Raw genomic sequence first — 115,343 nt, 5'->3', positions numbered from 1 at the left:
TTGGTTAATGACGTGAGCGATGACAAAATTTGGAATGGTGCTACTCACTATACTTATAACTTTAATGATAAAACGAAGTTTATCTTCAATGTCTCTTATCAAAACTATAGATCGGAATATTATAGAGAAATCAATGATTTGCTAGGGGCAAATTTTGTATTACATAGAGATCCTTTTGCGGAATCAAACAGACCAGGTTCATCAGGCTTGTATAATATGAATGATACCGACTTGGAAAAAACTGTTGGAGATAAAATCACTTACAATTATATTCTGAGAAGGCAAGAGGTTAAATTCAATCCGGGGTTAAAATTCTCGACAGGCAATTTTGATGTTTTTGTAAGCGCAATGGCAGGTTACTCTACATCCAACAGAGATGGTCTCTTTAAGCACTATCTATACCAAAATACATCTTTTGGCAAAAGTAACGATTATAACTACTGGAACTTTGGTTTAAAAGGTCAGGTTGTATATAGAGTTGATGGTAGAAACTTCTTGGTTTACAACGGAGCATATTTCTCTCAAGCGCCATTCTTGGATGACATATTTATTAATCCTCGTGCCAACAATTATGCTGCACCTGGACTTAGAAATGCTGTCATCAATGCCAATGATATAAGCTATGTGATGTCAACACCATTTATGAAGCTTAGAGCAACGGCTTATTTGGTAGATACTCAGAATGACACCAACGTACAGAGATATTTTGTAGACGGGATCTCACTTGCAGTAAATAATGAGGAGGGAGTTTCTGAAGAGAAAGAAGCCACAGCTTTTGTTACCCAAACAATGTCAAATGTGGATAAAAGAAATATGGGTGCCGAATTAGGTTTAGATGTTAAAATATTACCTACTTTATCCTTCCAGGGAGTTGCCAACTGGGGAGACTATACCTATAGGAATAATCCAAATGTTTACATTGCATCAGATGTTGTTGCAGCACCTTTTACCAGTGTAGGAAAAGGTCTGATTAAAGGAATGAAAATAGGAGGGACACCTCAAAAAGCATTTTCGGCAGGTCTTAGATATAGCTCTCCAAAGTATTGGTGGGTAGGTGCAAACTGGAATTATTTGGATGACAATAATCTGGATCCAAACGCATTGTTAAGAAGTGAGCAGTTTATTCAGAATAATTACAGTAATACTCCTTTTGTTAATTTAAATGATGAAAAGGTAGCATATTATATGAAACAGAAGAAATTGCCTTCCGCACATTTCTTTAATGCAAACGTAGGAAAGTCTTGGATATTCGGTAAGTATTATCTTTTGATTTCTGCTTCTGTAAATAATATTTTTGATAAAACAAAATATATTACGGGAGGATTTGAACAGCTGAGAAATGCTGATGGGGATATTAATTTCGAGAATGAGTATAATAGCACTTATCCGAGTTTTGCGCCTAAATATTGGTATACACAAGGTAGATCCTATTTTGTGAATCTTCAAGTTAGATTTTAATAATAATTTATCAAGAAAAAAATCAAAAAATGAATATTAAATCATATTTCAAAATCAGTTTAGGGCTTGCTGCAGTTCTGGCAACCCAGATTTCTTGTGTGCATGATGACAATTGGGATGCACCGGAAATTACTTGTACAAACAAATTCGATGCAGCTACAAAAACTATGGCAGAAGTAGCTGCAATGGCTCCTGCTGCAGGTGCGGTTAAAATTGCTCCGGATGGTGCACCAATTATTTTTGACGCATACGTCATATCATCGGACGAACAAGGTAATTTTTATAAAACAATTTCTATTCAGGATAAACCATCTAATCCAACAGTTGGTTTACAAATCGAAATTAATAAGGCTCAAAACTATGCAGATTTTCCAGTTGGAGCCCATATCAGGGTAAAAATGAACGGATTGGTAATTGGGACAGATGCCGGAGTAAAGAAAATTGGAGCACCAGACCCAAGTTATGCTGTCGGTAGAATCCCGCAGACTATCCTAGGAAGATATCTAGCAGGAGTTTGTGATGGAAACAAAATAGAAATAGCAACATTGGTTCCTACGGAAGTAACACTAAATGATATTAAGGCCGATAAATATGTCAATACTCTTGTAAAAATAAAAGATGTACAATTTAGCGGAGATGAAGTAGGCAAACCATTAATGAATAAAGATGCTTCTGGGGCTTTTATTGATACAAATAGAAACCTTATAGACAAAAATGGCGGATCTGCAATTTTGAGAACGGATGGTTTCTTCAAGCAATCTTCTTATTTAATCCCAAATAAAAGTGGCGATATTACATTGGTTGCTAGTAAATATGGAACAGGTTCCAATCCTTGGCAGACAGTTATTAGAAGTATAAGTGACATTAATTTTACAAAAGATCGTTTTGCTACGGGAATTGTAGGGGGATCAAATATTACTTACTCCGGCTCATTTACAGAGAATTTTGAAAGTTATGCCGTGGATTTCGCTGGATTTCCGAAATACTTTAATTACTCTTTTGCTGGCTCTCCTAGCAGATACTGGCAAATCAAAACTTTTAGTAATAACAAGTATATACAAATGTCTGCTAATGCAGGAAATGGAAGTTACCAAACTTACTTTATGGTTCCTGTAGATTTTACAGCAGCCAATACATTAGCATTCAGAGTAAATGTTGGATACTATAACGGAGATGCTTTGAAAGTTTATACAACTACAAATTATACAGCGGGCTCTGATATTTCAACTGCAACTTTGACAGATATTACTTCAAACTTCACAGTTCCTAAAACACCAACTTCTGGTTACGGAACTTTGGCACCGGCAGGAACATACAATATCCCAGCTGCATTAACAGGAAATGGATTCATAGTTTTTAAATACGAGGGAGCAAACCCAGGTGTAACAACTACTATCCAGTTAGATGATATTGTTGTTAATTAATCTTATAAATAGATAAATAAATAATCAAAAAATCCCGCAACAGCGGGATTTTTTATTTCAGAAAATGCCAGAATTATATGTTTTCATCTTTTTCCAAAGTTTCCGACCAAAAAATAAAACAAGAACGATTAATATAATTGCAAAAATAAAAGCAATAACAGGCAGAAAAATAGAAAGAACAGACATCAAACCGGCACCCGCAGTTTCTGTGGTAGCCACAAGGTGATTTCCAATTCCTGCAGTTGTAGTTGTCGAGGCAGCTCGTGTTCCTGCAAATCCTGATGCGATGGTTGCTGCTGTTCCGCCACCTGCAATCAACGCCAATGCCCATTGCGGAAATGTATCCAGTTCCATAAACTGACTCGCAAACAGAATAGAACCGGCTATAGTTGCCAACGGAATTGTAATGGTATCCAAAAAATTATCAACTACAGGAATGTAATATGCTGCGATTTCAATTACAGTTGCAACTCCGGTTGTAATCAATGTGGGAAGACCGGATAGCCATTCAAAGTTATCCGACATCGGAATCCAGCCAAGATACGAAGCCAGGCTGACAGCAAACATCGGTAAAAATACCCTGAAACCGGAAGCGGCCGCCAAACCAACTCCGATAAATGCGCTAAGGACGTAAGGTAAAATATCGCTCATCTGTAATTTATTTGAAATTAAAATTACAAATTAAAAAAAGATATTATCCCATTTTCTTTTTACAGAGATTTAGAAACTGGTTTTCAACGATGGAATTATGTTCCGGCAAATCTTTTGAAACCCAGAAAAGCATGGCAATAGATTTTTCTCCGAATGCTTCCTGGTAAAGTGCTTTATTTAATCTGTAACATTCTCGTAGTAAGCGTTTTATTCTATTTCTGTCAACGGCCCGTTTGAAGAATTTCTTAGAAACAGAGACACCGATTTTGTGAGACTCTATCGGCATTTTTTCGGAAGAGTGGAGATAGATGATTCTCAGATTATCAACAGATATCCATTTGCCTTTTTTAAATAAAAGGTCAATTTCTGATTTTTTTTTAAGCTTTTCCTGGGTTGGATATCCGTTTTTTTTCAAATTATTATTTTCTTCCGGTTAAGTAATTGATAACTTCAGCCGCTGCATAAAGCCCAAATATAGCAGGGATAAAACTGACTGTGCCATAGAAAGAACGTTTGAAGTTGGTTCCATCGGTCATTTTCAGGCTGTTTTCGTCCTGCACTTCAGTTGAAAAAACACATCGGAAACCTTTATTGATTTTTTCTTTTTTCAGCCGCTTTCTTACCTGTCTGGCGAGCAGGCAATCTCTGGTTTTATGAAGATCGCGAACCATCACTTTACTGGGATCCGTTTTTCCGCCGGCACCCATGGATGAAACTAATTTTACCTTGTTTCTGCGACAGCTTATCATCAATGCCAATTTTGGAGTCAGGGAATCGATGCAGTCCAGAACATAATCGAATTTTTCTGATTTTATCAATTCGTTCATTCTTTCTGCTTCCAGAAATTCATTGATCCTGGTGAGTTTAAGATTAGGATTGATGTCCATAAGCCTGTCTCCAACCAACTCAACTTTATGTTGACCGATTGTGGAATGAAGTGCAGGCAACTGCCGGTTGATATTGGTAATATCTACAATATCGCCATCTGCAATAATCATAGATCCAATACCCGCCCGGGCCAAAAATTCTGCTGCAAAAGAACCGACACCGCCCAGTCCGACTACTAAAACTTTGGCGTTTTGCAGTTTTTCAATACCTTCATTTTTTATCAGTAATTCGGTGCGTTCCAACCAAAATTTATCCATAATTAATCACATTTTCCAGATTCTCCCACATCTGCATTTTCAGATTTTCCAAAGACATAGACTTGATTGCAGAAACTTTTTCATACAGTTCCGCAATATCAAAATCTGTATCATCGCTTTCCAGAAACATCTTATGAACAGGAAAATCTTTAATAATTTGCTGCAAAGATAAGTGATCTGATGCTGCTTTTCCAAAACTCAGGAAAAAGCCGGCCTGTAAAAGTTCTTTTGCAACATTTTCTTTCTTGTTGAATCCGTGAATGATGAATGGCACTTTTGCTCTTTTGTAATGGAGAAGCTGCGAAAATCTTCGTACACAATGAACAATAACTGGCTTTTTGATGTCTTCTGCCCATGATATATGATGTTGAAAGATCTCATTTTGAAGACTTTCGTCTATAGGGATCATTGCGTCCAAACCACATTCGCCGATTGCGAGACAATTATACGACTGAGATATATTTTTGATTCTTTCAAAATCGGATTTCCAGTTTTCCGTAATGTCCTTCGGATGCAGCCCGGCTGAGAATTTCCATTGCGGAATTTCTTCATTGAGATTGAGATTATAAATGCCTGGCTGACTAGGTTTATGATGATGAAAATCCAAAAAATCCATAGCCAAAGATAGAGATTTGGACAGAAATTATTGCCTATTGTAATTGATGAAAAATAAGTTTAATTTTACGCTAAATCTTTTCGGAAGAATGAGAAAAAAATTTACTGATAAACAAATAAAAATCCTTGATGTCGCCGAGGAACTAATTGCCAAAAAAGGTTTCGAAGGGACGTCCGTGCGAGACATTTGTTCAAAAGCCAACATCAATGTGGCAATGATCTCATACTATTTCGGATCGAAAGAAAAAATGATGTCCTATCTCTATCAATATCGTGTCCAGCGTACGAAAGAGAGTTTTTCTGAATTTGCCCACACTATAAAAGAAGGGAAACCGGAGATGCAGATGAAAGAAATCGTGAATTATGTGATCAGTCTTCTTTTTAAATACAGCTATTTCCATGGCTTTGTGACACAGGAGATGCGATCTCTGGACAACGTGAAAGATGATCTTCTGGAATTTTATCAGACCTGTGTCAGCAGGCTGGATGAGATTACGAAAAGAGGTATTGTTTCGGGCGTTTTCCATAATGCACCGAAGTCTGAAGATATTCTGACAATGATCATTGGATCGACTTTATTCGTTATCAGAAATAAAAATTTTTATCAGCTTTATGTTCCTGCCAATACGGATGCACAATATATGAAAGAGGCTGAACAGAAGCTGAAAAACAGTACTTTGCTTAGTGTTTTTGCATTGTTGGATTATGATGCAGATTAGTTTTTACCTGTAGTTTTCAAAACTTCATTGATGTAGAATTCAACAGCTTTCGGACGGTTTTTTGAATCTTTTTCATGATTTTCCTTGTTCCCAAACCTTACAATAATCATATCATATTCCGGGATCATAATCACAAATTGCCCATGAAGGCCATACATGTAATAATGAGGGATTTTATAGTCATTATTGATCCAGAGTCCCAGTCCATATACACCGTCTGAATGTTCCGAGGGTGTTGTCATTTGGTTTACGAAATACTCATTAAGTAAAGGCGCATTTTCAAATTTTCCTTTATTCATAAGCAAAGAGCCGATTTTTGCAAAATCCCTTGCATTCGACTGGATACAGCAAAAGGCTTTTTCGATGCCCGTATCATCAGTTGTCCATTCTGCATTCTGTTCCATGCCGAGTGGTTTCCAGAGTTTTGCCGACGCATATGCCGACAGAGATGTGCCTGTGGCTTTGCCTATTGCAAATCCCAACAATTGAGTTGCACCGCTTTGGTATTCAAATTTTTCGCCTGGATTTTGTTTCAGCCTGCTATTGAAAATAATATCTGCAAGAGAAAATCCGTAATAAAGCTTCGCATTTGACCCGAAAGGATCTTTGTAATCTTCTTTCCAATCCAGTCCGGCTTCCATAGCCGCAAGATTTTTTAATGTCAGGTTTTTCCCAAATTGATTATAAGAGAACTCCGGATAGAAGTCTGAAAAAGCCTGATCTATGCCTTTTATTCTTCCGTCATCAATTGCTTTTCCCAACAGGATTACGGTTATGGTTTTTGCTATGGAAAATGAATTGCTTTCTTTCGTTTTATTATAATTATCCCAATAATGCTCCTGCAGGATCTTTCCGTGCCTGATCACCAGAAAAGAAACGGTTTCTGTTTCTTTCAGATGGTTTTCCAGTTCAGAAGAGAGTTTTTGCTTATTGTAGTTAATGGACACTGGCCAAGGTTTGGATGCTCCTTTAGAAATTATTTTTGAGGAAAAATATACGCCGTCGTCAATTGTAGAGCTGGTTTCACCACGAAGATAGGTTAATCTTACACCACGAAAAAGGTAATTATAACCGGTGATGTAAGCAAGCAATATAATGCCGGCTATAATCATCAAAAAAATATTCAGTGGTTTTTTCAGCATTCGGATAATTTGATGTAAAAATATTTAAATTAATCAAATTGTAATAAATTTGTTTGGAATGATTTTCGAATTTTACGGCTTATGAATGATGATTTGAAACAAAAGCAGCTTACACGTTATAAAAGTCTTGCAACAGGATTGTTTATTCTGATGGCTGTGATTTTCATATTGATGACAATTTTGCAAAAAGAGAATAACTCCCATTGGATCGGTTACATCCGTGCATTCTCGGAAGCGGCGATGGTTGGCGCACTGGCAGATTGGTTTGCGGTGACTGCTCTATTTAATTATCCGTTAGGACTAAAAATCCCTCATACTAACCTGATTGAAAATTCTAAAGAAAAAATCGGAGATAATCTCGGGAATTTTGTGGTTGATAATTTTCTTTCTCCACAGAATATCAGGCCATATATTGAGAAACTAAAAATTTCGGCTTATGTTGGCGACTGGCTTTCAAAAGATAAAAATCAACATGTTTTGATTAATGAATTATCATCAATTCTAAAAGATATCCTTAATAAACTGGATGATGAATCTGTTGTGAACTTCATTTCTAATAAAGCAGAAGAAATGACTGATTCCATCAGATTAAATTCGGTCATCGGAAATGGAATCGAATACCTTCTCAATAAAAATGACCATCAGAAAATCATTACCAATCTTAGTTCTCAGATTAAAAACTATATTCTGCAAAACCATCAAATGGTTTCTGAGAGGGTGAAAAAAGAAAGCTTTTTTTTGATTCCGAAATCTGTGGATCATAAAATTGCTGAGAAAATTACGAAAGGGTTAAGTGATTATTTTCTTGAAGTTGAAGAAGATCTTAGCCATCCATTACGAGCAGAAATCACGAATAAAATCCTGGATTTTTCGCAAGAACTGAAAGATGAACCAAAATGGGAAGAGGAATTTAATTCTATAAAATCCGATTTTCTACAAAGTGAAAAGATCAAACAATATTCATCTGACATTTGGCAATCTCTGAAATCCTCATTAATAAAAGAATTGTCTCAAGAAGATTCTAAACTGAAATCTTATGTTAAAAAAAACATTGATGAATTTGTTTCAAACCTGCAAAATGATGAACATTTCCAAAACCGGATTGATAATTGGGTTAGATTAACTGCTTATAAATACATTCTGAAAAACACTCAGAATTTTAGCGAACTCATCAGTACAACTGTCGGTAATTGGGAAGGTAAAGAACTCAGCCGGAAACTGGAGCTGGAAGTAGGGAAGGACTTACAATTTATCCGGATCAACGGAACCATCGTTGGAGGTTTGGTTGGTTTACTGATTTATACTATTGCGAATTTTATATAAAAAAACCTCCGGTTTGGAGGCTTTTTATTTTTTATTGTTTCTCAAGAATTTTCTCGATGATTTTATGCGTAATCATATAAGTTGGTTTCACGCCAGTCAATCCAAGTCCGCCGGAAGATAGTGTGCTTCCCGTTTCCAAAGGATTATCCGAAGCATAATAGGCATACATCACAAACAAATCCGGTGAAATGTGGTGACGGATTTTACTAGCTACCTGAATCGCTTTTTGATAATGCGCACCTTCCATTTCCAGACCAATGGCTTTCCAAGACGTTGTCATAAAGTAGGAAAGGATATCTTTATTTTGGAGCGATGTTCCCAGAACCGTAATCATCGGCCCTTCAAAAGATTTGATCTCGTCATCTACAAAATCGGTAGCTTTTAAAGCATTTTCAAAAACGTAATTGTCGGCAGTTCCTTCGAAGATATGAGAAGTCGGAATCATAATGTCTCCTTTTCCTCCGGTTAAGATTCCGGCTTTACCCATTATCGAAACGGACTTTACTTTCATCATATAAACCTCACCATTTACCTCGTATGGTCTTAGCAATTCGTCCATCACTTCAAAAGCCTGTTCCCCGAAAGCATAATCGAAAACCAGGATCACATCATCACCTTTATATTTTTGATTTGCGAATACCGAATTTTTTAGTTCAGTTTTAGCAAGATCAATGATTTGAACATCAATATTGCTTCCGCTATTGTCGTCAATATAGATCATACCTTGCTTTTCAGCATATTCCAGGATTTTCTCCTGCAGGTCTTTTTTGTTGCTGATATCAGCGAATAGCTTATAATCTACATCTTTTGTCGCTTTTTTATTAAGCGCTTCGTTGGCGAAAAGCATGTTCTTCACAGAGTGCATATTCGCGCTGATGATGTGAAGCGGACGCATGTGAAGGTTGTTTTCTACAAGAATGTTTTTGATTTTGTTTGCCCATCTTTCTCCGAAAAGGTGATGGCCGACACGTTCCTGAAGTATCGCTGAAAAATGGATTTCTCTTTCTCTAGTCTCCCTCCAATCTTCTAAACTGATCTGTCCAAGCCAATATATAATTTTAAATAAACGGTCCGGGTTTTTGTCGTCACCAAAGTTATTATAAGCGTTCAAAGTTTCATCAAACGTTCTCCCCAGAAAAGAAGAAAGATGAATCAAAGCGACTTCTTTTTCTTTCCGGCTGTATTTTTTCTCGCCTTTCGCAACTTCCTCGATGATTTTCCAGATACGTTTTGGACGACCTTCATTTTCTAAATCAAAACCGATATTTTTGATTTTATCAGCTTCCAGATAAAGGAATGTAAGGTGAGTAAGGATATCATAGATCTCGGAACGCCCTAAAAGAACTTCGATGTTCATCTGATGTTCATCGATTCTGTAGCAGTTTCTGCGTCTTTTCTTAGGAACGATCGGTTCGAAGCTGCCTTTGTCGAAACCTTCGTCAGAAGTCAGGTGGATGAAAGAACATTCCTCGATGCCTTCCGGAAGACGGTCAAGAACATAAAGCAAACCATCCAGTTCTATCTTATTAGGGATGCTCATACTTCCATAGATTTCGGGATTGATGACCATCAATAATTTTCTTAATGATTCCCCCGACACTCCAGAAGGTTTGAAAAATCCTCTGTAGAATAAGTGTCTCATAGAGACGTATAATCTTTCGATAGCTTCTGTGGTTTCTCTTGCTCTTGAATTTGCCATATATTAAAATTTTTGTAAAAGTCTGCAAAGGTATGAAATAATTTTTAAATCATGTGTTTTTGTTTAATTAGTTCAATTCCAGACTATTACTGTTTTTTTGCATTTGGTATTATTAGTATTTAATAGTTTTTAAAGTTAAACTTTCTCGTTAATATCTAAAAATAATTTTCATTCATATTTTGATAATAAACCGTAAACAATTTTTTATTAAAGCTAATTGAATATTCAATCAAATTTGGGGGTGTTTTTTGTTTTTATATTTATTTTATTTAAAATAACTATAAATTTTGAGGGGTAAATAAATTTGAATTTATATTTTTTGTAAATTTGCCTCGTTAAAAATAACATACTTTTATGTCAACATTAAGATTTAAAGCCCTGGCAGAGCTCCCATTTAGAAATTACAGAAAAGATAATTTCATAGAAGTTCCTGCAAAACTGTCTGAATTGTTTTGTCAAAATGTATTCTCAGAAGAAACAATGAGAGAATACCTGACGAAAGAAGCGTTCCAGTCTATTTTGGATGCTATTAAAAAAGGAGCAAAAATCCAGAGACACATTGCGGATCAGGTAGCTGTTGCAATGAAAGATTGGGCAATATCCAAAGGTGCAACACACTATACACACTGGTTCCAGCCTTTGACGGGTGCAACCGCTGAGAAACATGATTCATTCTTCACGCCGATCGAAGGAGGTAGAGCAATTGAAAGATTTAGTGGCGGAATGTTGATTCAGCAAGAGCCGGACGCTTCCTCTTTCCCAAATGGCGGGATCAGAAATACTTTCGAGGCGAGAGGTTATACTGCTTGGGATCCAACTTCTCCTGCTTTCATTATGGGAACTACGCTTTGTATCCCTTCGATTTTTATTTCTTACACTGGCGAAACTTTAGATTATAAAGCACCATTATTAAGAGCTTTGAACGCGGTTGATGAAGCAGCAACCGATGTTTGTAAATCTTACTTCGATAAAAATGTAACAAAAGTTTCTCCGACTTTGGGTTGGGAGCAGGAATATTTCTTGGTAGATACAGCTTTGTATCAATCCCGCCCGGATTTGGTTTTGACCGGAAAAACTTTGTTGGGACATTCTCCAGCAAAAGGACAGCAGCTGGATGACCATTATTTTGGTTCGATCCCTACAAGGGTAATGAACTATATGAAGGAATTGGAAATCGAATGTATGAAATTGGGAATTCCTGTAACAACACGTCATAACGAGGTTGCTCCAAATCAATTTGAGTTGGCACCGATGTTTGAGGAAGCTAATGTTGCGGTGGATCACAATTCATTGTTAATGGATATTATGGCAAGAATTGCGCATAAACATCATTTCCATATTTTATTTCACGAAAAACCATTTGCCGGCGTTAACGGAAGTGGAAAACATAACAACTGGTCTTTGGGAACTGACACAGGTGAAAACCTTTTGAGTCCGGGAAAAAATCCAAAGAAAAACCTTCAGTTCCTGACTTTCTTTGTGAATACTTTGAAAGCGGTTCACGATTATGCAGATTTGTTGAGAGCATCTATTGCATCTGCAAGCAACGACCACAGGCTGGGGGCCAATGAAGCGCCGCCAGCGATTATCTCTGCTTTCATAGGAAGTCAGTTATTCAGAGTTTTGGAAGAATTGGAAAAAGTAACGGACGGAAAATTGTCTCCTGAAGAAAAAACAGAACTCAAACTGAATGTTGTCGGGAAAATCCCTGAAATTCTTTTGGATAATACCGATAGAAACAGAACTTCTCCTTTTGCTTTCACAGGAAATAAATTCGAGATCAGAGCGGTTGGTTCTTCTGCAAACTGTGCGGAAGTGATGACTGTGATGAATGTTATCGCTGCAAAACAATTGAAAACTTTTAAAAAAGAAGTAGATGCTTTGATCGAAACTGGTCTTAAGAAAGATGAAGCGATTTTCAATATCTTGAGAGAATACATCAAGCAATCGAAGAGCATTATGTTTGAAGGAGACGGTTATTCTGACGATTGGGCAAAAGAAGCTAAAAAAAGAGGTCTTAATAATTTAAAGACGACTCCTGAAGCACTTAAAAAAGAATTAGACAAAAAATTCGTTGAGCTTTATGAAGAGTTAGGAATCTATTCTCACAGAGAATTCGAAGCCAGAAATGAGATCAAATTAGAAAAATACTCAACTGTAATTGATATCGAAGCAAGAGTTTTGGCTGATATCGCAAGGAACCATATTATTCCGGCAGCCCTTAATTATCAAAACAGATTGATCGAGAATGTTAAAGGTCTGAAAGAAATTTTTGGCGACAAGGAATTTAAAACTTTAGCAAAAGAACAATTGAGTTTAATCTCTGATATTTCCGGAAATGTATCACAAATCAAAGTTGGTGTGGATGAACTGCTTTCTGCCAAAGAAAAAGCTAAAAATACATCAGGAAGCCAGAAGCAGGCTGAGGAATACTGCAACAAGGTAATCCCTTTGTTTGACAATATCAGAGAAGCGTCTGATGCCTTGGAAATGATGGTTGATGATGAACTTTGGCCAATGACGAAATATAGAGAATTATTATTTACCAGATAGATAATTTCTAAAACGTTAAAGAATCTTAACTAAAAATAAAACCGCAAAGTCTAAATAAAGGCTTTGCGGTTTGTTTTTCTTTAACATTCTTAAAAAGACTGTTAAATTATGTTAAACTCAGGAATGCTCAAATTGATTTGAAATGTCCTTTAAAGAGTAATGGCTAAATTTGCTATGCAATCACAAAAAACCAACTCAAGTTTAACACAAATAATTAAATATATATGAAGAAAAGAGTTCTAGTTTATATCTTATTTGTGACCACATTTTTTTCGCTTCAGTCTTGCGTTTCTAACTATGTGGTTTCTAACAATCAAACATACAAAACTGATGCCAAGTTTGCATCGCTGGATGTAAAACCTGTCGTTAGCAATACAGACAACAAAACATACAAAGTACTGGCTGCAATCTCAAATACCAGCGCAGATATCAAAAGAGCGGCGATAGAAAATGCTATCAAACACAGCAATACAATAGACAACATTCTTTCCGAAGCTGAAAGTTATCTTGGAACACCTTACAGATTCGGAGGAACTTCCAGAAGCGGAATAGACTGTTCAGCATTTGTATTATCCGTTTTCGGTGCCGCTGCAGGGATGAATCTTCCTAGAGTGGCCGCAGCGCAATCCCAGGAAGGCGATTCTGTAGAAAAAACAGAACTTCAGAAAGGTGACTTGGTATTCTTTTCGCACAGAGGAAGCAGAATATCTCATGTAGGAATTGTGGAAGAAGTAACTGCAGATGGCGAAGTAAAATTCATCCATGCTGCAACATCGAAAGGCGTGATGGTTTCCTCACTGGATGACAATTATTGGGGTCCAAAATTCAAATTCGCCAAGCGAATCGTAAAAGAAAATACATTAAGTGTTTTAAATAATTAGAGAGACTGAAAATATTCAGAAAAAACCTCAGAAGCAATTCTGAGGTTTTTTTATTTATTGGAGCTGTTTCCCGCTGTCCGCTGTATCTCTTTTGTTTCATAGCTTTTACATAAGCTAGACAAAAAAGGATGCCCCTATCATCGGGGCTGGGTTTTTCAGTTATCAAAACATACTTAGTCTTAAAAAAATTCGCTAATTTACTCACGAACTTTAATCAATTATCATTCCCTCGATCTTTAGCTGGATATTTTCTGATTTCAGATTATGAATAACAGAATTCAGCTCCGGGAATTTTTCAGGAATAATATCCCAGTTTTCGCTCAATTCACAGATGTTTTCGATGCCCTGAAGAATACTGGCTAAAAAATGTGCTTTTCTCTGGATCAAACCGCGGAATCCATAAGCACCCAAAACCTGAAGATAACGCATCATCTTCATCCAGTTAAATGATTTCTTCAACTCCTCCTTATCATCATCGCTCCAAAAAGACAAATAGTAATTAAGCATTTCTTCCCGGAGATCTTTTGGAAAATTTGCTTTGGCCTGATAAAGAAAAGATATCACATCATAAGTTGCCGGACCTTCCATCGCAGACTGATAATCGATGAAAAAAATGTCGTCCTGCTCATTCACCAAAATATTCCTGGACTGGAAGTCACGGATCATCAGGGATTGGGGACGCATGGACTGAATTATTTCTGATATTTCCCCGAATTCCTTCAGTAAACCTGATTTGTGATATTCTATCTCCAAAATATCAACCAGATAATTTTTGAAATAATACAAATCATGGGTGACGGGCAGATCATCATACTTTTCGTATTCAAAACTTTTTTTGAAATCTACCTTGCCCTGTGTTTTTGTCTGAAGTTCAAACAGATTTTCGAGAGTTTTTTTCATCAGATTTTTGACACGTTCAGTTATGCCTTCTTCGGCAATAATTTCGGAAAGCGTATGGCTTCCGAGGAACTCCTGTATGTAAAGGTTTCTTTCAGGATTGATTTTTAAAATCTTTGGGGTATTCAGATTTAGACTTTGGAATAATTCGGAAAAATAAAAAAAAGCCTCGTTTTCAAGAAGATTTTCATTGTAAGTAACAACATATTTTTGGTTGCCCGACGTTCCTGTGTAATTGATTCTCGATGAGCCACTTTGCGGAAGCACATGAAAGGAATCTGCCTTCTTTTCTAAAAAAGTTTCAAAAAAAATCTGATGATTCTGCATAGAAACAAAGTTAATTAATTATGGAATTAGAAACCTTAAAAATTGTAATTTTACCTTATGAAAGATTTTCTGCCTGTACTTAAGATTCTGGTAAGGTTTGTAGTTCTATACATTGTTTTAGTTCTGCTTTATCAATTTTATCTCAATTCTTATGCAGAAGAAGTTGTAGATCCCTTCACCAGGAATGTGGCTGAACAAGTTGCTTCTTTTCAAAGTCTTGTAGGATTTCCGACGGTTTTAGTTGATAGTATGAAGCTACATAGTGTTCTGTTCCAGACTTTTGGTAAATTCACGACCAGAATGGTGGAAGGCTGCAATGTGATTTCTGTAGCTATTCTTTTTTCAGCATTTGTTTTCGCATTTTATAAAGGCACAAAAACTTTTCTTTACGTTTTAGGCGGATTGATTTTACTTCATATCCTTAATGTTTTCAGAATCGTTTTGCTGAATATCATTTATCTGAAATATCCGAAATACGAGAAGATCGGACATGATTATGTGTTTCCGGCAATCATCTATGGTGGTGTTGTTATGCTTTGGCTGGTCTGGATTCAGTTTTTTGCACTCAGGAAAAAAAAATAGATTTTTTATTTCATATATCTTATTTATATATCGATTGTCCTTTTCTATTTTATTATATCTAACCAAATGATGATTTGGTTTAGGATTTTATTATTTATTTTAAATATTGATTTCATTTTTAATTCTTCCACAGAATTTTTATTAAAGAAAAAAAACCGGTTGATTTGTTTTTATTTTGTAAATTTGTTGCCTAAACACACCCAACTAATGAAAAATAAATTTATTATCAGCCTGGTATTCCCTATCAGTATTCTATTTCCGGCTCTTGTAGAACCGAAAGTTTCCGAAATACATTTATAGAAACAATTTTTTGTCTAACAGATGATTATTCCTTGTTTTTAACTTGTCAAAGTTGAAATCTATTATGGAATGAAATTCGCCTTTTACAAATTCGTGTAAATGTATTTTCTGGTTTCTAACTTTACAATCTCAAAAACACTATGAAAATACTGAGGTATTTTTGTATACTGTTGGGTGTTCTCGGGTTAATAGCAATCCGGGGCATAGAAGATCATTTTTTCTATGATCCTTTTTTGATTTTTTTTAAATCGGCCAATCATTCTGCTGATTTTCCAAACTTTGTCTGGGGAAAATTGATATTAAATTACCTTTTGAGATTTACGCTCAATACATTTTTCTCTCTGGTAATCATTCATTTTATTTTTCAAAACAGTAAATGGACAAAAGAGGCTTTGATTCTGATGCTGCTGGTGTTCGTCATCGTTTTTCCGATCTATCTGTACTGTATCTATGATAGATTCCAGTTCGGATATCTTTTCTCTTTTTATGTAAGGCGGTTTGTGATCCAGCCACTGACAGTGATTCTGCTCATCCCGATTTTTTATTACAGAAAGAGAATTGCACAGATTTAATTGTTCAGTGTATGTTTGGTCGGCTGGGAAATATTCTCTCCATTCCATTCTATTTTTTTAGTAAAAACGTGCTGACGAACAGGACAGTTCATGATCTGACAGATTGCACAGGAAGTCGGTTTACAGTCATCCATGTGAAAATTGAATTCAACCGATCGATCCGTATTTTTTGCGATCAGCTTGATAACTTCTTCCATTTCATCATGAGCGGTTCTCAGTTCAAAATACCAGGGCAGTGTCAGATGCGCATCAATGTGAAGCCTGCTTCCGAATTGCTGAATTTTAACATTATGAATGTCGATCCAGTCAGGTTTTCTGTTTTTATTAAGAAAAGCCGCCAGTTTGGTAAGCATTTCCGGATCCGCTTCATCCATTATCCCACTGAGCGATTTGCGGATAATTTTGTAGCCTATTATAATGATATAGACGCCTAAAATCAATGCAACAACAGAGTCTATCCACACTAACTTCGTGAAATAAACCAGAACCAAACTTACCACAACGCCTAAAGTTGTAATGGTATCAGACTGCAGATGTTTGCCTGAAGAAATCAATACAATAGAATTCTCCAGTTTTCCTTTCTGAATAGAGATATAGCCGACGATGTAATTAATCACCGCTGTTGCGGCAATAATCCAAATCCCCAGATCAAGCTTATTAAGGATTTTTCCGGAAATCAGACTGTTTGTACCTTCATATATGATCATCAATCCGGCAATGCTGATGAGCGATCCTTCGATAGCAGAAGTGACAAATTCGACTTTCCCATGTCCGTAAGGATGGTTCTCATCTCTGGGTTTTGCGGCAAGATAAAGCGAGTAAAGTCCCATGAAAGCACTGATGACATTCACGATGCTTTCCATGGCATCCGAAAAGACCGCATCCGAATTGGTCAGTTTCCAAGCAACGATTTTTCCGATGAAAAGAACGACGCCGACAAAAGCAATCCATTTCTGAAAGGCAATATTACTGCTTTGTTTTTTTGTTTCCATTTTATTAAAAAAAGAATCTTCGAAATTTCGAAGATTCTTTGGTTTTTGTTAGTTTAAACTAAGTTATTGCCTACTAAGTATTCTGCAATCTGAACCGCATTGGTAGCAGCGCCCTTTCGGAGATTGTCTGCCACAATCCAGAGGTTGAGTGTCTTCGGCTGAGACAGGTCTCGCCTGATCCTGCCTACAAATACCTCATCCTTTCCTTCGGAATAAAGGGGCATTGGATATTCGTTGTTTTTGACATTATCCTGAAGCACGACGCCTGGGGTTTCAGAAAGGATTTGTCTTACTTCGTCAAGATCAAATTCATTTTCGAATTCGATGTTCACACTTTCGGAATGTCCGCCTTGTACGGGAACTCTCACGGCTGTTGCTGTCAAATTGAAAGTATCGTCACCCATAATTTTCTTAGGCTCTTTCATCAATTTAATTTCCTCCTTGGTATAATCGTCATCAGAAAAAGCATCACAATGCGGCAATGCATTTTTGAAGATTTGATAAGGATAAACTTTCTCGGAATTTTCGCCTTTGATCTCAGAATTTAATTGATCAACAGCTGCTTTTCCAGTTCCGGTAACAGATTGATAAGTAGAAACTATAACTCTTTTGATGTCGTATTTGATATTCAAAGGGTGTAGAACCATTACCAATTGAATCGTAGAACAATTGGGATTAGCAATGATTTTGTCTTCTTTTGTCAAAACATTGGCGTTGATCTCAGGAACAACCAGTTTCTTAGTCGGATCCATTCTCCAGGCTGAAGAATTATCGATAACTACAGTTCCAACTTCGGCAAATTTAGGAGCAAATTCTAATGAAGTATTACCACCAGCTGAAAAGATGGCGATCTCGGGTTTGACTGCAATAGCGTCGTCCATGCTAACGATAGTGAATTCCTTGTCCTTGAATTTGACCTTATTGCCAACAGATCTCTCTGATGCTACAGGAATCAGTTCAGTGATCGGAAGATTTCTTTCTTCCAAAACTTTCAGCATAACTTGTCCAACCATTCCGGTTGCGCCTACTACAGCTACTTTCATTTTTTATAATTGATTTATGATATTTGCTAAGAAATTGTTTTTATCAGATCAAATGATTTATTGTAATTAAATTCCGAAAACTCTTGCCCAAGGGAATGCGAACACGAATAGAGCGACAGCAACTAATCCTAAAGAAACGACAGGAATCGTTAATTTATCGTTTGATTTTACTTTTTTGTTAACGATAGTCATTATTACTGCGGCTATCAACATAGAGAAAGGGTGTTCCACGTACTGGAATCTTGCGTATGGATCTTTCATTAAGCTTCCTGCATTCAGAGCGGCTTTGAAACCCGGAGAAAATATAAATAATAAAGAAATACCCACCAAAAACTGGATGTGAAAGAAAACCATGGTGAAAAGCGTTACTTTTCTAAAAGGTTTTGATATTTTTCCGCTATAGCCAAACATGGTGACTAATAACAGTATTAAAAATGCTGCAACCAGTGCAAGCTCGAGGTAAGCAAAACCTTTGTGAGCATTAAGAAAAATTTTGTAAAATTCCATATTCAGATTTTTTGATTGACAAAGATAGAAAAATCCCGACAGTTTGCCGGGATTTGAGATTAATTATACTTATTAACAATATTAAAATCTGTAAGAAAGTGATGCGGACCATGTTCTTCCGAAACCAAAAAATACGGTATTGTTTTGGTCAATTCCTTTCCATGTTTTTAATGTACTCAAATAAGCATCGTATTGTTGCTGAGCAGTTTGAGTTTGAGTTGCTGTGAAATCTGACAGATTTCTGATATGTGTAGATGACTTACCGTCGGAAATGTAAACAGTATCAAGCAAGTTATAAACATTACCTGTTATTGTTAATCTATGATCGTTATTTAACTTGAAAGTGTATGATGCACCCAAGTCAAATAAGTTATAGCTTGGGTATTCCAATGCACCTTTTTTAGCAGCAGCTGGAACTACACCATCCTTGATAATAAAATTCTGGTCAATATTAAATACACCATAAAGTTTATCAGCATATCTCCAAGTACTGAATATACTTAAATCCTTTACCGGTTTCAAAGTAAATCCTAAAGCAGCTGTTGTCTGAGCAGCATCTGAAACTTTAACACCATCCAGTGCAAGCTGAACAGAATTACTGGTTGCGCTAGGGACATTTGTTAAAGGAATGTTGTTATCGTCAAATAATTCTCCTGTAGGGTTGTTTTTATATTTCCAATCTCCAACAGAAAGCATTGCATTAAAATCCAGATAGTCTGTAACCTTCAAAGTTCCCTCAAACTCAACTCCCATATGGACTTCCTGGATACCAAGTAAGTTGGCATAAGCTCTTGTAGTAGCGTTAGCGTCAGTTGGTGTAGGCGTTGGAATATTGATGTTAGTGATTCTTTGGAATCTATCCTTCCAAGTCGTGTAATACAAATTAACATTAGCTCTTAGAATTGGACTTCTGAATCCGTAACCAAGTTCAGCCGACGCAATTTTTTCATTCTGAAGATTATCATTCAATACCTGTTGGTTATTAGGATAAACAGCATAGTTATTAGGTTGCTTAGAATAATATCCAAGGTTTGCAAAAACATTGTGTTGCTCATTGATATTATAGTTAATACCTCCTTTGGCATTGTAGCCCCATAATCCTTTGAATCCAGTTTTTGTATTTACTTTCTGTCCTTGCTGAACGGTCTGTGGAGTTTTAATAGTTCCATCCGGATTCAAAATGTCCTGATTGATAATCCAATTATCGATTCTTTGGAATTGTTGGTTAGAAACAGACCCTTGAACGAAAGCTGAAATCTGTTCATTGGAATATTCTAGCTGTCCAAAGCTTCCGAGCCACATTACTTCCCCATCAAAGTTTCTACTTGCAATCTGAGATTTATCTTTAATTGCTTTCACGAAAGGATTAGCAGAAGGCTTTGGTTCATAAGCCTGAGTAACTGTGTAATAAGGCGGCATATTCAGGTTTTGATTTTCTCTGTACTCAGAATTGCCCCAAAATTCTGAAATAACACCAGGGTGATATGCATAATAATATCTGCCGTCTAAGCCAACTGAAAAATTCCAGTTAGAATTGATCTTGTGCTGGAAATTTGTAAGGAATCCATACCAGTCATGTGAATTGATATGTGACCTTCTTACAAGACCGTTAGTTCTTGTAGCTATTCCCGGTGTTCCATTAACTTTATTAATTCCTGTATTGTTTGCAACGTTTGGATTCCATATTACATTTTGTCCCTGATTCCAAGCTGCGATATCATCAAATCTTATTAAGCCGTCTGTTGTCTTTGGTAAATTGTTAATTCCTGTATTATTGATAGAACCCAAAACTCCAGTTCCGCCTCCTCGTCCCCAAGATGCATATAGAACAGAAGATAATTTTGACTTTTCTGAGATATTCCAATCCCAATTGATAGAAGCGACTGGTTTACTGTAAAAGTTTACAGACTGTGACATCACACTTCCATTAAGATAACCCCAGTTGGAGTTATACCTTCTGTTTGGCTCATCAACACCATTTCCATACTTAATAAAATTAGCAATAGAACTCTGGAAATTCTGGTTATGCCATTGCGGTGCACCAGTAAATGTAAACTGGAAATCGTGTTTCCCTTTCTGGTATCCTAATGCAAAATAATAGTTATAAGATTCAAATTGCGAACCATCAACATACGTATTACCTGCTGTTCTGGACATTAAGAATGATGAAGACCATCCAGTATTAGATTTTCCGGTATTATAAGAGAATAAAGTTTTTAAATAGCCATCATTACCAACACCTACGGTTACATTTCCTTCTCTTTTTTTGTCGGCAGCTCTTGTAAGTACATTGATAGTACCACCAATAGATGCAATGGCTAATTTAGAAGAACCTAAACCTCTCTGAATTTGTATTGCAGAAGTTACATCGGAAAGTCCTGCCCAGTTTGACCAATAAACAGCTCCCGACTCCATATCATTTACTGGAACACCATTAATCATAACGGCTGTATTATTCATGTCAAAACCACGTACGTTCACACGACCATCACCAAAACCACCACCGCCTTTTGTTGCATAAACAGACGGTGTAGTATTAAGAATCTCCGGAAATTCCTGGTTTCCTAATCGTTCCACGATCTGAGCTTCTTTGATTGTAGAAACAGCAACAGGAGTCTTTCTATCTTTTGCGATGTCAGCGACTCCTGTCAGTACAACTTGCTCTATGTCGTTGTCTTTCGATAATGTGTCTTGCGTTGATTGGGCAAAGTAAAAGCTTGCCGTTGTCATTGTCATTGCCAGAATAAACAATGGTTTCCTTGATAACATTTTCATTTTTCTTTAGATTTATGCCGCAAAAATCCAAAAAAATATGATAAGTTCTGTTAAGGAAGTGTTAAATTTTTAATGCCTTGAGACTCAGGTCAATATTACTGGAAGAATGTGTAATTGCGCCCGCTGAGATAAAATCCACACCGGTTTTTGCCACCGAATTTAACACTTCACGTGTTATTCCTCCGCTCGCTTCGGTTTCAGATTTTTTATTGACAATTTTTACAGCTTTGGCCATTGTCTCGATATCCATATTATCAAACATAACCCGATCAGCGCCAGATTTTACGGCTTCCTCAACTTCTTCAAGATTACGGGTTTCTACCTCAATTTTTAATTTAAGTTTATTTTTCTTGACATAATCTTTCGCCATTTTCACAGCATTGGCGATGCTTCCATTATAATCAATATGGTTGTCTTTCAGCATTATCATGTCATAAAGTCCGTATCTGTGATTCGTTCCGCCGCCAATGGCAACTGCCCATTTTTCACAAACCCGGAAATTTGGTGTCGTTTTTCTGGTGTCAAGGAGTTTTGTTTTCGTTCCCACTAGTCTTGAATCCCAGTCATGAGTCATAGTTGCAATCCCGCTCATCCTTTGCATACAATTCAGAACCAAGCGTTCTGTGGAAAGAATCGATCTTGCTTTTCCGGTAATAATGAAAGCTACGTCGCCTTTTTTAGCAGATTCTCCATCTTTGATGAAAATTTCAATATTCAGATTTTTATCAAAAGTTTTAAAAATAATTTCAGCCAATTCAACACCAGCCAGAATGCAGTTTTCTTTTACTAATAATTGCGCTTTTTGTTCCAGATCTTTTGGAATGGTGGACAATGTAGAATGATCACCGTTTTGGATGTCTTCTTCCAAAGCGGTTCTGATGAATTCTTTTAAAATTTTATCGCTGGCGTAAGCTGGTCTTTTCATTGAGATTTTATTTTTGTACTAATGTAAAAAGTATTTATGTATTAAAGATTGCTTATTTAATTTTTCTGAATCGTAAATACATTTTAGTTATTTTATTCATTAATCAAAAGCGGTTTGGTAGCCAAGTCTTTATTGTAGAAAGCACCTTTATTTTCTTTCATTTCCAGAGAATGTTTGATAATCAGATAAGAAACATTCACCAGATTTCTCAATTCCGAAAGTTGTGGCGAAAGTATGGAATAATTATAGAGTTCTGTAACAGCTTCGTAGATTTCGCGCTGTTTTTTCTTAGCCAATTCCAATCTTGCATTGCTTCTTACGATAGCCACCAGGTCGCTCATCATTTCCTGAAGTTGTTTTCTGAGGTATGTCACGAGAACCATTTCGTCCATCATTTTCATTCCTTCTTCATTCCATTCCGGAACAGCCTTCAAGTCATCGAAATTGAAATCATTTTCTTTTAACAATTCTACTGTTTTCATCGCCGCGTTGTGACCAAATACCAAACCTTCCAATAAAGAATTCGAAGCCAAACGATTCGCTCCGTGAAGTCCGGAATTGGTACATTCTCCAACCGCAAAAAGATTTTTGATAGACGATTGACCATTTTTATCGGTTTCAATTCCGCCCATCAGATAATGGCAAGCCGGAACAACAGGAATCAATTCCTTCATTGGGTCGATGCCTTCATCCAGACACTTCTGATAAATATTTGGAAAGTGGCGGATGAATTTTTCCTGATCCATTTCCCGGCAATCCAAACCAACAAAATCGTCTCCGCTTATTTTCAATTCGTTATCAATAGCTCTTGCAACAATATCTCGGGAAGCCAACTCTTCCCGCTCATCATATTTTTGCATAAAAGGTTTTCCGTTTTTTGTGCGGAGTTTTGCGCCATCACCACGAACCGCTTCAGAAATAAGAAACAGCATTCCGTCTCGTTTGGAATACATCGCCGTGGGATGAAACTGATAATATTGCATATTCGAGATTTTACCTTGCGCTCTGTGTACAAATGCAATTCCGTCTCCTGTTGCAATAATCGGATTGGTCGTGTTTTTATAAACGTGACCAGCGCCACCTGTTGCAACTAAGGTGATTTTTGAAGTGATTTTTTTGATTTTTTTATTTTTCTCATCCAGAACATAAGCGCCATAACCGTGGATATTTCCTTTGTCCAGCTCTTTTCCCGGAACATGATGTTGGGTAATCAAATCGATAACATAATGATGAGGAAGAATCTCGATATTGGGAGAATTATTAACGGTTTCCAAAAGTGCTCTTTCGATTTCGAATCCTGTAATGTCTTTATGATGTACGATTCGATTTTCCGTATGTCCGCCTTCTCTTCCAAGAGAATATTGCCCTTTTTCCTGGTCAAATTTTGCGCCCCATTCCACAATTTCATTAAACCTTAATGGCGCTTCTTCCACCACAATTTTAACAATTTCTGGGTCATTGATATAATCGCCGGCACGCAAAGTATCGTCGATGTGTTTTTGGAAATTATCTTTAGAGAAATCTGTTACGACTGCCAATCCGCCTTGCGCATATTTGGTATTGCTTTCGTCTTCGTTGGATTTTGTAACGATGATTATTTTGGTTTCTGGTAATTGCTCGGAGATTTTAATGGCATAAGACAAGCCCGAAATTCCGGAACCGATTACAAGAACGTCTGTTTTTATCATAAATAAGAATTAATGATTCCCATATGTCTGAGAAAATTCAAAAGAATAAAGTTAAATGAATTTGATGAACTTATCTGTGGGTTTTCTCACTTTTTTGAAATTCTGAAAAATATCATCTTCCGCACGATAGCCTAAAGCCAAAACAACCGTAACTTTTTCATTCGCTTTATCGATTTTCAAAACATCTTCTAAAATTTCAGATTTGAAACCTTCCATCGGACAAGTGTCGATTTCTTCCTCGGCAGAAGCTAAAATTAATGAACCAAGAACAATGTAATTCTGTTTCTCGGACCAGCTTTCTAATTCTTTCTGAGTGTAATTTTCCAAAAACTGATTGATGTTATTTCTGAAAGCTGACAACTGTTCCAAAGTCACGCCTCGCTCATCAATAATATGTCCGAAATAATTATCAACATACTCCTTATTAATATGAGTCTTAGAAACCAAAGCTATCAAATGCGAACAAGTCGAAATCTGAGATGGGTTGTAAAACGCAGGAATCAGTTTCTGAATCGTTTCATCATTCTCAACTACCAAAAGATGATAAGGCTGAAGTCCTAATGAGCTGACAGACAATCTTCCGGCTTCCAGAATATTGTTGAGTTTTTCCGACGGAATTTTCTTTCCGTCGAATTTTTTTACAGAATATCGCCAGTTTAGTGCCTCTAAATAGTTCATATAACAAATGTAATCATTTTCAATTTTGGTTTAGAATCATTTTAAATAATGAAACTTTTTCCCTCGGATTTTTTAAATCATTCATTGCAAAGGCTTTATGCAAAGGCTCTCGACAATATTTATTTTTAATTGATTTGTTATCAAATCATTAGCCAGAAAAGCTGTAAAATCAAAAAGTTATAAACATTAAGTATAAAAGTGGGCAAAAGTGGTAAAATGTGGTAAAAATTTATATAAATTTGCTCCAAATGAAAAACTTCATTGGAACATACGAATGTAAAATAGATGACAAAGGGCGCATCAAACTGCCTGCTTCGCTTACGAAGCAGATGGAACATTTTGCAGATGAACCATTTGTAGTAAAGCGTTCTGTGTTTCAGAAGTGTCTGGAAGTTTATCCAATGAAGCCTTGGGAGAAACTGATGACAAAAATAAACGGTCTCAACCGATTTGTCAAGAAAAATGCAGATTTCATAAGGATGTTTACTGCTGGCGTCAAAACAGTGGAGATGGATAACGTTGGTCGTCTGCAAATCAGCAAAGATTTGACGCAATATGCCAATCTGACCAAAGAAATTGTCATCACAAGCGCTGGCGAACTCTTCGAGATCTGGGACAAAGAAGCTTATGAACAGGTTATTTCTGTCAGCGAATTAGATTTCGCCAATCTTGCAGAAGATGTGATGGGAAATTTAGAATCCGAAGATTCTAAGAATCAAGAATAAAGAATCAAGAAAAGCCGTCAACTGACAACTACTACCTAAAACCTAAAACATGTATCACAATCCTGTCTTATTAAAACAAAGTGTCGATGCTCTGGTAACCAATCCGGACGGGATCTATGTGGACTGCACTTTCGGTGGAGGCGGACATTCCCGCGAGATTCTGAGCCGACTTTCGGAGAAAGGAAAATTATTTTCTTTCGACCAGGATTTGGATGCATTGAAAAATACAATTGATGACCCAAGATTTACTTTGGTTAATCAGAACTTCAGGTTTTTGGAAAATTCGATGTTGGCTTATGGCATTTCGAAAGTGGATGGAATTTTAGGCGATTTAGGCGTTTCTTCTCATCAGTTTGATGAAGCAGAACGTGGTTTTTCTACGAGAAGTGATGCGCCTCTGGATATGAGAATGAACGTGATGCAAAGTCTCGACGCAAAGAAAATCATCAACGATTATGAAGAAGAAGATTTGGCCAACATTTTTTACCAATACGGAGAATTGAGAGAATCCAGAAAGTTGGCAAGAGAAATTGTTCATCATAGAAAAACGAAGAAAATCAATACAACGGAAGAGCTGAAAAGTCTGTTCAGTTACATTCCAGCTTTTAAGCAGAATAAATTTTTTGCTCAGGTTTTTCAGGCGATCAGAATCGAAGTCAATCAGGAATTGGAAGTGTTAAAAGAAATGCTCGTCCAATCTTACAATATTCTGAAAACCGAAGGGAGACTGGTCGTGATTTCCTATCATTCTCTGGAAGACAGATTGGTAAAACGCTTTCTGAAAAACGGAATGTTCGAAGGTGAACCTCAGCGTGATATCTACGGAAATTACGCTAAAGTATTCGAATTATTGCAGACCAAAGCAATCATTCCGGATGATAAAGAAATTGAAGAAAACTCGCGCGCAAGAAGTGCAAAAATGAGAGTGGGGATTAAATTATAGTTGATGGTTGTTGGAAAAATTCTAAAAATCTATCAACTGTAAACGGACAGCAAGCAACCAAAAAATGGCAAAACTGAATCGAAATAAACAGAAGAAACTCACTTTTATGGACATCATAAAAGGGAATTTCCTGAACCGTGATGAGGTCAAGGCGCATTATAAATATTTCGTGTTCATTTTCGGATTGCTGATGGTGATGATTTATAGTAATCACTTGGTTGATAAAAAGATAAAGCTAGTCAATATTCTGAAAGAAGAAACAGAAGAATATAAATCCAGAAATGCCTACGCACAAAGCAGGCTCATAAAAATAAGAATGGAATCCGAACTGGGAAAAGAAATGGTCCAGGATTCTTTGGTGAGTTTGGAAAGCCACCCGATGAAATTACTGATAAAAGTTGATAGCACCAATGATAAAGCAACCCAATAACAACTACGAAAAAAAACGTTCCAATGCGCTGAAGTGGGGCTACCTTTTTGTTCTGGGAGCTCTGGTTTTGTTCATCACTTTTTTGGCGAGAATCCTGATTCTTCAAAACACGAACGTTCAGGAATTCGAAGATAATTACATCAGCAAAAACTACCGCGAAGCCAAATTGAAGGCCGCGCGTGGCAATCTTTTCGCCTCAGATGGTTCTATCTTGGCGACAACCGTTATGCGATACGATGTCTATCTGGATTTCAAATCAATGAGAGACACGATTTATTCCAATAATGTTGGCGCTTTGACAGATTCCCTCAGTAAGATGTTCGATAAGCCGAGAAGTTATTTCCGGGCAAAATTGGACGCTCAGAATCAAAAGAATAACCAGTATTATTTATTGGCCAAAGGTCTTGATTTTGATGAATACGATAGAATCCGAAATTTTCCGATTTTTAAAAAAGGAAAAAATAAAGGTGGTTTCATTGTCGAAAGAAATTTCCGCAGAGAATTAGCCACAACGCAAATTGGAGCCGGAACCATAGGAATGGATAATGGCGAATCAAAATCTGGTTTGGAAGGCGCTTTCAGCAAATTCTTAACCGGGATTGATGGTAAAAGACTAGAACAAAAAATCACGTCTTCTCAATGGAAACCAATCGATTACTGGAAAGTTCAGGAGCCAGTTGATGGGCAAGATGTTTACACGACTTTGGATTTGAGGATTCAGGATATCGCCCATTCTGCTTTGGAAAATCAGTTGATAAAATTCGATGCAGACCACGGAAGTGTGGTCGTGATGGAGGTTGAAACTGGGAAAATCAAAGCAATGGTGAACCTCAGAAGAACCGAACCGGGAATTTATGTTGATGCTTACAATTATACTGTAAAAGACGCACAGGAACCAGGTTCGACCTTCAAAACTGTTTCGCTTTTAGCTGCGATGGACGATGGTTTCATTGATGAAAATACGAAAGTCAACATCGGGAACGGAATCTGGACTTATGCAGGACAAAGAATTACAGACGGCCACGGCGGCGGAACTTATGATGTGAGTGATGTTTTAGCGAAGTCGAGTAACGTTGGTGCCGCAAAACTAATTACGGAACATTATGCCGACAAACCTCAGGTTTTCATAGACCATTTGAAGCGTTGGAAAATGTTTGACAAAATGCAGATCGAATTGCCGGGAATTGCAAAGCCATCTATCCAGACGCCATCCAGCAAACGTTGGAACAAGGCTACTTTGGCGTCTTTAGGTTATGGTTATTCTTCTAGTTTTCCGCTGTTGCAAATGGTAACATTTTATAACGGCATTGCGAACAGAGGCAAAATGGTGAAACCGCTTTTCATTGATAAAATTATGAAAGACGGTAAAGTTTTGTACGAAGCAAAACCTGAAATAATGGTCAAAAAAATGGCTTCTGATAAAGCAATTACGATGATGACACACGCTTTGACAAAAGCGGTAGAAAAAGGAACAGCGAAAAGTATTTACACACCAAATCTTAAAATTGCAGGAAAAACCGGAACTGCAAGATTTGAATATTGGAAAGCTGGACCGATGAAATATCAAGCTTCATTTGCAGGTTTTTATCCGGCAGATAATCCGAAATATACGTGTTTCGTGGTGGTAAATCAGCCAGATGTTTCCAAAGGTTTTTATGGCGGAACGGTTTCAGCACCGGTTTTTAAAGAAATTGCCGGTAAGACTTTTCTGAAAACACCTCTGAATATCGAAAAAGACTTGTTGGTGGAACACAAAGTTGACCTTCACAAAATGATTGAGCCAAATGTCAAGGTGACTGTCAAAAAAGATTCGATGCCAAAATTGGTGGGGTTGATTGGGAAAAATGTGATTCCGCAACTGGAAAATTTAGGTTACAGAGTCGATTATAAAGGTGTTGGAAAAATCACAGGACAGTTTCCTGCAGAGGGCGCAACCATCGGAAAAAACCAAAAGATTTATCTGAATCTTCAAAACTAAAAATTAAAGCGAAAGCTTAGATATATGATTTTAAAAGACTTATTACAGAGAATCCAAACCTTGGAAACCATCGGAACTCTTGCACTGAGCGAAGTCGAAGTGTCGGAATTGGTTTTTGACAGCCGAAAAGTTGTTGAAAATTCTTTGTATGTGGCATTGAAAGGAACAGTTTCTGACGGTCATTCTTATATTAATCAAAGCATCGAAAAAGGTGCGAAAACGATTGTTTGTGAAGATTTGCCTAAGGAGTTAAATGATGGTGTGACTTACATTAAAGTTGAAAATTCTTCCAAAACTTTAGGGCATTTGGCTTCTAATTTTTATGGAAATCCATCTGAGAAATTAAACTTAATCGGCGTTACAGGAACCAACGGAAAAACCACGGTAACAACTTTGTTATTCGATATTTTCAAAACTTTAGGTTATCAGTCCGCTTTGATTTCTACGGTTGAATACCGAATCGGAGATGAGATTATTCCTTCAACACACACGACGCCGGATGTGATTCGGTTAAATCAAATGTTGGCAAAAGCTGTTGAAATTGGCTGTGAATACGCTTTTATGGAAGTAAGTTCTCATGGGATTTCCCAGGACAGAATCGAAGGCTTACATTTTAAAATCGCTGGTTTTACGAACATTACGCACGACCATTTGGATTATCACAAGACTTTCCAAAATTATATCTACGCTAAAAAGAGATTCTTTGACGAATTGGAAGATTCTGCAATTGCCATTACGAATGCCGATGACAAAAATGGCTTGATAATGTTGCAAAACACCAAAGCAAAAAAGAAAACTTTCGCTTTGAAAACAATGGCAGATTTCCAAGGAAAGGTTTTGGAAATCGACTTCAACGGAATGTTGCTGAATTTCAACAATAAAGAATTCTGGACCACTTTAACGGGGAAATTCAATGCTTATAACTTGCTTTTGGCTTACGGAATTGCTTTGGAATTAGGAATGGATGAAACGGAAGTTCTTCAGGCGATTTCAACATTGAAAAGAGTTAACGGAAGATTCGAAACAATAAAATCCGACAGTGGTATTTTCTTCGTGGTCGATTATTCGCACACGCCGGATGCTTTGGAAAATGTGTTGGACAGCATGAACGAAATCAGAACCAAAAACGAAAGATTGATTTGTGTTTTCGGTTGTGGAGGCGACAGAGACAAAACCAAACGCCCGGAAATGGGTGACATCGCTACCAAAAAATCGACTTTGGCCATCATCACTTCTGACAATCCAAGAACTGAAGAACCAACTCAGATTATCAAAGAAATAGAAGCCGGAGTACAACCTCAGAATTTCAGTAAATATACTTCGATTCCTGACAGGAGAGAAGCGATAAAAATGGCTATCAAATTTGCAGAACCAAAAGATATTGTTTTAGTGGCAGGAAAAGGTCACGAAACGTATCAGGAAATCAACGGCGTGAAACATCATTTTGATGATAAGGAAACGATTAGGGAACTTTTGAATTTGATGGGGAAATAATTTAAAAATCTATCAACCAACAACTATAAACTGACAACGAATGCTATATTACCTCTACGAATATTTAACAGCTCACGGAATCCACGTTCCGGGAATGAACTTGTTCAAATACATTTCGTTCCGCGCAGCGATGGCAGTTTTGTTTTCGCTGATTATTGCGATGGCTTACGGTAAAAGAATCATCAATTTCCTGAGAAGAAGACAAATGGGAGAATTGGTGAGAGATCTTGGTCTGGAAGGGCAAAAGCAAAAAGAAGGAACGCCAACAATGGGAGGTTTGATTATCATTTTGGCAACCATCATTCCGGTTTTGTTGTTTACAAGAATTACCAATGTGTACATCGTTCTTTTGATTATTTCGGTTTTGTGGATGGGAGCGATTGGATTTTTGGACGATTATCTCAAAAAAGTTAAAAAAAATAAAGACGGATTAAGCGGAAAATTCAAAGTAATCGGGCAGGTTGGATTGGGTTTAATTGTCGGAGTTACAATGTATTTTCACCCGGATATTGAGGTTAAGAGAAAGTATGCTGATGCGACAGTTATTAACAGAAATAATGTAGAGAATAATTTTATGGAAGACGAAAAAATTCCGGTTTCCACTGTTCCATTTACAAAAAATAATGAATTTGATTACAGCGGAATTTTATTCTGGATGGATGATGCGGAAGCACACGAATGGGCTTGGATTGTCTTTATTCCAATTGTGATTTTCATTGTGACAGCCGTTTCGAATGGTGCCAATATTACTGACGGAATCGATGGATTAGCCGCAGGAACCAGCGCAGTCATTTTACTGACATTGGCATTCTTCGCATACGTTTCCGGAAACATCATTTTTGCGGATTATTTGAATATTATGTTCCTCCCGCATATGGGCGAAACCACAATTTTTGCCCTTGCTTTAGTTGGAGCCGTGATTGGTTTTTTCTGGTACAATACTTATCCAGCACAGATTTTTATGGGCGATACAGGAAGTCTGATGTTAGGCGGCGTGATCGCAGTTTTGGCAATTATCCTTAGAAAAGAATTATTGATTCCTGTTCTTTGCGGTGTGTTCCTCATAGAAAATCTTTCCGTGATTTTGCAGGTGATGGTTTTCAAATACAGAAAGAAAAAATACGGGCTGGAATATGCTCAGAACAATAGATTATTCAAGATGTCGCCATTGCATCACCACTATCAGAAAGAAGGATTCCACGAAAGCAAAATCGTGAACCGAATGATAATCATAGGTGTGATGCTGGCAATTATTTGTTTAATTACTTTAAAAACCAGATAAAAACTAATAATCATAAATGAGAGTAGTAATACTTGGAGGTGGCGAAAGCGGTGTTGGTGCTGCGTACTTGGCAAAAGCCAAAGGCTTTGATGTCTTTCTTTCGGATATGGGATCAATTCGTGAGAATTATAAAAATGAATTGGACGAGCTCGGCATCGACTATGAAGACGGAACACATACAGAAGAAAAAATCCTGAATGCCGATTGGGTCATCAAAAGCCCAGGTATTCCGAAAAAAGCTGAAATGGTTCAGAAGATTCAGGAAAAAGGCATCAGGTTGTCTTCTGAGATAGAATTTGCTTCGGAATTTACGAATGCAAAAATTATTGCGATTACAGGAAGTAACGGAAAAACGACGACAACGTCTTTGATTTATTATATTTTGAAAGAAGATGGGTTCAATGTCGGTTTGGGTGGAAACATCGGAAAGAGCTTCGCAAAACAAGTTGCAGAAGAAAATTTCGATTATTATGTATTGGAAGTGAGCAGCTTTCAGTTAGATGATATTCAGAATTTCAGACCATACATTTCATTGTTGTTGAATTTGTCTAAAGACCATTTGGATCAGTATAATTACAATTATGAAGAATATGCTTTGGCGAAGTTCAGAATTGCTGAAAATCAGGATGCTAACAATTTTTTCATCTATAATAAAGATGACGAAATGAGCAAATCGATTCTAGAAAAACTAGATTTAAAAGTTACCAAAGTTCCATTCTCATTGGATGAAAAATTGGAAAAAGGTGCTTTCTCTATTGATGAGAATTTTGTTGTCAATATCAATGAAGGATTCACAATGAATATCGATGAATTGTCATTGGTCGGAAAACATAATGTAGCGAATAGCTTAGCAGCAAGTATCGCCGGAAAGTTACTGGAAATCAGCAATGAAAGTATAAGACATTCGTTGATGACATTCCAAGCAGTGGAACATAGGCTAGAGCCAGTTTCTGAAATCAACGGTGTGAAATTTATCAATGACAGTAAGGCTACCAATGTGAACGCTACCTACTTCGCTTTGGAAAGTATGAAACAGCCGGTGGTTTGGATTGTTGGCGGAAAAGACAAAGGCAATGATTATACAGAAATAGAAGAATTAGTCAAGAAAAAAGTAAAAGCGATTGTCTGCTTAGGGATTGATAATTCTAAAATCATTGAATTTTTCAAAGATAAAAAAGCGCAGATTTATGATACTTCCAGTATGCATCAGGCAGTAGAAGTTTCTAAATCGATTGCAGAAAAAGGAGACGTGGTTTTATTGTCGCCTTGCTGTGCAAGTTTTGATTTGTTCAATGGCTATGAAGACCGTGGCAATCAATTCAAAAAGGAAGTTTTAAACAGCGAAAAGCCGATAGCTATTAGCTAAAAATATAATGAGCGAACAAACAACAGAAAACAAATTCGAACTACTGAAAGGCGATAAGGTCCTTTGGTCGGTTATCATTTTGATTTCCTTCCTTTCTGTGTTCCCGGTTTATTCCGCAAGTTCGAATCTGGAATATATTGTAAACAACGGGACTACTACGGGTCACGTTTTTAAACATATTGTTTTCGTATTCATTGGTTTGGGAATTATGCGTTTCGTAGGAACAGTTAAGTATGAGTATATCGGGAAACTAAGTTCCATACTGCTTTTGTTCACGATTGGATTGTTATTGATCACGATGTTCACAGGACAAAAAATCGAAGGAGCAAGTGCGTCACGTTGGTTGAAAATCCCAGGAACACCGATTTCATTTCAGCCATCGTCATTCGCCTATTTGATGCTGATTATCTATCTGTGTAGATATTTAACCAAAAAAATCAAACGGGAAAGATTACCACTGGAGAATATTATTTACATTTTCGGACCGATATTATTGGTTTTCGGATTGGTAGCGAAAGACAACGGTTCTACAGCGTTGATGATTATGATGGTTTCGATTATTGTATTGATTATCGGACAATTAGCTTGGCAATATGTTGCGGGATTTATTTCGATTTCAGTAGTTTTCATCGTAATGTTTTTAGTCATTGCACTGAACACTAATCTTTTAGGCGGAAATCGTGTTCACACGTGGATGAGCCGTATCGAAACTTTTACGAGTTCAAAGAAAACAGCCGACGTTGAGGACGAAAGTATCAAGGCCAAAAACTATCAGGTGATGCAGGCGAAAGCCGCAATTGTTCACGGCGGATTCAACGGAATTGGGCCAGGGAAAAGTGCTTTGAAGCAGACATTGCCACAATCGGTTTCCGATTTTATTTTCGCAATTATTGTGGAAGAATACGGTTGGATTGGAGCCTTCGTTCTGGTTAGCCTTTATATGATAATGATTATCAGGATTGTAATGATTGCCAGTAAAATGCCCGCATTTTTTGGGTCATTGCTGGTTCTCGCCATTGGACTGATGATTTTTGTTCAATTGTCAGTAAATATTGCCGTTGCCGTGAATTTGATTCCGGTGACAGGACAACCTTTACCATTGATAAGTTACGGTGGAACATCAATGTTGGTAACCTACATTCAGTTAGGAATTATCTTGAATGTAAGTTCCAGAATTCAGGTTTTTGATGAAGAAGGCTTGGGCAAAAGACAGAGTTTGGAAGAAATTAATGATATAGCGTAAAAGAAACAAGATAAAAGTAAAAAGAAACAATTTAATAATCCGAAGGATTCAATATCAATAACAGTTGGTGAAACCAATGGAACATATGAACAAAAAACTGAAAATATTATTAAGCGGTGGCGGAACAGGTGGACACATCTTTCCTGCGGTTGCGATTGCTCAGGAAATCCAGAAACGGTTTCCCGATGCAGAGTTTTTGTTCATTGGTGCCAACGGAAAAATGGAAATGGAAAAAGTGCCTCAAGCCGGATTCAAAATAGAAGGATTGAACATTGCCGGATTCGACAGAGGAAATCTTCTGAAGAATATCGGATTGCCATTTAAAATCATTTCCAGTTTGATGAAAGCTAAGAAAATCATCAAAGATTTCAAACCGGATTTTGCGGTTGGAACTGGTGGTTTTGCAAGCGGACCAGCTTTGTACATCGCTGCGAAAATGGGAATCCCTACTTTCATTCAGGAGCAGAATTCTTTGCCAGGAAAAACCAATGTTTTCAATGCAAAAAAGGCGAAAGCAATTTTCACGGCGTATCCGGATATGGAGAAACTTTTCTACGGAACAAAAACTTATTTCTTAGGAAATCCAATTCGTCAGAATATCATTACGGATTTGATTGATAAAGATTTGGCTAAAGAAAAATTAGGCTTAGATAAAAATAAATTAACGATTCTATCCGTCGGCGGTTCGCTCGGTTCCAGAACTTTGAACAACGGTTGGAAAGAGAATTTAGATAAATTAAAAGAAAAAGATTATCAACTCATCTGGCAAACAGGAAGAACAGATTTTAGGGAAATTTCCGAAAACCAAATACTAAAAACCAACAAGCAAATACAAATCAAGGAATTCATCTCCGATATGGCTTTGGCTTATTCGGCGGCAGATGTGATTGTTTCCAGAGCCGGAGCAATTGCGATTTCCGAACTGGCAGTTGCGAAAAAACCTGTTTTGTTGGTGCCGTTTCCATTTGCTGCAGAAGACCATCAAACCAAAAATGCAATGACTTTGGTCGAGAAAAATGCAGGAAGAATGGTAAAGGATTCTGAAATGAAAGACAAATTCTGGAACACGCTTTCAGAAATCTGTGAGAACGAAAATCTGAGAAAAGATATGTCTGATAATCTGGAATTCTTTGCAAAACCAAAAGCTGCGGAAGACATTGTGGATGAGATTTTTAAAGTGATTAAAAGATAAAGTTAAGAAAAGCGGTGTCAGGCTGAGCCTGTCGAAGCCCAAAGTAATAATGAAACGATATTATGTATATATTATAAAATGTTCGGATAATTCTTACTACACAGGAGTTACTAACGATTTGGAAAGTAGAATTAACGAACATAATGATGGATTAAATCCAGATAGTTATACATACAAAAGAAGACCAGTAAAATTAGTTTTTCATTATGAATTTAATGATATTAATCAAGCGATAGACTTTGAAAAACAAGTAAAAGGCTGGAGTAGAAAAAAGAAAGAAGCAATTATTAATGATAAATGGGATTTGTTACCAGAATTATCAAAAAATAGGATGAAAGATTAAAGTGCTTCGACAGGCTCAGCCTGACAACACAAATGATTAGGAAGATAAAAAATAGAAACAGTGAAATTTTTGAAACACATATTAATAGTTCTTTGTTTGATAGGTTTATCAAGTTGCATGAACCGGTATAACAATATGCCAGCAAAAAATAATACACAAGCAAGACAAACTTTAGCTAAAAACTTTGCTGAAAATTTTTTTTCTAAATGTGAAAAAAAGGATTACTCCGAAGTCACAGGCTTCAATATGGATGTCAATATGAAGAATTATTTCTCCCATGAAAGAAATAAGACCGTTTGTGAGAGCTTTGAAAAAAAATATGGGAAATTAGAGATTGGAAGTTTATACGCTGCTAAAACTAATGTTTATCCGTTAGATTTTTATGACTTGTTTGTTTTTAATGTTAAAACTGAAAAAAATGATAGTGTCAAATATCTGAGAGTGGGAATGACCAGAGACAAAGATTATATTAATACATTTTATTTGTCCACAAAACCATACAATAAATGGTATAAAAGAAAGAAAAAATGAGCATTTTAAACAAATATCAAAACTTCTATTTCATCGGCATCGGTGGGATTGGAATGAGTGCGCTGGCGCGGTATTTCCACGCCAACGGTAAAAATGTTTTGGGTTATGACAAAACGCCAACAAAACTGACAGCTCAACTCGGTTTTGAAGGCATTGATATTACGTTTGAAGATGTGATTGATGAGAAAATCGTGGCGTTCGATAAAGAATCAACTTTGGTGATTTATACGCCGGCCATCAAGAAATTATCAATTCTGGATTACCTTACCAGCGAAGGTTTCGTCATCCTGAAACGCGCAAAAGTTTTAGGTTTAATTACCGAAAACACCGATTGCATCGCTGTGGCAGGAACACACGGAAAAACAACCACTTCTACGTTGATAGCCCATTTGTGCAAAGAAGCTAATCTTCCGTCTTCCGCATTTTTAGGTGGGATTTCTGAGAATTTCAAATCGAATTTCGATTACAACGGAAATCAGTTTTCAGTAGTTGAAGCCGATGAATATGACAGAAGTTTCCTCAACCTTTCTCCGGATTGGGCAGTGGTTACATCGATTGATGCGGACCATTTGGATATTTATGGCGACAGAGTTCAGATAGAAGATGGTTTCAGACAATTTGCAAGTTTGGTTCCGAATGATAATCAATTATTCGTGAGAAAAGGAATTGCGATTGGAAGAGAGCACAAAACGTACGCTGTAAATGAGGAGGCGGATTATTATTCCGATAATCTGAGAATGGACCACGACAAAATCTACTTCGATTTCCACACACCAACGGAAGAAATCGCTGATTTTGTTTGGGATATTCCAGGCATTCACAATGTTGAAAATGCGACGGTTGCTTTGGCGATTTTGAGCAATTTAGGTGTCGATTTCGAAACTTTGAAGAAAGCAATCGCCAACTTCAAAGGTATAAAAAGACGATATACGAAGCATATTTTCGAGAATGGAAAGATTTATATCGATGATTATGCGCATCATCCAACAGAACTGAATGCGGTTATTGGTTCGATTAAAACTTTCTATCCGACCAAAAAATTGCTGGTGGTTTTCCAACCGCATTTGTTCAGCAGGACAAGAGATTTTGCCGAGGATTTCGCTAGAAGTCTGGAAAACGGAGATGACTTGTTGTTGCTCGATATTTATCCGGCGAGAGAACTTCAGGAAAATTTTGAAGGCATCACCTCAACTTGGTTGGCTGAAAAAATTGAAACAGAAAACAAGGAAGTCTGCACATTGCAAGAGACTTTTGATAAAATAAAAGAAAGAGATTTTGACATTCTTCTGACTGTTGGAGCTGGAAATATCGATACGCTTTATGACCCGATTATGGAATGGATGCAAAGTTTGTAAAATGTAAAACGTATTAATGTATTCACGATTCTAAAATCATTAATACATTTTACATTAATACGTTAATACAAAAATTAATATGAAAAACAAGTGGAGAATATTGAAGATATTGGTAACAGTCATCCTTTTTGGATTTCTTCTCAGTTTTTCATTAAAGCGTTTCAATAACGCTAAGATGGAGAATGTGTCTATCAATATGAACCAAACCAAAACGCCGGTTTATTTTGTGGACGAAAAAGACATCAAAGAATTGGTGAAGCAATACAATCCGACGAAGAAAATTGGCGATGTTAAGATTCCGGAATTGGAGAAGAAAATCAACCAGATTCCTTTTGTGGACAGCGCTAATGTCTATATGAATCTGAACGGAAATCTGAATGTTGATATCAGACAAAGGGTTCCGGTTTTCAGATTAAACAAAAACGGAAGAGATTTTTATGTGGATGAAAAAGGAGTCGAATTCCCGATTTCGAGAAACTTTTCGTATCCGTGTATGTTGGTGATGGGCGATGTTCAAGTTTCGGAATATCAGGAACTCGGAAAGTTGATTGAGAAAATTGATAAAGATGATTTCAGTAAAAAGTATTTCATTGGCATCACAAAAGAAAAAGGAAGTTACAATCTTTTGACCAGCGATGGTAATTACAAAGTGGAGATTGGAGATTTGGATAATATTGAGTTTAAGGTTAGAGGATTTAAAACTTTTGTAGAGAAATATCTGGTTGACCAGAATCCTCAGAAGTACAAGAAAATTTCACTGAAATATGAGAATCAAATCGTCACAACTTTGAATCCTTATTTTAAAGAAAATGACAGCATCCTGAGAAATGCACCAAAAATTGAACTAAAGCCTGATGATGGAAGTCAAAAGCTGGAGGTGAAAAAACCGGAAATTAAAAAAGCTGAATCTAAACCGGAAGCGAAGAAAGAAATTAAAAAATCGGAACCGAAAAAAACGGAAGTGAAAAAGGAAACTTCGAAACTGAAAAAAGTAGAGAAGAAACCGGAAGTCAAAAAAACTTCGACCAAGAAAAAAGAAACCACCTCCAAAACAAGTGACAAAAAGAAAAAAGTAAAAGTAGTAATAGAATAATAGTCCCAAAGGGACGAAAATATATTAGGATAGGTTTTCAACCCTATCGATTATAAAATAAAAATCAAATCGAGCATATAATGGAAAATCAAGAGTATTCAGTAGGTCTGGACATTGGGACAACTAAGATTGTCGCCATTGTCGGAAGACGTAACGCTCACGGGAAAATAGAAATCCTGGGCGTTGGGAAGGCTAAAAGTCTTGGTGTTCACAAAGGAATCGTGAACAACATTTCCCAAACCATCAATTCCATCAAAACTGCAGTGGCAGAAGCGCAATCCAGCGCGGGAGTGCCTATCCATAAGGTCACTGTCGGGATTGCAGGAAAACACATCCGTTCTCTCCAGCATTCGGATTACATCATGAGAGAACATCCGGATCAATACATCACAGAAGATGATATTGAGAAACTAAAAGACCAGGTGAAGAAACTGGTGATGTTGCCTGGAGAAGAAATCATCCACGTTTTACCGCAGGAATATAAAGTAGATTCTGAAGGCGAAATCCAGGAGCCAATCGGGATGCATGGCAAGAGATTAGAAGCTAATTTCCACGTTGTTGTGGGACAGATGGGTTCTATCAGAAACATAGCAAGATGCGTTCGTGAAGCTGGTCTGGAGATGGAAGCTTTGACTTTGGAACCTTTGGCATCGTCTGAAGCAGTTCTTACAAAAGAAGAAAAAGAAGCTGGTGTTGCGATTGTAGATATCGGTGGTGGAACTACGGATATCGCAATTTTCAAAGACAACATTATTCGTCATACTTGTGTGATTCCTTACGGCGGTGGAATTATCACCGATGATATCAAGGAAGGATGTTCAATCATAGAGAAACACGCAGAACAACTTAAAGTGAAGTTCGGTTCATCTGTTCCGGAATTGGAAAAAGACAGCACGTATGTAACCATTCCGGGATTGCATGGTCGTCCGGATAAAGAGATTTCACTGAAGGTTTTGGCTCAGATCATCAATGCAAGAGTTGAGGAAATTCTGGAGATGGTAAATACTGAGTTAAAGGCTTACGGTGCATTCGAACAAAAGAAAAAACTGATTGCAGGAATTGTCTTGACGGGTGGTGGTTCTAATTTGAGGAATCTTCGTCAGTTGGCAAATTACACCACAGGTTTCGACAGCAGAATTGGTTTCGCAAATGAATATGTGGCAAATGACAAAAACCAATATCTGAAAGGACCGGAATTTGCAACTTCCATCGGTTTATTAATGGAAAGTCTTAAAATAAGAGATAAAAAAATCCTTCCGACAGAAGAAGAAATTATCGAAGAAATTGTGACCAGAGCAGAACCGGTTGCCAATCAGCCCATCGCAGAAACCGAAAAAATTCAGATTCAGCCAATCGAGGAGATAAAAAAAGTGGAAGTGGCGAAAAGAAACAAACCAACTTTCGGACAATCTCTGATGGATAAAGTGAAAAAATTCTTTGAAGAAGTAGAAGAGTAATTACTAATTGTAAAATCGCGGAATCGTGGAATCGTAAAACTAACAAACAGACAATTTTGTAATCAACGATTTAACGATTTAACAAAACTGAAAAAAATAAAATACTATGGACAATATAAATAATACACAAGGATTTTCATTTGACCTTCCAAAGGGCAATTCTTCCATTATTAAAGTGATTGGTGTCGGCGGCGGCGGAAATAATGCGCTGAAGCATATGTACGAAAAAGGGATTTATGGAGTAGATTTTGTGATTTGTAATACCGATGCACAGACGCTTGACAATAACCCTGTTGCAAACAAGGTTCAGTTGGGCGTGACGATGACCGAAGGTCTTGGCGCTGGTGCTGACCCGGAAGTTGGAGAAAAAGCAGCGATTGAAAGTATTGATGATATCAAAGCATCAATGGGGCAAAACACAAAAATGGTTTTCATCACTGCCGGAATGGGCGGTGGAACAGGTACCGGTGCTGCACCTGTGATTGCAAAAGTGGCCAAGGAAATGGGAATCCTGACTGTTGGAATCGTAACCGTACCCTTTAGTTTTGAAGGAAAAAGGAGATTGGACCAGGCAGAATTAGGCTTGGAAAAATTGAGAAATAATGTGGATTCTCTGATTGTCATCAATAATGATAAACTGAGACAGCAATTCGGAAACTTAGGCTTCAAACAAGGATTTTCTAAAGCTGATGAAGTTTTGACCAATGCGGCAAAAGGAATGGCAGAGGTGATCACGGGTTATTTCGATGTCAACATTGACTTTCGTGATGCTAAATCTGTTTTGGCCAATTCCGGAACGGCATTGATGTCAACTGGTGTTGCAACAGGCGAGAAAAAAGCGGAAGAAGCGGTGAAAAAAGCATTGGATTCTCCATTGTTGAATGACAATAAAATCACGGGTGCCAAAAATGTTCTTTTATTGATCAGAAGTGGTGTTTCTGAGGTGACAATGGATGAAATCGGGGTGATTATGGATTATATCCAAAAAGAAGCAGGCAACACAGCAGATATCATTTTTGGGGTTGGAACAGACGAAGAATTGGGTGATGCAGTGAGCGTTTTGGTGATTGCTACTGGTTTTTCGAATGAAGATAAAAAACATTCCGGAGTGACTGAGACGATTAAATACTCTTTGGAAGACAGACCGGGTCCATCATCCAGACACAGAGAATCGCCGTTCAAAAGCAGAACTCAGGAAGAAACCAAATCACAGTCAGAATCTGGAAAGAATTTTTTTCGCTTAGAAGATGATGACGATTTCGGAACTTCAAATTTTCCAACTAATTCTTTAGTAGAAAGTCTTGTGGAAGAAGTAGAAACCGAAACTCAAATCATCGAAAATGATAAAATTCAGGATTTCTCAAACGATTATAATAACGAAAAACAAGAATATAATCTTTTCAATTTTGATGAAGAGGAAAGTTATGACATCGATTTGGAGCCACAATCTTTTACTTTCGAAGTGGAAGATAAACCGAAAGCATCTGTCATAGAAGAAGTTGCCGAAGGTCCTAAAGAAGTGATATTTACCATCAACGAACCAACGGTTGAAGAAGATTTTCCGGTAATCGAAAAACAAGTGATTGCTGACATTTCGACTCCGCTCAATGTGACAGAAGAAATTGCTAACGAAAGCATAGAAGAAAAAATCGATGATAAAACAGAAGAACCAACCAGATTCTCTTTTACATCAGAAGTTAAAGAAGAAATTGTTGAACAAAAATTGGAGGAGCCAGTTCAGGAAACTGAAAGTGGATTCACATTTTTCAACAAAACTTCTGACTCTTCCAAAGCTGTGGATAGAAGAAACAAATTGAAAGAATTCAATTCCCGTTACCAGCAATTGGACAACGAAAATGTGTTCGAAACCGTTCCGGCTTTCAAAAGAAAGAATATCAATATCGATGGTTCGAATGCATCTGAACAGAATATCAACACATACTTGTCTGATAATAACGGAAGTATGCAACTGAGAGAAAATCGTTTCCTTAACAAAGATGTAGATTAAAATTATGAGTTTAGAAACTATAATAAGTGAAGCCATCAAAACGGCAATGAGAGAAAAAGACCGTGTGGCTTTGGACTCTCTGAGAGCAGTAAAATCTCAGATTCTTTTATTGCAAACTGAAGCAAGAGGTGCTGAAGTTTCTGAAGAACAAGAGATTGCGATTTTGCAAAGAATGATAAAGCAGAGAAAGGATTCTTATGAGCAGTTTACAGCTCAGGGAAGAACCGACCTTGCCGAAGTGGAAGAAGCTCAATCCAAAGTGATTGAAAAATTTCTTCCAAAACAATTGTCTGCGGAAGAATTGGAATCGGAAATCAAGAAAATCATTTCTGAAACCGGAGCAGAATCTTTAAAAGATTTAGGAAAAGTAATGGGCGTTGCTTCCAAAGCATTGTCCGGAAAATCAGACGGAAAAAGCATTTCCGAAATGGTGAAGAAATTACTTTCTTAAATTTGTTGTACTTGACAGTTGTCGGTTGATGGGCAAAATTTCTATCAACAATCAACCAAAAGACCAACAATTAAACAGGATATACTTAATATGCATATCGATTTGATTAAACCCAGAATTCTAGGATTCTGGGTTTTTTGACGAGGATCGATTAAAGTCAGTCAAAATGTCTCAATAGATTTTCGGAATGATTTTAATAGAATGATAAATAAGATAATCAAAGTTTTATTGATTAAATTTGCAGTTCAGAAATTAACCTAAAATATATTTTAATATGTATCCAGCGGATTTAGTATTGCCAATGAAGGCAGAACTTACAGATAAAGGTTTTACAGACCTTACAACATCAGCACAAGTTGACGAAGCACTTAAACAAAGTGGAACAACTTTATTAGTAATCAACTCTGTTTGCGGATGCGCGGCAGGCGCTGCAAGACCAGGGGTTGTTTATTCTTTGACAGGGGAAAAGAAACCAGACCATTTGGTAACAGCTTTCGCAGGTTTTGATACAGAGGCGGTTGCAGAAGCGAGAAGATTATTGGCTCCGTTTCCACCAAGTTCACCGTGTGTAGCGCTTTTCAAGGACGGAGAGTTGGTGCATATGTTAGAAAGACACCACATCGAAGGTAATCCTGCAGGTGCTATTGCTGCGAATCTTCAGGCTGCTTTTGAAGAGTATTGTTAAAAAATAAAAAAGACCAAAATAGAAATATTTGGTCTTTTTTTATGAAATCTCCGGCATGAATTTTTAAAGTAATTATCAATGACAATGGTGTTTTTATAGATTTAGTACAGGATTCTCCGGAAAAGAATCTATGAAAAGTTCAAAAATAGACTTTCAGGCTTTTCATTATTTTTTAAATTTGCAAAAAAGTAAAAATGTCAGATCAAGCAAGTTATTTGTTTTCTACGAGAACCAGCCACGAGTTGGCCGAAAAAATCGCTCAGTCTTATGGACAGCCGTTAGGAAAAATCAATATTCAGCATTTCAGTGACGGAGAATTTGAGCCGGTTTTGGAGCAATCCGTCAGAGGCGCAAGAGTTTTTCTTATTGCATCCACGTTTCCTCCCGCTGATAATCTTTTGGAATTGTTGTTAATGATTGACGCAGCAAAAAGAGCATCTGCTAAAAACATCACGGTGGTAATTCCTTATTACGGACTGGCAAGACAGGACAGAAAGGATAAACCCAGAGCCCCAATCGGTGCAAAGTTGGTGGCTAACCTTTTGACCGCAGCAGGAGCCACCAGAATCATGACAATGGATCTGCATGCAGATCAGATTCAGGGATTTTTTGAGATTCCTGTGGATCATCTTTATGCGTCTACGATTTTTGTGGATTACATCCAATCATTACAGTTGGATAACTTGACCATTGCATCACCGGATATGGGTGGCGCAAAGAGAGCGAAAAATTATGCGGGTCATCTTGGTGCTGACGTGGTAATCTGTTATAAAGAAAGAAAAAAAGCCAATGTTGTAGAAGAGATGTTCCTGATTGGTGATGTAAAAGACAAGAATGTGATTCTGATTGATGATATGATTGACACTGCCGGAACACTTTGCAAAGCAGCAGATATCCTTATGGAAAAAGGAGCGAAATCCGTAAGAGCAATGGCAACCCACGGTGTACTTTCCGGAAAGGCTTACGAAAATATCGAAAATTCTAAATTACAGGAAGTTATCGTTACAGATTCTATTCCTCAAAAAGCAGAAAAGTCATCAAAAATAAGCGTGCTTTCATGTGCGTCGCTTTTTGCAGATGTAATGAAAAGCGTTCATGAACACAAATCGATAAGTGATAAGTTCATTATTTAAAAAAAATTAATATATTTGCAACCTCAAATTTTAATCATTATATAATGAAATCAATTACAATTCAAGGTACAAAAAGAGAAAGCGTGGGCAAAAAGTCTACAAAAGCTTTACGTGATGCTGAATTAGTTCCTTGTGTTGTTTATGGTGGTCAGGAGCCTTTGAATTTCTCTACTGAAGAGAAATCTTTCAAAGATCTTGTTTACACGCCTGAAGCACACACGGTATCTATTGAGGTTGACGGACAAACTATTCCTGCTGTTCTTCAGGATATTCAATTCCACCCGATTACAGACAGAATTCTGCATGTGGATTTCTACCAGTTATCAGAAGATAAGCCGGTAATAATGGAAGTTCCTGTAAAAATTGTTGGACGTGCAAAAGGTGTTGTTGCCGGTGGTGCGCTAAGACAGTCTTTCAGAAAACTGAAAGTTAAAGCGATTCCTGCAAATCTGCCGGATGAAATCGTGGTAGATGTAACACCATTGAGAATCGGAAACAAATTCTATGTAGAGGCTCTTAAAAATGATTCTTATACTTTCATGCATCCGGATAATGCAGTAATTGCTGCTGTGAAGATGTCTAGAAATGCAATGAAAGGCGGTGCAGCTGCAATGGATGATGAAGATGAAGAAGAGGTAACAGAAGGAGGAGCAGAAGCTGCTACAGAAGAAACTTCTGCAGAATAATAATTTAATTATTATCATATATAAGCCACAGGAATTTTTCCTGTGGCTTTTTATTTTTCTTTTAAAATCAATCCTTTTTCCATTCTCAAAATTTGTTATATTTGTGAAGAATGGCAACAAAAGCACTTTTTAATACAGTCGTCAATTGGTTTATAAGTCAGCGCATAGATCAGATTGAAAATTTCATAAAATATCCTACAGAAACCCAGGAGGGACTTTTGTTTTCTCAGCTGTTTAATGCAGAAGAAACAGAGTACGGCCAAAAGTTCGGTTTCAGTTCGGTTTCGAATTACCGTGACTTCCAGCGTAAAATTCCGATTGTAAGCTATGAAGATTTTGAACCATATATTGAAAAAGCAAGACAAGGTCAGAAGGATGTGATATGGCCGGGATTAATTAAGCAGTTTGCCAAATCTTCCGGAACCACCAATGCAAAAAGTAAATTCATACCTATAACCGCAGAAAGCCTGGAATATTGTCATTACAAAGCTGGCAAAGACATGGTGTCAATATATGTCAATAACCATCCGGAAAGCGAGCTTTTCCAGCACAAAAATCTTCGGTTAGGCGGTAGTGCGGAGATGTATAAGGATTTCAATACAAAATGCGGCGATCTTTCCGCGATACTGATTGAGAATTTGCCTTTCTGGGTAGAGATCATCAATACTCCAAATAAAAAAATTTCGCTCATGTCCGAATGGGAAAGCAAGATGAAAGCCATTATCAGCGAAGTGAGAAATGAAGATGTTGGAAGTTTGACGGGTGTCCCGAGTTGGATGATGGTTTTACTGCAGAGAACTCTTCAGGAAACGGGAAAACAAAACATAGGAGAATTATGGCCAAATCTGGAGGTGTTTTTTCATGGTGGGATAAGCTTTAAACCCTATAAAAATCAATATAAAGACATCATCGGAAAAGATATCCGTTATTATGAGATTTATAATGCATCGGAAGGGTTTTTCGGGATTCAGGACCAGTCGGAAAGTGACGAAATGTTACTCATGCTCGATTACGGGATTTTCTATGAATTCATTCCGATGGATAAGTTTTATGCCGGTGTTCGGGAAGCGATTCCCATTTCGGAAGTAGAGCTGAATAAAAATTATGCTGTAGTGATTACCACCAACGGCGGACTTTGGCGTTATCTCATCGGGGATACCGTGAAGTTCACTTCTATCCACCCTTACAGGATCAAAATATCAGGAAGAACAAAACATTATATCAATGCTTTTGGTGAAGAGTTAATGATTGATAATGTAGAAACAGCACTGAAAATTGCCTGCGAAAAGCTGGATGCCAGCATATCGGATTATACAGGCGCTCCGGTTTTCATGACCAATGAAAGCAAAGGCAGCCACGAATGGATTTTTGAATTCACAAAAAAACCAAATAGCTTAAACGAATTCACAGATGTTTTTGACAGAATGCTCAAAACCCTTAATTCTGATTACGAAGCGAAACGATACAACGATATTACCTTAAGAAAACCGATTGTTCATGCAGCAAAATCCAATTTGTTTTATGAATGGATGGCAAGCCGGGGAAAACTTGGCGGGCAGAACAAAGTTCCAAGACTCAGCAATGACCGGGAATATATCGATCCTTTGCTGATGCTGAACAAAAATCTATCCAATTAACTCTTTAGCTTGGGAAATAGCCGCTTCCGTGATTTTTGATCCGGAAATAAGCTGTGCGATTTCATTAAGTTTTTCGGCCTCTGATAGTTTCACAATAGTTGTTTTGGTAATACTGTCTTCGTCGGATTTTATGACTTTATAATTTTCATTTCCTTTTGCCGCAATCTGTGCCAGATGTGTAATAACAATCAGTTGCAGATCCTGCGCCATTTCCTGCATCAGTTTTCCCATTTCCTCCGCGATTCTTCCGGAGACTCCGGTGTCAATCTCGTCCAGAATTAAAGTCGGAAGTTCGTTATTCTCTGCCATTATTTTTTTGATGGCGAGCATTACTCTTGACCTTTCGCCGCCTGAGACTGCACCTTGGATCGGCTTCAGCGGAAATCCGGAATTAGCCTGAAACAAAATCTGGATCGTATTTTTACCAAACAAATTGTATTGTCGAGAATCCGTAAGTTCTATTTTAAGAACTGCTTTTTCAAGGCCAAGCTTCTGGAAAATTTCTTTGGCCTGATTCTCCAGAACAGAGGAGAATTTGATTCTGTTTTCAGTAAGTTTTTTGGCCAGAGATTCTAATTGAATTTCCAGGTTTTTGCTTAGTTTTTCTTTAATTTCAAGCTCTTTTTCAATCTCTTCCAAAGAGTTTTGACCTGCAGATAAGTCTTCCCTGATTAATAATAATCCTTCGATGTTATCAACCTGATGTTTCAGAAAAAGTGAATTGATCCGGTTGATTGTTGATAATAAATTCTGGAGCAAAAGGGGATTCATTTCCAGATCTTCTGCTTTATTTTCAAATTCGGAATTGATATCCTTGATTTCAAGGTAAGTGGCTTCCAGTCTGTTGCTCAGTTCTTTAAAATCCGGGGAAAGCTTAGACAGTTTTGAAATTTTATTTTTAACGTCAAAAAGACCTGAAAGAATTCCGAACTCTTCAGCATTAAGCTTTGAAAGCGATTGTGATAACTGTGCACTGATCTGCTCTGCATTTTCCTGAAGAGTCAGCTGATTCTGAAGGGTTTCAAAATCAAGATTATCCAGATCGGCTTCTTCCAATTCTGTGAGAAGAAAATTTCTATAATCGGATTCCTTATTGCTTTCGGATAATGATTTTTTTAACTGCTCTATCTCTTTTTTTGTTTTCTGAAAATCATTAAAAATCTTTTGATAATCAGTCAGCAAAATTTTATTTTTTGCTAATCCGTCGAGAATCCCGAATTGGAACTCTTCCGTAAAGAGATTAGAGGTTTCGAATTGGGAATGAATATCAATTAATTTTGACGACAATTCTCTCAGGATGTCCAGGGTTACAGGAACATCATTAATAAAGGCACGTGACTTTCCGCCAGGTAGAATTTCTCTTCTGATAATTGTGTGCTCTTCAAAATCCAGATCATTGGCATCAAAAAAAACTTTAAAATTTTCTTTAATCCTGAATTCGGTTTCAACAATGCTTTTCGCATCGGATTTAGCGAAAGATTTAGAATCTGCTCTCTCTCCCATGATCAGCCTGAGTGCCCCCAGAATAATAGATTTTCCCGCTCCGGTTTCTCCCGTGATGACCTGTAGCCCGTTTTTGAGATCAATTTCCAATCGGTCGATCAGAGCAAAATTCTGTATAAAAATCCGTGACAGCATAGTTTTAAAATTAATAGAGATTATTAATGATTAAAACTATTTCCATTTGTCCCATTTGGAATCGATATCTTTTGGAGAAAGCGTTCCCATTAGCGTTTTCAGCTCACTGATGTTAACCGAAGTGTTTGAACCCGAATTGAATATATTAAATATCTCATTGCTTTTTGTTTCCAGGAAGACACTAATAGGATAGTTCATCTGAAAGTTATTCTCGTAAAACTTCAGCTGCATCAGCGATTCGGCAATGGTCTTTTTTGCAGGATTCTGGTCTTGCTTTGCAAGATTATCTAGACCGGCTCTATGATAACTGTAATAAACAGTTCGCAGTGTAGAAGTGTTTTCATTTTGAAGTCCGGAAATCAATGCGCCTCTGTTTCTCTGGCTTTCGATCGTATTCCAGCCTTCATAATTCTGATTCTGAGAATTTTGAGCGATTTTAAAAGCTTTGTCAAACCAAGGTTGTCCGCCTTTCAGCTGATAGCTGTCACCATCATATCCAAGAATTACATAGATATAAAAGCTGATGACGTCAATAAGGTTTTTTCCAGAGAACTGTCTTTCGTTGAAAACAAGATTCTCATTTTCGTTATATTCAAAAGAGAAATTGGTATCGTTAATATTCATCAGCGGTGTTTCGTATTGCGAATTGAAAACAGGCCGCGTTGCCTGAACCACAATCGAACCTTTGAAGCTGTTGTTGGAAGGCCTTTCAGAAATCACAATGGCGAAATTACACTTCACTTTTTCAAAATTCTGCAGTTTTTTTCCGGTCCAACTGGTATTGTTGATAAAATCCCGCAAAGATTTTTCCAAAGTTCTGAAAACCTGTGTGTTGCTTCCTGCGATCTGTTGGTTGTTGATCTGTACATTAGCCAGAAGCTCCTGAGAAAATGCCGTCTGGGCAAAAAACAAAATGCAGATTATATAAAGTAGTTTTTTCATTCGATAAAATAGGTTTGTAAAAATAAGGATTCTCTGCCAAAGATCAGCATCCGGAATCCGATAAAATCATAACGGAAAACCAAAGGATTTGTTACAATTTCCGGGTAACAAAATCCAAAATATCTTTCGCCACTTCTTCTTTGGATTTCAATGAAAAAGACTGTTCTTCTGTTGGAGTGAAAATTTTGATTTTATTAGTTGCGTTAGCAAATCCTGCGCCCTCATCTCTAAGGGAGTTTAGGATGATCATGTCCAGATTTTTCTTCTGGAGCTTTTGTTTCGCATTCTCTTCTTCATTTTGAGTTTCCAAGGCAAAGCCGACCAGAAACTGATGGGTTTTCTTCTCGCCCATTGTTCGGAGAATGTCTTTGTTTTTGACAAGTTCTATAATCAGTTCGTTTTCGTTTTTTTTAATTTTTTCTGCAGCTTTTACTTTTGGAGTGTAATCGGCGACTGCAGCACTCATAATAGCAATATCTGCATTGTCATAATGTTTGAAGACCTCATCATACATTTCCTGAGCCGAGGTAACTCTGTAAACCGAAACGTTTTCGATATTGATTTGCTGGGAAGATGGTCCAGATACCAGAATGACTTCTGCACCTCTTTTAGCAGCTTCTTTTGCGAGATCAAAACCCATTTTTCCGGAAGAATGATTCCCGATGAATCTTACGGGATCGATGTTTTCATAAGTTGGACCGGCTGTGATCAGGATTTTCTTGCCGGTAAAACTCTTTTCAGTACCAAAAAGCTGATGGTTTACAGCATTGAAAATAGTTTCAGGCTCGGCTAATCTGCCTTGGCCAACAAGACCACTTGCTAATTCCCCGAATTCTGCCGGAATAATCTGATGTCCGAAACTTTCGGCTATCCGCATATTTCTGGTTACAGCGGGATGTACATACATGTCGAGGTCCATTGCCGGTGCAATGATAACCGGGCATTTTGCAGACATATAAACAGCCATCAGAAAATTGTCACAGATGCCATTGGATATTTTTGCCAAGGTGTTTGCCGTGCAAGGAGCGATGAGCATGAGATCTGCCCACAGAGCCAGTTCTACATGGTTGTTCCAGGTTTTGTTTTCATTATAAAAATCAGTATAGACCTTATTTTTTGAAAGCGTGGAAAAAGTCAGTTCGGAAACAAAACCTTTAGCAGACTCTGTCATTATGATTCTGACATCCGCACCGGCTTTTACAAAATCCCTGACGAGATAATTTATTTTATAAGCTGCGATTCCGCCCGTGATACCCAGAATGATTTTTTTGCCCTGCAAACTCATTTTTTACGTATGGTTTTTATTAACGAAAGTATTAATAATTTTAATAACAAAAAAACCGTCTCATTGATGTTTCAATAAGACGGTTCAGTATTTCTTAATAATCAAAAAAGATTATTTCTTCTCTTCAGTTTTTCTGAAATAGATTTCATCATCCAGCCATTCTTTGATCGCAATAGATGTTGGTTTCGGAAGTTTTTCGTAATGTTTGGAGATTTCTATTTGTTCTCTGTTTTCGAACACTTCTTCCAAAGTAGAATTGTGAACAGCAAATTCATCCAATTTTCCATGAAGTTCAGAGCGGATCTCAGCGTTGATCTGTTCGGCTCTTTTACCCATAATCACGATAGCTTCGTAGATGCTACCAACTTTTTCCTCGATTTTATCTTTGTCGTAAGTGATCGTGCTTACTTCAGCTTTTGTATCTTTAACACTCATTGGGCGAAATTATTTTTGAGAATGCAAATATAGTAATTATCTTTTAAACTTAAAAGTCGCTTGAGGTTCAGGTGTATTGATCTTTGCACTGTCTCTTCTTGTCTGTTCAGCAGCTTTTTCCAAACTAAGCTGGTTTTTCTCCTGAGCTTCTTCTTCTTTCTCGTTTTGCTTGGCTTCAGCGTCTTTCACTTTGGCCTCGTATTCGGCTTTTCTTTTTTCAACTTCTTCCTGAACTTTTGCAAATTTCACTTTTTCATCTTCCAGTTTTGTATAGAGATCGTTTGCTGTTTTAGCATAATCTGTATTGGGCAGATCGTTGGATACTCTTTTTGCGTACGCAGCAGCAGCGTCGAGTCTTTCTTTCTTCAGGTCGTAGATAGAGTTGACGGCAAGCTCATATTTTGATTTCAGAATAATATCGTAGATTTTCGGTCTCAGCTTGGTTGCAGGAAAATCTTCCAGCACGTTTTCAAAAGCAACCGAAGCTGCTTTATATTCGCCCATTTTAAAATACTGCTTTGCATTTTCATATGCTTTGAATTCCAGCTTATAACTTAGCTCATCGATTAATTGGGTGATGTTTTTGGAGCGTTCGGAATCAGGATATTCATTTAAGAAATTCTGCAATTCTGTTATGGCAGATTCTGTGTTGCTCTGATCCAGATTGTAATCCAGGGAGCCTTCGTAATAACAAAGTGCTGACAGGTAAGCTGCCTCTTCTTTTCTTGGATCCTGAGGGAAACTGATTGTGAAATTTTTAAACTGATTGGCAGCTAATCTATAGTTTTTGTCATAATAGTTGGCATAGGCCGAATTGAAGACCACGTTGGGTGCATCATCGGTTCCTGCAACAAGATTAGGTAACCTGTCATACAAAGCAAGAGCATCTGCCCATTTTTTCTTTGCGAATTTTTCATTAGCAACCTTCAGTATAAAATCCTTATCGGCGCTTTTCATTGCTCTATCCATTTCAGTTTTACAAGAAAGCAAAACCACCGACAGCATCAGCAAACTAAGATATTTCTTCATAACGATCGTCAGAATATTCTGTAATATGAATATTATTAATAATCTGCAAAAATAAAACTTTTTTCATCAATATATTTTTTTTATGAAAGATTAACGTTTATTGTACCGACATCCCTTTTCTCACTTCCAACATCCCAATAAAAAATGTATTTTTGCAAATTACAAGAATTATAAATGAAGAATATCAGGAATTTCTGCATCATTGCACATATCGATCATGGTAAGAGCACGTTGGCAGATCGTCTTTTGGAATATACAAACACCGTTACGCAGAGAGAATTGCAATCTCAAACGTTGGATGATATGGATCTGGAGAAAGAGCGCGGGATCACAATCAAATCTCACGCAATCCAGATGGATTATGAATATAAAGGAGAAAAGTTTATTCTTAATCTGATTGATACACCAGGACACGTTGACTTTTCTTACGAAGTTTCCCGTTCTATCGCAGCTTGCGAAGGTGCGCTTCTGATTGTTGATGCAGCTCAAAGTATTCAGGCACAGACGATTAGTAATTTATATCTGGCGCTTGAAAATGATTTAACTATCATCCCGATTCTGAATAAAATCGACTTGCCTTCTGCCAATCCGGAAGAAGTGACCGACGAAATTATGAATCTTATAGGTTGTGAATATGAAGATGTTTTGAGAGTGTCCGGAAAAACCGGTGAAGGTGTACATCATCTGTTAGAACAGATCGTGGAAAGGATTCCAGCTCCGGTTGGTGATCCCGATGCACCGCTTCAGGCTTTGATTTTTGACTCGGTTTACAATCCGTTCAGAGGAATTGAAGCATATTTCAAAGTGGTAAACGGAAGTATTTCTAAAAACGAAAAAATAAAATTCTTCGCCACCGGAAAAGAATATGGAGCAGATGAGGTGGGAACTTTGAAGCTGAAACAGGTTCCAAAGAAAAGCGTAGAATGCGGAGATGTAGGTTATCTAGTTTCCGGAATCAAAGATGCCAGGGAAGTTAAAGTTGGTGATACGATTACTTCATTTGAAAAACCTGCAGCAGGACCGATTGAAGGTTTTGAAGAGGTAAAACCAATGGTTTTTGCCGGAATTTATCCGATCGATTCCGAAGATTTTGAAGAACTAAGATTTTCCCTTGAAAAATTAAGGTTGAATGACGCTTCTCTGGTTTTCGAGCCGGAAAGTTCGGCGGCGCTTGGTTTTGGATTCCGTTGCGGCTTCCTGGGAATGTTGCATATGGAAATCGTTCAGGAACGGTTGGACAGAGAATTCAATATGAACGTAATCACTACAGTTCCGAACGTATCTTACCACGGATTTACCAAAAAAGATCCTGAAGAAGTAATATTGATCAATAATCCATCCGAAATGATGGATCCAACCACCATGGATCGTGTTGAAGAGCCATTTATTAAGGCTTCAATTATTACAAAATCGGATTTCGTGGGTTCCGTGATGACACTTTGTATTGAAAAGCGTGGTGAGATTGTCAACCAAAGTTACCTGACATCTGACAGAGTGGAATTGATTTTCAATATGCCTTTAGCAGAAGTGGTTTTCGATTTTTATGACAGATTGAAATCTATTTCCAAAGGTTATGCATCTTTTGATTATCATCCGATTGGCTTCAGAGCTTCTAAATTGGTGAAAATGGATATTTTGATTAATGGCGATATGGTGGATGCTTTATCTTCATTAATTCACGATTCCAATGCGTATCACATCGGTAAAAAGATGTGTGAAAAACTGCGTGAACTGATTCCGAGACAACAGTTTGATATTGCGGTTCAGGCCGCTTTGGGAACAAAAGTTATCGCCAGAGAAACGATTAAAGCTTTAAGAAAAGACGTTACCGCAAAATGTTACGGAGGTGATATTTCCAGAAAACGTAAACTTCTTGAGAAGCAGAAAGAAGGAAAGAAAAAGATGAAGCAGATTGGTAGGGTAGAAGTTCCGCAGTCGGCGTTTATGGCGGTTTTGAAGCTTAATGATTAATTTTCTGTGAAGCAGTTTTTTTGTTTTTTCATTTTCTTTTACAGTTTGTCCAGATCTCAGGATATCTACAGGCCAACTGACACGGCTAATTATATTTATAAAAAAGACTTAATCAGCAAACTTCAGGAAGATAAAAAAGCTTTTGTTCAGTCTGCAAGGTTACAACCTTCTGACAAAAGGAAGATTTATAACAATCTTTATAACAGTATATTTGACAGTCTGATAAGGGATGTTAATAACAATGAGATCTATATTTATCCAAAACTGGAAGACTACATCAGAAGTATTGTTTCTGAATTTTCGTCCTATGGAGATAATGCTAAACGGTTGAAAATATTGATTTCACGGGATGAGACAAAGAATGCCTATATGACGATGAACGGCATGTTGATTTTTAATCAGAATTTTTTGACAATTCTGGAAAACGAGAATCAGCTAGCTGCCGTTTTAGCTCATGAACTTGGTCATAATGTTTTAGCTCATTCTAAAAATAAAGTGGATAAATATGTTCAGATTTCTACAGATGATGAGTTGATTTCCGAGGCTAAACAAATCAAAAAACATAAATTCAATAAAAATAAGGAGGCAGAATCTCTTCTTAAAAGTCTGGTTTATGACAATCAGAAAAAGAACAGAGAAGATGAGATTGAAGCAGATAAAAAGTCTCTGGAAATCATAAAACAAACTAAATATTCCACCAGCGAAATATTAAGGCTTCTGAAAATACTGGAAACGTCTGATATAGAAAAAGATAGCCTGACGACGGAAGATTTCCATAAAATTCTTTCTCTGGAATCTGCTGATGCCAGGCTATTTTCCGGAGATAACCTTTCTGAATACACCAGCATCGATGAGAATTTTTTTAAATGGAATATCGATTCTCTAAAAACACATCCCTCTTGTGAGGAACGTATCAATATTGTTAAAAATCTGGAAGGCAACCAAAATCAGGTTTTTGAAAAAAATAATTTGATTTTTCAGGAGTTAAAGCAAGCGGCAGAACTCGAAAATATTCAAAACGCATATCTTCTGAAAAATTATGGAAGATCTCTTTATTTTTCGATGCTATATCTTAAAAAGCATCCCAATGACAGATTTGCAGCCAATATGCTGTCAGAAAATTTAAAACAGCTGAAAACTGCAAGAGAATCAAAAAACTACGGTAAATATATTATATTTCCAAATCCCAAAGAACATAGCAAAAGCGAGCAGCTTTTTTATACTTTTTTTGATAATATTTCTAATGCCTATCTTGATAAACTCGTTATCCAGGCTAAACAAAAAAACAAACCATGAAAAAACTATTAATGTTATTTCTGATCATCTTTATGACAGGCAGCCGTGTTTATGCGCAGACTTATGAAATCCTAGGGAATCTTGGGGGTGAGCTGGAAGAGTTCAAATCTCTCTATGACGGTGAAGAGCTTTTCGGATATCTGGAGCTACATAAGCTGGATAAAATCGATGCCAGACAAAACAAATACAAATACATCATTCTCGATAAAAATTTTAACAAAATATCAACAAATGAATTTGTAATTGCCCGCCAGGTTCCCAATCAAAGGCTTAGTCAGGCATTATTCAACAAAGGAAAAGTACTGTTGGGTTTTACAGAACTGGCTTCAGGAGGATTTTATAAAAATCAGCAGTATGTTTTGATCGACATCAAAACTGCCGAAGTGAAAAAGCCATTTACTTTGCAGAATTATCAGCTAATGAACACGGAAAACACAGTTCTTAAAGATAGCTTTGATAAATTCTATAATGAAGGTGGTCTGGCTTATAAAGCAAAAGACAAAGGTTTTCTTTTAGCAAACAGATCGATCAGCGGTTCTTATTCTTTTATGAAGAACGGTATTTTTATTGATCTGGACGGCAATCAAAAATGGATCTTGCCTACCAAAGTCGGAGAAACACCGGAACACTTTTATGAATATGACTTTCTTGCCAATGACGAAAAAAGTATCGCACTGAAGGCTAATTATTTCAAAAAGAAAAAATATCTCTCCAGCAAGCTGCTTATCCTTGATACGGAAAATGGTAAAGAATCCGCCTTTTCATCAATGGATGAATCCGGAAAGAAACTGGTCATAAACACAGTAAAATTCATAGGCGATGATCTGGTGAGCATTGGCGAGTATTATAGCGGAGATCAGACATCCGCGGCTTTTACGATGAATAAACTCGGGATTTTCAAAAAAAGCTATAAAAGGAACGGAGGTAACGTAGTCACCAACAGCTATGTTCCATTTACAGATCTGGCGACGTATGTTCCTATTGATGTCAATGGTAAAATAGCAAAGGAAGGATTTCTGGATTTTAAAGATTTCGAGATCAGACCAGACGGAACACACCTGGTTTTTGGAGAAACATTTAAGTCAGATTTTATGTCTGGTGGATACAAGTTTACAGAACTTTTTTACCTGATTTTGGATCAGAATTTCAAAGTTGTAAAAATGGCTTCTAATGAAGTTAATAAAAGTCTGTATCCAAAATACAGATATGGGCAGAGTATTCAGAATAATAATGGATATGCCTCTTTTTTCATAGATCCGGATCAGGAAAAAAAGCTTGTTCTGAATATTTTGGTTTATAATGATGCAACAAAATCTTTTAAGTTGGAAAAAATAGACCTGGAAAAGAAAGACTCCAACACCTGGTTCTTTGCTGCTAAAAATGGTTATGTCGGATTGATTGAATATTTTAAAAAAGATAAAAAGAATCCGGGCGGAAAACAAGCAGAGCTGCATCTTGAAAAAATCTATATAGAATAAGAAAAATCGCTTCAGCTGAGGCGATTTTTTATTTATACTTTTCTACATTTACAGTATGAAAAATCTCTCATTCTTATTCATCCTAATTTCTGTTTTCGGCTATTCACAAATCCAGACACCTTACGAAAAAGGTAATGGCAATCAAACCACGACTTTTGATGAGATGCGACAATTCTATCAGGAATTATCAAAACAATATCCATCAATCAGTTATGAAACAAAAGGTGAGGACGACAACGGCGCGCCCATCGATGTTGTGATTTTCAATCCTTCAGGAAAAAGTTTCGAAGAAGCCAGAAAAGGGAAATCGGTTTTGTTTGTGAACAATGGCATTCATCCGGGCGAACCGGACGGAATCGATGCGACGATGATGTTGATGCGGGATTTGGCAACCGGAAAAGTCAAAGTGCCTAAGAATATAATTTTCGCTGCGATTGCAAGTTACAACGTCAGCGGAATGTTGAACCGAGCCAGTTTTTCCCGAGCCAATCAAAATGGTCCGGAAGAATATGGTTTTCGTGGCAATGCTCGAAATTACGATTTGAATAGAGATTTTATCAAAACAGATTCAAAAAATTCCAGAAGTTTCCAGCAGATTTTCCAATGGCTGAAACCTGATGTTTTTATCGATAATCACGTCAGCAACGGCGCAGATTATCAGTACACTTTCACTTATATTTCAACGAATAAAGAACGTTTGGGAAATGTTCTCGGTAATTATTTCAATGACGAAATGCAGAAAACGCTTCTTAAAAATATGGAGAAAAAAGGTGTGATTTCTGTGCCTTATGTCAATATTCACGGCGATGTTCCGGATGGCGGTTTTCCTGCTTTTATGGACTCTCCGAGATATGCGACGGGTTACACGACGTTGTTCAATGCCATTGGAACTGTTGTGGAAACGCATATGCTGAAACCGTACAAAGACCGTGTGAAAGTGACTTATGATTATATGGTTGATAATCTGAATTATATCGATGACAATTACAAAACCATTCAGCAAAAAAGATCCGAAAATCTGAAACAATACAAAGTTGGAAATCAATATGCTTTGGCTTGGAAACTCGATTCTACGAAATATGAAAACATCGATTTCAAAGGTTTTGAAGCGAAATATAAACCGAGCGATGTTTCCGGAAAAACCAGACTTTGGTACGACAGAAACGCCAAATTTTCAAAATCTGTCAAGTTTTACAACACTTATGTTCCTGCAAAAGAAATCACGATTCCGAAATATTACGTCATTCCACAATCCGAATGGAAAATCATCGATTTGCTGAAACTCAACCAAATCAAAATGACCCAAATCAAACAGGATTCTGCGATTACAGTGGAGCAATACCGAATCAAAGATTTCAAAACCGTTCCCAATCCTTACGAAGGTCATTATCTGCATTACGACACATTTGTGACCAAAGAATCTGGGAAAATCAAATTCAGAAAAGGAGATTTTTTAGTTCCACTTAATCAGGACGGTGTGAAATTTCTGTTGGAAACATTAGAGCCAGAAGCCGTAGATTCTTATTTCAATTGGAATTTCTTTGATGCGATTCTCGGTCAGAAAGAATATTATTCGCCTTACGTTTTCGAAGATACAGCAAGTAAACTTTTGAAAGAAAACAAAGTTCTTAAAACTGCTTTCGAAATGGAAAAAGCCAATAATCCAAAATTGGCTGAAGATGGACAAGCGCAACTGGATTGGGTTTACAAACATTCAGACTATTACGAAAAAACGCATCGTCTTTATCCTGTTTTTAGGATTAATTAAAATAAATTTCTCGCAGATTGGGCAAATTTTGCAGATTCTTTTTTTTCAATGTAAATCTGCTGAATCTGCCCAATCTGCGAGCAACAAAATCTATTTCTTAGGAACCTCAAGCACTTTCAGCAAAGCTTTTTTTGGATTTCCGTTTCTGTCCCAAAGCAAAGGGTAATTGGTTCTTCCGGGGATTGGATAATCGTTTTTCCAAGACATTTCGTCCTTCATTCCCCAGGTTGTAACACGGTCCAGTTTATCTCTTTTCTTATAGAAAATCTGATACAATTCTGCATATCGGTCAGCCAGTTTTTCATCGATTTCTTTGGGAAGTCCATTATGGTAAGGGTCAAGAAAAGTTTTGAATTCCTCATTCTGAAACTGTTTTTGCATAAAAGCCTGACCGATGATTTGACCTTCCTTCGTCACTGGCAAAACGTCCACATCGATTTCAGTAATCATCACTTTGATGCCGCAAGCTGCATAAGCATCAATCGCATCTTCAATGTATTGATTTTTAGGGTAATCCAATCCCCAATGACCCTGGATGCCGATGCCGTCAATTCTGATTCCCGCCGCTTGCAACATTTTGACCATTCGGACAATGCCTTTCACTTTTTCCGGTCGCCACGCGTTGAAATCATTATAATACAATTCTGTGTTCGGGGAATATTTTGCGGCGTATTGGAAAGCCAGTCGCATCAGCTCGTCGCCATCACCAATACCTTTTACCCATCCTTCGTTACGGTAGCTGCCGTCATCATCAATCACTTCATTCACAACATCCCAGGCCTGTATTTTTCCTGCATATCTTCCCGCAACCAGTTTGATGTGGTCGTGCAGACGCTCTTTGATTTGTTCTTTGGTTTTTGGAGTGCCGTCTTCATTTTTGAAGAACCAATCCGGCGTTTGATTTTTCCAGACCAAAGTATGCCCGACGATAAACATCTTGTTTTTCCTTCCAAATTCCACAAAAGCATCTGCCTGTGAAAAATCGAATTTCCCGGGAAGCGGATTCACAACTTCGGCTTTCATACAGTTTTCCGGCGTGATGGAGTTGAAATGTTGCAGTACAATATCCTGTTGTTTTTTATCTTTCCCCGTCACAATGTCGTTATTAACAGCCGTTCCGATTTTGAAAGCATTGGAATAAGCCTCTTTAAATTTCACTTGCTGCGAAAAACTAATGGATGAAATTAAAACACTAAATAAGATAAGGTACTGTTTCATAAGCTCAAAAATTGATTCAACTAAATATAGAAAAATAAAATAAAGGTGAAATTGACATTTACTTTAATCGGTTAAGTCAATAATCTTGCTTAAAATCAACCTCTTGAAGTTATTTTGAATTAATTATTTGAAGATTTAAGTTTTCCCCAAAATTATTATGCAGAGGCAAAATAATTTTGAGTTGAGGTTAGATAAAGTTGAGTTTGAATTAACTTCAATCGCTTAATTTTATGTTAAGTCTTAATAATAAAGGATTTTATTTGGGCAGCTATTTCCGCCTGTAGCTTATCCTGAGCTTGTCGAAGGGCTCGCAATGACGATTTCCGCTCAAGTCGGGCTGCGGTTCAACACAAAACAACAGTCGATATTAAAACACAATATTGTCATTCCATAGGAATCTAATTATTTTTACCATAAGTATTCTAAGTTTATAAACTTTCTGAATCTTTCGTGATTTCCATACCGATTCCTTTACCTACAATTATTAATAGATATTTATTCTGTGCCTTATCCTCATAAAATATATTTAGCTCAAAATCGCATTCATTGATATTCTTTATTCCCCTTGTTTTAAAAGGTAATTCAATATTTTTACTTTTATCCAATTCCACGGGAAAGGTTTGATTAAGGCTTAATATATCTTCGGATTTTAATAGACAGTTTAGAATTTTAGTTGTCTCTCCTTTATTATGTATTTTAATAGTTAAATTACCATCGGTTCCATTTAAAGTACTTCCGTGTAAATATAAGTTTGGCCTTATTGAAACTTTAAATTTTTTTTCATTGAGTTTATTTTGGGTTTGTAATTCCTCAAAGATATTAGTTAGCTTGTTTATTTGATCTTGTTTTTGTTTGTCTTTAAAGAATAAAAATAGAAAAGTTCCAAAGGTTGCTAAAGAGCCAATTGCAGTTATTAATTCAAATAATAATTTCCAGTTGATTTCGAACATATTATATTTTTGTTTGGTTATTACTCAAATCTACAAAATTTCCTTGCACAACCAACCTTCCCTGCCTTTCCACTTGCCATTAACCAAAAACTTCCTATTTTTGGTAAAATTATTATCAACAAACCTTTTAGGTTGAATCATACTCCTATGAAAAAACTAAAAATATCTTTTTTCTTCGCTCTTTTTTCTTTCATCTTGTCGGCTCAGCAAACACCTTATTGTCAGCAATACGCCAAATATAAAATGGATATTGATGTGGATGCTGCGAACTTCACATACCAGGGAAAACAGACTTTGGATTATAGAAACAATTCGCCGGACGAGCTGAAAGTCGCTTATTTCCATTTGTATTGGAACGCTTTCAAACCAGGTTCTATGATGGACCAGCGTGTGCAGTCTCAGGGTGTGAATGCGGACGGAAGATTGGCGAAAAGAGTAGGAAATAACGTGATTTCAAGATTGTCGGAGATTCCGAAAGAGGAAGAAGGCGCACAAAATATCCGTTGGATCAAACAGAACGGAAAAGATTTGAAGTTCGAGATTCAAGGGACGATTATGAAAGTTTATTTGGCAGAAGTGATTAAACCAAATTCTTCCACAACTTTCACAATGGAATGGGACGCCAATATCCCGATGCAAATCCGTAGAGCAGGAAGAAACAACCGCGAAGGGGTCGATATGACCATCACGCAGTGGTATCCGAAAATCGCTGAGTATGACTATGACGGCTGGGCAGCATTTGATTATGTAGGAAGAGAATTTCACGCCCCGTTTTCGGATTACGAAGTGAACATCAAAATCGATAAAGACTATGTCATCGGAGCCGGAGGAAATCTTGAAAACCCAACGGAAGTGAAAGGTTATGACAGCAATGCTTCCATTAAACCTGATATTGCTAACAAAGTGACCTGGAAATGGACCGCGCAAAATATCCTGGATTTTGCCTGGGCTGCAGACAGGGATTATTCCGTGGAAAGCTTCCCGATTTTGGATGGGCCAAAAGTGTATTTGGTCTATCAGAAATCTGAAAAGACAAAATATTGGTCAGAAATGAAACCCTACATCACGAAATATTACCAATTGATGAATGCCACTTTCGGTCGTTACAAATGGCCGAGCTATTCCTTCATCCAAGGTGGTGATGGCGGAATGGAATATGGAATGTGTACAATGATTCTGGGCGAGGCGACATCTGTGGAAGGCCTTTCCGGCCTGATGTTCCACGAAGGGGCGCACTCCTGGTTTCAGCAGATGCTGGCAACCAACGAAAGTGTAAGACCCTGGATGGATGAGGGTTTCACACAGTATGCGGAAGATTATGTGTCTTACAGATTGTTCCCGCCAAAAGAATCTCAGCCCAATCCATTTGTTGGTGCATTGAAAGCTTATGCTAATTTCGCCAAATCCGGAAAAGAAGAACCTGCAGTTTGGCTGGGCGACCATCACGATAATGGAACAGCTTACACTTATGCAAGTTACATCAAAGGCGAAACGTTTTTGGTAGAGCTTGGTTACATTGTAGAAGAAGAAAATCTCAACAAAATTATGCTGAAATATTACGATGAATGGGCGATGAAACATCCTACAGAAAGAGATTTCATTCACATCGCTCAATTAGTTTCGGGAATGGATTTGAAATGGTTCCAGCATTACTGGATTAATACCACAAAAACAATAGATTACGGAATAAAGAATGTGAAGTATGATCCACAATCTACAACAATAACTTTGGTGAATAAAGGTGGCATTCCGATGCCCATCGATTTTAGTATTTTAACTAGGGACAAGAAAGTCATCAATTATAATATTCCGTTGAACCTGACCAGAACCTGGAAAACGAAGGACATTTACGGTAATATCCAGACTTTGCCTTTCTGGGCCTGGACGCAACAGGAGTACAGCTTTACGATTCCTTACACTAAAGCACAATTGTCTGCAATGGGAATTGATTTCAGCCAAAGATTGGCGGACGTGAATCCCGACGATAATTATCTGGAGGTAAAGTAAGATTAAGACAAAAGATGAAGAGGATAAATCTGAAACGAGATAAAAACACTCATCGTTGAGTAAAAAATACTGGTCGTTGAGTAAAAAGACTCATCGTGGAATCAAAAATACTGGTCGTTGAATAAAAAGACTCATCGTTGAGTAAAAAAGACTCATCGTCGAATCAAAAAGACTAGTCGTTGAATAAAAAGACTCATCGTTGAGTAAAAAAGACTGGTCGTTAAGTAAAAAGACTCATCGTGGAATCAAACAGACTCATCGTTGAGTAAAAAGACTCGACCATAAATATCAGTCAGGCGTACTCAAACCATTTTAAAACTTCCGACTTCCAGCTTCGGACTTCGGACAAAAGTATAATTAATGAATTCTATCGTAATCAATATAGGCAACACCAATATCCGTTTCGGATTGTTTGATGAAGACAACTGCGACATCTCCTGGGTCATCAATACCAAACCATACAAAACGACTGACGAATTGTTTGTTCAAATTCTGATGCTTTACCAGACCTATAAGATCGAAGTTGAGAATATTGACAAAGTCATTATTGGTTCTGTAGTTCCACAATTGACAAAAGTGGTGGCGAGCGCCATTAAGAAAATTCATAGTAAAATCCCTGTGATTGTGGATAGGAATACAGCGTCCGGCGTTATTCCCAAATCGAAACAAATGGGAACGGATATTTATGCCAATCTTGTGGCCGCACACAATCTTTACCCAAAGCAAAAGAAAATCATTCTGGATTTTGGAACAGCACTCACGGCAAGTTGTTTAGCGGAAAATGGTGAAACTCTTGGTGTTATCATTGCGCCGGGAATTGTGACTTCATTGAATAGTTTGATCCAGGGAACTGCGCAATTACCGGAAATCGAACTGGTAAAGCCAAAATCCGTTCTGGGGCTAGACACCATCAGCTGTATGCAAAGCGGAATGGTCTACGGTTTCCTCGGAATGGTGGAAGGTTTTATCGACCGGATTAATGATGAGGTTCATGAGGATTGCTTTGTGATCGCAACAGGTGGGGTGAGCCATGTTTATAAACCTCTGACCAACAAAATCAATATCGCAGACCGGCTCCATACTTTGAAGGGCCTGTATTTTCTGGGTAAGGATTTATAATTATCTTTTATTCCTGAAAAATACTTTCACAATTTCCGAACATTCATTTTCCATAATTCCGGTTACAACTTCAGTTTTTGGATGAAGTGATAAACCTTTGTTAATGAATCCTCTTTGCTCATCTCTTGCGCCAATCACGACTTTCGAAATTTGTGACCAGGCTAAAGCTCCGGAACACATCACGCAGGGCTCCAGTGTTACATACAAAGTACAGTTCAACAGATACTTCCCGCCAAGAAAATTAGCTGCTGACGTTATGGCTTGCATTTCTGCATGAGCCGTAACATCGTTCAGAGTTTCGGTAAGGTTGTGGGATTTGGCGATGACTCTGTTATTAGCAACTATGACGCAGCCAATTGGAACTTCGTCCTGCTCAAGTGCTTTTTCGGCTTCCTGCAAAGCCATTTTCATAAAATATTCGTCGGTGAACATAGTTGTTAGATAGGGCAATTCTCAGATTTTGTCATATCTGCAATGCTGGTGTCCAAAATAGGCAACATATTATCACGGACATTTATCAGGAGTTTTCTGATGCTGCAAGTAGCTTCATCAGTACAGTCAGCACATTTTTCATAGAAATTAAGAGAAGCACAGGGAAGCATTGCAACTGGCCCATCTACAATTCTGATGATATCCAGTACCTTTATATCCGCAGGACTTTTCATGAAAGTGTAACCTCCTTCAGCACCTCTTTCACTTTTGAGAATTTTATTTTGCTTAAGTTCTCTCAGGATCTGTTCGAGGAATTTGAGAGGAATACGTTCGTTTTCCGATATTTTTTTGGCAGAAAACAAAGAGGAATTGTCTCTCCTGTTTAGAAACAATAATGTTTTGATGGCGTATTTGACTCTTTTTGAAAGCATTGGTTGATCTTACGAATGTAAAAATAATCAAAAAATTATATTTCGGAAATAATATTGATACTCAATAAAAAAACCGCTCTTACTGAAGAGCGGTTTTTTTATGATAGATTTATTCTAATTATGGAAATGTAACGCCAGAATAAGAATTCGGGCTGATCATAGGAAGATTGGATTTGTACTTCATATTAATAGCCTTCAAAAACTCGTTTGCGATGATTGCATAACCTCTTCCTGTTGGGTGAACACCATCAAGTGAGAATGCACCTCCGGTCACGAATTTAGAATTATATTTCACACCATCCCATTGGATACCGGACATGGAATTCAGCTCGATCATTTTGGCTTTTGCATCGACTAATGCTAAGCCATATTGTGATGCCAGACCAGAGATAGCTGTATTATAAGCATCAGTGGCAGCGGCCACTAAGCCTGCTTCTGTTTTAGTAAGGACATATTGGTTTTCCAAAGGATAGGAAACGCCATTTACGTTGATGGAAACAGGTGCGTTAGGATTTGTAGTTGCAATTACAGAACTTGCAGTCAGTAATATAAAATCCTCAGCAGTTGCCTGTCTTGCCTGGCCATATATTTGTCCAAATGCGGTAGCAGTCGGAGCACCTAGTGATGGTGTCAGCGCTGCAGTAAGCTGAGCAGAAAGGTTAGGGAGTGAAGTGTCTTTTATCAATACAGGGTTAGCCGATGTAGATGATAACAGGTTAATTCTGTTTCCGGCACCGAATGCTGTTAAGGCTTGTTTTAAAGGTGCGTATAAACTTGCATTAAGTGTTGCAAGGTTAGCACCAAGAGCAGCAGGAGTTAAAGGATTATAAGGAACTGTAGTAAAGTAAGGAACTGAGGAAACGTAAGGGATATTTGATATTACACCTTTTGTCGTTCCGGCAGCTTTGAATGCGTCCAGAATATTCTTGATTGCACCAGCAACTACGTTAGGGTCAGAGATATCATTAGATCCATAAGTCGCAGGATTAAGATTGCCTTTTTGGTCAACGCCAATACCACCGCTGGAAGCATAGCTCAAAACATCATTCGCTCCAATCCACAGAGAGAAAAATGTCGGCTTTTGGGCTACTGCATCCCCTATAACGCTTGCAGAAGCAGAGGATGCAAATCTCACGAAATATGGATTGGCCATACCGGCCTGCAACCCGGCAGCATTACCATAGCCTGTGGCAAGTAAATGAAAGGATTTTGCTCCCGGTACGCCCATGTTTTGGTAAGGGCCACCAGAAGTTACATTGTCCAGAGCTGCAGCTGGTGCAGAATATTGTGGAGAAAGTGCACCATTAACTACTTTTAGCATTAGCTTTCCAGGGTAAAGAACTGCTCCGCTTTGAGATAAAAGATTGGAAAAACCACCAGTATCATTTGGCATCATTGGTTGTTTGAACTCTCCGCCTCCGGCTAGCATCATTTGCTTTGCAAGCATACTTGGATAGGATTCATTCTGTCCATCGCTATATAATGTTCCATCTCTATATCCTGATGTTAATGAGTTTCCTAATGCAACATATTTAGAGAAGTTGGCTTCTCCGGATGTCACAACGACATCTTCTGTGCTGTTTTCAAAATCGCTCTGGCAACTCGCTGTAAATAAAAGCGTTGCAGCTAATGTTGATATATATAATTTTTTCATAATAGATTCAATTTTTAAAATGCGTTATATGACAATCCTAGACCAAAATAAAATACATTCGCTTTTGCCTGTCCTGCAAAATTGTAATAAGCATTATTAAAAGTTCTGCTTTTTGGCATAGCATAAGCTCCTGAAACATCCACGCCAAAATTGTTGAACTTCAATCCTACACCTCCTGTAATAACATAATTGTCAAAAGACGGTGTTTCTGGGATGAAATCTTTGTCAGCATAAGGTGATTGATCATAATACCAGCCTAATCTTCCTGCAATCATATCTGTGAAAGCGTATTGTGTTCCTACACGTACACTGGATGTGTTTTTGAAGTTTTTCGGTGTTACAGAAACTTGTGGGTTTGACGGATTCGTAGCTGCTGCTGCAGGCGCATTATCAAAAGTCAGAGTCAGCTTGCTGTATCTTTCCCATCCGTGATAATTGTAATCTGCGGAGATTAACCATTTTGGAGTAACCTTATAGGTTAGCCCCACTGTATATTCATCAACAAGAGGTAAAGTAGCTTTAAAATTATCTACTCCCCCGGTACTAGCTAAGTTTAGACTTGAGTATAGAGAGGTTGGAACCATAAATGTGGCTTTTCCTTTTTTAGCTTTCATATCTACAGGAGAACGGTAAGCAATACTTACATCCCATTTGTTATCTGGCTGAAAATAGAAACCAAATCCGAATCCCTGGCCGGTAGCTTTATCATCTAATAAATTGAGTTGTCCGTTATAGGCTGTCAGGGCTTTTGTCCAATCTACTTTCCCGGTTGCATAGATATAACTTGCTCCGAATGATGCCCAAGGTGCCAGCTTCACAGAAACCATTGGCTGCCAGAAGAAACTTTTTAATTCCAGCTTCTGGACCATTTCTTTTCCTTCCCAGTTGTTTGGCCATTCTATTGTACTTCCAAAAGGAGTAGAAAGGCTAAAGCCTACGGAAAGATTATCAAATAACTTATACGCTATTGCAGCATAGATAGGTGTTCCCAGTGGATTATCTGTTTCGGTTTGTTGTAGTGTAGTGGGGTTTTGATATGTAATCTTGTTGGATATTCCAAAACCACCCGCTACTACACTAAGCTTTGAAGGAATGAAAGAGATACCAGCCGGATTGAAAAATGCCACACTGGCATCCTCTGCGTGAGCACTGGTATGAGCCATCGCCAGCTGTTTAACACCTTGTAGAGATACTCGGAAACCTCCTGCGTAGGTCATTACTCCCGCTGAAAGTGTCATTGATATTAAAATTCGTTTCATATAATTATTATTAATGTTCCAAATTTATAATTATTTCAATAACAATTATAAAAATTATTAAAAAAAGTTAAACATTGCTATTCTAAGAATAATTGTTTAATTGTGATAATGACTTAATTTATTGTTTTATAGTTAGTTATAAATAATTTATAGTTGCTTTTTAAATTAGTTTAATTTTAAACAATATAATGTAAACCATAATAAATACTTATTTTTAATTTTGGGTATTAATTAATGAATTTTAGATTTTATTGATTAATCATCAATATTAATCAGATATTAACTTAAAGTTAATAAAAAAATATTTTTAAAAAAGATATTCATTAAGCTTAAATAAAAATTATATTAACTTTGCAATTCGACATAAAAAAATTATATATGAGTTGTGGATGCAAAACATCCGGCGATTCTTCCCATTCCTGCGGTACGAAAAGTGCCAACGGATGTAGTAGTGTAGATACCTGTGGTAATAGTTATAAATTAAGTGTTTTTGACTGGCTTTCGGATGTTAATCCGTCTGGTTCCAAAAGTTCAGAATATGTAGAAGTCCGTTTCAAAAACGACCGTAAATTATATTATAAGAACGTTAACAACCTACCGTTGCACATAGGTAGCATCATTGCTGTAGAATCTAGTCCGGGTCATGATATCGGCGTAGTTAGTCTTGCCGGAGAACTGGTGAAAATCCAGATGAAAAAGAAAAACGTCTCTGAAGAACAGATATCAAAAGTTTACAGGCTTGCCAATCAAAAGGATATAGAAACCTGGCAGGAACTTAGAAAAAAAGAAATCAATATCAAGGTCGATGCGCGTAAAATTGCATATGGGCTCAAGCTGGAAATGAAGATTACTGATGTGGAATATCAGGGAGACGGATCCAAGATCACGTTTTATTATACCGCAGACAGCAGGATAGATTTCCGACAGCTGATTAAGGATTATGCAGGTGCTTTCCGTACAAAGATTGATATGAAGCAAATCGGATTCCGTCAGGAATCTGCAAAAGTCGGCGGTATCGGGTCTTGTGGAAGAGAGCTGTGTTGCTCCACTTGGCTCACAGATTTCCGTTCCGTGAATACGAATGCAGCCAGATACCAGCAGTTGAGCATCAACCCTCAGAAACTGGCCGGGCAATGTGGCAAACTGAAGTGCTGTCTCAACTATGAACTGGATAGTTATCTTGATGTTTTAAGGGATTTTCCATCTTCCAGCACAGTTCTTCACACGGAAAAAGGAAAAGCCTTCTGCATAAAAATCGATGTTTTCAAAAAGAAAATGTGGTTTGCCTATGTTGAGAATTCCATGGCTTGGTATGATCTGGATATCTTCGAGGTAAAGAAACTTATTTCTCTGAATAAGAAAGGTGAAAAAGCACCAGCTCTTGAAGAACTGAAAGTGGTTGAAAATAAACTGGTGACTTCTGATTTGATTCAGGAAAACAGCGTTGACCGCTTCGAGAAAAAGAACAGAAGACCAAAGTCTAACAATGACAGAAACAGGGAAAGAGGTCCAAGACAAAAAGAAGACAGAAGCCAGACTGACAACAGGAACAATACCAGGCCTCAAAATACCAGGCCTTCAAAACAGAAGGACGACAAACCCCGTTCTAATGAACAGAAGCCTGCTCAGAATAGCAAACAGTCTCCTAAAAATACAGCTTTAGAAAGCGCAGGTACAAACCAGTCACCGGAAAATAAAAACAATAAAAAACCGTTCAAGAAAACGAAAAAGAAAATGCCGCCTAAAAATGAAGGTAATGCTTAGAATAATCTCTGTTTTCATCCTTTTATTATCATTATCCTCATGCAGGAATGCCGATGAAACCGTTTTGGTGAAAGATCTGCAAAGCAAATGGGATAAAAAAAATGATCAGGATTTTGATTTTAAAATCAATGATTTTCAGAATCAGAAAAATATTATTTTTATTGTCAGAAATAATAATGATTATCCGTACAGCAACATTCGTCTGATAGCCAGCATATCGCAAAATAAAAAATTAATTTCGACAGATACGCTAAACTATGTTTTGGCAAAACCCAACGGCGAGTGGCTGGGAACGGGCTTTGGAGAAACGAAGGAGATATTATTTCAGTATAAGCTTAATTACAAGTTCCCGCAGAATGGTAATTATTCTCTCAAAGTTAGTCAGGCGATGAGACGTAATGTATTGCCGGGAATAGAAGATATAGGAATTAAAATTCAAAATGTAAAGCCTTAAATCATCAATGGAAAATAAAAAACCTGAAAATAAAACCTTTCCACTTCCTCAGAAGAAAAAACCTAATTCAAAAATCAAAAAATGGATTAAGATAGTTTGGGTTGGTTTTTTGGCTGTAGTTCTGGGTATTTCTGCCCTGTTTTTTGCAGTTTCTCAAGGCTTTTTGGGAGATATGCCGGATGTAAAAGAGTTTGAGAATCCGGATATTTTTGTAGCCTCGGAGATTTACTCTTCGGACAACGTGCTTCTGGGTAAATTTGAAAAAGAAAAAACCAAACCTGTAAAATACAGCCAGTTGCCGCCGTATCTGGTCTATGCGTTGCAAGCCAAGGAAGATGAACGTTTTAAGGAGCACTCTGGTGTAGACCTTCAGTCTGTAGCTAGAGCGATAGTATATGGAGGAAGAAGAGGAGGCGGTTCTACCATTACGCAGCAGCTTGCCAAATTATTATTTACAGGTCAGGCGTCTCAGAACAAAATTCAAAGAGCATTTCAAAAGCTTAAGGAATGGAGCGTAGCGGTAAGCCTTGAGAAACGATATACAAAAGAGGAAATCATTACATTGTATTTCAATAAGTTTGATTTCCTATTCAATGCCAAAGGTGTGGAAATGGCTTCCAGAGTTTATTTCAATAAATCTACCAACCAATTGACATTGCCAGAAGCGGCAACTTTTGTAGCAATGCTGGAGAATCCAAGAAGAAATAATCCATACCGTTATCCGGAAAAAGCTAAATTGAGAAGAGATGTTGTATTGAAGCAGATGCTCGATACAGGCTATATCGATAATTCAACTTATGATAAAGCTGTTGCGACACCTGTGGCCGTTGATTATCATGAGGTGAAAACTGTAGAAGAAGGGTATTCCGCTTATTATAAATTCTATCTAAGAAAAGAAATTCAACAATATCTGGATGCTTATGAAAAGGAAACTGGAAAAGAACTGAACCTTTATAAAAACGGTCTGAAAATCTATGTGACTTTGGATTCCAGAATGCAGAAATATGCTGAAGAAGCTATTAAGGAGCATCTGACCAACCTTCAGAGGAATTTTGATAGCGAGATGAAACGCAATCCGAATCGCCCTTATTATAATCTTTCAAAATCCCAGATCAATACCTTAATGATGTCAGCCGTAAAAAGAACAGGACGTTATAAGCAGCTGCAAGCGGAAGGAATGCCGGAAGATTCTATCCTGATGGAATTCCACGAGCCGGTAAAAACCACAAGATTCACTTGGCAAGGGGAGGAAGAGGTGGAGATGTCACCGTGGGATTCTATACGCTACCACAAGCAGATTGCACAAGCCGGACTAATGTCAATGGAACCTGCAACCGGCGATATCAAAGCCTGGGTTGGGGGTATCAACTGGCAGCATTTCCAGTACGACCACGTAAAGCAGGGAAAACGCCAGGTAGGTTCTACCTTCAAGCCATTCGTATATGCAACTGCAATTATGCATCTGGGGATGACGCCTTGTACTACAGTTTCCAATGCCACATTTGTCAATGGCAACTACAGAGTTCCTGGAAGAGGTGGAATGCTGACATTAAAACAAGCATTAGCACACTCACAAAACCCTGTAGCATTGCGCCTTGCGGAAAAAGCAGGAACTAAAAATGTAATCCAGCTGGCAAGAGATTTGGGCGTTACAGATCCAATAGATACTTATTTGCCCATGGCATTAGGGACTTCCGATATCACAATCTATGAAATGCTTGGTGCATACAGTACATTTGCCAACTTCGGGAATTATACCAAACCGGAAATGATCTGGAGGATTGAAGATGCCAACGGACGGGTAATCAAAGAGGTAAAGCCTGTGGTGAAAGAAGTGATGAACGAAATGTATGCTTACACAATGATTGACCTGATGAAAGGTGTGACAGAATTCGGGACGGCTTCGGGCGAATTAAGAAGACAAGGCATCCCGGCAAGTGTCGAGATCGCAGGAAAAACCGGAACCACACAGAAAAATTCAGATGGTTGGTTTATGGGAATTGTTCCTAAACTGGCAACTGGCGTTTGGGTCGGCTGGGAAGACAGAGCAACCCACTTCTATAGCACTGGCGAAGGACAGGGTTCGAAAATGGGTCTTCCGATATGGGCAATATATATGAAAAAGGTTTTTGCAGACAAAGCTCTCAATATAAAACCTGAGGAAAAGTTCATTAAACCGACCAACTGGACAGGAAGCTGCTCAGACCTCACCAATCTCAGAGGAGGCTATGGTGATGATGGTGGTTTGCAGACCATTGATGAGCTCAAAAACCCCGTAAAAGAGGTACCGGACAAAACGGTTAAAAAAGAAGATCATTCTAATGAAGCTATTAATTCTACGGATGATATAGATTTTAATAAATAAAAATAGTCCCGTCTCGCCTACAAACGAAACGGGATTTTTAATTATGAATATAAAAAAGATTACCCAAAACTTCATTCAGAAATTTCCCGGAGATTTATCTGGAAATACGATGCAGAGACAAACACCGGATATTTTGTTTTGTACTGTTAAGCCTGCTGATTTTGATAAAACGGAGTTGATTGATTTCAATCAAAAATTATCAGATGGAATAGGATTGGGGATGTTAGAAAATGATGAGGGTTTTCTTGCTGCCCAAAATCTTCCTGAAAATGTCAGGACTTATGCGACAGCTTATGCTGGCCATCAGTTTGGAAATTGGGCAGGGCAGTTGGGCGATGGAAGAGCAATCTATGCCGGCGAAATTATTAATGAAAATCATCAAACCGAAATCCAATGGAAGGGAGCCGGCGCAACGCCATATTCCAGACACGCAGACGGAAGAGCAGTCCTGCGTTCTTCTATCAGGGAATATCTGATGAGCGAAGCCATGTTTCATTTGAGAGTTCCGACAACGAGAGCATTGAGTCTTTCAAAAACCGGAGAAGATGTCATTCGTGATATTCAATATTCCGGAAATCCGCAGAAAGAGCAGGGCGCAGTTGTAGTTAGAACGGCTGAATCATTCCTCAGATTTGGACATTTTGAATTGCTGTCGGCAAGACATCAAACTGATTTATTGAAGCAATTAGCTGATTATACAATTGAGAATTTTTATCAGGACATCAATTCCGAAAATAATCCGGATAAATACATTGACTGGTTCCAGGCGATTTGTAACAGAACTTTGAAAATGATCATCGACTGGTATCGTGTAGGCTTTGTTCATGGTGTTATGAATACTGATAATATGTCAGTCTTGGGACTGACGATTGACTATGGTCCGTTTTCTATGATGGACGGCTACAATCTGGAATTTACACCCAACACGACGGATTTGCCAGGAAAACGATATGCTTTCGGTAAGCAGGGTCAAATTTCACATTGGAATTTGGCAATGTTGGCTAACGCCATTTTTCCTCTGATTAATGATGCGGATGCTTTAGAAAAAATCTTAGATAATTATGGAAAACAATTCTGGACAGCACATGATGAAATGCTAGCTAAGAAATTTGGTTTTGATGAGGTTTTACCGGAAGATGAACGATTTTTTACCGAATGGCAGCAGCTTATGCAGGATTTGAATTTGGACTATACTTTGTTTTTTCAAAATCTTGAAAAGCCTACTTCTGAAATTAAAACCGAAGATTTCTCCAATTCTTTTTACCGAAGCCTGAATGAAAATGAATTAAAAAGACTCTCTAATTTTATCGAAAAATATCAAGAAAGAAAACTTAAAAATAAAATTACGGAAAAAGAATCTTTGGCTTTGATGTCAAAAACAAATCCGAAATTCATTCTCAGAAATTATCTGTTATTCGAATCGATTCAAGATGCGGAAAATGGTGATTATGAATTGTTTTTTAAGCTGAAAGAAGCGTTGCAAGATCCTTATGAGAATCGCTTCCCGGAATTTAATAAAAAAAGACATTCCAAATATGATAATCAGACTGGTTGCAGTCAGTTATCGTGTAGTTCGTGAGTTGGTAAAACTTCTTTATTTTTGCAAAAATATCCGGATTGAAAAAACTCATAAATAAATTCCTTTCTATTCTGAAAGCCGTTTTTCCATCAACTAAAAAAGAATTTTTGATCTTCCTCTTTTTTGTTATGATTTATGGTGCGAATGCCTGGTTCATAGCCGATAATTTCCGCATTGTATATGACAATAGAATTCCGTGGGACGCTTATTTCAGTTTTGATAACAGGGCAATTGTCCAGACTGGCGGTGGTTTTGAGAGGCATCCATTGGCCAATTATTTTTTCGGATGTATCAGGGATTTTGCATTGTGGATTTCCGGGAATCGTTATGATTCAGTTTTCCGGCTGGTTCTGGCTTTGTTTTCTACAGTTGTCATTTCTCTGGCTAATGTCCAGATTTTTAAATACCTGAATAACATTATCCAACTTCCGTTAAAAATCAGTCTTTTGATTCTTGCTTTTTACGGATTGTTTGTAACCAATATTTTACTGAGTTTTACACCCGAAACTTATACTTATACTTTGTTGTTTCTGTCGGTATTTAATTATTATTCCGCGAGGAAAATTCAGGAAGGTAAACCTGTTTCATTTGGAGCAACAATTTTAGGATCTGTTGTCATAGGCGGATTGACCATTACGAATATTGTTAAAGTTTATATTCCGTTTTTATTCGAAAAAAACATTTTCTGGAAGTGGAAAAGGATTGGAATGGCTGTTTCTAAAATTACAGTGTCTGCAGGCATTTTTATTTTTCTTTTTCTAGTGAGGCTTGATTTTAATTTTCAGAATTTTCTTCACAAAACCGAAGAACAATATGATAAATTTTCCACTCAGAAGGTAACACCGCTTTGGGATATGATCTGTTCATGGTTTGTCGGGGGTAATGTTTTATTTTCCGGCTACGAAATCCGGGATTATCACAACAAAGACAAGACTTTTTTCTTCAAAGCACTCTTTATGGATGTTTATTCATCCGTGTTTCCATATCTGTTCATTGCGGTTCTTTTGTTAATGATCGGATGGGGTATTTTCAGAAATTATAAAAACAAACTGGTATGGATTCTTGTGATTTCATTTTCAGTAGATATTCTGATTCATTGTATTCTGAAATTTGGGCTGCATACATCCTACATCTACGGCGGTCACTTTGTGTTTGTTTATCCGCTTTTGCTGGGCTGGCTGTTCTTTAGTTATAGGAAAAAAACGACTGTTTTGAGCCTTTTTTATGGAATGTTATTATTGATGACAGTGTATTTAGCCTTCAGTAATTTTTACAGACTGGCGGAGTTTTATCAGTTTTTGCAAGCTTTTTATCAATAAAAAATTCCGCAGGTTTTGCGGAATTTCCTTAGTAATATTTTAATTTTCTTACTTAGCTTCTACACAAAAAACAGCGTACGGAACAATTAAAGCACTTGGATAAACTCTTTTAATATTTCTGAGATCATCTGATGCACTCTGTTTTGAGAAATAACTTCCGGCTAGGATTTTATAATTTGGACGTAATGAAGCATCGGTTTCCACCTTCAGGCTTCTGAAATTATTTCTGAATTCCGTAGCGATTTTTCTGGCATCTTCATTACTTTTAACAGTTACAACCTGGATTTTAAAACCCATAATCTTTGGATTTTTTCTGCACACTTCAGCATTAGTAAGCTCTCTGCTTGGGATCAGGACCTTAACAGACTTTGTTGGTGCGTCCGAAATTCTGTTGCAGTTACCTTCTATTTTTTCCAAAGCATCATTGATTCGCTCGTCCAAAGCAAACGATAATTCGGTTCCCGACAAAGTGTCTTTCTTTACAACGTATTGAGCATCAATTTGGTAAAAACTAAATAATGTTGTGACTATAAAAAGCCTGAGCAGATTGTTCATTTGAAAATATTTTCAGCAAATTTAAAATAAATTGAACGAAACGCAAATCCTGTTATTTAGAACAGTTACAAATTAAAAATAAATGATAAAATCCATGCAAATAGGCTTCTTAATTTTTGTTAAAGTGCTATTTTTGCGGAATTGAATGTAAACTCAATACAATATTACTAACCCAAGATTATATAAATGATTAGTTGGAGAAAGCATTACAAAAAGGGTCTGATAGCAATTAGCTTGTTGTTATCAACCGGCGCTTCTGTTTATGCACAAGGCGATCCAAAGAAAGGACAGGATTTGTTCAAGGCAAACTGTACGGCTTGTCACGCATTGGATAAACAAGTTATTGGACCGGCACTTGGCGGCGTAGTGGACAGATTAAAGAAAGAACAGAATCTTGATACAGATTGGCTTCACAAATGGATTAAGGATAACAAGTCTTTAAGAGCATCTGGGGATAAATATGCCAACGAGGTTTTTGAAAAGTTCAATAAAACTGAGATGCTGCAATTTCCCAGCTTGTCTGAGCAGGATATTGATGACATCTTAGCTTACACAACTAATCCTCCTGCAGACGAGCCTGTGGCTGATAAAGCTGAAGGGGCAGCTGCCAATAACGATATTGCTTCTATTGAAGCTGCAAAAGCTCAACAGCTGAATTCTAAGATTATGATTGCTGCATTAATAGCAATCGCCGGTCTTTTATTCTGGTTGTTGCTGAAGATCCGTCAGCTGGTAAAACTGCAGCAGTCTCCGGAATTATCCGAGCTTAACTCTACAAGAATCACATCTTTCTCTGTACTGTATGAGAAATACAGTTATATAGGAAAAGGAATCATTGGGTTGCTTGCCTTGTTTGCAGCATATGGTGTCTGGAACTGGTTGATGTGGATCGGTGTTTATAAAGGATATGCTCCGGAACAACCGATTTACTTCTCACATAAGATCCACGCTGGGGAAAATAAAATTGACTGTCAGCTTTGCCACTCCGGTGCGAAGTATGGTAAGGTTTCCGAGATTCCTTCGGTGAATGTTTGCATGAACTGTCACAGAACAATTTCCGAATACAAAGGGAAATATCTTGAGCCTGGAAAAGATAGAGAATTCTACACAGGGGAGATAAAAAAAATCTATGCAGCTGCAGGTTGGGATGAATCCAAACAGGCTTACACAGGTAAGACTACACCTATAGAATGGACACGAATCCACAACATGCCGGATTTTGTTTACTTCAATCACTCACAGCACGTTGTTGCAGGGGAGCAGGCTATTATCAATTCATTCAATGCCAAGCAGAAAGATCCTGCAAACAAGATTGATGTAGTTTGTAAAGCTTGCCACGGAAAAATTGATACAATGAATGTAGTACAGATGGCGAACAACTTCACAATGGGATGGTGTATCGAATGTCACAGAACTACAGAAGTAGATATGAACAATGGTTATAATAAAGAATACTTCAAGAATCTGCATGATAAGTTGAAAAAACAATATGGTGAAGGAAGCAAGATCACTGTGGATGCAATTGGAGGTCTTGAGTGTGGTAAATGTCATTATTAATAACAAAAATTAGAAGTATAAATGGCTTCAAATAAAATACAATTCAGAAGTATTCACGAACTAAAAGATCCGACTTTGAATGCAAAGTTGGCTCAGAAAGAATTTCAGAACGAAATTCCGGTAGATGAATTCTTGGGAGAGTCTGATAACAATTCGGGAACGTCCCGTAGAGATTTCCTGAAGTTATTGGGTTTCTCTACAGCTGCTGTAACTTTGGCAGCTTGTGAAGCACCGGTTATCAAAACGATTCCTTATGTGGTAAAGCCGCACGACATCATTCCCGGGATTCCTAACTTTTACGCATCTTCTTATTTTGACGGTTTCGATTTTGCCAGTGTTTTGGTGAAAACAAGAGAAGGGCGTCCTATCAGAATTGATGCTAATTCTGCTGCCGGTAATCTAGGAAAAACCAATGCCAGAGCTCAGGCAAGTGTTCTTTCTCTTTATGATAATGATAAAGTAAAGTATCCTGCTTTGAATGGTGAAGAGATGGGAGACTTCAATAAAGTAGATGATTTTGTACTGAAAGGTCTTACTGAATCTCAGAACGGTGGGAAAAAGATTGTGGTATTGTCACATTCATTTCCAAGCCCGACTTTCAAAAAGTTGTTCGGAGATTTCAAGACAAAATATCCTTCTGCTGAATTAGTAACTTATGATGCTTTCCCTTACGCAGCTGCTTTGGATGCTGCGCAGGAAGTTTTCGGACAGAGAGCATTACCTGTTTATGACTTGAGTACTTCTCAGTTGGTTGTATCATTTAACGCAGATTTCCTTGGAGACTATAACGCATGCAGCTTAGAAGTATCTTATGCTGCTGCAAGAAAGCCGGGAGAAAATATGCTGAGACATATCCAGGTTGAGTCTAATATGAGCTTGACGGGTGCAAACTCAGATTCAAGATACAGATTGAAGCCAAGTGCTGTTTTCAAAACTTTAGTAGAGGTTTACAACGGACTCAATGGCGGAACTTCTGATAAATTAGCTTCAGAAATCGTTAAAGAACTTCAGGCAAAAGGCAGCAATGCTGTTGTTTTTGCAGATGGATCCAAAGCGGCTTATGTTTTAGCTCATTTGATTAATCAGAAATTAGGTTCTAAAGCTTTCACCGGTAAAGCTAATTTCCTTAAAGAATATGACAACGCAAAATTCAACGAGTTTTTGTCTTGGCTGAATGGCGGACAGGTTGGCGTTTTGATTACAAACAATATCAACCCGATCTATTCTCACGCAAAAGGCCAGTCTTTAAAATCTGCTATTGAAAAAGTACCTTACTCTGTTGCAATAACAGATAAGAAAAACGAATTATATAAAGCTTCGAAAGCGGTTATTCCTTTCACACACTGGTTAGAATCGTGGGGTGATATCACACCGGAAACAGGTGCGTATTCTTTAATGCAGCCTACAATCCAAAAGATTTACAAATCCAGACAGATAGAAGAATCACTTTTAGTGTGGATCAATGGAAAAGATAATCCGGCTAACAATTATTATAATTATTTAAAAGCTAATGCTTTAACGCTTAACGGCGGATTGTCATTCAACAAGAATCTCTACAACGGATTTGCAGCTGGCGGACTTTCGACTGGATTGGCTTATTCTGGTGGAAACGCTGCTCAGGCTGTTGCCGAGTTGTCAGCATTCAAGCCGGCACAATTAGAATTACAACTTTACACAAAACCCTCTATAGGTGACGGAACGCAGTCTAACAACCCTTGGTTAATGGAACTTCCTGATCCGATCTCAAGATTATCCTGGGATAATTATCTTACTATTTCGCCAAAAGATGCAGAAAGTTTAGGATTGGAAAACAGTCTTAATGCAAGGATGCAGCTGGATGGCGATACTGTAAATCTTACGGTAAATGGTGTAACACTAAAAGATGTTCCTGTGTTTATCCAGCCTGGTCAGGCAGACGGTTCTCTTGGACTTGCACTTGGTTATGGTAAGAAAGATTCCGGTAAAGTTGCAGAAACAGGAGTTAATGCTTATCCGTTATTTGATGGATACAATACGGTTTTGACAAATGTAAAAATAGAAAAATCAGGAGACGGACATGAGTTTGCGGGGATGCAGCTTCAGAATACGTTGATGGGTCGTTATGAAATTGCTAAAGAAGTTACTTTAGATGATTTTGTAAATAAACCAGTAGATGAATGGAACAAACCTTTGGCGATGCATACAATTGGAGGTGAGCTTCCTATCGGAAAAGTTGACCTTTGGGATGCTTATGATGATACAGACGGTCCCCACTTCAATCTTTCTGTAGACCTTAATTCTTGTACTGGGTGTGGTGCTTGCGTTATCGCATGTCAGGCAGAGAACAACGTTCCTGTTGTTGGTAAGGAAGAGGTGAGAATGTCCAGAGATATGTACTGGCTGAGAATCGACCGTTACTATTCCACTGAACAAAAAGTTGAAGTTTACGAAGGACTTAAAGAAGGAATGGCTGTGCCGGAACTTTATGGTAGTGATGTTTTAGGAATCAAAGGAGCGCTTGAAAATGCTGCTGAAAATCCTGATGTGATCTTCCAGCCGGTTATGTGTCAGCACTGTAATCATGCACCTTGTGAAACCGTTTGTCCTGTTGCTGCGACATCACACGGAAAACAAGGTCAAAATCAAATGGCTTATAACAGATGTATCGGTACAAGATATTGTGCCAACAACTGTCCTTATAAAGTAAGAAGATTCAACTGGTTCAATTATGCATTGAATGACAAGTTTGACTTCAATATGAACAATGATTTGGGAAGAATGGTTCTTAACCCGGATGTAGTTACAAGAACAAGAGGGGTGATGGAAAAATGCTCTATGTGTATCCAAATGACACAGAACGTTATCCTAGAAGCTAAGAAAGAAGGAAGAAGAGTAAAAGATGGAGAATTCCAGGTAGCTTGTGCTAATGCTTGTTCTACTGGTTCTTTAAAATTCGGTGATATGAATGATGTTAATTCAGAAGTTCGCAGCTTGTTCAACAGTAACAGAAAATATGTTTTGTTAGAAGAAATTGGTACAAAACCAAACGTATTCTACCATACAAAAATCAGAAACAGAAAAGAAAGTTTAAATAATAAATAGGTAAAAAATGTCAGGACATTACGAAGCTCCGATAAGGGAACCTTTAATTATTGGTCACAAGACTTATCACGATATTACAGAAGATATCGCAAGACCTATCGAAGAACGTGCAGGTAAACTGTGGTGGGCATCTTTATATGCAGCCTTGGTTCTGTTTGTTTACGGATTCGGTTGTATCGCCTACACTATTGGAACCGGAATCGGTGCGTGGGGACTAAACAGAACTATCAACTGGGGTTGGGATATCACCAACTTCGTATGGTGGGTAGGTATTGGTCACGCCGGAACATTGATCTCAGCGGTACTATTATTATTTAGACAAAGATGGAGAATGTCGGTTAACCGTTCTGCAGAAGCCATGACAATCTTTGCGGTTTGTCAGGCAGCTATCTTCCCGGTAATCCACATGGGTAGAGTTTGGGTTGGATACTGGGTTTTCCCTTTGCCAAACCAGTTCGGTTCCCTTTGGGTTAACTTCAACTCGCCATTACTTTGGGACGTATTTGCAATCTCGACATATTTCTCTGTATCAGTTGTATTCTGGTTCATGGGATTGATTCCTGACTTTGCAATGATCAGAGATAGAGCAAAAACACCTTTCAACAAAAAGATTTATACACTTCTTGCTTTTGGTTGGGGTGGAAAAGCAAAACACTGGCAAAGATTCGAAGAACTATCTTTGGTTCTTGCAGGTTTGGCAACACCACTTGTATTCTCGGTTCACACAACAGTATCATTTGACTTTGCTACTTCGGTAATTAAAGGATGGCACTCAACCATCTATCCTCCATATTTCGTGGCCGGAGCAATTTTTTCAGGATTTGCAATGGTACAGACATTATTGTTGGTAGCCAGAAAAGTTTGTCACCTGGAAGACTACATCACAATGTATCATATCGAAATTATGAACATCGTAATCGTTGTAACAGGTGGTATGGTAACTGTAGCTTACGCTACTGAATATTTTATCGGATGGTATTCCGGGTCAAGATTTGAAGATTTTACATACCTTTCTCCCGGAGCAGCAGTTGGACCTTATTGGTGGGCATTCTGGGCATTGATTATCTGTAACTTGGTTGTACCGGCTGCATTCTGGTTCAAAAAAGTCAGAACTAATATATTCTGGACATTCATCATTGCATTAATTATCAATATAGGTATGTGGTTTGAGCGTTTTGATATTATAGTAATCAACTTATCCAGAGATTATTTACCATCATCCTGGACAATGTTTAAGCCAACCATTATCGATGTTGGTGTATATCTTGGAACAATCGGGTTCTTCTCTGTATTATTCCTTTTGTATGCAAGAACATTTCCTGTAATTGCGCAGGCAGAATTGAAGAGTATTTTGAAAATTTCCGGTGAAACTTATAAAGCAAAAGAAGGAGATGAGCACCACTAAGATTATATACGGACTTTACGGCGACGACGATGACTTGATGCACGGCGTTAAAGCCTTCAATGATAAAGGGATCAAAATAAACGAAGTTTATACGCCATTCCCTGTTCACGGATTGGATAAAGCACTTGGACTTAAAAAAACAAGAATTTCTGATGCAGCATTTATCTATGCTTGTTATGGAGTGACTATCGGTATCACACTAACAGCTTGGATTATGAACCACGACTGGCCTCAGAATATTGGTGGTAAACCATCATTTGACTGGATTCATAACTTCCCGGCTTTTATTGATCCAATGTTTGAGTTAATGGTTTTCTGTTCTGCTCACCTGATGTCATTGACATTCTTGGTAAGAAACAAAATGTATCCCGGAGCAAAACCTCAAAATCCGGATCCTAGAACTACGGATGACAAATTCATGATGGAGTTTGTTTCTGACGATGTTGAAACCATAAAACAGCTGTTAATCGATACAGGTGTTGAAGAAATAACTGTTAAAGATGCCTAAGATGAAGAATAATATATTAAAATTGACTGCGATCTTTGGTTTAACAACTGTTTTACTGAATTCTTGCGGACCAAAAGATAACCCACCTTTGGTATATTTTCCGGATATGTATTTTCCTGTTGCCTATGACCCATTGATGAAAGCTCAGGATGCTTATTCCAAGCATGAAAATGAAATCCCTGCTTTTGTTGCACGTAATGGTGCAACAGGTTTAGCACCCGTAGAAGGAAGTATCTCCCAAAACAAGGACGGAATAGTCAGTGAGGAGGCTTTACCAAAAAACATGGAAGAGTATAATGCAGGATATGATGCATCAAAATCAATTACTGTATCTCCGTTAAAAGCAGAAAATCTTGAAAAAGATCTGGCCCGAGGAAAGAATTTGTATGAACATACCTGTGCTGCCTGTCATGGTGTAAACGGTGACGGACAAGGAACAATTGTACAGAGTGGTGCTTATTCCGGAGTTCCTAAATATGCGGATAGAGAGATCACGATAGGCTCTGTTCACTATGTTTTGACTAATGGTAGAAATGCAATGGGATCCTATGCAGGACAGCTGAACGTTGGTGACAGATGGAGAGTGGCTTTATATGTTTACAATACATTCAAAGCACCTACACTAGCTGCCAGTGCTAAGCCTGCAGATGCTGCTACACCAGAAAAAACTTCTGCTGCGCCAGCAGCTGAAGCTAAAACCAATGCTAAATAAAAAAAGAAAAAAATGTATAGTTTTTCACCTAAATTAAGATTATATTCAATTATACTTATTGTTGTAGGAGTTGTTTTATTCGGTATTGGTTATGCTCTTAACCACGGATTGGATGACACTGCAATCTCTCATTGGATGGAGTCTGTTCATTCAAAGGGACATGATGCACCTTCGCACTCTAGTGAGCTGGTTGGTCCCCAGGATCACAATGCTCATTTGGATCATGCCAAGCATCAAATTCATAATCAGCCTTTGGCAGCAATTCACACATTTGCCGTATTTGCATTCGGAATCAGCTGTTGTGCATTATTCTTTTACAGTATTCAGCACGCAGCACATGCAGGCTGGTCGATTATTGTGACAAGAGTAATGGAAGCTATCGCATCATTCATTCCGTACGGAGGAGCATTGCTGGTAATCATAATGATTCTGAATATTACGCACCAAGGACACCTTTTTCACTGGATGGATCCTAATTTAACAGATCCTAATTCTCCTGAATTTGATGTGATATTATTTGAAAAGAAAAGATTTCTTAACATTCCATTTTATGCAATAAGAACGATAATCTATGTGGTTGGAGCTTCTTTCTTTGTCTGGAAATTGAAAAATCTTTCCAAAAAGGTGGATGAAAACAAAGGCAACAGGAAAATCTACGCCAGTTTATACAGCTGGAGCGTCGGTTACATCGCATTCTTTGGTTTTGCATCTGCAGCATGGGCATGGGATTGGTTGATGTCTATTGATCCACATTGGTATTCTACACTTTACATTTGGTATTCAATGGTTAGTTGTTTATCGACTTCAATTGCTGTAATGATTATCATCAGTGTTTATCTGAAGAAAAAAGGCGTTTATCCTCAGTTCAATAACAACCATCTGCACGATCTTGGTAAATTTTTATTCGCAACGAGTATGTTGTGGTCTTACCTTTGGTTTTGTCAGTTTATGTTATATTGGTATGCGAATGTTCCGGAAGAGGTTAACTATTTCTTCGGCCGATTCGAATATTATAAACCTACTTTCTTACCAATGTTGGTGATTAATTTCCTTGCGCCATTATTGGTATTGGTAAGCAGCAGCATCAAAAGAAATTACAAAGTAGTTACACTTATGGCCTGTTTGGTAATTTTCGGTCACGCAGTAGATTATTTCAATATGGTAATGCCGGGAACAGTCGGCCCTTACTGGAATAATGCTTCAAATTTATTGCTGGTATTAGGTTCATTTGTTTTCGTCATTGGATTATTTGTTTTCGTTGTTATGACAGCCTTGTCAAAACTGAAGTTAATGCCTACAGGCAATCCATACTATCACGAATCAGAGATTTACGAATATCCGTTCTAAATTAATTTTGGAAAATCAAAATATAACCCAGCAGTAATGTTGGGTTTTTTTATTACTTTTAAACAAATAATACAAATGATCCATAAAATTCCTATTGAAAATATACTTTTCCTGGATATCGAAACCGTCCCTCAGATTGATTCCTGGAATAATCTTGACCCAACGACCCAATACCTTTGGGATAAAAAAACAAAATCCCAAAGAAAGGAAGAAATCGAAGCTTCTGATTTTTATGAACAAAGAGCCGGCATTATGGCAGAGTTCGGGATGATCGTCTGCATCTCAATCGGAATGGTAGATGCAAATACAGGGAAGCTGAAAATCAAAACATTCTCGGGAGAAGAAAAAGATTTGTTGATCTCCTTTTGTGAATTGTTTAACAATACCCGTCTTTCCAATGTCGTTCTCTGCGCACACAACGGAAAAGAGTTTGATTTCCCTTACATCTCAAGACGACTTTTAATTCATGGGATACAACCGCCAATTCCTTTTCAGATGTTTGGAAAGAAACCCTGGGAGATCCTGCATATTGATACTATGGAACTCTGGAAATTCGGGGATTGGAAAAGTTACGTATCATTGGAGCTGCTCGCTCATATTTTTGGCATTCCTACACCAAAGGATGATATAGATGGAAGTATGGTTGCCGATATATATTACAAGGACGGTGATATAGACAGAATCATTCACTATTGTGAAAAAGATGTATTAACTTTGGCAAATATTTTCCGGCGCATGCGTCAGGAAGATTTATTAAAAAGATTAGAATAAAATGAAATATACAGACGACCAAATTGCAGATATTGGTGAAGAAATTATAAAGGAACTGAAGTCGGTTTATGACCCGGAAATCCCGGTTGATATTTATGAATTAGGACTGGTGTATGATGTGCAGATTTCGGATGAAGGTGAGGTTTTAGTAATAATGACTTTGACATCTCCAAATTGTCCCGTTGCAGAAACCTTACCTGTAGAAGTAGAAGATAAAGTAAGAGGCGTGGACGGTGTGAAGTCGGCAAAAATAGAACTCACTTTCGAGCCCACTTGGACTAAAGAAATGATGAGCGAAGAAGCCAAGTTTGAGCTTGGTATGTTATAAAAAAATAAATCCTGCAATCTGCAGGATTTTCTTTTAATCTTTGTATTCGAAAAGGAAAATCTTTTTGATATCCGGATGTAAGCTCAGATAAACGGGAGCGTTTTTGGAAGTATGCTCTATAAAATCCTTTTCATCCTGAGTATAAGCATGTGGAAATTTGAAAACACAAAAAATCTCGCCGATTCTTCTCGGTTCAAAATACATTGTTTTTTTCAGTTCACAGGTTGCGCCTGTAATATCGATGTTTCTATCCTTACCCAAAACAACAAGTGAAGCGAATACGCTTTCTGCCAGTGCTGTTGCAAAAATATCTGTCGGAGAAAAATGCTCGCGCAGAGCAAAATCATTGGAAGGAACATAGGTAGAGAAAACTTCACCTGAGGCTTCGTGTACAGATTCAATTTTGGATTCGCCTAAATAAGTTGTCTTTGATGTCATATCGTGGGTATTAAATTATTTTTATGTTATTAAAATTACATCATTTTTTTGAAATCACGAATTCCAGACATGAATTATTGTTAAAATATAATGAAAATGTAATTTTCAGGACTCAAAATTTAAAAATGAAATATATCTTTAGCCATATTGTAGGCACTTTCAAAATGAAGTAGATTCTGCTGGATATCTATTTTCTCTGACTGCATAAAGGTGAATACTTTTTCCGTAGGCATATTCCCAACAAGATCATCTTTCGCCATCGGGCAGCCACCAATTCCTTTTATGGCACTGTCAAATCTCCTGCAGCCTTCGTCGTAAGCCGCTTTCAGTTTGATATAAGAGTCTTCGTATCGGTTGTGAAAATGCGCCCCGAAATTAATATTGGGATATTTCGCAGGAATTTTATTAAATAAAAGCGAAATTCTTTCCACATCTCCAACACCGGTTGTATCGGACAAAAGAACATCTTTGATTCCAATTTCCTCAAAACGTTTTGACCAAAAATCGACATCTTCCCATTTCCAGCTTTCGCCGTAAGGATTTCCAAAGGCCATCGAGAAATAGAGATTCAGTTGTCTGCCTTCAGATTTAGTAAGTTCTAATATATTTACTACTTCTGTGAAAGCTTCTTCTCTGCTTTTATTGGTATTTCTATGTTGGAATGTTTCTGATATTGAAAAAGGAAATCCCAGGATATCAATTTGCTCATGACTCAAAGCCTTTTCAGCGCCGCGAAGATTGGCAACAACCACAGACAGTTTTGTGTTAGAAAGCGATTTGTCAATTTCGTCCACCACAATTCCGGAATCCGCCATTTGAGGCATTGTTTTCGGGTTTACAAAGCTTCCACAATCCAGAACATCAAAACGCACTTCCATCAATCGGTTGATGTAATCTATTTTCTGTTGCGTGGGAATCATTTCTCCCCACCCTTGCATGGCATCGCGCGGACATTCGGTTAAGAACATTTGTATCTTTTATTTTAAAATTTGGGCAGCTATATCCGCCTTCCGTTCCCGCTTTTTTCTTTTTTTTATATAAAAAAAGAAAAAGAGCTCCACTCAAGTCGGGCTGCTGCAATTCGACGTTCCGATAACATTCATCGGCGCTCGCTTCGCTCGCGCACAATCAGTATCAGATGTTGAAGAAACAACATTTATCAATCATTAGATATTATTTGTTGTTCACTCCATAAATATATAACTTTGCGGAGATATAGCAAATTATATGGAAAACATCCAATTAGACGGCATTTGGAGAGAAAAACTCCTTAACAGATTCATCACATACATCAAGATATTTTCAACCAGCGACGCAGAAAGTGAGACTACACCATCAACAGAAAGGCAATGGGATATCGCTAATTATTTGTATAAAGAGTTACAGGATTTAGGATTAGAAGATGTGAGCATTGACGAAAAGGGGTATGTTTTTGGATTCATTCCTTCCAATAAAGAAGAAAAAGTTCCCCAGATTGGATTTATTGCCCATTATGATTCGTCGCCGGATTTCAATGGCGAAAATGTGAATCCGCAGATTTGGGAAAACTATAACGGTGAAGATTTGTTGCTGAATAAAGAAACAGGATTTACTTTGTCATCAGCTAAATTTGAAGCTTTAAAAAAATATATCGGGCAAACCATTATCACCACAGACGGAACAACATTGCTGAGCGCGGATGATAAAGCCGGTATTGCAGAGATTGTTACTGCTGCAGAATTTCTTTTAGCTAATCCTCAGGTTAAGCACGGCAGAATTTCGATCGGATTCAATCCGGATGAAGAAATTGGAAGAGGTGCACATCATTTTGATGTAAAAAAATTCGGGGCAGAATGGGCATATACAATGGACGGAGGAGAAATTGGCGAATTGGAGTATGAGAACTTCAATGCAGCCGGTGCTGTTGTGAAAATCCACGGATTGTCTGTTCATCCCGGTTACTCATTCGGAAAAATGCTGAACGCCGGATTGGTAGCATCAGAATTCATCAATTCACTGCCAGCCAATGAAACGCCTGCAACAACAAAAGGTTTTGAAGGGTTTTTCCATTTGACAGATTTTGAAGGTGATGTTTCCGAAGCTAAACTTCAATACATCATCCGTGATCATGATGACCAGAAATTTGAAGACAGAAAGAAACTGATTGCTGAAAAAGTTGAGGAAATCAATAAAAAATATGGTGCAAAAACTGCTGAGATTGAAATCAAGCAGCAATATCTCAATATGAAAAAGCAATTCGATGGTAAAATGCACATTGTTGATATTGCTGAGCAGGCCATGAAAAATTCCGGGATTGAACCAAAAATCAAGGCTATCAGAGGCGGAACTGACGGTGCGCAGCTTTCTTATATGGGATTGCCTTGCCCGAATATCTTTGCCGGTGGACACAATTTCCACGGGCCTTATGAATTTGTACCTTTGGAAAGTATGATGGCGGCAGTTAAAGTTATCGTAAATATTGCTCAATCTGTAAAATAACAACTAAAAATTTCTGAATGACAATCAAAGAAAATCAACAGGAACTGATAGAAGAATTCGCCTTTCTGGATGATTGGGAACAGAAATACGAATATATCATAGACCTTGGAAAAGAGCTTAAAGGTCTTCCTGAAGAAAAGAAGACAGACGAAAATCTAATCAGAGGCTGCCAGTCCAAGGTTTGGCTTGATGCAGAATTCAGAGACGGGAAACTCTATTTCAATGCAGATTCTGACGGGATTTTACCAAAAGGCATAGTTTCGCTGTTAGTAAGGATTTATAGTGGGCATTCGACTAAAGAAATTCTTGATTCTGATTTTAATTTTATTTCGGAGATAGGATTGCAGGAGTTTTTGTCTCCGTCCAGAGCGAATGGCTTGATGGCGATGACCAAGCAAATTAAATTTTACGCAGTTGCATTTCAACTAAAGAAGTAGGTGAAAAGAATTTTGGCATATCGTTTTTCAGCTTTCGGAGATGTAGCAATGACAGTTCCTGTCTGCGTTGAGTTTCTGGAGCAGAATCCTGATATTGAAATTGTATTCGTCAGCAGGGACAATTTCAAAGACCTCTTTGACAAACATCCGAGATTGAAATTTCACGGCGTTAGCTTTGATGATTACAAAGGGGTTTTCGGTATCAGAAAGCTAACGAAGCAACTGATCCGGCAGTTTGATCCTGATTATATTGCAGATCTTCATGATGTTATCAGAACGAAGATGGTTAATTCCATTTTCATCAGGCATGGTTATAAAGTGTATCAGATCGACAAAGGGAAAGATGAAAAAGAAAGGCTGACTGATGTCTGGAACCTGGAAAAATTTCAATTAAAAAGAACAGTAGAACGCTACGCTGATGTTTTTAGGAGAATGGGTTTTGATGTCAGATTGTCTCACCAGCTCAGAGTCCAGTCTGATAATAAAAAAGATATTGGCTTTGCACCTTTTGCCCAGCATAAAGGAAAAATGATGCCGGAAGAAAAATCTTTTGAACTGGCCAGAATCCTGGCAAAATCACATAAAGTGTATTTTTTTGGAGGCGGAAAAGAAGAAAACGAAATTCTTACAAATTGGGAAAAACAAATTCCGAATACCCATAGTCTGTCCGGGAAATTGTCTCTGAAAGAAGAATTACAGAAAATATCCGACCTGAAACTGATGATCTCAATGGATTCTGCCAATATGCATCTGGCAAGCCTGATGGGAACGAGATGCATTTCCGTGTGGGGATCTACGCATCATTTCGCAGGATTTCTAGGATATGGACAAAGTGAAAATGATATTGTCCAGGTAAAAGACCTTTCCTGCAGACCTTGTTCGGTCTTTGGTGACAAGGAATGTTTCCGTGGTGATTATGCATGTCTGGAAGAGCTGAATATTCAGAAAATCATCGATAAGATATGACGCTGAGCATTTGTATTCCCGTTTATAATTTTGATGTGAATGATCTGGTCAATGATCTTCATTCGCAGATCGTTTCGCAGGGATTGGATGCGGAGATTATACTCATAGATGACGCTTCCCGAAAAGATTTGATTGATAGGAATAAAAGTCTACAGGCTGTTGCTGATCAATTTATCTTTCTTGATAAAAATGTCGGGCGTTCCAAAATCAGGAATCTTTTTTTGAATTATGCAAAATTCGAATATCTTCTTTTTCTGGATTGTGACGGGAAAATCATCAGCAAAGATTTCATAAAAAATTACTTGGAATTCATCCGGGAAAAAAATCCCGATGTCATTTTTGGAGGCAGAAAAGTGAATGAATCCAGGCCAGATCGGGAATTCGGATTGCGTTGGCGGTTTGCAGTGGAAAGAGAAAACCTTCCTGTGAAAATCCGTGTAAAATCTCCATATCTGGATTTCCAGACTAATAATTTCGTTGTACGGAAATCGGTTCTGATTCAGAATCCGTTTAATGAAACCATTAATCAATATGGTTATGAAGATCTCATTTTTGCAAAAGATCTATATCAATCTAAAATTAAAATTGACCATATCGACAACCCAGTTTTTAATAATGATGTGGAAAATAATGCCGTTTTTCTGGATAAGGCCGATCAATCTGCAAAAAGCCTTGCACATCTCATAAAAACAGACAAAGATATCAGGAGAAGCTCCAAAATAAAATTAGCAAAAGCCTATTTTTTTCTCAATAAAACCGGAGGAATATTTATATATAGATTCATTTACAAATTCGCAAAACCTTATTTAGAAAAAAAACTTCTGGGAGGGAATGTTTCTTTGAGAGTGCTGGATCTTTATAAACTTGGGCAGCTTATCGGTTATATGAGTAAGTATTGATGTTGTTATAGCCCATTTCCAATTCCATTCTGATATTTCCGATATTCAGTTTAGTAACTATTTTCAGAATAAGGTATCCGATCAGCATTCCGGAAGTATTAAGGAAAACATCATCGATATCTGCAGTTCCTCTTGCAGTGTATAGCTGCGCCAGTTCTATCATTGATATCCATGAAATAAAAATAAAGAACAAAAGCGGGAGATTATTCAGTCTTTTATGAAGTATTCCCATCCAGCCGTATGGTATGAAAACTAGAATATTCCCAATAATATTCACCATGAACTTCTGAGAGAAAAACTCGTGATAGTTGAGAAAATACTTGATGCTTTGAAATGGATTCAGCTGCAAAAATCCTGATTCGGGATGTCTTCCGCAACCATAGAACATCATGTATAATAAAAAAAATGTGTAAAAGCTTATTAATACTGCATAATATCTTTTCATAGGTTTCCTTTTAGAGGATTAGTAATAAAAAAGAATTTTCTAAATCATAAGTGGATGGTTTTTCAACCTACGAACAGTATCAAAAATCTTTCCTAAAATAAGATATTAAACAATTGATTGTTTTATTTATATAAGTTTAACGATTGTGTTAAATTAAGATTAAAAAATTAAGAAAATTTTAAGAAAAGTGGGCGATACAGGATTCGAACCAGTGACCTCTGCGATGTCAACGCAACGCTCTAAACCAACTGAGCTAATCGCCCTTTATTTTTAGTGGAACAAATATAGAATAAATTTGAAAAATATATAGTTTCAAATGTTAATTTAATTGTCAATTATCTCATTTCTCAACAAAAGCATTTATCTTTACTATTATCTAATAATAGCTATATGAAAAATGTAATTACTTCTTCGGTTTTCATTTTGATATTTCTGACCTCTTTTGTCAAAGCACAAAAAATATCAGATGGAGAAACACTGGATCTGAATGGCCTTTCAGTAACATTCAATGTTTTGAACAAAGAAACGATCTCTGCCGGTGGCAAAAATCTTGACCGTTATAAAGTATCAGCCACACTCACAAATAATTCTCAAAAAAGTTACAATATGAGAATGAGCAATGCGCCGCAGATTGCTACAAATACTGTTTTGGTGGAACTAAATTGCATCAATGCGACCGGTGCGAAACTAACCTCAAAGAAGTTAGATCTTAAACTAAAGGCTCAAACGGTCAATGTGACTTATTGGGCATATACTAAAGATGGAAAGTATGAAAGTACGGTAATGCCGATTATTGCAAGCTATTATCTTGATACCGGTGAATCTGTAAATGATACGGCGATTTTTATTGTTCCGCAAGGTGAAGCTCTGAATGTCACAGCAAGAAAATTGCAGTGAAGGCTAAATGTCTATATTTAGAACCAATACAATTCCCACAGCTACTATAAATACTAATAAAAGCCAGATTATATAGCTTAAAATCGATTTTAAAATCGAATTAAAAACCGTTAATCTGCTGAAAAACTGAATGTTGGTCCATGTGATTAACGAGATGTCGATTACAAAAAGAATATTAATTGAAAATCTTGTGAAATCTGAATTGTGTGCAAAGAAAATGACAGACAAAAAAAGTGTGTGGATAATCAGTCTTTGTGACGCTTTGAAAGATTCAAAAATTATATATTCGGGGAAATTGTAATTATGATCACGGAAAGCAATAAAAGTGCTTAACCCAAAAAGTGGAATGGTAGCAATTATAAACCAGTAATAATGTTCAATAACATAGTTGTAAATTTTGATAGAAGCATTATTATCAGAGGTGATTAGATTGACATCAGTAAGGTGATAAATAAGAGCATATATAGTAGCAAGCACAATAACTAAAGATATAGGTCTGAAATGGCCAACCCTTTTCCCCCTGATATAATCCCTGATAGCATATCCGGGCTTTAAAAATAGCTGCTTAATAGAATAAGTAATCCCTTTGTCATAATGTAAAATTCCATGATGAATGTCTTCCCAGAGAAACATCAGATTGATTCTACCTGTTTTTGCTGCTTGTCCACAATGATTGCAATAATTACCCTCAAAGCGATGTCCACAGTTTTTACATTTTGTCATCAGATTTTATTAATTCTCTCAAAGTTATCAATTTTATATTATCAAATATTGTGGAAGGTTAAAAAAGAATTTTTATAAATAAAAAAATCTCCCAATTTCTTGGAAGATTTTGTGGGTCCTGAGGGATTCGAACCCCCGACCCTCTGGGTGTAAACCAGATGCTCTGAACCAACTGAGCTAAGAACCCGAATTTTTTGAAAAGGTTTCGTTCCTTTTTTGTGGGTCCTGAGGGATTCGAACCCCCGACCCTCTGGGTGTAAACCAGATGCTCTGAACCAACTGAGCTAAGAACCCTCTAATTCTCGTTTAGAGTGGTGCAAATATACAACTTATAACTATATCCACAAATTTTTTTCTAAAAATTCTCCCACCACAAAGTTGCTTCCGCCGATAAAAATCATTTCGTCATTTTTACAGTTCTGTTTTGCAGCAAGATAGCCTTCCTGAACCGAATCGAAAATTTTATAATTTAGTTTCGAATTTTTTAACAAGACTTCATACTCCTTCGGATGTCTTCCTCTGCTAACATTTGGTTTTACAAAATAGTACTGAGCTTCCGAAGGAAGCATTCGAATAACGTCATCAATTTTTTTGTCATTCACAAATCCTAAAATGATATGTTTTGATTGAGAATATTCATTCAATTGCTGGAATACTTCTTCCAATCCGGCTTGGTTATGACCAGTGTCACAAATCGTCAGCGGTTCTTTTGAAAATTCGAACCAGCGGCCGATGAAGCTGGTGTTTTGATGAACGTTTAAAAGTCCGGATTTTAAATTTTTATAACTGATTTCAAAACCCTGCTTTCGCAATTCATCAACCAAGGCTAAAACAACACGGATGTTTTTTTTCTGGTAATTTCCTTTTAAATCAGAAACTAAATTGGTTTTAATTTCTGTGGCATCAATAAAATCAGCATTGACTTCAATTGCTTTTTTCCGGATAATTTCTTTCACAACAGGATTTTCATCTCCAGATATTATCGCTAAATTTTCCTTTACAATTCCCGCTTTTTCTCTGGCAATTTCTTCAATCGTGTTTCCAAGAATATTTTGGTGATCCAGTTGAACATTGGTAATAGCCGAAATCAAAGGTTTGATAATATTGGTTGAGTCCAGTCTTCCGCCCAAACCGACTTCAATAATGGCCACGTCAACTTTTTGCTGATAAAAGTATTCGAAAGCCATTATGGTTGTAAATTCAAAAAAAGAAGGGCGGATTTCTGAAGGTAAGTGTTTCAGCTTCTTAATAAAATCATACACAAAATCCTTGTCACAATTATTTCCATCCACTTTGATTCTTTCTGTGAAATCAATCAGATGCGGCGAATTGTAAAGTCCAACTTTATAACCAGATTCCTGCAGAACTGAAGCCAGCATGTTACTTGTTGATCCTTTTCCGTTGGTTCCGCCGATATGGATTGTTTTAATTTTATCCTGTGGATTACCAAAAAAATCACAAAGTTTTCTGATGTTGCCAAGTCCCGGTTTATAAGCTTTTTGCCCATCGGTCTGATAATTTGGCATCTGTATAAAAAGCCAATCCACAGCTTCCTGATAATCTTTTGAAATCATATTATAAATGAAAAAACAAATTTAAAATAAGAAATGTAAAATAGTGATTAATTTTTTGGATCCTTGGTTTTTAAGCTAAAATATCAAACTTCGATAAAGCTGCGCCCCTGATGGAACGGCATGTTTGAGCTCTTTTTGTTTTGAATGGATTGCGCTTTGGAAAAATAAAAAAGCGAGTAGTGACAGCCCGAATTTGGCGCCTAAATTAAAAATTAATCGTGTAAATGCCCTGCGACATGTTCTGGGATTTTTTAGCTTTTATATATTGCTTTATCCAGATTACCGCAGTTGTGATATTGCACGCATCTTTGATTCCGCTGCTTCGCCCTGCATTGGTAACATTTCCTGCTTTATCGATGGTAATGAACATTACCAGCTGACCTTTGGTTTTACAATTGTGAGGAGGTAATTTCCCGGCTTTTCCCATTGTTCCTGGAACAAAACCCGTAAGAACTCTGTCTTTCCCGATTTTGGTGATTTTTTCTTCTTTAGAATCCGCTGTTTTTGAGTCTTTTGAGTCTTCTTTTTTGGCTAGATTTTTATTTTTGTCGGCTGATGTTTTCTCCTCTTTTACAGCTTCTTCTTTTGGCTTTGACTCTGCAATAGAAACCGTGTCTGGAGGCAAAACTTCTATATCCGGAACATAGATGTCCGGTTTTACAACAGAATCTTTTTCTAGCTCTATTTCTGGTTTATGAAATTCTATCTTAACAAATTCTTTTTGTTGAATCGAGTGGTAATAAACCGAATTGAAAGAAAATAAAAGCACAAAAAATAACAGCGCAACCACGCAAAAAGCAATTGGCAACCCGGATAATTTTTTTGTTCTTCTTCGGAATTCCATTATTTAAGAAGGTTTATTGATGATGTCAAGAAACTCATTGGTGTGATACTGGATTTTCATCAGCGTATAATCCACTTTTGACACCAGGATATTATGAAAAATATAAGACAAAAATCCGACGGTAAGCCCAACTGCGGACGGCGCTAATGCTTTGTAAAAGTCAGCAGCTAAAAGGTTTTGAGCCATTACGGTTTCTGTTTTTGATAATGTTCCAAAAGTGGAAGCCAGGATCAGAATACCGCCAAGAAGCCCCAGCATCGGTGCTGCGCCGGAAACAGTTGCCAGAAAATTGATGTTTTTTTCTGCTTTGTTCAGTTCAATCTGTGCGTGGGTTTCCATGGCATTGGCAATTTCCCCTACAGGTCGTCCCAATCTGGAAAGTCCTTTTTCAACACTTCTTGATTCCGGAGAATTATCTCTTTTACAAAAATCGACGGCAGATTGTATTCTTCCGTCATTGAGAAGATCATTTACATTCTTTAAAAGATAAGGATCAACCTGGTTTTCACGGTTGAGAGCCATTAATTTTTGTATAAAAAAAACGATAGCTGCAACGCCCAGAAATAGCAGGACAATAACCAGACAAACACTCAGCAAACTTCCGCCAAATAAGAATTCCCAGATAGAAATGTTTTCCTTTACCATAGTTTGATTTTTATTTTTAATGCAGTTTCAAATTTATGAAATTAGTTGATGATTAACCCGAGAAGAGCTGGAGAAATTCGCAAAAGATGATTATTAATAGGATTTAAAAAATGATCTTATAAGTTCCTTTGGACGAAACATTTGCAGCTTCCGCTTTTACATATTGTTTTACCCAGCTGGTTGCAGTATTCGTGATACACGGATCCGAAATTCCGCTCAGTCGTCTTGCAGAAGTGACTTTTCCTGATTTGTCCACCGTATAAGATATGGTAATGCTGCCGCTGGCAGTACAGTCGTGATTTGGTTGTGCACCGCCTCGTCCCATAGTTCCGGGGATAAAACCGACTAGTTTTCTATCGACACCTATCAGACTTGTTCCGTCTCCATCGCCTCCAAGCGGATCGCCATAATTTCCGGGGCCATTGCCATTGCCTTGCGAGCCGGATTTGGTTCCACGTCCTTTAATCAGATTTCCGATAGCCGCATTTCCGCGGCCGTCGCCAGTTGCATTTTCTTTTTTGATATCACCTTTGACGTTGGTTTTTCCGGATGTGTTTTTTGCTGAATTAGAAACGCTATTCGAATTGGATTTTTCATTTGTTTTTTTTGTGGTAACGGACGGATTTTTGGCTCTGGTTGGTATTGGAACGGTATTTTCCGGAATATCTTTTTCCGCTTTTTCTATGGCGGTTTTTGCCGCTTCGGTGACGATTTCTCGCTCCTCTTTTTTCTCAATTATTGGAGCCGGACTTGCTTGTTCCTCTTTGGGTTCCTCTATACCTTTCCCGTTTCTGTTGTCACCATAATTGATACGCATCTCGGTTAACTCAACAGGGATTATTTTTTCGCTGTTGACAGCTGTGTTTTTCGGCACTTTGATAAATGTTGCGGGTAGGAAGAAAAATACCGAGAAAATAAATATTCCCACCACCAGAGCTTTGGTCAGCGTAAAGTCGTAATGTTTACGAAACTCGTACGCACCATAAGCTTTGTGTCTGTCTTCAAAAACAATATCATCCAGGTCTTGATACATACAATAAGAAATTTTCGTTACAATTAGTTTTATAACGATTCATAAATATAATTATTATTTTTTGGAGATTGTTTAATCGTCTACTTCGATGTCATCCTGACGGAAGTTGCATTTGAGCTTGAAAGGAATCGGAGTGTCCAGGCCGGTATAGAAATCTGTGATTGTTCCTTTCCAGCAGAGCTCCAGCTCGTCCTTTTCGTTTTTTGAAAAGCTCAAATCATTATCGTAAAGAAAAGCTTCATCATCATCAAAAAGGTCGACTTCTGTGTAGGTATCATCATCCGTGTCATCTACCTGGAAATGCTTTCCTTCCAGCTCGGATTCGGATATCGGGAATTCAAAAACATTCAGAGAAAGCTGAGGGAACTTATATTGCAGAGAATCATCGTCCACATGGTCCACAGAATCATCCGTGATGATTTCTACTTCCAGAAAGTTCTGGGCATTGAGATAGACGGATTTGCAATAGGTGTTTCTTATAAAATACTTCAGAGTTTCGTCTGGGTGGTAAATCTTTAATATTCCTTTCATTATAAGGACAATGAATTATTTATAAATTTTAATTGTGCTTAACAAAGATAGAAATTTGATTGAATTTGAAAAATTTTTGTTTGTTATTTTTAATGATTGTTTTGCACGAACAATGTTTTGTTGATATTATATTAATATTATTTGCATATGGTTTCTAAAATATGAATATAATGATGGATATTTAAAATTCTTATCTTTACGATGTTAAAATTTATTCTCAATGAAAGGTTTCTACAAAATTATATTTTTATCCATAATCACTTTTTGTTTCTTTTCCTGCAAAAAAGGAGATTCGCCGATGATGAAAACAACTGTCGGCTCATCCGCTTCAGATCTGGATTCTCTTGCTGCCCGTTATTATGAAGAGTATTTGAAGTTTTATCCCTTGGAAGCCACTTCACAGGGTGATGAACGTTATAATGACCAGCTTCCGAATAATCTGAGTGAGGATTTTATTAAAAAAGAAATTGCATTTTATAATTCGTTCCAGAATCAGCTGAAATCGATTGATTATAACAATCTGGACAATGATCATAAAGTTGTGTACGATGTTCTGGAATATACGCTGATCGATAAACAGGAACGCTATGCCTATCACCCGGAATATATTCCTTTTACTCAGTTCGACGGGTTGCCATTGACCTTTCCTATGTTAGGAAGCGGAACCGGAATTCAGCCTTTTAAAACGGAGAAAGATTATGACAATTGGCTGAAGAGAATAGAGGAATTCCCTGTATGGATGGACTCAGCGATTGAAAACTTCCGTTCGGGCATTAAAAATAATGTGGTTTTACCAAAGGCTTTGGTCGTGAAAATGATTCCGCAAATGAAAGCCGAAGAAATCACGACGACAGATATCGATAAGAATATTTTCTATGGTCCGATAAAAAAAATTCCGAAAGATTTCAAACCTGTCACAGCTAATAAATATGATAAACTTTATCAGGATGCTATCAAGACCAAACTGATTCCTGCTTATCTCAAAATGGCCGAATTCCTTGAAAAAGAATATCTTCCTAAATCCAGAATTACATATGGTTATCATGCTTTACCAAACGGAACTAATATTTACAATTATTATGTTAAAAGCTGGACAACTACAGACAAAACACCGGAAGACATCCATAAAACAGGACTTTCAGAAGTTGGCAGAATCCGTACTGAAATGGAAAAAGTAAAATCTCAGGTTGGCTTCAAAGGCTCGTTGGAAGAATTCCTGAATTACGTAAAAACCGACCCGAAAGCGATGCCTTATAAAACTTCCGTAGAAGTGCTGGCAGGATTCCAGTCCATTCTGGATAAAATCACGCCTAAGCTGAAAACGATGTTTAATGTCATACCAAAAACACCATTCGAAATCCGCCAGACAGAGAAATACCGCGAAGCTAGTGCAAGTGCAGAGTATATCCAGGGAAGTTCGGACGGCAAACGGCCCGGTATTTTCTACACGCCAATTCCCGACCCGAAGAAGTTCAATGTTACATCCGGGATGGAATCACTTTTCCTGCATGAGGCGATTCCGGGGCATCATTATCAGATTTCTTTGCAACAGGAAAACACGAAGCTGCCAAAATTTATGAGATTTGGCTGGATCGGTGCATACGGAGAAGGCTGGGCTTTGTATTGCGAATCACTCGGAACAGAATTCGGTCTTTATAAAGATCCTTATCAGAAAATGGGTTCTCTAAGTGATGAGATGTTGCGCGCTGTTCGTCTGGTTATCGATACAGGAATCCACACAGGACAAATGTCACGCGAAGAAGCTATCAAATATTTTCTGAGCAATGTCGCATATGATGAAGCGGGAGCGACAGCAGAAGTGGAGCGTTATATGGCGTTGCCGGGACAGGCTTTGAGCTACAAAACGGGCGCTATGAAAATCCGCGAGCTGAGAAATAAGTATCAGAAACTGATGGGGGATAAGTTTAATCTCGCAGCTTTCCACGATGAAGTTTTGAGCCAAGGCTGTCTTCCTTTGGAGGTTCTGGAAAGAAAAATGGATCTTTGGGCGAATAGATAAATAAACTATTTTTCAAAAAGCATTTTCGAAATAAAATCCTTTTCCTTGTTGCCTCTCGCTGGAGAATATTCTCGTCCGTAAAAAATAATCTGAAGGTGCAGTTTGTTCCAGACGTTTTCATCCCAAAGGCTTTTTGCGTCTCTTTCGGTTTCTACAACGTTTTTTCCTGATGTCAGTTTCCATTGCGTCATCAGTCTGTGAATGTGCGTGTCAACAGGAAACGCAGGAAAACCAAATCCCTGACTCATCACAACGGAAGCGGTTTTGTGACCAACGCCGGCCAAACCTTCCAATTCTTCATAAGTCTGAGGAACTATGGAATTATATTTCTCAACCAGGGCTTCCGCCATTTTTTTCAGATTTTTCGCTTTGGAATTCGAAAGTCCGATTTCTCTGATCAATTCCTTGATTTCTTCAACATTCAGCTTTGCCATTTTCTCAGGTGTATCAGCAACCGCAAAAAGTTTAGGTGTGATCTGATTCACTTTTTTGTCAGTCGTCTGGGCAGAAAGTGCGACTGCAACCATCAGAGTATAAGCATCTTTGTGATCCAGCGGAATCGGAACTTCCGGATATAATTTTTCTAATTCTTCCTGAACAATCCTGGCTCTTTGTTTTTTTGTCATTTTGAGAGTAAATTTGTCTCAGCAAAAATAGAAATTATGTTGAAGCTTGGTGATTCTTTACCGGAATTTCTTGGGACTAATCAAGACGGGAAAGAAATTAATTCAGAACAATTCAAAGGCAAAAAATTGGTTGTCTTCTTTTATCCGAAAGCCAGTACGCCGGGTTGTACGGCGGAAGCGTGTAATTTGAGAGATAATTATTCGGTTTTGAAAGAGAAAGGTTTTCAATTGCTGGGTGTGAGTGCAGATTCTGTAAAACGTCAAAAAACCTTTACGGATAAATATGAATTGCCATTTGATGTCATTGCAGATGAAAATCACGATGTAATTAACAAATTCGGAGTTTGGCAGTTGAAGAAGTTTATGGGAAGAGAGTTTATGGGAATTGTGAGAACGACTTTTGTTTTTGATGAGAATGGAATTTGCATTCAGGTTATTGATAAAGTGAAAACCAAAGACCACGCGGCTCAGATTTTAGATTAAAATTAAAAAAATCGAATAGCTTTCAGAGATCATAGAACATTTCAATGAGAGGGATAAGCCTTGGTTTTTATAAATTCATCATTTAAAATCCAAAACTTTCTGAAGATGAAAAAGATTATTTTATCAACATTTACTGGGAAGCATCGAAATTGGAATTATGGAATTCTTCAGATTTGACAGCAGGTGCGAAAGATGCTACAATATTTTTTGGAACAAAATACAAAATTGGTGAAAAGCAATCAGAATCATCGTGAATGCAATTGCCTACGAATGGAGATAGCAATTACTTTATCGGAATCCAAATCTCTTCCTCGGCAGAATCATCATTCGGATTATAATCGTTCCAAAAATTTCAAAATGTGGTCTGGTATCAATCTCAAACTGATTTTCCGGAATGAAATTTTGGAAAATGTAACTGAAAATTTCTGGTCCGTTTTCTGCCTTGCCTTTGTAATTGAAGACCAGATATTTTCCACTTTCTAATTCAAACAAGTCAAAATCGTTTGGGACATTGTCGAAATCAGAGACTTCAGCCAAAGCATATTTTGTAAAAGTTTGACTGGGCGTAAAATCTTCAGGATAGATTTGAAGTGAGAATAATTGATGAGAAATTCGGTTGGAGATTTCCTTTCTTCTCATCATAAAAATCTTCCAGACAACCGGAGTTTTGTCATCCTGAAAAGAAGTCGTAATCCTGAATCCGATTAATTTTTTTGATTCAATAAATTCAATGCGATTGGGCAGATGGAATTCAGTTTTCATAATACATCAATTCCTCGTCATCGTTTGGAATGGTAACCATTTTTTGAAACTTCAACCCTAATTTCTCGATTAATTTTTGGGAAGAGTAATTATCTTTTGTTGTAATCGCTGAGATTTTATGGACTCCAAAATCCGAAGCAGCCACTTCTTTCAGTTTGTTGGCTGACTCGTAAGCGAATCCTTTTCCTTCATATTTTTCCAAAAAAGAAAAACCAATATCTAAAACATCAAGACCTTCTCTTTCAAAAATCCCAACAGCGCCAATTTTAGTGTTGTCTTCTTTCAGAATCACAACATAGTTTCCAAAGCCTAGTTTTTCGAATTGAGGAAAAAACCGGTTGTTGATATAATTTTCTGCATCTTCTTTCGTACGGAGATTGCGGTCACCAATATATTTGATAAACGAAGGCATATTATATAACTTGAGAAAAAAATCTGCATCTTTAACTTCTGCAGGTTTCAAAATCAGTCTCTCGGTTTCAAAGCTTTTCATTCATTAAAAATATAAATTTTACGGAACAATCACTGTAAAAATATAAGCGAAAAGATTCACCAGAAGCACAACGCCATATAAGACATTTGTTTTGCCTCTGTTCAGCGAAAGCATCACGGTGTATAACGATAATGCCAGAAGGATCATCGACTTTGTATCCAGTCCCAAAACTAATGGCAGATCAAACATTATGCAGACTACCGCAACACAGGGAATGGTAAGACCGATACTCGCCAAAGCAGAACCTAAAGCCAGATTGAGACTGGTCTGAAAATGATTTTTCCTGGCTGCTTTTATAGCGGCTAAACCCTCCGGAAGTAAAACAACAGCGGCAATAATCACCCCGACAAGTGACTCCGGAGCACCAAAGTTCTCAACGACGGCTTCAATCTTGGGGGAAAGTGCTTTTGCAAGAAAAACAACAACACCGAGGCAAATAATCAGAAATAGTAAACTGGTAAAACTAATGAAATTCGATGGTGGTTCCGCATGTGTGTCTTCATCGTCTTCCGGCAAAAAGTAGTTTCTGTGGCGTACAGTCTGTACCATCAGGAATGTGCCATAGATAACCAGAGAAGCAACGGAGAAGAAAATTAATTGGGAGTTGTTAAAGGAAGGTGTGATCTCGCTGGTGGTATAATTGGGTAATATCAATGTCATGACTACAATGGCGACGAGTCCGATAAGTGCCATATTTCCTGATGATCTTGCAAAAAACTGTTCTTTGAATTTGACACCACCTGCTAAAAGACAGGCACCCAGAATTCCGTTGAGAATCAGCATAATCGCTGCGAAAACAGTATCTCTTGGAAGCGTGGCAGCCTTGCTTCCGCCAGCCATCATCAGTGATACTATAAGACCTACTTCCAGAACTGTGATGGCAATTGCGAGGATGATGGTTCCGAATGGCTCGCCGACTTTGTGCGCAACAACCTCGGCATGATGGACAGCAGAGAGAACTGCCGAAATCAAAAGAATAGCTCCTAATGCAGCCAGTAAAGAACTCTCATCTGTGACGCCAAGAAGGTAATAAATCAGGGATAGAATAGGAAAAATATAAGACCAATGAAATAATGCTTTTAAATTCATAAAAAATGATTTCTCTAATTTACAAAAAAAATACTAAAATTTTGCTTGTTGTAACCACAACAAAAAAGCCACCAAAATACTTTCTTAAACCAGTTTAAGTTTTTTGAATTCTAGTAATCCGAATTTTGTTAAATAATAAAAAACAATTTTTATGAGTACACGATTTAATTTGGCAAAAACGGATGCCGCAGCATACAAAGCAATGCTGGGTTTGGTAAATTACCTACAGAACATTTCGCTAAGTCACACTTGGCAGGAGCTCATTAAAATCAGAGCTTCGCAAATCAACGGATGTGCGCATTGTCTGGACTTGCATACAAGAGATGCAGTAAAATTGGGCGAAACACCACAAAGGATCTACCTTCTCAATGCCTGGAGAGAGGCGCTGGAACTTTATTCTGTGGAGGAGCAAATCATATTGAAAATGACTGAGGAGATTACTTTAATAAACAAAAACGGATTGTCGGAAGAAATCTATAACAAGGCGAAACAAGTTTTTACCGAGCAACAAATTGCCGAAATAATAATGACCATCGTTATCATTAACTCTTACAACAGAATCGGAATCAGTACGCTGACGCCTATTTCCAGGAATTAAAAAAAGCCACCAATATTTTGGTGGCTCTTACGCTTTTGTGATAAATTATTTTACAAGTGTCAGCTCGCTGATGAGTCTTGTTGCACCAGCATATTTGTCGATAATCCAAAGAACGTAACGAACGTCAACGTTAATCGTTCTCTGCAATTTTGGTTCGAAAACGATATCGCCGCTCAAAGCTTCGCTGTTTCCATCGAAAGCAAGACCAATCAAATGACCGTTTCCATCGATAATTGGTGAACCAGAGTTTCCACCCGTGATATCATTATTAGACAGGAAGTTGATTGGCATAAAACCACCTTTCTTATCCGCATATTGTCCGTAATCTTTTTTCTTGGCAAGATCAAGAACTTTCTGAGGAAGGTCGAATTCTTCGTCGCCTTTTTTGTATTTGGCAACCATACCGTTGATATCTGTATAATAGTTTTCCTTGATGCCTTTGTAGTTTCTATCGGCTCTTTCAGGCAATGTTTCAATTGTTCCGTAAGTTAGTCTCATTGTAGAGTTAGCATCCGGATAGAATTTTTTCTCCGGCTGGGATTTTCTGAGCCCGTCTAAGAATAATCTACTGTTTTTGGCAAAATTCTCATCTACTTTAGAGTATTTTTCCAATCCTAATTTTTGATCTTCAACAATTCCGTTGGCAAATTGTCTCAGTTTATCTGCATCGATTTTCAATCTGTCTGGATTCTCGATGAAAGCTAATGCTGATTTTTTGTTAGCGAAAACAGATTCGTAAGCCATTGTTGAAAGGTTATTCACATCAGCAGCCAAAATCGTTGGGGAAGCGAATTCTTTAGCAACTTTAGTTTTGTAAAGAGAAGCAAGAGAATTTAACATTTCGCCTTCCACATTATCATGGAATCCATCGTATGCCTTCTCAACAGCATCAAGAACTTTTTGTTTCATCGCGGCTTTTCCGGCTTCGTCCTGATCAGCATAGGTTTTGAAAAGGCTTCCCAATTGATAGGCTGTAGCAATGTAATGGGCATTTCTTTGCAAAATAGAAGCGTAGTTCCTCTCTACATTTCTTCCTGATATTTGCTTATAGTAAGCCTGGATATCTGGCAATACTTTGTAATAGGTTTGCTCGTTTGGAGACTGTGCTGCCCATTGATTATACTTTTCTTCAAGTTTTTGTTTTTCAGCAACTGTTCCGTTTTTCTTAACTGCATCAATAGTTCCAGCCCTGTTTTTCCAGTAGTTTGCAACGCTGGCATACTGAGAAGCATAGTCTAGCTGAGTGGCTTTGTCCTTATCCATGTATTTTTTTAGAACATCCATGGTTACTTTTGAAGCTTCTACCCAAGCCGGATAATCTTTATCCACCATTTGCTCGATTCCGTAAGAAGTCAGATAACGGTTTGTTCTTCCAGGGTAACCAAGGATCATTGTGAAATCTCCTGGCTTATAACCTTTTAGAGAAACAGGTAAGAAGTGTTTTGGTTTCAGAGGTTTGTTTGCCTCGGAATATTCAGCTGGATTTCCATTGGCATCTCCATAAACACGGAAAACCGTGAAATCAGCGGTATGTCTAGGCCATTCCCAGTTGTCTGTATCTCCACCGAATTTTCCTAAAGATGAAGGCGGTGCTCCAACCAAACGGATGTCTTTATAATCCTGATAAACAAAGTAATAGAATTCGTTCCCATTAAAAAAATCTCTTACGACAACAGTATATTTTCCATTCTCTGAGTTTTCTGTCTGGATCGCCTTGTATTCTGCATCGATAACTGTTTTTCTGTCGGCTGCAGACATATTGTTGTTCAGTTTGGAGTTGATTCTCTCAGAAACGTCATCCATTCTTACCAGAAATCTTACATACAAACCTTTAGCATTGAATTCCTCATTAGTTTTCATTGCCCAGAATCCGTTCTTCAGATAATCTTTTTCAGGCGTTGAAGCTGCCGCAACAGCATCGTAACCACAATGGTGATTGGTAAAAATCAAACCTTGGTTAGAAACGATCTCACCGGTACAGAAACCACCAAAACTTACGATGGCATCTTTCAAACTGGAGTTGTTTACAGAATAAATTTCTTCCGGCGTGAGGTGCAGACCTTCTTTCTGCATATCCACTCCGTTCAGACGTTTTACGAGCATAAGAAGCCACATCCCTTCGTCAGCTCTCATTTGTGCATAGCCCAGAATCAGGGTCAATGCTAAAAATATTTTTTTCATTGAGAATATTATTTTGCTGGCTAATTTAATGATTATTTTACATCTAATGGTATGAATTTGGCACATAGAATGAGTAAATTTGAAAAGATGAAATTTCTAAAAACAATCGGTGTTTTATCATTTTTAGTGCTTTTAATGTATTCTTGTAAAACATCGAATCATTCCGCTACTACAATGGAAAATATTCACAGAAAATGGATGTTGGTTGAATACAATGGTTTCACGAAAGATGAACTTGTAAAACTAGAAGCCAATATGGATTTGACGAAAAATTCTGATGTACCCAACCGGCATACTGCAAAAATGGGCTGTAACGGAATGTTTTTCACGGGAGAATTCAATCAAGGAAAAGCTAAATTTTCAGGTGTTGGCTCTACGATGATGTATTGTGAAGGCAGAATGAAGCTAGAGGAACTGTTTGGTAAAGATTTACCAAAAATGAATCAATACAAAATCGAAGGGCATTTCTTAACCTTAACAAACGGAATAACCTCGATGAAATTTGTAGCTGCAGATTGGGATTGAGCAATAATTGATGAATGATAAATGATGAATGATTCCATTACCAACTTAAAACTTTGAATTTAGAAAGATAACGCCTTTGCGTTGATAAAATAATATAATCAAACCAAAATAAAACTTATGAAAAGAAGTGCAAAAGCTGTTTGGAAAGGAACAGTAAAAGACGGAAGCGGTGTTCTGACAACACAAAGTACAACGCTGAATGAAACTCAATATTCATTCAAAAGCCGTTTCGAGGAAGGTGTCGGAACCAATCCGGAAGAATTATTGGCAGCAGCTCACGCAGGATGTTTCACAATGAAAACTTCAGCGCTATTGACAGAGGCAGGTTACACGCCGGAAAGTCTGGAAACCGATTGCAAAATCAGTTTGGTGGAAGGTAAAATCACTTTGTCGGAACTTACACTGACTGCTAAAATCCCTGGAATCTCAGAAGATGATTTCCAAAAAATTGCGCAGGATGCCAAAGAAAATTGTCCTGTGAGTCAGGCTTTCAGCTTTGAAAAGTCATTGACTGCAACACTTGAGAGTTAAGTGGATTTATCGCAAAGTCGCAAAAATATTTTGAAAATCGACACACAAAAAATTTCAAATTATAAATTTTATATGCGACTTTTATAAGATTAACTTAAGTGCAAATTTTGCGACTTTGCGTTAGAAGAAAATTAAAAGAGCCAAAGATATTCTTTGGTTTTTTTGTTCAAAAATAGTATCTTGTCAGAATCAGAAAATTATCAATTTTAAATGTTAGAAAAGAAAGAACATCAGTATGAAAGAGCGGTTTTGGTTGGCCTTGTCACCCAAAATCAGGACGAAAGTAAACTGAAAGAATATATGGACGAGCTGGAGTTTCTGGCTTTCACAGCCGGTGCGACGGTAGATAAGAGATTTACCCAAAAGCTCACACAACCGGATTCCAAAACCTTCGTGGGAAGCGGAAAAGCCTTGGAAATCAAAGAGTATGTTAAAGAAAACGGAATCGGTACTGTAATTTTTGATGACGAATTGTCGCCTTCGCAATTGAAGAATCTGGAGCGAGAAATGGAAGTCAAAATTCTAGACAGAACCAATCTTATTCTTGATATTTTTGCCCAAAGAGCGCAGACTTCCTATGCGAGAACTCAGGTTGAACTGGCTCAGTATCAATATCTTTTGCCACGATTAACAAGGATGTGGACCCACCTTGAGCGTCAAAAAGGTGGAATCGGGATGCGTGGTCCGGGTGAAACGGAAATTGAAACCGACAGAAGGATTATCCGTGACCGAATTACTTTGCTGAAAGACAAGCTCAAAACCATTGACAAACAAATGTCTACCCAAAGACAAAACCGAGGTAAAATGGTTCGTGTGTCTTTGGTAGGTTATACCAATGTCGGGAAATCGACCTTGATGAATGCGCTGTCTAAATCGGATGTTTTTGCGGAAAATAAATTGTTTGCAACCTTGGACACAACGGTAAGAAAAGTGGTGATTGGAAATCTTCCATTTCTTTTGACAGATACAGTTGGGTTTATCAGAAAATTGCCGACACAGTTGGTGGAATCTTTCAAATCGACGTTGGATGAGGTTCGTGAAGCGGATTTGCTGATTCACGTTGTTGATATTTCACATGAAAGTTTTGAAGACCATATTGCCTCTGTCAATCAGATTCTTCAGGAAATTGATGCGCATCAGAAACCGATGATTATGGTTTTCAATAAGATTGACGATTTTAGTTACGAGAAAAAAGATGAAGATGATTTGACACCCTCATCCAAAAAGAATATTTCACTGGAGGAGTGGAAAAAAACGTGGATGGCCAAATCCAAACATCCGACAGTTTTCATCTCTGCTTTGACTAAAGAGAACTTCCCGGAAATGAAGAAAATGATTTACGATGAGGTTCACAGAATCCACATTTCGAGATTCCCTTACAATGATTTCCTGTTCGAGTATTTTGATGATGAGGAAAATTAATATGAAAATTTTAAAAGCATAGTTGAAAAACTAACAACCATCAACCAAAAACCACCAACTAAATAAATGGAGTTATATTACTCATTTTCAGTTCTTATCGTCTTAGCATCTTTGTTTGCTTACATCAATTATCGCGTTTTAAAATTACCGAGTACCATTGGAATTATGGTGATTGCAATTATCGTATCGGTAACTTTGGTAGCGTCGGGCGATAATTTTTTACCAAAGACAACGACGCATTTAACAAAATTGGTAAACAACTTTGATTTTACCGAAGTTCTAATGGGTGCGATGTTGAACTTTCTGCTTTTTGCAGGCGGAATCCACGTCAATATCAAGGATTTGAAAGAGCAATTCGGGCCTGTTGTTATTTTTTCTACTGTTGGTGTGATTATTTCAACTTTTGCCGTTGGTTTTGGAACTTATTACTTATTGCCTCTGGTTGGCGTTCAAATGCCGTTCATTTATTGTTTGGTTTTTGGGGCATTAATTTCTCCTACAGATCCTGTTGCAGTTCTCAGTATTCTGAAACAGGCAAATGTATCTAAATCTTTGGAAACAAAAGTTGCCGGCGAATCTTTGTTTAATGATGGGATGGCAGTTGTCGTTTTTACGGTGGTTCTTCAATTAGCCATCGGAAAAGACATTGATTTGAATGTTGAAAATGTAGGACTTCTTCTCATAAGAGAGGCTGGAGGAGGATTACTTTTAGGCGTTCTTCTCGGCTATTCGGCTTCCAGAGCAATGCGGGTTGTGGATGATTATATCATTTCCGTACTCATCACATTGTCAGTTGTTATGGGTGGTTATCTGATTGCCCGCGAGATGCATATTTCTGCACCTTTGGCAATGGTGGCTGCAGGATTATTTATGGGGAATTTCAGTGAAAGTTTCAAAATGAAATCTGAAACGCAGGATTATCTCATCAAATTTTGGGAGCTGATTGACGAGATTATGAATGCGGTTCTATTCTTATTTATTGGTTTTGAGTTGCTGTTAATCAAAGACTTAAATGAATATCTCATTGCCGGTGGTATTTGTATTATGATTGTTCTGCTTGCACGTTGGATAGCGATTTTTATTCCTACAAAATTCATGGCTTTCAAATACCGGTTCAGCCCGCAAACGGTGAAAGTTTTGGTTTGGGGTGGCATCCGTGGTGGCGTTTCCATTGCTTTGGCACTATCAATCCCGATCAATGAGTACAGTCAGATTATCATCAGTATCACTTATTGTGTCGTGGTGTTTTCGATTGTTGTTCAAGGATTGACGATCGCAAAAGTGGCGAATCCGAAAAAGATTGCTACGGAAGAGAAGATCATGGAAACAATTGATTAATTATGTCAGCATCATTAATGGTTTCGGAAATTAAATTGGCTTTGCAGGATCTTTCAATTCCCGAAAAGGCAGAATTCTTCCCGAAGTTTTTTAAAACCGGAAAAGGGGAGTATGGCGAAGGCGATTTGTTTATTGGTGTGAAGGTTCCGGATCAAAGGAGCGTTGCCATGGAATTTTATAATAAAATTTCTATGAACGAGTTAAGCGAGTTGTTGTCTTCACCAATCCATGAGCATCGGTTGACAGCTCTGGTGATGCTGGTTTATAAATTTGAAAAAACAAAAGATAATATTCAGAAAAAAGAAATCGCAGATTTTTATCTGAGACATACAAAATACATCAACAATTGGGATCTGGTGGATACATCGTGTTATAAAATTTTAGGCAGGCATTGTTTTGAAAATCAGGATTCTAAAATATTAGAAAAACTATCCGATTCCGAAAGTATGTGGGAAAAAAGGATGGCAATTGTAGGAACAATGTATCACATCAAAAAAGGACAATTTGAATTAACGAAATCACTCGCTCTCAAAAATCTTTATCATCCACATGATCTGATGCACAAAGCCAACGGCTGGCTGCTTCGCGAAATGGGGAAAAAGGACGAAAACGAATTGCTTGATTTTCTTAATTCTCATTATAAAGAAATGCCAAGAACCTGTCTCCGATATGCCATAGAAAAATTGGATGAACGACTTCGGCAAAATTATTTAAAAGGAAAAATCTGATGGATGATTCTTTGCTGAGACCTTTTTTGCATTACTTTTTACACTTCGGATTTCCTATTGTGATAGCTTTCCTGCTTTTCAGAAAGAATTGGAAAAAGGCTTATTTCATAATGCTCACGTCGATGCTGGTGGATGTTGATCATTTGCTCAGCACACCTGTTTTTTCACCGGACAGATGCAGCATCAATTTTCATCCACTCCATACATATTGGGCGATTGGTGTTTATTTCCTGTTGTTATTCTTCAAAGGAAATCTCAGGATTCTTGGCGTAGGATTATTGTTTCATATGCTGACAGACTGGATTGACTGCCAGTTACATAATATTGGTTTTTAGAATCATCGGATTCTGGCATTTGCCATTTTATGGTTCATAATCCTGCCAATATTCAATGCTCTGGTAATTGCCGTTTCAGCAATATCACCTTCAAAGTTGTCGTGCACGGTTTTTTCCCAAACCTGCAGCCAGCGGTTGAAATGTTTTTCTTCCAACGCAGTAACTTCATTCAGCGGAAAATGCACACGCATCGGATTTCCTTCATAGACAGGATTTCCCAGCAGGATACTTTCCCAGAAATTGTACATTTTCGGAAGATGTTTGATGAGGTCGATTTTCGCAATGTCGGTAAAGAAAAACCCGATCAAATCATCCTTTATAACTTGACCATAGAATTCCTTAACCAGATATTCTACATCTTCTCTTGTTGTAATATCGTTCATATTCACAAATTTAATGATTTGCAATGGGTTGATAATAAGATTAATATCAGTTTTTCGTATATTTGAGAAAAGCAAAGTTATGTACACATTCACCATTTTGCCGACTTTGGTAGTTTTAGGATTTATCTCTGTAACACTTTACAAACATTTCATAAAAAAGAACAAGCAGGATCTGAAATCTTCATTTCTGTTTGTGCTGGGTTTTTCAGCGCTTTGGTGCGGACTATATTACTTGGTTTTTTCATAGTAAAACAGTTAGTTTTGCAGCATGAATCTCGATTTCTATAAAACACAAGCCCAGCAAAAGCAGAAGGAACACAAAAAATTTTTGGATGGGCTGAAAAAGAAACCGCCTAAAAATCTTGATTATCTGGTTTTAGAAAAGCACGAAGAGACGTTCAGTGAAATCGATTGCCTCAGCTGTGCCAATTGCTGTAAAACCACAGGTCCGCTTTACACGGAAAAAGATATTGAAAGAATTTCTAAACATCTCAGAATGAAGCCTGCGGAGTTCGAATCTAAATTTCTGAGAATAGATGAAGATCAGGACAAAGTTCTTCAAAACCTGCCTTGCTTTTTTCTGAATGACGACAACACCTGTTCGATTTATGATGTACGTCCAAAGGCTTGCAGAGAATATCCCCACACAGACCGGAAGAAAATTTATCAGATTAATAATCTTACCATCAAAAATACGCTTATTTGTCCTGCAACTTATGTTTTTGTAGAGAAAATGATAAAGGCAACAGAAAAATAGCCTTCATAATTTACGAATAAAATAGTTTTTTTTATCGTGATTTTTCTCAGCCGGAAAATGAATCTTAGTTTCTAACTTTATATGCAATAAAAAATATAATATGCCATGAAACAAAGAGTTCCGGTTACTGTAATTATGGCAAAAAAAGTAATTACATTGCCCAAAACAGACAATCTTGAAAATGCAGAATTGCTTTTCAGACAGCACAAAATCCGTCACATCCCTGTAGTCAATGGCAAAACGGTAATCGGGATGTTGAGTTATACGGATCTGCTCCGCATATCTTTTGCAGATTCTATTATGGATGACGGGAATGTGGATACGGAAGTTTATAATCTCTTCACTATAGAACAGGTTATGGCAAAGAATGTAACAGAAATTGATGCCGCAACTACTATAAAGGAAGCTGCGGAAATCCTGGCAAGTAAAGAGTTTCACGCATTACCTGTCTGCAAAAGAGGAAAACTGGTCGGTATCATCACTACTACGGATCTTATCCGATACCTTTTAAGTCAATACTAAAAGACAAAAATTATTAAAAAAAACAATTTATTTTTTTCAAAATTTCTTTAAGACGATGTTAAAGTTTGCTATATTTTTTATTTAACATAATATTGGTTTAATGTTTGGTCTTGATTATCAACACTAAAATAATTATTATGAAAAATTTAATGGCAGCTGGTTTAATGATTTTTGGGACAATGTTCCTTACGGCGCAGGTGACAACACCACAGCAAGACACAACAAGAACCAAAACGGAGAAAAAGACAAATAAAATGAACAAAAAAGCTCCGGAAACTGTTCAGCCAAACGGAATGAACAGAACGATTGACACAACAATGCAGAATAACAATAACAATTGGAATCAGCCAAAAACAACAACCAAAAAAGATTCAGTCTGGAACAAGTCACAGCAACCGACAACCAGATAATTGATGATAATTAAAAACGGAGCAAATTTTTTTGCTCCGTTTTGTTTTTATAGTTCCCATTCCACCACTGCTTTTACAAAAGCTTCGGCATTTTCAACCGGAATGTTAGGTAAAATCCCGTGTCCGAGGTTGACAATGTACTTATCCTTTCCAAAACGATTGATCATTTCGTGAACCATTTTCCGAATCGTTTCCGGTGTAGAGTGCAATCTCGACGGGTCAAAATTCCCCTGCAAAGTCACAGCATTATTAGTGAATTTTCTAGCATTTTCAGGCGTGATCGTCCAGTCAACACCAAGTGCAGACGCTTTAGATTTCGTCATTTCGTCCAAAGCAAACCAGCAACCTTTCCCGAAAACCACAACGTGCGTCAGTGGCGCCAAAGCCTCAACAATCTGATTGATATATTGCCAGGAAAAATCCTGATAGTCAGCCGGAGAAAGCATTCCACCCCAAGAATCGAAAACCTGAACAGCAGAAACACCTTTCTCAACTTTTCTTTTCAAATAAGCAATCGTGGTGTCCGTGATTTTCTGTAATAATTTATGCGCAGATTCTGTCTGCAAAAAGCAAAACGATTTAGCGATATTGAAATCCTTCGAACCTCTACCTTCGATGCAGTAGCAGAAAATCGTCCAAGGCGAACCAGCGAATCCAATCAACGGAATCTCATTGTCCAGCTTTTCCAAAGTCATTTCTATCGCATCAAAAACGTAACCCAAAGTATCATTCACATCAGGAACAATCACATCATCAACTTGCTGAGCTGTTCTGATAGGATTGTCCAGCCAAGGTCCAACCGATTCTTTCATTTTGAAATCGATGCCCATCGCTTGTGGAACCACCAAAATGTCCGAGAACAAAATCGCCGCGTCCAAAGGAAATCTTCTGATCGGCTGAACCGTGATTTCCGACGCCAGTTCCGGTGTTTGACATCTGGTGAAAAAATCGTATTGGTCGCGCAATGCGATGAATTCCGGTAAGTATCTTCCGGCTTGTCTCATCATCCAAACTGGCGGTCTTTCCACGGTTTCTCCGCGAAGTGCCTTTAAATATAGGTCGTTTTTAATCATTTTTAATATTATTTTGACTTGCGTCGAACCACTTTGTTAGGTTTGGGCGCCTTTATCCGCCTTCCGCTCCCAATCTTTTCACTTCACTACGTTGCGTAAAAAGGATTTCCGCTCAAGTCGGGGCGCGCTTCGCAAATACAATTTTAGTCATTCAAATTAAATCAACATTGTCATAATGAGCCTGTCGAAGTATCTTTTAAAATCAAATTTAAAATATCAGCTAAAGTATTTTTCGAGCTTGTAATTACTTTATTATCCGTTAGTTTCTTAATTTCGGAAGTCGTTGTTTTTCCAATCGAAAAAATCTTAACATCACCAAATTGATTAAACTTTGCAAAACTACGAACTCCGCTCGGACTGAAGAAAACAATCGCCTGATATTTCTCATCGATTTTCGGATAGAGCAGTTCTGTCTTATAAACAGGGATTTTTTTGTACGAGATATTTTGCAAAGGAAGCTTTTCATCTAAGATGTCTAAAGCAATATCGCCGCAAAAATGGAGGAATTTTTCATTCACAGAATTTTCTGTTATGAACTGAGACAGTTCCTGGGCATTCTTACAAAGTTTAAAAGTTCCGAAATTGTGCTTTCTCAATTCCTTTTTGGTCTGCGAACCGACGACATAAATTTTATTATAATTCTTCGGCTCGGCAAAATTTTCATTTGGTGAAAATCCATTTTCGAAAAAAGCTTTTACGCCATTCACACTGGTGAAAATCAATGAGTTGTTTTTTAAACCGAAAGTTTTAGTTTTTAAAATTTCAGTTTTGATGACTTCAACAAAATCAACCGACACTTCGACTCCGCTCAGTGCAAGTGTTCCCAATTTCTCAGAAACTTTTTCTTTATCCAGTGATTTTGTAAAAAGGATTTTCATATTGGGATTTTAACACAAGGTTCACGAAGTTTTTTCACGAGGAACACAAGGCATATGTTCAATTGAGTACTTTGTGAAACCCTTTTGTGCTTTTGTGTTTTAAAAATTATAATGACTTTTTAATTTCTTCCATCAGCTCTTTTCCTCCATTTTCCAGAACTTTGTTGGCTATCTTTTCTCCGAAGTTTTCATAATCGTTCCAGTTAAAAATTTCATCTGTTTCGATGCAGTTTTTCCCGTCAAGAGAACATAGCCTTCCTAGGAATCTGATTTGTCCGTCAATCATTTCTGCTTTTGCGCCGATTGGAGCTGTACAACCGCCTTCCAGCGTTTTCAGAAATTCTCTCTCTATTGTTACACAGATTTCAGTTTCTTTATGGGAAATTGATTTTAAAATCGATGGAAGGTCTTCATTATCATTTTTGCTGGCAATCGCAACAACACCTTGCGAAGGTGCTTGCAGCATAAACGGAATCTGTTCATAATTGAGATCCAGATTCATACGCTTAATTCCGGCTAATGAAAATAAAGTAGCGTTGGCAATGCCATCATCCAGCTTTTTCAGGCGGGTCTGGACATTTCCTCTTATGTCTGTGAATTCAGTTTCCGGGAATTCTTTCAGCCAAAAAGCGCGTCTTCTCAAACTGCTGGTAGCGATTTTCAAAACTTCCAGATCCAGGGGTTCAGAGTCATT

General features: G+C 37.5%; 109 protein-coding genes and 3 tRNA genes (2 of these 112 cut by a window edge). 65 read left to right on the top strand and 47 right to left on the bottom strand.

The features are described 5' to 3' along the window. A protein-coding gene (locus tag BUA97_RS06755) for a carboxypeptidase-like regulatory domain-containing protein (RefSeq protein WP_072997035.1) crosses the window boundary here: on the top strand, window positions 1-1,458 show its 3' portion. Its footprint begins 1,383 nt before the window's first position; only the last 1,458 of its 2,841 coding nucleotides appear in the window; the start codon falls outside the window, past its left edge; the stop codon is at window positions 1,456-1,458. Between the two features lie 29 nt (window positions 1,459-1,487). After that, the gene (locus BUA97_RS06750; protein WP_072997034.1) at window positions 1,488-2,882 is read left to right on the top strand and encodes a DUF5689 domain-containing protein; all 1,395 of its coding nucleotides are present in this window, start codon (window positions 1,488-1,490) and stop codon (window positions 2,880-2,882) included. A gap of 57 nt (window positions 2,883-2,939) precedes the next feature. Here the strand turns inward: BUA97_RS06750 and BUA97_RS06745 are convergent, their stop codons facing one another. Genes BUA97_RS06745 through BUA97_RS06730 form a run of 4 tightly spaced genes read right to left on the bottom strand, consistent with a single transcriptional unit; the run spans window position 2,940 to window position 5,294 of the window. Continuing rightward, window positions 2,940-3,533 carry a DUF4126 domain-containing protein gene (locus BUA97_RS06745; RefSeq protein WP_072997033.1) on the bottom strand — a complete coding sequence of 198 codons (594 nt, stop codon included), beginning with the start codon at window positions 3,531-3,533 and terminating at the stop codon, window positions 2,940-2,942. 43 nt (window positions 3,534-3,576) lie between these two features. Continuing rightward, window positions 3,577-3,948: a ribonuclease P protein component gene (gene rnpA, locus BUA97_RS06740; protein ID WP_072997032.1), complete on the bottom strand. Its 372-nt coding sequence runs from the start codon at window positions 3,946-3,948 to the stop codon at window positions 3,577-3,579. Window positions 3,949-3,952: 4 nt separating this feature from the next. Next, window positions 3,953-4,678, bottom strand: coding sequence for a tRNA threonylcarbamoyladenosine dehydratase (locus BUA97_RS06735; protein WP_072997031.1), 726 nt, complete (start codon window positions 4,676-4,678; stop codon window positions 3,953-3,955). Then, window positions 4,671-5,294 (bottom strand): TatD family hydrolase, encoded by a 624-nt coding sequence (locus tag BUA97_RS06730; RefSeq protein WP_072997030.1) that lies wholly within the window; start codon window positions 5,292-5,294, stop codon window positions 4,671-4,673. Before BUA97_RS06730 ends, BUA97_RS06735 begins: the two co-directional genes overlap by 8 nt. A gap of 88 nt (window positions 5,295-5,382) precedes the next feature. Between BUA97_RS06730 and BUA97_RS06725 the strand changes: the two genes are divergently transcribed. Then, entirely contained in the window at window positions 5,383-6,012 is a 630-nt protein-coding gene (locus tag BUA97_RS06725) for a TetR/AcrR family transcriptional regulator (protein ID WP_072997230.1), read from the top strand. On the opposite strand, the gene BUA97_RS06720 is transcribed toward BUA97_RS06725, so the two are convergent. Beyond that, a complete protein-coding gene (locus BUA97_RS06720) occupies window positions 6,009-7,154 on the bottom strand; it encodes a serine hydrolase domain-containing protein (RefSeq protein WP_072997029.1) in 1,146 nt (381 codons plus the stop codon). The genes BUA97_RS06725 and BUA97_RS06720 overlap by 4 nt on opposite strands. A gap of 81 nt (window positions 7,155-7,235) precedes the next feature. Here BUA97_RS06720 and BUA97_RS06715 point away from each other — a divergent pair, with 81 nt between their 5' ends. Next, window positions 7,236-8,477, top strand: coding sequence for a DUF445 domain-containing protein (locus BUA97_RS06715; protein ID WP_072997028.1), 1,242 nt, complete (start codon window positions 7,236-7,238; stop codon window positions 8,475-8,477). Between the two features lie 31 nt (window positions 8,478-8,508). On the opposite strand, the gene BUA97_RS06710 is transcribed toward BUA97_RS06715, so the two are convergent. Continuing rightward, window positions 8,509-10,176 carry a DUF6909 family protein gene (locus BUA97_RS06710; RefSeq protein ID WP_072997027.1) on the bottom strand — a complete coding sequence of 556 codons (1,668 nt, stop codon included), beginning with the start codon at window positions 10,174-10,176 and terminating at the stop codon, window positions 8,509-8,511. 354 nt (window positions 10,177-10,530) lie between these two features. Between BUA97_RS06710 and BUA97_RS06705 the strand changes: the two genes are divergently transcribed. Further along, window positions 10,531-12,729, top strand: coding sequence for a glutamine synthetase III family protein (locus BUA97_RS06705; protein ID WP_072997026.1), 2,199 nt, complete (start codon window positions 10,531-10,533; stop codon window positions 12,727-12,729). A 224-nt stretch (window positions 12,730-12,953) separates the two neighbouring features. After that, entirely contained in the window at window positions 12,954-13,610 is a 657-nt protein-coding gene (locus BUA97_RS06700) for a C40 family peptidase (RefSeq protein WP_072997025.1), read from the top strand. 210 nt (window positions 13,611-13,820) lie between these two features. Here BUA97_RS06700 and BUA97_RS06695 read toward each other — a convergent pair whose 3' ends face one another. After that, window positions 13,821-14,834: an aminoglycoside phosphotransferase family protein gene (locus BUA97_RS06695; RefSeq protein ID WP_072997024.1), complete on the bottom strand. Its 1,014-nt coding sequence runs from the start codon at window positions 14,832-14,834 to the stop codon at window positions 13,821-13,823. Between the two features lie 57 nt (window positions 14,835-14,891). Between BUA97_RS06695 and xrtF the strand changes: the two genes are divergently transcribed. After that, the gene (gene xrtF / locus BUA97_RS06690) at window positions 14,892-15,416 is read left to right on the top strand and encodes an exosortase family protein XrtF (RefSeq protein WP_072997023.1); all 525 of its coding nucleotides are present in this window, start codon (window positions 14,892-14,894) and stop codon (window positions 15,414-15,416) included. A 440-nt stretch (window positions 15,417-15,856) separates the two neighbouring features. After that, window positions 15,857-16,288 carry an exosortase F system-associated membrane protein gene (locus BUA97_RS06680; protein ID WP_072997021.1) on the top strand — a complete coding sequence of 144 codons (432 nt, stop codon included), beginning with the start codon at window positions 15,857-15,859 and terminating at the stop codon, window positions 16,286-16,288. Here BUA97_RS06680 and BUA97_RS06675 read toward each other — a convergent pair. The 7 genes from BUA97_RS06675 to BUA97_RS06645 all read right to left on the bottom strand — a co-directional run bounded on the left by BUA97_RS06675 (window position 16,285) and on the right by BUA97_RS06645 (window position 24,896). Beyond that, window positions 16,285-17,280 (bottom strand): cation diffusion facilitator family transporter, encoded by a 996-nt coding sequence (locus tag BUA97_RS06675; protein ID WP_072997020.1) that lies wholly within the window; start codon window positions 17,278-17,280, stop codon window positions 16,285-16,287. The genes BUA97_RS06680 and BUA97_RS06675 overlap by 4 nt on opposite strands. A 53-nt stretch (window positions 17,281-17,333) precedes the next feature. Further along, window positions 17,334-18,323: an aspartate-semialdehyde dehydrogenase gene (locus tag BUA97_RS06670; protein ID WP_072997019.1), complete on the bottom strand. Its 990-nt coding sequence runs from the start codon at window positions 18,321-18,323 to the stop codon at window positions 17,334-17,336. 66 nt (window positions 18,324-18,389) lie between these two features. After that, window positions 18,390-18,830 carry a hypothetical protein gene (locus tag BUA97_RS06665; RefSeq protein WP_072997018.1) on the bottom strand — a complete coding sequence of 147 codons (441 nt, stop codon included), beginning with the start codon at window positions 18,828-18,830 and terminating at the stop codon, window positions 18,390-18,392. 81 nt (window positions 18,831-18,911) lie between these two features. Next, window positions 18,912-21,605 (bottom strand): TonB-dependent receptor, encoded by a 2,694-nt coding sequence (locus BUA97_RS06660; RefSeq protein ID WP_072997017.1) that lies wholly within the window; start codon window positions 21,603-21,605, stop codon window positions 18,912-18,914. Window positions 21,606-21,666: 61 nt separating this feature from the next. Continuing rightward, complete coding sequence (gene nadC, locus BUA97_RS06655) at window positions 21,667-22,530, bottom strand: carboxylating nicotinate-nucleotide diphosphorylase (RefSeq protein WP_072997016.1); 864 nt, start codon at window positions 22,528-22,530, stop codon at window positions 21,667-21,669. Window positions 22,531-22,622: 92 nt separating this feature from the next. Next, window positions 22,623-24,218 (bottom strand): L-aspartate oxidase, encoded by a 1,596-nt coding sequence (gene nadB, locus BUA97_RS06650; RefSeq protein ID WP_072997015.1) that lies wholly within the window; start codon window positions 24,216-24,218, stop codon window positions 22,623-22,625. A 51-nt stretch (window positions 24,219-24,269) separates the two neighbouring features. After that, entirely contained in the window at window positions 24,270-24,896 is a 627-nt protein-coding gene (locus BUA97_RS06645) for an NAD(P)H-dependent oxidoreductase (RefSeq protein WP_072997014.1), read from the bottom strand. Between the two features lie 248 nt (window positions 24,897-25,144). Here BUA97_RS06645 and mraZ point away from each other — a divergent pair, with 248 nt between their 5' ends. The 20 genes from mraZ (at window position 25,145) to BUA97_RS06545 (ending at window position 46,928) form a co-directional block, all read left to right on the top strand. After that, on the top strand, window positions 25,145-25,621 hold the full coding sequence (mraZ, locus tag BUA97_RS06640) for a division/cell wall cluster transcriptional repressor MraZ (protein WP_072997013.1): 477 nt from the start codon (window positions 25,145-25,147) through the stop codon (window positions 25,619-25,621). Between the two features lie 49 nt (window positions 25,622-25,670). Further along, window positions 25,671-26,564 (top strand): 16S rRNA (cytosine(1402)-N(4))-methyltransferase RsmH, encoded by an 894-nt coding sequence (rsmH, locus tag BUA97_RS06635; RefSeq protein ID WP_072997012.1) that lies wholly within the window; start codon window positions 25,671-25,673, stop codon window positions 26,562-26,564. Between the two features lie 64 nt (window positions 26,565-26,628). Continuing rightward, window positions 26,629-26,994: an FtsL-like putative cell division protein gene (locus BUA97_RS06630; protein ID WP_072997011.1), complete on the top strand. Its 366-nt coding sequence runs from the start codon at window positions 26,629-26,631 to the stop codon at window positions 26,992-26,994. Then, window positions 26,975-28,972, top strand: coding sequence for a penicillin-binding transpeptidase domain-containing protein (locus tag BUA97_RS06625; RefSeq protein WP_072997010.1), 1,998 nt, complete (start codon window positions 26,975-26,977; stop codon window positions 28,970-28,972). Before BUA97_RS06630 ends, BUA97_RS06625 begins: the two co-directional genes overlap by 20 nt. A gap of 24 nt (window positions 28,973-28,996) precedes the next feature. After that, window positions 28,997-30,466 (top strand): UDP-N-acetylmuramoyl-L-alanyl-D-glutamate--2,6-diaminopimelate ligase, encoded by a 1,470-nt coding sequence (locus BUA97_RS06620; protein ID WP_072997009.1) that lies wholly within the window; start codon window positions 28,997-28,999, stop codon window positions 30,464-30,466. Window positions 30,467-30,506: 40 nt separating this feature from the next. Beyond that, window positions 30,507-31,748: a phospho-N-acetylmuramoyl-pentapeptide-transferase gene (mraY, locus tag BUA97_RS06615; RefSeq protein ID WP_072997008.1), complete on the top strand. Its 1,242-nt coding sequence runs from the start codon at window positions 30,507-30,509 to the stop codon at window positions 31,746-31,748. A 16-nt stretch (window positions 31,749-31,764) separates the two neighbouring features. Continuing rightward, window positions 31,765-33,114 carry a UDP-N-acetylmuramoyl-L-alanine--D-glutamate ligase gene (gene murD / locus BUA97_RS06610; RefSeq protein ID WP_072997007.1) on the top strand — a complete coding sequence of 450 codons (1,350 nt, stop codon included), beginning with the start codon at window positions 31,765-31,767 and terminating at the stop codon, window positions 33,112-33,114. A 7-nt stretch (window positions 33,115-33,121) separates the two neighbouring features. After that, window positions 33,122-34,357 (top strand): FtsW/RodA/SpoVE family cell cycle protein, encoded by a 1,236-nt coding sequence (locus tag BUA97_RS06605; protein ID WP_072997006.1) that lies wholly within the window; start codon window positions 33,122-33,124, stop codon window positions 34,355-34,357. A gap of 85 nt (window positions 34,358-34,442) precedes the next feature. Further along, a complete protein-coding gene (gene murG / locus BUA97_RS06600; RefSeq protein WP_139258249.1) occupies window positions 34,443-35,549 on the top strand; it encodes an undecaprenyldiphospho-muramoylpentapeptide beta-N-acetylglucosaminyltransferase in 1,107 nt (368 codons plus the stop codon). Window positions 35,550-35,598: 49 nt separating this feature from the next. Beyond that, window positions 35,599-35,892 (top strand): GIY-YIG nuclease family protein, encoded by a 294-nt coding sequence (locus BUA97_RS06595; RefSeq protein ID WP_072997004.1) that lies wholly within the window; start codon window positions 35,599-35,601, stop codon window positions 35,890-35,892. A gap of 60 nt (window positions 35,893-35,952) precedes the next feature. Continuing rightward, complete coding sequence (locus tag BUA97_RS06590) at window positions 35,953-36,423, top strand: hypothetical protein (protein ID WP_139258247.1); 471 nt, start codon at window positions 35,953-35,955, stop codon at window positions 36,421-36,423. Then, complete coding sequence (gene murC, locus BUA97_RS06585) at window positions 36,420-37,778, top strand: UDP-N-acetylmuramate--L-alanine ligase (RefSeq protein ID WP_072997002.1); 1,359 nt, start codon at window positions 36,420-36,422, stop codon at window positions 37,776-37,778. Before BUA97_RS06590 ends, murC begins: the two co-directional genes overlap by 4 nt. 79 nt (window positions 37,779-37,857) lie before the next feature. Further along, window positions 37,858-38,871 (top strand): cell division protein FtsQ/DivIB, encoded by a 1,014-nt coding sequence (locus tag BUA97_RS06580; protein ID WP_072997001.1) that lies wholly within the window; start codon window positions 37,858-37,860, stop codon window positions 38,869-38,871. A gap of 80 nt (window positions 38,872-38,951) precedes the next feature. Beyond that, window positions 38,952-40,328 carry a cell division protein FtsA gene (gene ftsA / locus BUA97_RS06575; RefSeq protein WP_072997000.1) on the top strand — a complete coding sequence of 459 codons (1,377 nt, stop codon included), beginning with the start codon at window positions 38,952-38,954 and terminating at the stop codon, window positions 40,326-40,328. Window positions 40,329-40,434: 106 nt separating this feature from the next. Next, window positions 40,435-42,336, top strand: coding sequence for a cell division protein FtsZ (ftsZ, locus tag BUA97_RS06570; RefSeq protein WP_072996999.1), 1,902 nt, complete (start codon window positions 40,435-40,437; stop codon window positions 42,334-42,336). A gap of 4 nt (window positions 42,337-42,340) precedes the next feature. Further along, on the top strand, window positions 42,341-42,787 hold the full coding sequence (locus tag BUA97_RS06565) for a GatB/YqeY domain-containing protein (protein WP_072996998.1): 447 nt from the start codon (window positions 42,341-42,343) through the stop codon (window positions 42,785-42,787). A 274-nt stretch (window positions 42,788-43,061) separates the two neighbouring features. Further along, window positions 43,062-43,472 (top strand): BrxA/BrxB family bacilliredoxin, encoded by a 411-nt coding sequence (locus tag BUA97_RS06560; protein ID WP_072996997.1) that lies wholly within the window; start codon window positions 43,062-43,064, stop codon window positions 43,470-43,472. Between the two features lie 194 nt (window positions 43,473-43,666). Next, window positions 43,667-44,605 (top strand): ribose-phosphate pyrophosphokinase, encoded by a 939-nt coding sequence (locus BUA97_RS06555; protein WP_072996996.1) that lies wholly within the window; start codon window positions 43,667-43,669, stop codon window positions 44,603-44,605. Between the two features lie 44 nt (window positions 44,606-44,649). Beyond that, entirely contained in the window at window positions 44,650-45,291 is a 642-nt protein-coding gene (locus BUA97_RS06550) for a 50S ribosomal protein L25/general stress protein Ctc (protein ID WP_072996995.1), read from the top strand. Between the two features lie 110 nt (window positions 45,292-45,401). Continuing rightward, a complete protein-coding gene (locus tag BUA97_RS06545) occupies window positions 45,402-46,928 on the top strand; it encodes a GH3 auxin-responsive promoter family protein (protein ID WP_072996994.1) in 1,527 nt (508 codons plus the stop codon). Here BUA97_RS06545 and BUA97_RS06540 read toward each other — a convergent pair. The 5 genes from BUA97_RS06540 to bamD all read right to left on the bottom strand — a co-directional run bounded on the left by BUA97_RS06540 (window position 46,917) and on the right by bamD (window position 52,257). Then, window positions 46,917-48,566 carry a DNA repair protein RecN gene (locus tag BUA97_RS06540; protein WP_072996993.1) on the bottom strand — a complete coding sequence of 550 codons (1,650 nt, stop codon included), beginning with the start codon at window positions 48,564-48,566 and terminating at the stop codon, window positions 46,917-46,919. The genes BUA97_RS06545 and BUA97_RS06540 overlap by 12 nt on opposite strands. A 36-nt stretch (window positions 48,567-48,602) precedes the next feature. Continuing rightward, entirely contained in the window at window positions 48,603-49,508 is a 906-nt protein-coding gene (gene porD / locus BUA97_RS06535; protein ID WP_072996992.1) for a type IX secretion system protein PorD, read from the bottom strand. 91 nt (window positions 49,509-49,599) lie between these two features. Next, window positions 49,600-50,793 (bottom strand): bifunctional phosphopantothenoylcysteine decarboxylase/phosphopantothenate--cysteine ligase CoaBC, encoded by a 1,194-nt coding sequence (gene coaBC / locus BUA97_RS06530; protein WP_072996991.1) that lies wholly within the window; start codon window positions 50,791-50,793, stop codon window positions 49,600-49,602. Window positions 50,794-50,904: 111 nt separating this feature from the next. Then, window positions 50,905-51,228: a DNA-directed RNA polymerase subunit omega gene (locus tag BUA97_RS06525; RefSeq protein WP_072996990.1), complete on the bottom strand. Its 324-nt coding sequence runs from the start codon at window positions 51,226-51,228 to the stop codon at window positions 50,905-50,907. Between the two features lie 36 nt (window positions 51,229-51,264). Beyond that, a complete protein-coding gene (gene bamD / locus BUA97_RS06520; RefSeq protein WP_072996989.1) occupies window positions 51,265-52,257 on the bottom strand; it encodes an outer membrane protein assembly factor BamD in 993 nt (330 codons plus the stop codon). A gap of 174 nt (window positions 52,258-52,431) precedes the next feature. Between bamD and lepA the strand changes: the two genes are divergently transcribed. The 4 genes from lepA to BUA97_RS06500 are packed head-to-tail and all read left to right on the top strand — an operon-like array spanning window position 52,432 to window position 58,770. Then, window positions 52,432-54,228 carry a translation elongation factor 4 gene (lepA, locus tag BUA97_RS06515; RefSeq protein ID WP_072996988.1) on the top strand — a complete coding sequence of 599 codons (1,797 nt, stop codon included), beginning with the start codon at window positions 52,432-52,434 and terminating at the stop codon, window positions 54,226-54,228. 45 nt (window positions 54,229-54,273) lie between these two features. Then, window positions 54,274-55,524, top strand: a complete 1,251-nt coding sequence (locus BUA97_RS06510) for a M48 family metallopeptidase (protein ID WP_175546177.1) — start codon at window positions 54,274-54,276, stop codon at window positions 55,522-55,524. Then, the gene (locus tag BUA97_RS06505) at window positions 55,521-57,002 is read left to right on the top strand and encodes a DUF6770 family protein (protein ID WP_072996986.1); all 1,482 of its coding nucleotides are present in this window, start codon (window positions 55,521-55,523) and stop codon (window positions 57,000-57,002) included. Before BUA97_RS06510 ends, BUA97_RS06505 begins: the two co-directional genes overlap by 4 nt. Window positions 57,003-57,057: 55 nt before the next feature. Beyond that, a complete protein-coding gene (locus tag BUA97_RS06500; protein ID WP_072996985.1) occupies window positions 57,058-58,770 on the top strand; it encodes a M14 family zinc carboxypeptidase in 1,713 nt (570 codons plus the stop codon). A gap of 90 nt (window positions 58,771-58,860) precedes the next feature. Here BUA97_RS06500 and BUA97_RS06495 read toward each other — a convergent pair whose 3' ends face one another. Beyond that, a complete protein-coding gene (locus BUA97_RS06495) occupies window positions 58,861-59,988 on the bottom strand; it encodes an endo-1,4-beta-xylanase (protein WP_072996984.1) in 1,128 nt (375 codons plus the stop codon). 428 nt (window positions 59,989-60,416) lie between these two features. Next, window positions 60,417-60,938, bottom strand: coding sequence for a hypothetical protein (locus BUA97_RS06490; RefSeq protein ID WP_072996983.1), 522 nt, complete (start codon window positions 60,936-60,938; stop codon window positions 60,417-60,419). 147 nt (window positions 60,939-61,085) lie between these two features. Here BUA97_RS06490 and BUA97_RS06485 point away from each other — a divergent pair, with 147 nt between their 5' ends. Continuing rightward, complete coding sequence (locus BUA97_RS06485; protein WP_072996982.1) at window positions 61,086-62,945, top strand: M1 family metallopeptidase; 1,860 nt, start codon at window positions 61,086-61,088, stop codon at window positions 62,943-62,945. Between the two features lie 360 nt (window positions 62,946-63,305). Beyond that, window positions 63,306-64,064, top strand: a complete 759-nt coding sequence (locus BUA97_RS06480; protein WP_072996981.1) for a type III pantothenate kinase — start codon at window positions 63,306-63,308, stop codon at window positions 64,062-64,064. On the opposite strand, the gene BUA97_RS06475 is transcribed toward BUA97_RS06480, so the two are convergent. The 4 genes from BUA97_RS06475 to BUA97_RS06460 all read right to left on the bottom strand — a co-directional run bounded on the left by BUA97_RS06475 (window position 64,065) and on the right by BUA97_RS06460 (window position 67,840). Further along, complete coding sequence (locus tag BUA97_RS06475; RefSeq protein WP_072996980.1) at window positions 64,065-64,496, bottom strand: nucleoside deaminase; 432 nt, start codon at window positions 64,494-64,496, stop codon at window positions 64,065-64,067. 5 nt (window positions 64,497-64,501) lie between these two features. Beyond that, the gene (locus tag BUA97_RS06470; RefSeq protein WP_072996979.1) at window positions 64,502-64,927 is read right to left on the bottom strand and encodes an RrF2 family transcriptional regulator; all 426 of its coding nucleotides are present in this window, start codon (window positions 64,925-64,927) and stop codon (window positions 64,502-64,504) included. Window positions 64,928-65,045: 118 nt separating this feature from the next. After that, entirely contained in the window at window positions 65,046-66,581 is a 1,536-nt protein-coding gene (locus BUA97_RS06465) for an SGNH/GDSL hydrolase family protein (protein WP_072996978.1), read from the bottom strand. A 14-nt stretch (window positions 66,582-66,595) separates the two neighbouring features. Further along, the gene (locus tag BUA97_RS06460; RefSeq protein ID WP_072996977.1) at window positions 66,596-67,840 is read right to left on the bottom strand and encodes an OmpP1/FadL family transporter; all 1,245 of its coding nucleotides are present in this window, start codon (window positions 67,838-67,840) and stop codon (window positions 66,596-66,598) included. 378 nt (window positions 67,841-68,218) lie between these two features. Between BUA97_RS06460 and ricT the strand changes: the two genes are divergently transcribed. From ricT to BUA97_RS06435, 5 genes are read left to right on the top strand one after another with little or no spacing between them, the layout of a single operon-like run. Then, window positions 68,219-69,604 (top strand): PSP1 domain-containing protein, encoded by a 1,386-nt coding sequence (gene ricT, locus BUA97_RS06455; protein ID WP_072996976.1) that lies wholly within the window; start codon window positions 68,219-68,221, stop codon window positions 69,602-69,604. Beyond that, entirely contained in the window at window positions 69,597-70,058 is a 462-nt protein-coding gene (locus tag BUA97_RS06450) for a gliding motility lipoprotein GldH (RefSeq protein ID WP_072997229.1), read from the top strand. The genes ricT and BUA97_RS06450 overlap by 8 nt, the downstream gene beginning before the upstream one ends. 7 nt (window positions 70,059-70,065) lie before the next feature. After that, a complete protein-coding gene (locus BUA97_RS06445) occupies window positions 70,066-72,423 on the top strand; it encodes a transglycosylase domain-containing protein (protein WP_072996975.1) in 2,358 nt (785 codons plus the stop codon). Between the two features lie 43 nt (window positions 72,424-72,466). Continuing rightward, entirely contained in the window at window positions 72,467-74,002 is a 1,536-nt protein-coding gene (locus BUA97_RS06440) for a protein adenylyltransferase SelO (protein WP_072996974.1), read from the top strand. 38 nt (window positions 74,003-74,040) lie between these two features. Next, window positions 74,041-75,321 carry a DUF6080 domain-containing protein gene (locus tag BUA97_RS06435; protein ID WP_072996973.1) on the top strand — a complete coding sequence of 427 codons (1,281 nt, stop codon included), beginning with the start codon at window positions 74,041-74,043 and terminating at the stop codon, window positions 75,319-75,321. Between the two features lie 48 nt (window positions 75,322-75,369). On the opposite strand, the gene BUA97_RS06430 is transcribed toward BUA97_RS06435, so the two are convergent. Beyond that, window positions 75,370-75,876, bottom strand: a complete 507-nt coding sequence (locus BUA97_RS06430; protein WP_072996972.1) for an SPOR domain-containing protein — start codon at window positions 75,874-75,876, stop codon at window positions 75,370-75,372. A gap of 186 nt (window positions 75,877-76,062) precedes the next feature. Here BUA97_RS06430 and BUA97_RS06425 point away from each other — a divergent pair, with 186 nt between their 5' ends. The 8 genes from BUA97_RS06425 to BUA97_RS06390 all read left to right on the top strand — a co-directional run bounded on the left by BUA97_RS06425 (window position 76,063) and on the right by BUA97_RS06390 (window position 85,585). After that, complete coding sequence (locus tag BUA97_RS06425) at window positions 76,063-77,433, top strand: c-type cytochrome (RefSeq protein WP_072996971.1); 1,371 nt, start codon at window positions 76,063-76,065, stop codon at window positions 77,431-77,433. Window positions 77,434-77,454: 21 nt separating this feature from the next. Next, on the top strand, window positions 77,455-80,514 hold the full coding sequence (locus tag BUA97_RS06420; RefSeq protein WP_072996970.1) for a TAT-variant-translocated molybdopterin oxidoreductase: 3,060 nt from the start codon (window positions 77,455-77,457) through the stop codon (window positions 80,512-80,514). 7 nt (window positions 80,515-80,521) lie between these two features. Continuing rightward, the gene (nrfD, locus tag BUA97_RS06415) at window positions 80,522-81,919 is read left to right on the top strand and encodes an NrfD/PsrC family molybdoenzyme membrane anchor subunit (protein WP_072996969.1); all 1,398 of its coding nucleotides are present in this window, start codon (window positions 80,522-80,524) and stop codon (window positions 81,917-81,919) included. Then, window positions 81,906-82,427 carry a DUF3341 domain-containing protein gene (locus BUA97_RS06410; RefSeq protein WP_072996968.1) on the top strand — a complete coding sequence of 174 codons (522 nt, stop codon included), beginning with the start codon at window positions 81,906-81,908 and terminating at the stop codon, window positions 82,425-82,427. The genes nrfD and BUA97_RS06410 overlap by 14 nt, the downstream gene beginning before the upstream one ends. Then, window positions 82,420-83,139, top strand: coding sequence for a c-type cytochrome (locus BUA97_RS06405; RefSeq protein WP_072996967.1), 720 nt, complete (start codon window positions 82,420-82,422; stop codon window positions 83,137-83,139). The genes BUA97_RS06410 and BUA97_RS06405 overlap by 8 nt, the downstream gene beginning before the upstream one ends. A gap of 12 nt (window positions 83,140-83,151) precedes the next feature. Next, the gene (locus BUA97_RS06400) at window positions 83,152-84,486 is read left to right on the top strand and encodes a quinol:cytochrome C oxidoreductase (RefSeq protein ID WP_072996966.1); all 1,335 of its coding nucleotides are present in this window, start codon (window positions 83,152-83,154) and stop codon (window positions 84,484-84,486) included. 75 nt (window positions 84,487-84,561) lie between these two features. Then, a complete protein-coding gene (locus tag BUA97_RS06395; protein ID WP_072996965.1) occupies window positions 84,562-85,257 on the top strand; it encodes a 3'-5' exonuclease in 696 nt (231 codons plus the stop codon). Between the two features lies 1 nt (window position 85,258). Further along, entirely contained in the window at window positions 85,259-85,585 is a 327-nt protein-coding gene (locus BUA97_RS06390; RefSeq protein WP_072996964.1) for an SUF system Fe-S cluster assembly protein, read from the top strand. 33 nt (window positions 85,586-85,618) lie between these two features. Here BUA97_RS06390 and BUA97_RS06385 read toward each other — a convergent pair whose 3' ends face one another. Both BUA97_RS06385 and BUA97_RS06380 read right to left on the bottom strand, forming a co-directional pair. Then, window positions 85,619-86,023, bottom strand: coding sequence for an OsmC family protein (locus BUA97_RS06385; RefSeq protein WP_072996963.1), 405 nt, complete (start codon window positions 86,021-86,023; stop codon window positions 85,619-85,621). 119 nt (window positions 86,024-86,142) lie between these two features. Beyond that, complete coding sequence (locus BUA97_RS06380; RefSeq protein ID WP_072996962.1) at window positions 86,143-86,991, bottom strand: beta/alpha barrel domain-containing protein; 849 nt, start codon at window positions 86,989-86,991, stop codon at window positions 86,143-86,145. A gap of 259 nt (window positions 86,992-87,250) precedes the next feature. Here BUA97_RS06380 and pepT point away from each other — a divergent pair, with 259 nt between their 5' ends. From pepT to BUA97_RS06360, 4 genes are read left to right on the top strand one after another with little or no spacing between them, the layout of a single operon-like run. Further along, window positions 87,251-88,501, top strand: a complete 1,251-nt coding sequence (gene pepT, locus BUA97_RS06375; RefSeq protein ID WP_072996961.1) for a peptidase T — start codon at window positions 87,251-87,253, stop codon at window positions 88,499-88,501. 17 nt (window positions 88,502-88,518) lie between these two features. Next, the gene (locus BUA97_RS06370; RefSeq protein WP_072996960.1) at window positions 88,519-88,938 is read left to right on the top strand and encodes a SufE family protein; all 420 of its coding nucleotides are present in this window, start codon (window positions 88,519-88,521) and stop codon (window positions 88,936-88,938) included. Then, window positions 88,939-89,904, top strand: a complete 966-nt coding sequence (locus tag BUA97_RS06365; protein ID WP_245795820.1) for a glycosyltransferase family 9 protein — start codon at window positions 88,939-88,941, stop codon at window positions 89,902-89,904. After that, on the top strand, window positions 89,901-90,803 hold the full coding sequence (locus tag BUA97_RS06360) for a glycosyltransferase family 2 protein (protein WP_072996959.1): 903 nt from the start codon (window positions 89,901-89,903) through the stop codon (window positions 90,801-90,803). Before BUA97_RS06365 ends, BUA97_RS06360 begins: the two co-directional genes overlap by 4 nt. Here BUA97_RS06360 and BUA97_RS06355 read toward each other — a convergent pair. Continuing rightward, the gene (locus BUA97_RS06355; RefSeq protein ID WP_084081266.1) at window positions 90,778-91,248 is read right to left on the bottom strand and encodes a VanZ family protein; all 471 of its coding nucleotides are present in this window, start codon (window positions 91,246-91,248) and stop codon (window positions 90,778-90,780) included. The genes BUA97_RS06360 and BUA97_RS06355 overlap by 26 nt on opposite strands. A gap of 188 nt (window positions 91,249-91,436) precedes the next feature. Beyond that, window positions 91,437-91,511: transfer RNA gene (locus BUA97_RS06350), tRNA-Val, on the bottom strand. A 127-nt stretch (window positions 91,512-91,638) separates the two neighbouring features. Here BUA97_RS06350 and BUA97_RS06345 point away from each other — a divergent pair. Beyond that, the gene (locus BUA97_RS06345; RefSeq protein WP_072996957.1) at window positions 91,639-92,145 is read left to right on the top strand and encodes a hypothetical protein; all 507 of its coding nucleotides are present in this window, start codon (window positions 91,639-91,641) and stop codon (window positions 92,143-92,145) included. A gap of 3 nt (window positions 92,146-92,148) precedes the next feature. Here BUA97_RS06345 and BUA97_RS06340 read toward each other — a convergent pair whose 3' ends face one another. From BUA97_RS06340 to BUA97_RS06305, 8 genes are all read right to left on the bottom strand, one after another. Next, window positions 92,149-92,868: a DUF3667 domain-containing protein gene (locus BUA97_RS06340; protein ID WP_072996956.1), complete on the bottom strand. Its 720-nt coding sequence runs from the start codon at window positions 92,866-92,868 to the stop codon at window positions 92,149-92,151. Between the two features lie 112 nt (window positions 92,869-92,980). Further along, a tRNA-Val gene (locus BUA97_RS06335) sits at window positions 92,981-93,055 on the bottom strand. A 32-nt stretch (window positions 93,056-93,087) separates the two neighbouring features. After that, window positions 93,088-93,162, bottom strand: a tRNA-Val gene (locus BUA97_RS06330). A gap of 41 nt (window positions 93,163-93,203) precedes the next feature. After that, window positions 93,204-94,442, bottom strand: coding sequence for a bifunctional folylpolyglutamate synthase/dihydrofolate synthase (locus BUA97_RS06325; RefSeq protein ID WP_072996955.1), 1,239 nt, complete (start codon window positions 94,440-94,442; stop codon window positions 93,204-93,206). A 205-nt stretch (window positions 94,443-94,647) separates the two neighbouring features. Beyond that, the gene (locus tag BUA97_RS06320; protein WP_072996954.1) at window positions 94,648-95,286 is read right to left on the bottom strand and encodes a hypothetical protein; all 639 of its coding nucleotides are present in this window, start codon (window positions 95,284-95,286) and stop codon (window positions 94,648-94,650) included. Window positions 95,287-95,289: 3 nt separating this feature from the next. Beyond that, window positions 95,290-95,931: a MotA/TolQ/ExbB proton channel family protein gene (locus tag BUA97_RS06315; RefSeq protein WP_072996953.1), complete on the bottom strand. Its 642-nt coding sequence runs from the start codon at window positions 95,929-95,931 to the stop codon at window positions 95,290-95,292. 103 nt (window positions 95,932-96,034) lie between these two features. Continuing rightward, window positions 96,035-96,964, bottom strand: coding sequence for a ferric siderophore ABC transporter substrate-binding protein (locus tag BUA97_RS06310; RefSeq protein WP_245795818.1), 930 nt, complete (start codon window positions 96,962-96,964; stop codon window positions 96,035-96,037). Between the two features lie 72 nt (window positions 96,965-97,036). Continuing rightward, the gene (locus BUA97_RS06305) at window positions 97,037-97,495 is read right to left on the bottom strand and encodes a hypothetical protein (protein ID WP_072996952.1); all 459 of its coding nucleotides are present in this window, start codon (window positions 97,493-97,495) and stop codon (window positions 97,037-97,039) included. Window positions 97,496-97,715: 220 nt separating this feature from the next. Here BUA97_RS06305 and BUA97_RS06300 point away from each other — a divergent pair, with 220 nt between their 5' ends. Further along, a complete protein-coding gene (locus BUA97_RS06300) occupies window positions 97,716-99,515 on the top strand; it encodes a DUF885 domain-containing protein (protein ID WP_072996951.1) in 1,800 nt (599 codons plus the stop codon). Between the two features lie 5 nt (window positions 99,516-99,520). On the opposite strand, the gene BUA97_RS06295 is transcribed toward BUA97_RS06300, so the two are convergent. Then, the gene (locus BUA97_RS06295; protein WP_072996950.1) at window positions 99,521-100,141 is read right to left on the bottom strand and encodes an endonuclease III domain-containing protein; all 621 of its coding nucleotides are present in this window, start codon (window positions 100,139-100,141) and stop codon (window positions 99,521-99,523) included. 36 nt (window positions 100,142-100,177) lie between these two features. On the opposite strand from BUA97_RS06295, the gene bcp reads away from it, so the two are divergent. Then, window positions 100,178-100,624 carry a thioredoxin-dependent thiol peroxidase gene (gene bcp / locus BUA97_RS06290; protein WP_072996949.1) on the top strand — a complete coding sequence of 149 codons (447 nt, stop codon included), beginning with the start codon at window positions 100,178-100,180 and terminating at the stop codon, window positions 100,622-100,624. A gap of 288 nt (window positions 100,625-100,912) precedes the next feature. Here bcp and BUA97_RS06285 read toward each other — a convergent pair whose 3' ends face one another. From BUA97_RS06285 to BUA97_RS06275, 3 genes are read right to left on the bottom strand one after another with little or no spacing between them, the layout of a single operon-like run. Further along, entirely contained in the window at window positions 100,913-101,386 is a 474-nt protein-coding gene (locus BUA97_RS06285; RefSeq protein ID WP_084081265.1) for a GyrI-like domain-containing protein, read from the bottom strand. Beyond that, the gene (locus BUA97_RS06280) at window positions 101,376-101,879 is read right to left on the bottom strand and encodes a GNAT family N-acetyltransferase (protein WP_072996948.1); all 504 of its coding nucleotides are present in this window, start codon (window positions 101,877-101,879) and stop codon (window positions 101,376-101,378) included. Before BUA97_RS06280 ends, BUA97_RS06285 begins: the two co-directional genes overlap by 11 nt. 18 nt (window positions 101,880-101,897) lie before the next feature. Continuing rightward, on the bottom strand, window positions 101,898-102,968 hold the full coding sequence (locus BUA97_RS06275) for a calcium:proton antiporter (protein WP_072996947.1): 1,071 nt from the start codon (window positions 102,966-102,968) through the stop codon (window positions 101,898-101,900). A 151-nt stretch (window positions 102,969-103,119) separates the two neighbouring features. On the opposite strand from BUA97_RS06275, the gene BUA97_RS06270 reads away from it, so the two are divergent. Next, the gene (locus BUA97_RS06270; protein WP_072996946.1) at window positions 103,120-103,566 is read left to right on the top strand and encodes a carboxymuconolactone decarboxylase family protein; all 447 of its coding nucleotides are present in this window, start codon (window positions 103,120-103,122) and stop codon (window positions 103,564-103,566) included. Window positions 103,567-103,611: 45 nt separating this feature from the next. Here BUA97_RS06270 and BUA97_RS06265 read toward each other — a convergent pair whose 3' ends face one another. After that, window positions 103,612-105,747, bottom strand: coding sequence for a S46 family peptidase (locus tag BUA97_RS06265; protein WP_072996945.1), 2,136 nt, complete (start codon window positions 105,745-105,747; stop codon window positions 103,612-103,614). A gap of 87 nt (window positions 105,748-105,834) precedes the next feature. On the opposite strand from BUA97_RS06265, the gene BUA97_RS06260 reads away from it, so the two are divergent. From BUA97_RS06260 to BUA97_RS06235, 6 genes are all read left to right on the top strand, one after another. After that, window positions 105,835-106,272 (top strand): META domain-containing protein, encoded by a 438-nt coding sequence (locus BUA97_RS06260; RefSeq protein ID WP_245795816.1) that lies wholly within the window; start codon window positions 105,835-105,837, stop codon window positions 106,270-106,272. A gap of 117 nt (window positions 106,273-106,389) precedes the next feature. Further along, window positions 106,390-106,803 (top strand): OsmC family protein, encoded by a 414-nt coding sequence (locus BUA97_RS06255; RefSeq protein WP_072996944.1) that lies wholly within the window; start codon window positions 106,390-106,392, stop codon window positions 106,801-106,803. Between the two features lie 210 nt (window positions 106,804-107,013). Further along, the gene (gene hflX, locus BUA97_RS06250) at window positions 107,014-108,225 is read left to right on the top strand and encodes a GTPase HflX (protein ID WP_072996943.1); all 1,212 of its coding nucleotides are present in this window, start codon (window positions 107,014-107,016) and stop codon (window positions 108,223-108,225) included. Between the two features lie 66 nt (window positions 108,226-108,291). Beyond that, window positions 108,292-109,563: a cation:proton antiporter gene (locus tag BUA97_RS06245; RefSeq protein WP_072996942.1), complete on the top strand. Its 1,272-nt coding sequence runs from the start codon at window positions 108,292-108,294 to the stop codon at window positions 109,561-109,563. Window positions 109,564-109,565: 2 nt separating this feature from the next. Then, the gene (locus tag BUA97_RS06240; protein ID WP_072996941.1) at window positions 109,566-110,291 is read left to right on the top strand and encodes a DNA alkylation repair protein; all 726 of its coding nucleotides are present in this window, start codon (window positions 109,566-109,568) and stop codon (window positions 110,289-110,291) included. Beyond that, the gene (locus BUA97_RS06235) at window positions 110,291-110,626 is read left to right on the top strand and encodes a DUF6122 family protein (protein ID WP_221405649.1); all 336 of its coding nucleotides are present in this window, start codon (window positions 110,291-110,293) and stop codon (window positions 110,624-110,626) included. Before BUA97_RS06240 ends, BUA97_RS06235 begins: the two co-directional genes overlap by 1 nt. A gap of 2 nt (window positions 110,627-110,628) precedes the next feature. Here BUA97_RS06235 and BUA97_RS06230 read toward each other — a convergent pair whose 3' ends face one another. Further along, entirely contained in the window at window positions 110,629-111,009 is a 381-nt protein-coding gene (locus tag BUA97_RS06230; protein WP_072996940.1) for a group III truncated hemoglobin, read from the bottom strand. 79 nt (window positions 111,010-111,088) lie between these two features. On the opposite strand from BUA97_RS06230, the gene BUA97_RS17120 reads away from it, so the two are divergent. From BUA97_RS17120 to BUA97_RS06215, 4 genes are all read left to right on the top strand, one after another. After that, window positions 111,089-111,256: a hypothetical protein gene (locus BUA97_RS17120; protein ID WP_175546176.1), complete on the top strand. Its 168-nt coding sequence runs from the start codon at window positions 111,089-111,091 to the stop codon at window positions 111,254-111,256. Window positions 111,257-111,277: 21 nt separating this feature from the next. Continuing rightward, window positions 111,278-111,766, top strand: coding sequence for a YkgJ family cysteine cluster protein (locus BUA97_RS06225; protein WP_072996939.1), 489 nt, complete (start codon window positions 111,278-111,280; stop codon window positions 111,764-111,766). A gap of 105 nt (window positions 111,767-111,871) precedes the next feature. Next, the gene (locus BUA97_RS06220) at window positions 111,872-112,288 is read left to right on the top strand and encodes a CBS domain-containing protein (RefSeq protein WP_072996938.1); all 417 of its coding nucleotides are present in this window, start codon (window positions 111,872-111,874) and stop codon (window positions 112,286-112,288) included. A 137-nt stretch (window positions 112,289-112,425) separates the two neighbouring features. Continuing rightward, window positions 112,426-112,698, top strand: coding sequence for a hypothetical protein (locus BUA97_RS06215; protein WP_072996937.1), 273 nt, complete (start codon window positions 112,426-112,428; stop codon window positions 112,696-112,698). A gap of 47 nt (window positions 112,699-112,745) precedes the next feature. Here the strand turns inward: BUA97_RS06215 and hemE are convergent, their stop codons facing one another. The 3 genes from hemE to hemC form a co-directional block, all read right to left on the bottom strand. After that, window positions 112,746-113,771 (bottom strand): uroporphyrinogen decarboxylase, encoded by a 1,026-nt coding sequence (gene hemE, locus BUA97_RS06210; RefSeq protein WP_072996936.1) that lies wholly within the window; start codon window positions 113,769-113,771, stop codon window positions 112,746-112,748. Between the two features lie 170 nt (window positions 113,772-113,941). Next, window positions 113,942-114,649 carry a uroporphyrinogen-III synthase gene (locus BUA97_RS06205; protein WP_072996935.1) on the bottom strand — a complete coding sequence of 236 codons (708 nt, stop codon included), beginning with the start codon at window positions 114,647-114,649 and terminating at the stop codon, window positions 113,942-113,944. A 106-nt stretch (window positions 114,650-114,755) separates the two neighbouring features. Beyond that, window positions 114,756-115,343, bottom strand: partial view of a hydroxymethylbilane synthase gene (gene hemC, locus BUA97_RS06200; RefSeq protein ID WP_072996934.1) — the 3' portion only. 321 nt of this gene lie beyond the right edge of the window; the window shows 588 of its 909 coding nt (coding positions 322-909); its start codon lies beyond the right edge, outside the window; it ends in the stop codon at window positions 114,756-114,758.

The organism is Epilithonimonas mollis (assembly GCF_900142325.1).
Taxonomy (GTDB): Bacteria; Bacteroidota; Bacteroidia; order Flavobacteriales; family Weeksellaceae; genus Epilithonimonas; species Epilithonimonas mollis.
This window is presented reverse-complemented; position numbering and strand designations above follow the sequence as displayed.

Coding starts and splice junctions, on each gene's coding strand:
- BUA97_RS06750 (WP_072997034.1), top strand. CDS start 1,488: ATGAATATTAAATCATATTTCAAAATCAGTTTAGGGCTTGCTGCAGTT.
- BUA97_RS06745 (WP_072997033.1), bottom strand. CDS start 3,533: ATGAGCGATATTTTACCTTACGTCCTTAGCGCATTTATCGGAGTTGGT.
- BUA97_RS06735 (WP_072997031.1), bottom strand. CDS start 4,678: ATGGATAAATTTTGGTTGGAACGCACCGAATTACTGATAAAAAATGAA.
- BUA97_RS06730 (WP_072997030.1), bottom strand. CDS start 5,294: ATGGATTTTTTGGATTTTCATCATCATAAACCTAGTCAGCCAGGCATT.
- BUA97_RS06725 (WP_072997230.1), top strand. CDS start 5,383: ATGAGAAAAAAATTTACTGATAAACAAATAAAAATCCTTGATGTCGCC.
- BUA97_RS06720 (WP_072997029.1), bottom strand. CDS start 7,154: ATGCTGAAAAAACCACTGAATATTTTTTTGATGATTATAGCCGGCATT.
- BUA97_RS06715 (WP_072997028.1), top strand. CDS start 7,236: ATGAATGATGATTTGAAACAAAAGCAGCTTACACGTTATAAAAGTCTT.
- BUA97_RS06710 (WP_072997027.1), bottom strand. CDS start 10,176: ATGGCAAATTCAAGAGCAAGAGAAACCACAGAAGCTATCGAAAGATTA.
- BUA97_RS06705 (WP_072997026.1), top strand. CDS start 10,531: ATGTCAACATTAAGATTTAAAGCCCTGGCAGAGCTCCCATTTAGAAAT.
- BUA97_RS06700 (WP_072997025.1), top strand. CDS start 12,954: ATGAAGAAAAGAGTTCTAGTTTATATCTTATTTGTGACCACATTTTTT.
- BUA97_RS06695 (WP_072997024.1), bottom strand. CDS start 14,834: ATGCAGAATCATCAGATTTTTTTTGAAACTTTTTTAGAAAAGAAGGCA.
- xrtF (WP_072997023.1), top strand. CDS start 14,892: ATGAAAGATTTTCTGCCTGTACTTAAGATTCTGGTAAGGTTTGTAGTT.
- BUA97_RS06680 (WP_072997021.1), top strand. CDS start 15,857: ATGAAAATACTGAGGTATTTTTGTATACTGTTGGGTGTTCTCGGGTTA.
- BUA97_RS06675 (WP_072997020.1), bottom strand. CDS start 17,280: ATGGAAACAAAAAAACAAAGCAGTAATATTGCCTTTCAGAAATGGATT.
- BUA97_RS06670 (WP_072997019.1), bottom strand. CDS start 18,323: ATGAAAGTAGCTGTAGTAGGCGCAACCGGAATGGTTGGACAAGTTATG.
- BUA97_RS06665 (WP_072997018.1), bottom strand. CDS start 18,830: ATGGAATTTTACAAAATTTTTCTTAATGCTCACAAAGGTTTTGCTTAC.
- BUA97_RS06660 (WP_072997017.1), bottom strand. CDS start 21,605: ATGAAAATGTTATCAAGGAAACCATTGTTTATTCTGGCAATGACAATG.
- nadC (WP_072997016.1), bottom strand. CDS start 22,530: ATGAAAAGACCAGCTTACGCCAGCGATAAAATTTTAAAAGAATTCATC.
- nadB (WP_072997015.1), bottom strand. CDS start 24,218: ATGATAAAAACAGACGTTCTTGTAATCGGTTCCGGAATTTCGGGCTTG.
- BUA97_RS06645 (WP_072997014.1), bottom strand. CDS start 24,896: ATGAACTATTTAGAGGCACTAAACTGGCGATATTCTGTAAAAAAATTC.
- mraZ (WP_072997013.1), top strand. CDS start 25,145: ATGAAAAACTTCATTGGAACATACGAATGTAAAATAGATGACAAAGGG.
- rsmH (WP_072997012.1), top strand. CDS start 25,671: ATGTATCACAATCCTGTCTTATTAAAACAAAGTGTCGATGCTCTGGTA.
- BUA97_RS06630 (WP_072997011.1), top strand. CDS start 26,629: ATGGCAAAACTGAATCGAAATAAACAGAAGAAACTCACTTTTATGGAC.
- BUA97_RS06625 (WP_072997010.1), top strand. CDS start 26,975: ATGATAAAGCAACCCAATAACAACTACGAAAAAAAACGTTCCAATGCG.
- BUA97_RS06620 (WP_072997009.1), top strand. CDS start 28,997: ATGATTTTAAAAGACTTATTACAGAGAATCCAAACCTTGGAAACCATC.
- mraY (WP_072997008.1), top strand. CDS start 30,507: ATGCTATATTACCTCTACGAATATTTAACAGCTCACGGAATCCACGTT.
- murD (WP_072997007.1), top strand. CDS start 31,765: ATGAGAGTAGTAATACTTGGAGGTGGCGAAAGCGGTGTTGGTGCTGCG.
- BUA97_RS06605 (WP_072997006.1), top strand. CDS start 33,122: ATGAGCGAACAAACAACAGAAAACAAATTCGAACTACTGAAAGGCGAT.
- murG (WP_139258249.1), top strand. CDS start 34,443: ATGAACAAAAAACTGAAAATATTATTAAGCGGTGGCGGAACAGGTGGA.
- BUA97_RS06595 (WP_072997004.1), top strand. CDS start 35,599: ATGAAACGATATTATGTATATATTATAAAATGTTCGGATAATTCTTAC.
- murC (WP_072997002.1), top strand. CDS start 36,420: ATGAGCATTTTAAACAAATATCAAAACTTCTATTTCATCGGCATCGGT.
- BUA97_RS06580 (WP_072997001.1), top strand. CDS start 37,858: ATGAAAAACAAGTGGAGAATATTGAAGATATTGGTAACAGTCATCCTT.
- ftsA (WP_072997000.1), top strand. CDS start 38,952: ATGGAAAATCAAGAGTATTCAGTAGGTCTGGACATTGGGACAACTAAG.
- ftsZ (WP_072996999.1), top strand. CDS start 40,435: ATGGACAATATAAATAATACACAAGGATTTTCATTTGACCTTCCAAAG.
- BUA97_RS06565 (WP_072996998.1), top strand. CDS start 42,341: ATGAGTTTAGAAACTATAATAAGTGAAGCCATCAAAACGGCAATGAGA.
- BUA97_RS06560 (WP_072996997.1), top strand. CDS start 43,062: ATGTATCCAGCGGATTTAGTATTGCCAATGAAGGCAGAACTTACAGAT.
- BUA97_RS06555 (WP_072996996.1), top strand. CDS start 43,667: ATGTCAGATCAAGCAAGTTATTTGTTTTCTACGAGAACCAGCCACGAG.
- BUA97_RS06550 (WP_072996995.1), top strand. CDS start 44,650: ATGAAATCAATTACAATTCAAGGTACAAAAAGAGAAAGCGTGGGCAAA.
- BUA97_RS06545 (WP_072996994.1), top strand. CDS start 45,402: ATGGCAACAAAAGCACTTTTTAATACAGTCGTCAATTGGTTTATAAGT.
- BUA97_RS06540 (WP_072996993.1), bottom strand. CDS start 48,566: ATGCTGTCACGGATTTTTATACAGAATTTTGCTCTGATCGACCGATTG.
- porD (WP_072996992.1), bottom strand. CDS start 49,508: ATGAAAAAACTACTTTATATAATCTGCATTTTGTTTTTTGCCCAGACG.
- coaBC (WP_072996991.1), bottom strand. CDS start 50,793: ATGAGTTTGCAGGGCAAAAAAATCATTCTGGGTATCACGGGCGGAATC.
- BUA97_RS06525 (WP_072996990.1), bottom strand. CDS start 51,228: ATGAGTGTTAAAGATACAAAAGCTGAAGTAAGCACGATCACTTACGAC.
- bamD (WP_072996989.1), bottom strand. CDS start 52,257: ATGAAGAAATATCTTAGTTTGCTGATGCTGTCGGTGGTTTTGCTTTCT.
- lepA (WP_072996988.1), top strand. CDS start 52,432: ATGAAGAATATCAGGAATTTCTGCATCATTGCACATATCGATCATGGT.
- BUA97_RS06505 (WP_072996986.1), top strand. CDS start 55,521: ATGAAAAAACTATTAATGTTATTTCTGATCATCTTTATGACAGGCAGC.
- BUA97_RS06500 (WP_072996985.1), top strand. CDS start 57,058: ATGAAAAATCTCTCATTCTTATTCATCCTAATTTCTGTTTTCGGCTAT.
- BUA97_RS06495 (WP_072996984.1), bottom strand. CDS start 59,988: ATGAAACAGTACCTTATCTTATTTAGTGTTTTAATTTCATCCATTAGT.
- BUA97_RS06490 (WP_072996983.1), bottom strand. CDS start 60,938: ATGTTCGAAATCAACTGGAAATTATTATTTGAATTAATAACTGCAATT.
- BUA97_RS06485 (WP_072996982.1), top strand. CDS start 61,086: ATGAAAAAACTAAAAATATCTTTTTTCTTCGCTCTTTTTTCTTTCATC.
- BUA97_RS06480 (WP_072996981.1), top strand. CDS start 63,306: ATGAATTCTATCGTAATCAATATAGGCAACACCAATATCCGTTTCGGA.
- BUA97_RS06475 (WP_072996980.1), bottom strand. CDS start 64,496: ATGTTCACCGACGAATATTTTATGAAAATGGCTTTGCAGGAAGCCGAA.
- BUA97_RS06470 (WP_072996979.1), bottom strand. CDS start 64,927: ATGCTTTCAAAAAGAGTCAAATACGCCATCAAAACATTATTGTTTCTA.
- BUA97_RS06465 (WP_072996978.1), bottom strand. CDS start 66,581: ATGAAAAAATTATATATATCAACATTAGCTGCAACGCTTTTATTTACA.
- BUA97_RS06460 (WP_072996977.1), bottom strand. CDS start 67,840: ATGAAACGAATTTTAATATCAATGACACTTTCAGCGGGAGTAATGACC.
- ricT (WP_072996976.1), top strand. CDS start 68,219: ATGAGTTGTGGATGCAAAACATCCGGCGATTCTTCCCATTCCTGCGGT.
- BUA97_RS06450 (WP_072997229.1), top strand. CDS start 69,597: ATGCTTAGAATAATCTCTGTTTTCATCCTTTTATTATCATTATCCTCA.
- BUA97_RS06445 (WP_072996975.1), top strand. CDS start 70,066: ATGGAAAATAAAAAACCTGAAAATAAAACCTTTCCACTTCCTCAGAAG.
- BUA97_RS06440 (WP_072996974.1), top strand. CDS start 72,467: ATGAATATAAAAAAGATTACCCAAAACTTCATTCAGAAATTTCCCGGA.
- BUA97_RS06430 (WP_072996972.1), bottom strand. CDS start 75,876: ATGAACAATCTGCTCAGGCTTTTTATAGTCACAACATTATTTAGTTTT.
- BUA97_RS06425 (WP_072996971.1), top strand. CDS start 76,063: ATGATTAGTTGGAGAAAGCATTACAAAAAGGGTCTGATAGCAATTAGC.
- BUA97_RS06420 (WP_072996970.1), top strand. CDS start 77,455: ATGGCTTCAAATAAAATACAATTCAGAAGTATTCACGAACTAAAAGAT.
- nrfD (WP_072996969.1), top strand. CDS start 80,522: ATGTCAGGACATTACGAAGCTCCGATAAGGGAACCTTTAATTATTGGT.
- BUA97_RS06410 (WP_072996968.1), top strand. CDS start 81,906: ATGAGCACCACTAAGATTATATACGGACTTTACGGCGACGACGATGAC.
- BUA97_RS06405 (WP_072996967.1), top strand. CDS start 82,420: ATGCCTAAGATGAAGAATAATATATTAAAATTGACTGCGATCTTTGGT.
- BUA97_RS06400 (WP_072996966.1), top strand. CDS start 83,152: ATGTATAGTTTTTCACCTAAATTAAGATTATATTCAATTATACTTATT.
- BUA97_RS06395 (WP_072996965.1), top strand. CDS start 84,562: ATGATCCATAAAATTCCTATTGAAAATATACTTTTCCTGGATATCGAA.
- BUA97_RS06390 (WP_072996964.1), top strand. CDS start 85,259: ATGAAATATACAGACGACCAAATTGCAGATATTGGTGAAGAAATTATA.
- BUA97_RS06385 (WP_072996963.1), bottom strand. CDS start 86,023: ATGACATCAAAGACAACTTATTTAGGCGAATCCAAAATTGAATCTGTA.
- BUA97_RS06380 (WP_072996962.1), bottom strand. CDS start 86,991: ATGTTCTTAACCGAATGTCCGCGCGATGCCATGCAAGGGTGGGGAGAA.
- pepT (WP_072996961.1), top strand. CDS start 87,251: ATGGAAAACATCCAATTAGACGGCATTTGGAGAGAAAAACTCCTTAAC.
- BUA97_RS06370 (WP_072996960.1), top strand. CDS start 88,519: ATGACAATCAAAGAAAATCAACAGGAACTGATAGAAGAATTCGCCTTT.
- BUA97_RS06360 (WP_072996959.1), top strand. CDS start 89,901: ATGACGCTGAGCATTTGTATTCCCGTTTATAATTTTGATGTGAATGAT.
- BUA97_RS06355 (WP_084081266.1), bottom strand. CDS start 91,248: ATGAAAAGATATTATGCAGTATTAATAAGCTTTTACACATTTTTTTTA.
- BUA97_RS06345 (WP_072996957.1), top strand. CDS start 91,639: ATGAAAAATGTAATTACTTCTTCGGTTTTCATTTTGATATTTCTGACC.
- BUA97_RS06340 (WP_072996956.1), bottom strand. CDS start 92,868: ATGACAAAATGTAAAAACTGTGGACATCGCTTTGAGGGTAATTATTGC.
- BUA97_RS06325 (WP_072996955.1), bottom strand. CDS start 94,442: ATGATTTCAAAAGATTATCAGGAAGCTGTGGATTGGCTTTTTATACAG.
- BUA97_RS06320 (WP_072996954.1), bottom strand. CDS start 95,286: ATGGAATTCCGAAGAAGAACAAAAAAATTATCCGGGTTGCCAATTGCT.
- BUA97_RS06315 (WP_072996953.1), bottom strand. CDS start 95,931: ATGGTAAAGGAAAACATTTCTATCTGGGAATTCTTATTTGGCGGAAGT.
- BUA97_RS06310 (WP_245795818.1), bottom strand. CDS start 96,964: ATGTATCAAGACCTGGATGATATTGTTTTTGAAGACAGACACAAAGCT.
- BUA97_RS06305 (WP_072996952.1), bottom strand. CDS start 97,495: ATGAAAGGAATATTAAAGATTTACCACCCAGACGAAACTCTGAAGTAT.
- BUA97_RS06300 (WP_072996951.1), top strand. CDS start 97,716: ATGAAAGGTTTCTACAAAATTATATTTTTATCCATAATCACTTTTTGT.
- BUA97_RS06295 (WP_072996950.1), bottom strand. CDS start 100,141: ATGACAAAAAAACAAAGAGCCAGGATTGTTCAGGAAGAATTAGAAAAA.
- bcp (WP_072996949.1), top strand. CDS start 100,178: ATGTTGAAGCTTGGTGATTCTTTACCGGAATTTCTTGGGACTAATCAA.
- BUA97_RS06285 (WP_084081265.1), bottom strand. CDS start 101,386: ATGAAAACTGAATTCCATCTGCCCAATCGCATTGAATTTATTGAATCA.
- BUA97_RS06280 (WP_072996948.1), bottom strand. CDS start 101,879: ATGAAAAGCTTTGAAACCGAGAGACTGATTTTGAAACCTGCAGAAGTT.
- BUA97_RS06275 (WP_072996947.1), bottom strand. CDS start 102,968: ATGAATTTAAAAGCATTATTTCATTGGTCTTATATTTTTCCTATTCTA.
- BUA97_RS06270 (WP_072996946.1), top strand. CDS start 103,120: ATGAGTACACGATTTAATTTGGCAAAAACGGATGCCGCAGCATACAAA.
- BUA97_RS06265 (WP_072996945.1), bottom strand. CDS start 105,747: ATGAAAAAAATATTTTTAGCATTGACCCTGATTCTGGGCTATGCACAA.
- BUA97_RS06260 (WP_245795816.1), top strand. CDS start 105,835: ATGAAATTTCTAAAAACAATCGGTGTTTTATCATTTTTAGTGCTTTTA.
- BUA97_RS06255 (WP_072996944.1), top strand. CDS start 106,390: ATGAAAAGAAGTGCAAAAGCTGTTTGGAAAGGAACAGTAAAAGACGGA.
- hflX (WP_072996943.1), top strand. CDS start 107,014: ATGTTAGAAAAGAAAGAACATCAGTATGAAAGAGCGGTTTTGGTTGGC.
- BUA97_RS06245 (WP_072996942.1), top strand. CDS start 108,292: ATGGAGTTATATTACTCATTTTCAGTTCTTATCGTCTTAGCATCTTTG.
- BUA97_RS06240 (WP_072996941.1), top strand. CDS start 109,566: ATGTCAGCATCATTAATGGTTTCGGAAATTAAATTGGCTTTGCAGGAT.
- BUA97_RS06235 (WP_221405649.1), top strand. CDS start 110,291: ATGGATGATTCTTTGCTGAGACCTTTTTTGCATTACTTTTTACACTTC.
- BUA97_RS06230 (WP_072996940.1), bottom strand. CDS start 111,009: ATGAACGATATTACAACAAGAGAAGATGTAGAATATCTGGTTAAGGAA.
- BUA97_RS17120 (WP_175546176.1), top strand. CDS start 111,089: ATGTACACATTCACCATTTTGCCGACTTTGGTAGTTTTAGGATTTATC.
- BUA97_RS06225 (WP_072996939.1), top strand. CDS start 111,278: ATGAATCTCGATTTCTATAAAACACAAGCCCAGCAAAAGCAGAAGGAA.
- BUA97_RS06220 (WP_072996938.1), top strand. CDS start 111,872: ATGAAACAAAGAGTTCCGGTTACTGTAATTATGGCAAAAAAAGTAATT.
- BUA97_RS06215 (WP_072996937.1), top strand. CDS start 112,426: ATGAAAAATTTAATGGCAGCTGGTTTAATGATTTTTGGGACAATGTTC.
- hemE (WP_072996936.1), bottom strand. CDS start 113,771: ATGATTAAAAACGACCTATATTTAAAGGCACTTCGCGGAGAAACCGTG.
- BUA97_RS06205 (WP_072996935.1), bottom strand. CDS start 114,649: ATGAAAATCCTTTTTACAAAATCACTGGATAAAGAAAAAGTTTCTGAG.